The 88,952-nt window shown below is 61.2% G+C and carries 89 protein-coding genes, 2 pseudogenes and 1 riboswitch; of the genes and pseudogenes, 50 read left to right on the forward strand and 41 right to left on the reverse strand.

The annotated features are described in order from the left end of the window. A partial coding sequence (locus tag GGD53_RS26265; RefSeq protein WP_184459668.1) for a transposase occupies positions 1 to 325 on the forward strand: 325 nt, incomplete at its 5' end. Positions 326 to 440: 115 nt separating this feature from the next. Here GGD53_RS26265 and GGD53_RS26270 read toward each other — a convergent pair. Continuing rightward, on the reverse strand, positions 441 to 1,124 hold the full coding sequence (locus GGD53_RS26270) for a DNA alkylation repair protein (RefSeq protein WP_184459669.1): 684 nt from the start codon (positions 1,122 to 1,124) through the stop codon (positions 441 to 443). Then, on the reverse strand, positions 1,121 to 1,990 hold the full coding sequence (locus GGD53_RS26275) for an NAD(P)-dependent oxidoreductase (protein ID WP_184459670.1): 870 nt from the start codon (positions 1,988 to 1,990) through the stop codon (positions 1,121 to 1,123). Before GGD53_RS26275 ends, GGD53_RS26270 begins: the two co-directional genes overlap by 4 nt. A gap of 164 nt (positions 1,991 to 2,154) precedes the next feature. Between GGD53_RS26275 and GGD53_RS26280 the strand changes: the two genes are divergently transcribed. The 7 genes and pseudogenes from GGD53_RS26280 (at position 2,155) to GGD53_RS26310 (ending at position 4,976) form a co-directional block, all read left to right on the forward strand. After that, positions 2,155 to 2,526, forward strand: coding sequence for a hypothetical protein (locus GGD53_RS26280; RefSeq protein ID WP_184459671.1), 372 nt, complete (start codon positions 2,155 to 2,157; stop codon positions 2,524 to 2,526). A gap of 6 nt (positions 2,527 to 2,532) precedes the next feature. Next, positions 2,533 to 2,730, forward strand: a pseudogene (locus GGD53_RS26285) (alkanesulfonate monooxygenase); the annotation flags it as partial. A gap of 276 nt (positions 2,731 to 3,006) precedes the next feature. Further along, complete coding sequence (locus tag GGD53_RS26290) at positions 3,007 to 3,330, forward strand: ArsR/SmtB family transcription factor (RefSeq protein ID WP_184459672.1); 324 nt, start codon at positions 3,007 to 3,009, stop codon at positions 3,328 to 3,330. Then, positions 3,327 to 3,737: an SRPBCC family protein gene (locus GGD53_RS26295; protein ID WP_184459673.1), complete on the forward strand. Its 411-nt coding sequence runs from the start codon at positions 3,327 to 3,329 to the stop codon at positions 3,735 to 3,737. The genes GGD53_RS26290 and GGD53_RS26295 overlap by 4 nt, the downstream gene beginning before the upstream one ends. A gap of 48 nt (positions 3,738 to 3,785) precedes the next feature. Then, the gene (locus tag GGD53_RS26300; protein WP_184459674.1) at positions 3,786 to 4,007 is read left to right on the forward strand and encodes a hypothetical protein; all 222 of its coding nucleotides are present in this window, start codon (positions 3,786 to 3,788) and stop codon (positions 4,005 to 4,007) included. Between the two features lie 10 nt (positions 4,008 to 4,017). Beyond that, positions 4,018 to 4,485: a DUF1801 domain-containing protein gene (locus tag GGD53_RS26305; protein ID WP_184459675.1), complete on the forward strand. Its 468-nt coding sequence runs from the start codon at positions 4,018 to 4,020 to the stop codon at positions 4,483 to 4,485. Between the two features lie 35 nt (positions 4,486 to 4,520). Then, positions 4,521 to 4,976 carry a DUF1801 domain-containing protein gene (locus GGD53_RS26310; protein ID WP_184459676.1) on the forward strand — a complete coding sequence of 152 codons (456 nt, stop codon included), beginning with the start codon at positions 4,521 to 4,523 and terminating at the stop codon, positions 4,974 to 4,976. 17 nt (positions 4,977 to 4,993) lie between these two features. Here the strand turns inward: GGD53_RS26310 and GGD53_RS26315 are convergent, their stop codons facing one another. The 4 genes from GGD53_RS26315 to GGD53_RS26330 form a co-directional block, all read right to left on the reverse strand. After that, entirely contained in the window at positions 4,994 to 5,470 is a 477-nt protein-coding gene (locus GGD53_RS26315; RefSeq protein WP_184459677.1) for an SRPBCC family protein, read from the reverse strand. After that, positions 5,467 to 5,808 (reverse strand): ArsR/SmtB family transcription factor, encoded by a 342-nt coding sequence (locus GGD53_RS26320; protein WP_184459678.1) that lies wholly within the window; start codon positions 5,806 to 5,808, stop codon positions 5,467 to 5,469. The genes GGD53_RS26315 and GGD53_RS26320 overlap by 4 nt, the downstream gene beginning before the upstream one ends. Next, positions 5,805 to 6,491: a glutathione S-transferase family protein gene (locus tag GGD53_RS26325; RefSeq protein ID WP_184459679.1), complete on the reverse strand. Its 687-nt coding sequence runs from the start codon at positions 6,489 to 6,491 to the stop codon at positions 5,805 to 5,807. Before GGD53_RS26325 ends, GGD53_RS26320 begins: the two co-directional genes overlap by 4 nt. Before the next feature lie 102 nt (positions 6,492 to 6,593). Beyond that, positions 6,594 to 7,412 carry a methyltransferase domain-containing protein gene (locus GGD53_RS26330; RefSeq protein WP_184459680.1) on the reverse strand — a complete coding sequence of 273 codons (819 nt, stop codon included), beginning with the start codon at positions 7,410 to 7,412 and terminating at the stop codon, positions 6,594 to 6,596. A gap of 114 nt (positions 7,413 to 7,526) precedes the next feature. Between GGD53_RS26330 and GGD53_RS26335 the strand changes: the two genes are divergently transcribed. After that, positions 7,527 to 8,252, forward strand: a complete 726-nt coding sequence (locus GGD53_RS26335; RefSeq protein ID WP_184459681.1) for a DUF2270 domain-containing protein — start codon at positions 7,527 to 7,529, stop codon at positions 8,250 to 8,252. Here GGD53_RS26335 and GGD53_RS26340 read toward each other — a convergent pair whose 3' ends face one another. The 4 genes from GGD53_RS26340 to GGD53_RS26355 all read right to left on the reverse strand — a co-directional run bounded on the left by GGD53_RS26340 (position 8,253) and on the right by GGD53_RS26355 (position 11,248). Further along, positions 8,253 to 8,519: an usg protein gene (locus tag GGD53_RS26340; RefSeq protein ID WP_011425678.1), complete on the reverse strand. Its 267-nt coding sequence runs from the start codon at positions 8,517 to 8,519 to the stop codon at positions 8,253 to 8,255. 208 nt (positions 8,520 to 8,727) lie between these two features. Continuing rightward, a complete protein-coding gene (locus tag GGD53_RS26345; protein ID WP_184459682.1) occupies positions 8,728 to 9,558 on the reverse strand; it encodes an ABC transporter permease in 831 nt (276 codons plus the stop codon). After that, the gene (locus GGD53_RS26350) at positions 9,555 to 10,361 is read right to left on the reverse strand and encodes an ABC transporter permease (RefSeq protein ID WP_184459683.1); all 807 of its coding nucleotides are present in this window, start codon (positions 10,359 to 10,361) and stop codon (positions 9,555 to 9,557) included. Before GGD53_RS26350 ends, GGD53_RS26345 begins: the two co-directional genes overlap by 4 nt. Positions 10,362 to 10,474: 113 nt before the next feature. Beyond that, the gene (locus GGD53_RS26355) at positions 10,475 to 11,248 is read right to left on the reverse strand and encodes a transporter substrate-binding domain-containing protein (protein WP_184459684.1); all 774 of its coding nucleotides are present in this window, start codon (positions 11,246 to 11,248) and stop codon (positions 10,475 to 10,477) included. 331 nt (positions 11,249 to 11,579) lie between these two features. Between GGD53_RS26355 and GGD53_RS26360 the strand changes: the two genes are divergently transcribed. Next, on the forward strand, positions 11,580 to 13,790 hold the full coding sequence (locus GGD53_RS26360) for an OmpA family protein (RefSeq protein ID WP_184459685.1): 2,211 nt from the start codon (positions 11,580 to 11,582) through the stop codon (positions 13,788 to 13,790). Between the two features lie 89 nt (positions 13,791 to 13,879). Here the strand turns inward: GGD53_RS26360 and GGD53_RS26365 are convergent, their stop codons facing one another. Next, entirely contained in the window at positions 13,880 to 14,638 is a 759-nt protein-coding gene (locus GGD53_RS26365; RefSeq protein ID WP_184459686.1) for an alpha/beta hydrolase, read from the reverse strand. A 53-nt stretch (positions 14,639 to 14,691) separates the two neighbouring features. Further along, the gene (locus GGD53_RS26370) at positions 14,692 to 16,467 is read right to left on the reverse strand and encodes a cytochrome c biogenesis protein DipZ (protein WP_184459748.1); all 1,776 of its coding nucleotides are present in this window, start codon (positions 16,465 to 16,467) and stop codon (positions 14,692 to 14,694) included. Positions 16,468 to 16,824: 357 nt separating this feature from the next. On the opposite strand from GGD53_RS26370, the gene GGD53_RS26375 reads away from it, so the two are divergent. From GGD53_RS26375 to maiA, 5 genes are all read left to right on the forward strand, one after another. Further along, positions 16,825 to 17,877 (forward strand): alpha/beta fold hydrolase, encoded by a 1,053-nt coding sequence (locus tag GGD53_RS26375; RefSeq protein ID WP_184459687.1) that lies wholly within the window; start codon positions 16,825 to 16,827, stop codon positions 17,875 to 17,877. 114 nt (positions 17,878 to 17,991) lie between these two features. After that, a complete protein-coding gene (locus tag GGD53_RS26380; RefSeq protein WP_184459688.1) occupies positions 17,992 to 18,732 on the forward strand; it encodes a response regulator in 741 nt (246 codons plus the stop codon). After that, the gene (locus GGD53_RS26385; protein WP_184459689.1) at positions 18,729 to 20,051 is read left to right on the forward strand and encodes an ATP-binding protein; all 1,323 of its coding nucleotides are present in this window, start codon (positions 18,729 to 18,731) and stop codon (positions 20,049 to 20,051) included. The genes GGD53_RS26380 and GGD53_RS26385 overlap by 4 nt, the downstream gene beginning before the upstream one ends. A gap of 170 nt (positions 20,052 to 20,221) precedes the next feature. Further along, the gene (locus GGD53_RS26390) at positions 20,222 to 20,638 is read left to right on the forward strand and encodes an organic hydroperoxide resistance protein (protein ID WP_184459690.1); all 417 of its coding nucleotides are present in this window, start codon (positions 20,222 to 20,224) and stop codon (positions 20,636 to 20,638) included. A 232-nt stretch (positions 20,639 to 20,870) separates the two neighbouring features. Beyond that, positions 20,871 to 21,506: a maleylacetoacetate isomerase gene (gene maiA, locus GGD53_RS26395; protein WP_184459691.1), complete on the forward strand. Its 636-nt coding sequence runs from the start codon at positions 20,871 to 20,873 to the stop codon at positions 21,504 to 21,506. A 46-nt stretch (positions 21,507 to 21,552) separates the two neighbouring features. Here maiA and GGD53_RS26400 read toward each other — a convergent pair whose 3' ends face one another. Then, entirely contained in the window at positions 21,553 to 22,542 is a 990-nt protein-coding gene (locus GGD53_RS26400) for an aldo/keto reductase (RefSeq protein WP_184459692.1), read from the reverse strand. Between the two features lie 13 nt (positions 22,543 to 22,555). Beyond that, positions 22,556 to 22,951: a (R)-mandelonitrile lyase gene (locus tag GGD53_RS26405; RefSeq protein WP_184459693.1), complete on the reverse strand. Its 396-nt coding sequence runs from the start codon at positions 22,949 to 22,951 to the stop codon at positions 22,556 to 22,558. Between the two features lie 125 nt (positions 22,952 to 23,076). Here GGD53_RS26405 and GGD53_RS26410 point away from each other — a divergent pair, with 125 nt between their 5' ends. Continuing rightward, on the forward strand, positions 23,077 to 23,970 hold the full coding sequence (locus GGD53_RS26410) for a LysR family transcriptional regulator (protein ID WP_184459694.1): 894 nt from the start codon (positions 23,077 to 23,079) through the stop codon (positions 23,968 to 23,970). 29 nt (positions 23,971 to 23,999) lie between these two features. Here the strand turns inward: GGD53_RS26410 and mobB are convergent, their stop codons facing one another. Genes mobB through GGD53_RS26425 form a run of 3 tightly spaced genes read right to left on the reverse strand, consistent with a single transcriptional unit; the run spans position 24,000 to position 26,062 of the window. After that, positions 24,000 to 24,518 carry a molybdopterin-guanine dinucleotide biosynthesis protein B gene (gene mobB, locus GGD53_RS26415; protein ID WP_184459695.1) on the reverse strand — a complete coding sequence of 173 codons (519 nt, stop codon included), beginning with the start codon at positions 24,516 to 24,518 and terminating at the stop codon, positions 24,000 to 24,002. Beyond that, complete coding sequence (gene mobA / locus GGD53_RS26420) at positions 24,515 to 25,144, reverse strand: molybdenum cofactor guanylyltransferase MobA (RefSeq protein ID WP_184459749.1); 630 nt, start codon at positions 25,142 to 25,144, stop codon at positions 24,515 to 24,517. The genes mobB and mobA overlap by 4 nt, the downstream gene beginning before the upstream one ends. Before the next feature lie 9 nt (positions 25,145 to 25,153). Next, positions 25,154 to 26,062 carry a DMT family transporter gene (locus GGD53_RS26425; protein WP_184459696.1) on the reverse strand — a complete coding sequence of 303 codons (909 nt, stop codon included), beginning with the start codon at positions 26,060 to 26,062 and terminating at the stop codon, positions 25,154 to 25,156. A gap of 317 nt (positions 26,063 to 26,379) precedes the next feature. On the opposite strand from GGD53_RS26425, the gene GGD53_RS26430 reads away from it, so the two are divergent. Then, a complete protein-coding gene (locus GGD53_RS26430; protein ID WP_184459697.1) occupies positions 26,380 to 27,147 on the forward strand; it encodes an SDR family oxidoreductase in 768 nt (255 codons plus the stop codon). 308 nt (positions 27,148 to 27,455) lie between these two features. On the opposite strand, the gene GGD53_RS26435 is transcribed toward GGD53_RS26430, so the two are convergent. From GGD53_RS26435 to GGD53_RS26455, 5 genes are all read right to left on the reverse strand, one after another. Then, positions 27,456 to 28,238, reverse strand: coding sequence for an SDR family NAD(P)-dependent oxidoreductase (locus GGD53_RS26435; protein ID WP_184459698.1), 783 nt, complete (start codon positions 28,236 to 28,238; stop codon positions 27,456 to 27,458). Positions 28,239 to 28,423: 185 nt separating this feature from the next. Then, entirely contained in the window at positions 28,424 to 29,212 is a 789-nt protein-coding gene (locus GGD53_RS26440) for an SDR family oxidoreductase (RefSeq protein ID WP_184459699.1), read from the reverse strand. Between the two features lie 100 nt (positions 29,213 to 29,312). Beyond that, positions 29,313 to 30,791 carry an ATP-binding cassette domain-containing protein gene (locus GGD53_RS26445; RefSeq protein WP_184459700.1) on the reverse strand — a complete coding sequence of 493 codons (1,479 nt, stop codon included), beginning with the start codon at positions 30,789 to 30,791 and terminating at the stop codon, positions 29,313 to 29,315. Positions 30,792 to 30,819: 28 nt separating this feature from the next. Then, positions 30,820 to 31,749, reverse strand: a complete 930-nt coding sequence (locus GGD53_RS26450; RefSeq protein WP_088681118.1) for a sugar ABC transporter substrate-binding protein — start codon at positions 31,747 to 31,749, stop codon at positions 30,820 to 30,822. A gap of 117 nt (positions 31,750 to 31,866) precedes the next feature. Beyond that, entirely contained in the window at positions 31,867 to 32,847 is a 981-nt protein-coding gene (locus GGD53_RS26455; RefSeq protein ID WP_184459701.1) for an ABC transporter permease, read from the reverse strand. A 210-nt stretch (positions 32,848 to 33,057) separates the two neighbouring features. Here GGD53_RS26455 and GGD53_RS26460 point away from each other — a divergent pair, with 210 nt between their 5' ends. The 4 genes from GGD53_RS26460 to GGD53_RS26475 all read left to right on the forward strand — a co-directional run bounded on the left by GGD53_RS26460 (position 33,058) and on the right by GGD53_RS26475 (position 37,327). After that, positions 33,058 to 33,867: a transketolase gene (locus tag GGD53_RS26460; protein WP_184459702.1), complete on the forward strand. Its 810-nt coding sequence runs from the start codon at positions 33,058 to 33,060 to the stop codon at positions 33,865 to 33,867. Continuing rightward, positions 33,867 to 34,823, forward strand: coding sequence for a transketolase family protein (locus tag GGD53_RS26465; RefSeq protein WP_184459703.1), 957 nt, complete (start codon positions 33,867 to 33,869; stop codon positions 34,821 to 34,823). The genes GGD53_RS26460 and GGD53_RS26465 overlap by 1 nt, the downstream gene beginning before the upstream one ends. 65 nt (positions 34,824 to 34,888) lie before the next feature. Further along, positions 34,889 to 36,355: an FGGY family carbohydrate kinase gene (locus tag GGD53_RS26470; RefSeq protein WP_184459704.1), complete on the forward strand. Its 1,467-nt coding sequence runs from the start codon at positions 34,889 to 34,891 to the stop codon at positions 36,353 to 36,355. A gap of 21 nt (positions 36,356 to 36,376) precedes the next feature. Next, complete coding sequence (locus GGD53_RS26475; protein ID WP_184459705.1) at positions 36,377 to 37,327, forward strand: sugar-binding transcriptional regulator; 951 nt, start codon at positions 36,377 to 36,379, stop codon at positions 37,325 to 37,327. A gap of 24 nt (positions 37,328 to 37,351) precedes the next feature. Here GGD53_RS26475 and GGD53_RS26480 read toward each other — a convergent pair whose 3' ends face one another. Genes GGD53_RS26480 through GGD53_RS26490 form a run of 3 tightly spaced genes read right to left on the reverse strand, consistent with a single transcriptional unit; the run spans position 37,352 to position 40,311 of the window. Further along, positions 37,352 to 38,104 (reverse strand): ABC transporter ATP-binding protein, encoded by a 753-nt coding sequence (locus tag GGD53_RS26480; protein ID WP_184459706.1) that lies wholly within the window; start codon positions 38,102 to 38,104, stop codon positions 37,352 to 37,354. Continuing rightward, positions 38,098 to 39,168 carry a FecCD family ABC transporter permease gene (locus tag GGD53_RS26485; protein WP_184459707.1) on the reverse strand — a complete coding sequence of 357 codons (1,071 nt, stop codon included), beginning with the start codon at positions 39,166 to 39,168 and terminating at the stop codon, positions 38,098 to 38,100. The genes GGD53_RS26480 and GGD53_RS26485 overlap by 7 nt, the downstream gene beginning before the upstream one ends. A 6-nt stretch (positions 39,169 to 39,174) precedes the next feature. Then, positions 39,175 to 40,311 carry an ABC transporter substrate-binding protein gene (locus GGD53_RS26490; protein WP_184459708.1) on the reverse strand — a complete coding sequence of 379 codons (1,137 nt, stop codon included), beginning with the start codon at positions 40,309 to 40,311 and terminating at the stop codon, positions 39,175 to 39,177. Positions 40,312 to 40,426: 115 nt separating this feature from the next. On the opposite strand from GGD53_RS26490, the gene GGD53_RS26495 reads away from it, so the two are divergent. After that, positions 40,427 to 41,212, forward strand: coding sequence for a class I SAM-dependent methyltransferase (locus tag GGD53_RS26495; protein ID WP_184459709.1), 786 nt, complete (start codon positions 40,427 to 40,429; stop codon positions 41,210 to 41,212). 303 nt (positions 41,213 to 41,515) lie between these two features. Here the strand turns inward: GGD53_RS26495 and moaA are convergent, their stop codons facing one another. Then, entirely contained in the window at positions 41,516 to 42,562 is a 1,047-nt protein-coding gene (moaA, locus tag GGD53_RS26500; protein WP_184459710.1) for a GTP 3',8-cyclase MoaA, read from the reverse strand. 181 nt (positions 42,563 to 42,743) lie between these two features. On the opposite strand from moaA, the gene GGD53_RS26505 reads away from it, so the two are divergent. After that, the gene (locus GGD53_RS26505; protein WP_184459750.1) at positions 42,744 to 43,118 is read left to right on the forward strand and encodes a gamma-butyrobetaine hydroxylase-like domain-containing protein; all 375 of its coding nucleotides are present in this window, start codon (positions 42,744 to 42,746) and stop codon (positions 43,116 to 43,118) included. A 28-nt stretch (positions 43,119 to 43,146) separates the two neighbouring features. Next, complete coding sequence (locus tag GGD53_RS26510) at positions 43,147 to 44,337, forward strand: low temperature requirement protein A (RefSeq protein ID WP_184459711.1); 1,191 nt, start codon at positions 43,147 to 43,149, stop codon at positions 44,335 to 44,337. 103 nt (positions 44,338 to 44,440) lie between these two features. On the opposite strand, the gene GGD53_RS26515 is transcribed toward GGD53_RS26510, so the two are convergent. Then, complete coding sequence (locus GGD53_RS26515) at positions 44,441 to 44,908, reverse strand: MarR family winged helix-turn-helix transcriptional regulator (RefSeq protein ID WP_184459712.1); 468 nt, start codon at positions 44,906 to 44,908, stop codon at positions 44,441 to 44,443. A gap of 47 nt (positions 44,909 to 44,955) precedes the next feature. On the opposite strand from GGD53_RS26515, the pseudogene GGD53_RS26520 reads away from it, so the two are divergent. After that, positions 44,956 to 45,928: pseudogene (locus GGD53_RS26520) on the forward strand (alpha/beta hydrolase). A 36-nt stretch (positions 45,929 to 45,964) separates the two neighbouring features. After that, positions 45,965 to 46,576 carry a pyridoxamine 5'-phosphate oxidase family protein gene (locus GGD53_RS26525; RefSeq protein WP_184459713.1) on the forward strand — a complete coding sequence of 204 codons (612 nt, stop codon included), beginning with the start codon at positions 45,965 to 45,967 and terminating at the stop codon, positions 46,574 to 46,576. 298 nt (positions 46,577 to 46,874) lie between these two features. On the opposite strand, the gene GGD53_RS26530 is transcribed toward GGD53_RS26525, so the two are convergent. Continuing rightward, on the reverse strand, positions 46,875 to 47,942 hold the full coding sequence (locus GGD53_RS26530; protein ID WP_184459714.1) for a GGDEF domain-containing protein: 1,068 nt from the start codon (positions 47,940 to 47,942) through the stop codon (positions 46,875 to 46,877). 349 nt (positions 47,943 to 48,291) lie between these two features. Between GGD53_RS26530 and GGD53_RS26535 the strand changes: the two genes are divergently transcribed. Beyond that, entirely contained in the window at positions 48,292 to 48,456 is a 165-nt protein-coding gene (locus tag GGD53_RS26535) for a hypothetical protein (RefSeq protein WP_184459715.1), read from the forward strand. Positions 48,457 to 48,691: 235 nt separating this feature from the next. Here the strand turns inward: GGD53_RS26535 and GGD53_RS26540 are convergent, their stop codons facing one another. Continuing rightward, on the reverse strand, positions 48,692 to 50,299 hold the full coding sequence (locus GGD53_RS26540; protein WP_184459716.1) for a fumarate hydratase: 1,608 nt from the start codon (positions 50,297 to 50,299) through the stop codon (positions 48,692 to 48,694). Between the two features lie 246 nt (positions 50,300 to 50,545). On the opposite strand from GGD53_RS26540, the gene GGD53_RS26545 reads away from it, so the two are divergent. After that, the gene (locus GGD53_RS26545; protein ID WP_184459751.1) at positions 50,546 to 51,373 is read left to right on the forward strand and encodes a VCBS domain-containing protein; all 828 of its coding nucleotides are present in this window, start codon (positions 50,546 to 50,548) and stop codon (positions 51,371 to 51,373) included. Between the two features lie 265 nt (positions 51,374 to 51,638). On the opposite strand, the gene fumC is transcribed toward GGD53_RS26545, so the two are convergent. Further along, on the reverse strand, positions 51,639 to 53,030 hold the full coding sequence (gene fumC, locus GGD53_RS26550) for a class II fumarate hydratase (protein WP_184459717.1): 1,392 nt from the start codon (positions 53,028 to 53,030) through the stop codon (positions 51,639 to 51,641). Here fumC and GGD53_RS26555 point away from each other — a divergent pair. Together GGD53_RS26555 and GGD53_RS26560 are read left to right on the forward strand one after the other, a co-directional pair. Then, the gene (locus tag GGD53_RS26555; protein WP_184459752.1) at positions 53,029 to 53,358 is read left to right on the forward strand and encodes a hypothetical protein; all 330 of its coding nucleotides are present in this window, start codon (positions 53,029 to 53,031) and stop codon (positions 53,356 to 53,358) included. The two genes, fumC and GGD53_RS26555, sit on opposite strands and share 2 nt — an antisense overlap. Before the next feature lie 75 nt (positions 53,359 to 53,433). Continuing rightward, entirely contained in the window at positions 53,434 to 55,335 is a 1,902-nt protein-coding gene (locus tag GGD53_RS26560; protein WP_184459718.1) for a L,D-transpeptidase family protein, read from the forward strand. A 294-nt stretch (positions 55,336 to 55,629) separates the two neighbouring features. On the opposite strand, the gene GGD53_RS26565 is transcribed toward GGD53_RS26560, so the two are convergent. After that, a complete protein-coding gene (locus tag GGD53_RS26565) occupies positions 55,630 to 56,334 on the reverse strand; it encodes an HAD family hydrolase (RefSeq protein WP_184459719.1) in 705 nt (234 codons plus the stop codon). 243 nt (positions 56,335 to 56,577) lie between these two features. Between GGD53_RS26565 and rpiA the strand changes: the two genes are divergently transcribed. The 3 genes from rpiA to GGD53_RS26580 all read left to right on the forward strand — a co-directional run bounded on the left by rpiA (position 56,578) and on the right by GGD53_RS26580 (position 58,246). Beyond that, the gene (gene rpiA, locus GGD53_RS26570) at positions 56,578 to 57,276 is read left to right on the forward strand and encodes a ribose-5-phosphate isomerase RpiA (protein WP_184459720.1); all 699 of its coding nucleotides are present in this window, start codon (positions 56,578 to 56,580) and stop codon (positions 57,274 to 57,276) included. 15 nt (positions 57,277 to 57,291) lie between these two features. After that, positions 57,292 to 57,867 (forward strand): DUF2059 domain-containing protein, encoded by a 576-nt coding sequence (locus GGD53_RS26575; RefSeq protein WP_184459721.1) that lies wholly within the window; start codon positions 57,292 to 57,294, stop codon positions 57,865 to 57,867. 94 nt (positions 57,868 to 57,961) lie between these two features. Beyond that, positions 57,962 to 58,246, forward strand: a complete 285-nt coding sequence (locus GGD53_RS26580) for an acylphosphatase (protein WP_184459722.1) — start codon at positions 57,962 to 57,964, stop codon at positions 58,244 to 58,246. A 40-nt stretch (positions 58,247 to 58,286) separates the two neighbouring features. On the opposite strand, the gene GGD53_RS26585 is transcribed toward GGD53_RS26580, so the two are convergent. Further along, on the reverse strand, positions 58,287 to 58,505 hold the full coding sequence (locus tag GGD53_RS26585) for a hypothetical protein (protein WP_041678876.1): 219 nt from the start codon (positions 58,503 to 58,505) through the stop codon (positions 58,287 to 58,289). A 203-nt stretch (positions 58,506 to 58,708) separates the two neighbouring features. Here GGD53_RS26585 and gor point away from each other — a divergent pair, with 203 nt between their 5' ends. Further along, positions 58,709 to 60,094 carry a glutathione-disulfide reductase gene (gene gor / locus GGD53_RS26590; RefSeq protein WP_184459723.1) on the forward strand — a complete coding sequence of 462 codons (1,386 nt, stop codon included), beginning with the start codon at positions 58,709 to 58,711 and terminating at the stop codon, positions 60,092 to 60,094. Positions 60,095 to 60,100: 6 nt separating this feature from the next. Here the strand turns inward: gor and GGD53_RS26595 are convergent, their stop codons facing one another. Further along, positions 60,101 to 61,384 (reverse strand): pilus assembly protein TadG-related protein, encoded by a 1,284-nt coding sequence (locus GGD53_RS26595; protein ID WP_184459724.1) that lies wholly within the window; start codon positions 61,382 to 61,384, stop codon positions 60,101 to 60,103. A gap of 187 nt (positions 61,385 to 61,571) precedes the next feature. On the opposite strand from GGD53_RS26595, the gene GGD53_RS26600 reads away from it, so the two are divergent. After that, positions 61,572 to 62,945 carry a class II 3-deoxy-7-phosphoheptulonate synthase gene (locus GGD53_RS26600; RefSeq protein WP_184459725.1) on the forward strand — a complete coding sequence of 458 codons (1,374 nt, stop codon included), beginning with the start codon at positions 61,572 to 61,574 and terminating at the stop codon, positions 62,943 to 62,945. Between the two features lie 59 nt (positions 62,946 to 63,004). Here the strand turns inward: GGD53_RS26600 and GGD53_RS26605 are convergent, their stop codons facing one another. Further along, on the reverse strand, positions 63,005 to 64,843 hold the full coding sequence (locus GGD53_RS26605; protein ID WP_184459726.1) for an ABC transporter ATP-binding protein: 1,839 nt from the start codon (positions 64,841 to 64,843) through the stop codon (positions 63,005 to 63,007). Between the two features lie 286 nt (positions 64,844 to 65,129). Here GGD53_RS26605 and GGD53_RS26610 point away from each other — a divergent pair, with 286 nt between their 5' ends. Continuing rightward, positions 65,130 to 65,531: a GFA family protein gene (locus tag GGD53_RS26610; protein WP_184459727.1), complete on the forward strand. Its 402-nt coding sequence runs from the start codon at positions 65,130 to 65,132 to the stop codon at positions 65,529 to 65,531. Positions 65,532 to 65,548: 17 nt separating this feature from the next. Here GGD53_RS26610 and GGD53_RS26615 read toward each other — a convergent pair whose 3' ends face one another. Continuing rightward, the gene (locus GGD53_RS26615; protein ID WP_064810513.1) at positions 65,549 to 66,079 is read right to left on the reverse strand and encodes a DUF1003 domain-containing protein; all 531 of its coding nucleotides are present in this window, start codon (positions 66,077 to 66,079) and stop codon (positions 65,549 to 65,551) included. A 189-nt stretch (positions 66,080 to 66,268) separates the two neighbouring features. Between GGD53_RS26615 and GGD53_RS26620 the strand changes: the two genes are divergently transcribed. Together GGD53_RS26620 and GGD53_RS26625 are read left to right on the forward strand one after the other, a co-directional pair. Then, a complete protein-coding gene (locus GGD53_RS26620) occupies positions 66,269 to 67,948 on the forward strand; it encodes an NAD+ synthase (protein ID WP_184459728.1) in 1,680 nt (559 codons plus the stop codon). 44 nt (positions 67,949 to 67,992) lie between these two features. After that, on the forward strand, positions 67,993 to 68,823 hold the full coding sequence (locus GGD53_RS26625) for a TolB family protein (protein ID WP_184459729.1): 831 nt from the start codon (positions 67,993 to 67,995) through the stop codon (positions 68,821 to 68,823). A 678-nt stretch (positions 68,824 to 69,501) separates the two neighbouring features. Here GGD53_RS26625 and GGD53_RS26630 read toward each other — a convergent pair. Then, positions 69,502 to 70,569, reverse strand: a complete 1,068-nt coding sequence (locus tag GGD53_RS26630) for a 3-deoxy-7-phosphoheptulonate synthase (RefSeq protein WP_184459730.1) — start codon at positions 70,567 to 70,569, stop codon at positions 69,502 to 69,504. A 319-nt stretch (positions 70,570 to 70,888) separates the two neighbouring features. Continuing rightward, positions 70,889 to 71,075: riboswitch (cobalamin riboswitch) on the forward strand. A gap of 42 nt (positions 71,076 to 71,117) precedes the next feature. Between GGD53_RS26630 and bluB the strand changes: the two genes are divergently transcribed. Continuing rightward, a complete protein-coding gene (gene bluB, locus GGD53_RS26635; protein WP_184459731.1) occupies positions 71,118 to 71,807 on the forward strand; it encodes a 5,6-dimethylbenzimidazole synthase in 690 nt (229 codons plus the stop codon). A gap of 3 nt (positions 71,808 to 71,810) precedes the next feature. Here the strand turns inward: bluB and GGD53_RS26640 are convergent, their stop codons facing one another. Next, the gene (locus tag GGD53_RS26640) at positions 71,811 to 72,911 is read right to left on the reverse strand and encodes a DUF2865 domain-containing protein (RefSeq protein WP_184459732.1); all 1,101 of its coding nucleotides are present in this window, start codon (positions 72,909 to 72,911) and stop codon (positions 71,811 to 71,813) included. Between the two features lie 258 nt (positions 72,912 to 73,169). On the opposite strand from GGD53_RS26640, the gene GGD53_RS26645 reads away from it, so the two are divergent. After that, on the forward strand, positions 73,170 to 73,532 hold the full coding sequence (locus tag GGD53_RS26645; RefSeq protein WP_184459733.1) for a YciI family protein: 363 nt from the start codon (positions 73,170 to 73,172) through the stop codon (positions 73,530 to 73,532). After that, positions 73,529 to 74,758 (forward strand): RNA polymerase sigma factor, encoded by a 1,230-nt coding sequence (locus GGD53_RS26650; RefSeq protein ID WP_184459734.1) that lies wholly within the window; start codon positions 73,529 to 73,531, stop codon positions 74,756 to 74,758. The genes GGD53_RS26645 and GGD53_RS26650 overlap by 4 nt, the downstream gene beginning before the upstream one ends. Positions 74,759 to 74,847: 89 nt before the next feature. Here GGD53_RS26650 and GGD53_RS26655 read toward each other — a convergent pair whose 3' ends face one another. After that, entirely contained in the window at positions 74,848 to 75,297 is a 450-nt protein-coding gene (locus GGD53_RS26655; protein ID WP_184459735.1) for a hypothetical protein, read from the reverse strand. Next, positions 75,297 to 75,893, reverse strand: a complete 597-nt coding sequence (locus GGD53_RS26660; RefSeq protein WP_184459736.1) for a demethoxyubiquinone hydroxylase family protein — start codon at positions 75,891 to 75,893, stop codon at positions 75,297 to 75,299. Before GGD53_RS26660 ends, GGD53_RS26655 begins: the two co-directional genes overlap by 1 nt. 150 nt (positions 75,894 to 76,043) lie before the next feature. Between GGD53_RS26660 and GGD53_RS26665 the strand changes: the two genes are divergently transcribed. Continuing rightward, a complete protein-coding gene (locus tag GGD53_RS26665) occupies positions 76,044 to 76,577 on the forward strand; it encodes a ribonuclease H family protein (RefSeq protein ID WP_184459737.1) in 534 nt (177 codons plus the stop codon). 169 nt (positions 76,578 to 76,746) lie between these two features. Here GGD53_RS26665 and GGD53_RS26670 read toward each other — a convergent pair whose 3' ends face one another. Next, on the reverse strand, positions 76,747 to 77,388 hold the full coding sequence (locus GGD53_RS26670) for a GntR family transcriptional regulator (protein ID WP_184459738.1): 642 nt from the start codon (positions 77,386 to 77,388) through the stop codon (positions 76,747 to 76,749). A gap of 175 nt (positions 77,389 to 77,563) precedes the next feature. On the opposite strand from GGD53_RS26670, the gene GGD53_RS26675 reads away from it, so the two are divergent. The 7 genes from GGD53_RS26675 (at position 77,564) to GGD53_RS26705 (ending at position 84,767) form a co-directional block, all read left to right on the forward strand. Then, positions 77,564 to 78,988, forward strand: coding sequence for a M20 family metallopeptidase (locus GGD53_RS26675; RefSeq protein ID WP_184459739.1), 1,425 nt, complete (start codon positions 77,564 to 77,566; stop codon positions 78,986 to 78,988). Beyond that, positions 78,981 to 80,657 carry a M28 family peptidase gene (locus GGD53_RS26680; RefSeq protein ID WP_184459740.1) on the forward strand — a complete coding sequence of 559 codons (1,677 nt, stop codon included), beginning with the start codon at positions 78,981 to 78,983 and terminating at the stop codon, positions 80,655 to 80,657. The genes GGD53_RS26675 and GGD53_RS26680 overlap by 8 nt, the downstream gene beginning before the upstream one ends. A gap of 58 nt (positions 80,658 to 80,715) precedes the next feature. Continuing rightward, a complete protein-coding gene (locus GGD53_RS26685) occupies positions 80,716 to 81,570 on the forward strand; it encodes a transporter substrate-binding domain-containing protein (protein WP_184459741.1) in 855 nt (284 codons plus the stop codon). A gap of 81 nt (positions 81,571 to 81,651) precedes the next feature. After that, the gene (locus tag GGD53_RS26690; protein WP_184459742.1) at positions 81,652 to 82,371 is read left to right on the forward strand and encodes an ABC transporter permease; all 720 of its coding nucleotides are present in this window, start codon (positions 81,652 to 81,654) and stop codon (positions 82,369 to 82,371) included. Next, entirely contained in the window at positions 82,371 to 83,111 is a 741-nt protein-coding gene (locus GGD53_RS26695; protein WP_184459743.1) for an ABC transporter permease, read from the forward strand. Before GGD53_RS26690 ends, GGD53_RS26695 begins: the two co-directional genes overlap by 1 nt. Continuing rightward, a complete protein-coding gene (locus GGD53_RS26700; RefSeq protein ID WP_184459744.1) occupies positions 83,108 to 83,875 on the forward strand; it encodes an ABC transporter ATP-binding protein in 768 nt (255 codons plus the stop codon). The genes GGD53_RS26695 and GGD53_RS26700 overlap by 4 nt, the downstream gene beginning before the upstream one ends. Before the next feature lie 34 nt (positions 83,876 to 83,909). Beyond that, entirely contained in the window at positions 83,910 to 84,767 is an 858-nt protein-coding gene (locus GGD53_RS26705) for a transporter substrate-binding domain-containing protein (protein WP_184459745.1), read from the forward strand. 79 nt (positions 84,768 to 84,846) lie between these two features. On the opposite strand, the gene GGD53_RS26710 is transcribed toward GGD53_RS26705, so the two are convergent. Continuing rightward, a complete protein-coding gene (locus GGD53_RS26710) occupies positions 84,847 to 87,159 on the reverse strand; it encodes an NADP-dependent malic enzyme (RefSeq protein WP_184459746.1) in 2,313 nt (770 codons plus the stop codon). Positions 87,160 to 87,394: 235 nt separating this feature from the next. Between GGD53_RS26710 and GGD53_RS26715 the strand changes: the two genes are divergently transcribed. Further along, the gene (locus tag GGD53_RS26715; protein WP_184459747.1) at positions 87,395 to 88,834 is read left to right on the forward strand and encodes an FAD-binding oxidoreductase; all 1,440 of its coding nucleotides are present in this window, start codon (positions 87,395 to 87,397) and stop codon (positions 88,832 to 88,834) included. Positions 88,835 to 88,952: the final 118 nt, after the last annotated feature.

Genomic DNA, 88,952 nt, shown 5'->3' on the forward strand with positions numbered 1-88,952 from the left:
GCTCTTCACCCTCTATGTCAAGAAAGTTCTCGTGCCCACCCTCGCCAAGGGCGACATCGTGATCCTCGACAATCTCGGCAGTCACAAGGGACAAGGCGTGCGCCGTGCCGTCAGGGCCGCAGGTGCACATCTCTTCTTCCTGCCGCCCTACAGCCCCGATCTCAATCCTATCGAGCAGGTCTTTGCCAAGCTCAAGCATCTCATCAGGAAAGCAGCCCCACGGACCGTCGAAGCAACATGGCGCAAGGCCGGTGAATTGCTCGACGCATTCTCGCCGGCCGAATGCGCCAACTATCTCACAAACTCAGGCTATGCTTCCGTATGAAAACAGCATGCTCTAAGGGCATGCCGCCGGCGGTCAGAGTCTTGATCGACTTTCTGGTGGAAAAGTCCAGGCCCCATTGACGAGGCGAAAGCCCCAGACTTGACGTGGCATCGCTTCACTGCAGACGCGCCAACAGCTTTTCGCCGCTCAGCTCTCTCGCCGCGTCCCTGCCGATCCAGCGGGCGGTTTTATTCGGACTTTCGGCTAAAAGCTTCGCCAGCCCCAGCGCCGGCCCATGGCATGCGCGATTGCGTTTGCCGACGCTGCGCAATGCCCAATTGACTGCCTTGCGAACGAAGTTGCGGGGATCGCCGGAATGCGCCTCGATCAGCGGCAGCCAGGAGAGGATGGGCGTATCGGTCTCGCCCTTTCGATGGACGGCGGCGCCGGCGATCATGGCAAAAGCGGCGCGACGGACAAATTCGCGCTCGTCTGCAGCGAATTCCGGAATGAGCTCGTCCAGGCCCGCCTCGACGAAGAGATCGGCGGCGCTGTCGACGATTTCCCAGGAGTCGAAATCATGAGCCCAGTTTTTTGCTTCTTCCGGCGTCAGCCGCTTCGGCTCGGCGGTATAGAGAGCGAGCAGCCGAGCCTCGCGGATATCGCTTCGCCAGAGCTGCATTGCCCTGAGATGATTCCTCTTCGCCAATCTGGCGACTGCCCTGATATCAGGATTGGAAATTCCGAGGGCGCGGTCGGTGACGATGCCGAATCGCGCCATCCCGGCGGCATTCTCCTCCGAGCGCAGCGTTTCGAGATGCGCGATCAGTTCAGCCGGATCGGAGGAGGGACCGATCATTTCTCAAGCCGGGCGAGCAGCGAGGACGTGTCCCAGCGATTGCCGCCCATTGCCTGCACGTCGCCGTAGAACTGGTCGACGAGGGCGGTGACCGGCAGCTTGGCGCCGTTGCTGCGGGCTTCGGCGAGCACGATGCCAAGATCTTTCCGCATCCAGTCGACTGCGAAGCCGAAATCGTATTTGCCGGCATTCATGGTCTTGTGGCGGTTTTCCATCTGCCAGGAGCCGGCCGCGCCTTTCGAGATTACCTCGACGACCTTTTCAATATCGAGGCCGGCGCGCTTGCCAAAATGCAGCGCTTCGGAAAGCCCCTGAACAAGGCCAGCGATACAGATCTGGTTGACCATCTTGGTAAGCTGTCCGGAACCGGCCGGCCCCATGAGGCCAACCATGCGCGCATAGGCGTCGATCACCGGCCGGGCTCTTTCGAAGACGGCTTCATCGCCGCCGCACATGACGGTCAGCACTCCGTTTTCGGCGCCGGCTTGGCCGCCGGAGACCGGAGCGTCGATAAAATCCACACCTTTTTTCTTTGCCGCGGCATAAAGCTCGCGGGCGACCTCGGCGCTGGCGGTGGTATTATCGATCAGCACCGAACCCGGCTTCATGCCGTGCAGAGCGCCGTTCTCGCCTGAGGTCACCGAGCGGAGATCGTCGTCATTGCCGACGCAGACGAAGACGAAATCGGCGCCGGCGGCAGCCTCGGCAGGGGTGGGGGCGGATTTGCCGGAGAATTTCTCGGCCCAGGCAGCGGCTTTCTCGGCCGTGCGATTGTAGACGGTGACATCGTGGCCGCCCCTCGTCTTCAAATGACCGGCCATGGGGAAGCCCATGACGCCGAGACCGATGAACGCGACTTTTGCCATATGTCCTATCCTTATCCTGAGTGAGAGGCCTTGAGGATTAACCGAAACGGCGGAAGCAGAAAAGCCGTGAAGACGGACTTCCTTCCGGTTGGCGCATATGAGGCTGGTCGCCATTCGGCCGAGCCCTAGATGGGAAAGACGGATAGCGTTTCCCGGGGGATCACATGAACGAAATTCCAACGATCGAGCCACGTCGCAAAGGCCGCAGCGGCACGCAGGCGATGCTTATTCCGTCGCGGCAGATGATCGAAGAGCAGATTCGATTGGCGCCTGAAGGTATTCTCACCGAGGCCGGCGTCCTGCGCCGCCGTCTCGCCGCCCAATACGGAGCGGATGCCTGCTGTCCGGTAACGGTGCAGCGGCATTTGCGCGCGATCGCCGAACTATCCTTCGGCGCGCTGGAGAAGGGCGAACCGGTTTCGGTGGTGACGCCATATTGGCGCATGGTGGATCCGGCAAGTTTGCTTGCGAAACGTCTTGCCGGCGGTCCCGCCTTCATTCGCGAGCGATTGGCCGCCGAATACCGAGGGAGATAGCGAGGCAGGCGAGAGGAGGTGACCTTCGGCATCCGCCTGCATTTCATCATGCGGGAAACCGACGAAGAAGCCTGGGAGGCGGCCGAGCGGCTGATCCGCCATCTCGACGAAGATACGATCCGCGAGGCGCAGGAACGCTTCGTCCCCCAATCCGATTCGGTCGGACAGAAGCGCATGGCCGCTCTTCACGGCGGCCGCCGCGACTGCTGAGCTCAAACAAGATGCAGAGCATGTATCGCCGGAAGCCGTCTGCGGCTTCAGGCGTTTTTCTGCCTGTTGGTTGCCCCTGAGGATGGCGGGTCGCAATTATGCATAGCCGATTGGCTATGCTAGATATGTCTTGGCTTTTCGATTGTTGTATCCGCTGGCGAGTTGGCTATAGGTTTTTCTGGTCGTTTAGTCGCTTTCTGTTCGCCGCTTGACATACGTATATCTCGATGGCTATAGGTTAATTTATAGCCTTATAGATATGGGTCTTCAATGTCGAACGTTCAGGACGTGCTCTTCAGGACGCTTGCGGATCCCACCCGGCGCGCGCTTTTCGAGCGGCTGTGCCGGGAGGGGGAGAAGACGGTCGGGGCGTTGACGGCGCAGGCCGGGGTCTCGCAACCGGTCGTTTCGAAACATCTCGGGCTGCTGAAGCAAGCCGGCTTGGTGCGCGACCGTCATGAGGGGCGGCAGACGCATTATAGCGCGCAGCTCGGCGCGCTTGCGCCGCTCGTCGACTGGACGAGCGAGATGGCCGGCTTCTGGCAAAACCGCTTCACTGCGCTCGAAGATTTGTTGAAGAGGATGGATCAATGACTGACTTAACGACCGAGACGCGCTCCGTCATCATCGAAAGGGAGATGCCCTTTCCCGCGGAAAAGATCTGGCGGGCGCTGACCCAGCCGCACCTGATGCAGGAGTGGTTGATGAAAAGCGATTTCAAGCCGATCGTTGACCATCGCTTCAACTTCACTGCCGATTGGGGCGCGGTCGACTGCCGCGTTCTGGAAGTCGAGCCACACAAGACCCTCGCTTACAGCTGGGGCGCCTATGGCCTCGAAACCGTCGTGACCTGGACGCTTACGCCGAGGGGCACGGGTACGCATCTGCGCATGGAGCAGTCGGGTTTCCGGGCGGATCAGCGGCAGGCCTATGGCGGCGCCAGGAGCGGGTGGCCGCAATTCTTCGACAGACTGGAACAGGTGTTGGCGCGGGTTGACTGATCCATCGCCGAGCGGGCGGGCCCTCGGGCTGATTTTGAGGAGGCTTCATTGAGCTTGAACAACTGGGCTCGGCAGGTCCACCGTTGGCTGTCCATCGCCTTTACGCTGGCCGTCATCGTCAATATCATCGTCATGGTACAGGAGAAGTCGGCGGTCTGGATTGGGCTCTTGGCATTGCTGCCGCTCGGCCTGCTTCTCGTTACCAGTCTCACCTTGTTCGTGCTGCCCTATGCCGCGAAACGGCGCGGCGCGGGAGGCATCGGCGGATAGGAGGAAATCTATGGCGGGCAGAACGTCGAAAGGCGCGGAGAAGGTCACGAAAAAGACCGCCAAACCGGCGGTCGCGGCGCCGAAGCTTCTGTCGGGTGGCAACCCGCAAATCCCTAAGGGTTATGGCGATGCGCCCGTGCAAGCCTACATCGCCGCCATGCCGGACTGGAAAAGTGAGATCGGGCGTCGCCTCGATGCGCTGATCACCAAAACCGTGCCCAGCGTCTGCAAGGCGGTCAAGTGGAACTCGCCCTTTTACGGCATGGAAGGGCAAGGTTGGTTCCTCGGCGTCCATTGCTACGCCAGCTATGTCAAGGTGGCTTTCTTCAAGGGCGCGTCGCTGCATCCTCTGCCGCCAGGCGAGTCCAAGCAGAAAGAGGTGCGCTACCTCGACATCCGCGAGAACGACCCGTTTGACGAGGTGCAGATTGCCTCCTGGGTAGAGCAGGCGAGCCGGTTGCCCGGCGAACGGATGTGAGATTTTTGATGCGCGGTGACGGGAGAACGACAAACATGAGGAAGGTGACGGCAACCATGAAGAGGACCGATTCCGAAGAAGGAAGCGGGCAAGCCTCTCCCTCTCAACTGATCGATGCGAGGATCGAGGAGCTCAAGGATTGGCGCGGCGACATGCTCGCGCGGGTCCGCGCACTCATCAAGCAGGCCGAACCCGAAGTGGTCGAGGAATGGAAGTGGCGAGGGGTTCCGGTGTGGGAGCGCGCCGGCATCATCTGCACCGGCGAGACCTATAAGAGCGTGGTCAAGCTTACCTTCGCCAAAGGAGCCTCGCTTGAGGATCCGAACAGCCTTTTCAACTCCAGCCTCGACGGCAACACCCGGCGTGCCATCGACTTTCATGAAGGTGACGAGATCAACGAGGAGGCGTTGAAGGCGCTTATTCGAGCCGCGGCAGCGCTGAATAGGTCGGTGCGGGCGGCCGGCTCACGGAAGAAATCAAGCGGCCTGTGACATTTCATCCGGCCGCGTTAGTGAATCGGGCTCGTCTCGCGCTCGAGAAAGAGTTCGAGATTGTCGAGGCCGATCTCAGTGCCCTGAAGGCGGGCGCCGTTGTCGGTGTAGCCGTCGAGGAAAACCACTTGCTCGGTGAAGACCATTCTGGTGCCGCTGGGTTCGACGTCGAAGGCGACGGTGACGAGCGAGGCTGAGATGCGGGTTTGCCCGAGCTTCATCTCATAGGCATAGATGATGCGGGTATCCGGCACGATATCGATGTAGTGGGCGTCATAGGCGTGCAGAAGCCCATCGGTGTCGGCGGTATGGTTCCTCTCTGTGCCGCCCGGCCTGAAATCGAGCGCATATTCCAGCGGCACCCATTCGCCGTGGCAGGCAAACCATTGCCGCTTCGACTCCGGCGTCGACCAGGCGCGAAAGACCCGGGCGACGGGCGCCTTCAGGCGGCGCTCGATGACGAAGGTGGTATGTTCGGCAGAGCGTGTCGTCATTCGGGGAGGGTCTCCGGCTCATCGGCGAGAAATTGATCCAGTCTGTCGAAGGCGGCAGTCCAGCGGGTCTTTCGCTGTTCCACCCAGCGCTCGACAGCGGCAAGCGCATCCTGCTGCAGGCGGTAGGTTCGCACCCGCCCGGATTTTTCGGACAGCACGAGGCCGCTCTCCTCCAGCACCTGCAGATGTTTCATCACCGTCGGCAGGGCGACGGCGAGCGGTGCGGCCAGTTCGGTGACCGAGGCCGGGCCGCGGCCGAGGCGGTCGATCATCCCGCGGCGGCTGCGGTCGGAAAGGGCGTGAAACATGCGGTCGAGATCCGCCTGGCTTTCGATCATTCCGCCGCATCCCGAAAGCGGGCGGGCAGCCTGTCCTGATAGGGATAGAACTTGAAATAAGGGCGGGCCTCTTCCAGCGCCCTGGCGAAGGATGGGCGCGCCAGCAGTCTGTTGTAATAGGCGCCAAGTTTCGGCTGCTCCTGTGAAAACGGGACCAGCGTCTCGGCATAGAAGAGGGCCGGGGCTGCAGCGCAATCGGCCATAGTGAAGGCCTCGCCTGTTATCCAAGGGCTTTCGCCCAGCTGCTTTTCGATCATCGCATAGGCAGTGGTGAGCGTCGCTTTGCAGGCGGCCATCTCTATTTCGTCTGCCGTGCCCTCGGGACGCCGGCGATGGCTGACGAGCGTCTGCATCGGCACCTGGACATATTGGTCGAAGAAGCGGTCCCAGAGGCGGACCTGCAGCGCCCGATCGATCTCCAGCGGCAGCAGGCGCACGGGGCCGGGGTAGTAATGGTCGAGATATTCGATGATGATCGTGGTTTCGGGAATGGTGCTGTCGCGCGCCTCGTCCCTCAGCAGCGGCATCTTGCCGATCGGCCAGAAGCGGAAGAGATCGGCGCGCGAAGCCTCGTCGGACAGATCGACGAGGCGATTTTCGAAGAGAGTCGCGTTTTCATAAAGCGCGATCAGCACCTTGTGGCAGAAGGAGGCGAGCGGATGCCCATAGAGCACGATCGACATGCGGCGACCTTTCTTATCCGGTAGAAAACTTTACCGAAAGACTAAGTATCAGGCCAAGACGGAATGCGCAACAAATAGTTCGCCAATCGCGCAACCATTCCCTCAGCCGATGTATCGAGCGATCACCAGGTGGCCCGGTGTCGGCTGACCGTCTTCCATGCGGACGTTGATGTCCGATACCTCGACGAGTTCGAAACCGGTCGCCGTCAGACGTTCCCTGACATAAGCATCGGCATGGGCGAAGCGCTGATGCGGCCCGACCATATAGGCGCGGCCGGCAAACGTCTCCTCGGGCAGGGTTTCGGAGGAGAAGATGAACAGGCCGCCCGGCGTCAGGTTTTCGGCGGCGCCGAAGAAGAGCGGTTCGAGCGCGCCGAGATAGGGCAGCACGTCTGTGGCGGTGACGAGGTCGAAAGCCTCCTCGTCGTTGTCGTCGAGGAAATCCTCGACCTCGGCGACGAAGAGCGTCTCGTAAAGATCTTTTTCGTGGGCGATCTCGACCATCTTCTCCGATATGTCGATGCCGGTCATGTCCTCGCACAGGTCGCGCAGCGCCCCGCCGGTGAGACCGGTGCCGCAGCCGAGATCGAGCAACCGCTTGAACGGCCCGAGCTTCAATGCCTGCAGGCGCTGGCGCACCAGCATCGGCACGTGATAGCCGAGCTGCTCGACGAGCACGTCCTCGAACACCTCGGCATGCTGATCGAACAGGGTTTCGACATAGGCGTCGGGCGCCTTGACCGGGGTTTCGCCGCGGCCCATCGCGGCGATGCGCACGGCGGCTCCGCCGTGGTCCTCGGGATCGATCGCCAAGACGTCCTCATAGGCTGCCACGGCCGCATCGACATCACCTGATTTCTCCAGCGCCAGCGCGCGGTTATAGGCCTCGGCAAGGGCTTCTTCGTCGATCTTCTTTGCCATTGCGGTTCATGTCCTTCTGTTTTCAGGCATGGCTCTACGGCGGCTTTCGATGTTTTGCAATGGCGCGGCTACAGGCGCAGAATGGCGAAAAAGAAGATGACGGGAGGAGATGCCATGAAAGCGGAGCAAGACAGGATGCCACCGGCAAGGGAAGAAGAGGGTGAGCGCCCCTTGCTGCTGCCCACGACGCCGGGCGAGATCACCAATTCGCTCAGCCATTATTACCGCGGTGAGCTCGGACGGATGACGAGCTGGCGCGACCGCATCGACCGGACGTCCAACTGGGCAATCACCGTGGTGGCGGCGCTGCTCTCGGTGTCGCTGTCGACGCCGACCTCGCATCATGGCGTGCTGCTGTTCGGTATCATGCTGGTGACGCTGCTTCTGATAATCGAAGCGCGGCGCTACCGCTTCTTTGATATCTACCGCGCCCGAATCCGTCAGATAGAGCGCTGTTATTTCGCGCAGATCATGGCGCCGAACGCTTCGGCCGGCAGCGAATGGGCTGCGGTGATCGCCAACAGCCTGCGTCATCCGCGCTTTCTGCTCAGTTATGGGGAGGCAATGCATCGGCGGCTCAAACGCAATTACGGCTGGATGTATTTGATCCTGCTGCTCGCATGGTGCCTGAAGATCTCGACGCCGAAACTGCAGACGGAGGGCGCGCCGGCGTTGCAGGCGCAGTCATGGACCTATGTCATAGACAATGCCGTTCTCGGGCCACTCCCAGGCCTTGCGGTTATTTCGATCGTCGTCATCTTTTATCTCGGCATGCTCTATTTCGCCCTGCGTCCGGATCGCGACGAGGGCGAATTCGGCCATGGCGAGGCGCATGTCTGATCAGTGCAGGATGAACTCACCCTTCAGCGCCCGCCACTCGGTTGCCGAAATCAGCTTGCGGTGGACGTAGCGCACCGAATGTAACGGCCCATCGAGTTTCTCCTGCCAAAATTTCAGGAAACCGCGCATCTCAGGAAAATCGGGGGCGAGATCATAATCCTGCCAGACGTAAGTCTGCAGGATCGTCGGGTGATCCGGCAGGTGGTAGAGGATCTGCGCGGTCGTCAAACCGTAACCCTGCAGTTGCTTTTCCATGTCCTTGTGCATCGTATTCAGCTTCTTCTCGTTCCCACTCAGCGCTTTATTAGTGCTAGATGAAATGGAAGCATGCGAGTGGTTAACGCAAGCTTAACAGATACGTTGCGAATGAAGTATTCTTTTTTATTTTCAATGGTTTGGCAGCATGATGATACGAGTGCTGCCAAGCTTTAGCAATCCGTCATCCCAAAACCGCAATACACTCTGGCCGTCATGCTCAGCGCTTGAGATGCCGCGTCAGTCGACGCTCGATCCAGGCCCAGAGATGGCGTAGCGCCTCGACGATGGTGAGGTAGAAGATCGCTGCCCAGAGATAGGTCTGGTAGTCGAAGGTGCGGGAGAAGGCGTAGCGGGTTTCGCCCATCAGATCGAGCACGGTGATGATGGCGACGACCGCCGAGCCTTTGATCAAAAGGATGATCTCGTTGCCGTAGGGGCGAAGCGCCACGATGAAGGCCTGCGGCAGGATGATCTTGCGGAAGGCGATGGTCTTATGGATGCCGAGGGCTGCTGCCGCTTCTCGCTGGCCGTGCGGTACGCTTTCGATTGCGCCGCGCAGGATTTCCGCCTGATAGGCCGCCGTATTGATCGTCATGGCAAAGAGGCCGCAATACCAGGCTTCGCGGAAGAACCACCAGATGCCGACGGTTTCCAGCTGCGGGCGGAAGACGCCGAGGCCGTAATAGACCAGGAAGAGCTGCGCAAGCAGCGGCGTGCCGCGGAAGAAATATATATAGCCATAGGCGAACCAGTTAAGCGCCCGATTCTTCGACAGCCGCGCCATGGCGAGCGGCAGGGACAGGATGGCGCCGCAAACGACGGAGATGGCAACCAGACTGAGCGTCACCCAGAGTCCGTGCAGATAACGCGGTCCGTAGCGCGTGAATTTGTCCGGATCCCAGCCATTGATGACGGTGAAGATCAGCAGTGCCGCGAACAGAGCCCAGACCGCAACGAAGACGTAGCCGCACAGGCGTGCCGCCGTAACCGGCTTTGCCACCTCGCGGGGTGCAGGCTGCGGCGGGATCAATGTCTCAGCATAGCTCATCGGCGGACCTCCGAACGTTTGGCCCAGCGGTCGACATAGACAAGCAGGAAGGAGGAGAGGATGGCGAGCACCAGATAGAGACAGCAGGCAATGCCATAGAAGAAGAACGGCTCCTTGGTCACTCGCACGGCAACGCTCGTCTGGCGCAGGATGTCGGCAAGGCTGATGATCGAGACATAGGACGTGTCCTTCAGGAGCACCATCCAGAGGTTCGTCAGACCAGGGAGGGCGATGCGAACAAGCTGCGGCAGGATAACGAGCCGCAGCGTGCGGCCGCGATGCAGGCCGAGCGAATCTCCCGCCTCATATTGGCCTTTAGGAATGGCGCGAAAGGCCGAAAGCAGCACCTCGGAGCAATAGGCGGAGAAGACGACCGACAGAGCGATCACGCCGGCCAGGAAGGCGTTAATCTCGACCGGCGGCCCGACGTAGCCGGCAAGCTCCAGGAGAGACTGGATGAGCATCTGCATGCCGTAATAGATGATGAAGAGCGTCAGCAGCTCCGGCAGGCCGCGGAAGATCGTCGTGTAGATGCCGGCCGCCAGCCGCAGCGACCTTTCTTCCGACTGCTGGCCGAGTGCCACGAGGAAACCGATGACAAGGCCGATCGGCAGGGTAACGATCGCCACCGATACGGTGACCTGCAGACCAAGGGCGATTTCGTCGCCCCAGCCGGTATCGCCACAAGCAAGAATCGTCGACTGACCTAACCAGGTGAAGATGCCGACGGGTCCGCATAGCGGATCGAAAATGTGCACAAGTGAGCTCCAGAAGGAGCCGAGCGCGGAAAACAATCCGCCCATGCGAGAATTCCCCTCACGGCTTTTGCCGTTTTGATCTTGCCACCTTTGTCAAACAAAAATGGCGGAAGAGCAAGCCTTCCGCCATTCGCTTGATCGGCCAGATACCGAATTTCTTATTCGCCGTAAACGTCGAAATCGAAGTACTTGTCCTGGATCTTCTTGTACTCACCGTTGGCGCGGATCGCAGCGATCGCGGTGTTGAGCTTTTCCTTCAGCGGATCGCCCTTGCGGATGGCGATACCGGCGCCGTTGCCGTTGATTTCCTTGTCGACCGGCAGGGTCGTCAGGATCTTGCAGCAGGCGCCGGCGTCGGACTTGACCCATTCGGAGAGAACGACGACATCGTCGATGACGGCGTCGACACGGCCGCTGGAAACGTCGAGCTTGTATTCGTCGGCCGTCGGATAGAGCTTCAGCTCGGTGTCGGCGAGGTGCTTCTCGGCGTAGTTGGCATGCGTTGTGGAAGTCTGTGCGCCGATCACCTTGCCCTTGAGGCCGGCAACGTCAGTAATCTTCGAATCCTTCGGTACGGCGATGGCCGGAGGGGTGTTGTAGTACTTGTTGGAGAAGTCGACGAGCTTCAGGCGCTCCGGCGTGATCGACATGGACGAGACGATCATGTCGAACTTCTTGGCGTTGAGCGCCGGGATGATGCCGTCCCAATCGGTGCTGACGAAGGAGCATTCGGCCTTCATCTCGGCACAGAGCGCCTTGGCGATATCGATGTCGAAACCCTGGATGGTGCCGCTGGCATCGACGAATTCGAAGGGTGGATAGGTCGAATCGGTGCCGATCACGTATTTCTCGCCATCGGCCATGGCCGAGCCGGCAAAGAGCGACATTGCCGCGATCGAGGCTGCCGCGAAGAAACGGGTGGAGATACGCATGTGGATCCTCTCTGTTGGTAGCCATCGCGCTTTTTTGTCTTGGGCTGACGGCTGCTGTTCAACGGTGACGGGCACCGCCTTGCGGCGATAATCAGACTTTTTTTCATGGAAATGCAACAGAAATTCCCACGCAATTGTGCGGTGCAAATAACAGGCGAGATGAACGAAAGCAGACTGCAACATTCACGGGAGGTTAATCCGCTGATTCCTAGAAACGGAACAAATCGGCGGTTTGGCGCTTTGCCAATTCGCCGTTTCGCCTCATTGCGAAACTAGGGCGAACCGAGGCCTGTCGGCCTTCAGGAAGCTCAAACAGGATCGAGGAAACCCGATGGGCAAGAAATCAAGATTGTTTGCAAGCGCAGCTTTCCCGCTGCTTTCTCTCTCGTTGGCGCTGCAGCCGGCATCGGCAGTGGCGGCCGCACGCGGCGCTACGACCGAGGCTGCGGCCGTGCGGCAGATCGAACAGGGCAGCTTCGAAGTGGCGCAGGACGCGCCCTCCGAAGAGGAACTCTTGAAGAAGAAGCGCAAGCAGAAGGGGGAAACGCCGGCCGAACAGGCGCCTGCCGCTGAGCAGCCGAAGGAGGCGCCTGCCGAGAAGCCGAAGGCCGAGCGCAAGGAGGCGCCTGCGCCCGAACCCAAGGCAGAGCCGGAACCGCCGAAGGCCGAAGCGCCGAAGGAGGAGCCCGCGCCGAAGGCCGAGAGCAAGCCGGAGCGGAAAGCCAAGCAGGCAGCCCAGCCGCAGGCCGAGCCGCAACAGGAAGAACAGCAGCCGGTAACGCAGGAAAAGCCGAGAAAGCCGAAAAAGCAGCAGACTGAGCAAGCCGAACCAGAAGCTCAGCCGGCGCCTGAACAGCAGCCGGCCGCAAAGCAAGTACAGCCGGAGACCGAACAGGCCCAGCCCGAGGTCAAGCCGGAAGGTGGCAAGAAGGGTCAGGACAAGGCCCAGAGCCGAGATAAGGGCAAGGCTAAGACCGAGACCGCCGCTCCCGAGGCGGTGACGCCCACCGAGGAACAGGCCAAGCCCGCAGTTGAGCCGGAGGCAAAACCCGCTGCCGAAGCGCCTGCCAAGAAGCCGAAGAAGGGCGAGGCTGCAGCACCGGCGGTGAAGCCGGCCGAAGACAAGGCGGCCGCTCCTGAAGCTGCGCCCGCCGAAGCGCCGACGGAGGGCACAGCTGCAAAGCCTGCCTCCAAACAGCCCGCCGGTGAGCAACCCGTCGCCAAACAGCCCGCCGGCGAACAACCGGCCGCCAAACAGCCCGCTGGCGAACAGCCCGCTGCGCCCGCCACCGACACGGCCCAGCCGGCGCCGGGTACCAGCGGCGGCCAGCAGGTGGAGCAGGCTCTTCCTGCGCCGGAAAAGGTTTCCCCCGAGGAGTTGCAGCGCCGCAAGGCGATTGCCGCCGACCCGGCCAAGAGCAACGAAACCGTCGTGCTGCCGGTCGAGAATGGTGCGGCCGTGCTCGACAGCGACAAGGATGCCGATCGCAGCAAGGGCCGCGAAAGCCGCCGTGACCGCGACAAGCTGCGGGCCGAGAGCCAGGAGGTGAAGGTGCCGACCTCGGATGCCGATGCGCAGGCCGCTGCTGCGGCGGCTGCCCCAGCGATAAAGCTCGAGGCAGTGACTAGCGAGAAGGGCACGAGGCTCGACACGCGGCCGCAATTTGCCCGTCCCGAGGGAGCGCGCATCGAGGATCAAACGGACGATAACCGCGTGATCATCCAGTACAACAATCAGGTGATCGTGCGTAGCGACGACGACAGACGGTTCCTGCGCGACGGTGAGCAGCCGATCTATGAAGAGCTCCCGGACAATCGCTATCGCGAGATCATCACCCGGCCGGAAGGCTATCGGATCGTCACCATCCGCAACCGCTACGGCGACATCATCCAGCGGTCGCGCGTCGATGCCCGCGGGCGCGAATACGTGCTCTACTACTCACCTGATCTCTATGAGGATCCTGATCGCGGCTATTTCGATGACCCGGGCGCTGATCTGCCGCCGATGCGGCTGCGTGTCCCGCTTAATGACTATATCATCGACACCAGCAGCGATCCTGACCGGGACTATTACGAATTCCTCAGCGAGCCCCCAGTCGAGCAGGTGGAGCGTGTCTATTCGCTTGACGAGGTGAGATATTCCGCCCGTATTCGCGATAAGGTACGCCGTATCGACCTCGATACGATCACCTTCGCGACCGGAAGCGCCGAGATCCCGATGACCCAGGCGCGCACGTTGCGCAAGGTCGCCGACGCGATCAGCCAGGTGCTGAAGAAAGATCCGAGCGAGACCTTCCTGATCGAGGGCCATACGGACGCTGTCGGTTCCGACCAGAGCAACCTGGTCCTCTCCGACCAGCGGGCGGAATCGGTCGCGAATGTGCTCTCCGACGTCTATGGCATTCCGCCGGAAAACATGGCGACGCAGGGCTACGGCGAACGTTACTTGAAGGTCAACACGTCAGGCCCCGAGCAGGAAAACCGCCGCGTCACCATCCGTCGCGTCACTCCGCTGGTGCGTCCGGTCGCCTCCAACCAGTAGCTGATCCGCCCCTCCCTGGCGTCAGGGAGGGGCGCTGACCTCCCCTTCTCCCGCCGGGAGAAGGGGAGGTGGCCTTGTCTTACCCCTCTCTATCGGCCGGCTTTCGTAGCCGCCTTTTCGATGACGTCGGCAACTTTTTCCGGCTGGGATGCGAAGACGGCGTGGCTGCCCTTGATCTCGGTCACGTCGCTGCCGGCTCGTTTGGCCATGTCACGCTCCAACTCGGGATTGATGGAGCGATCCTCGGTGGCGACGATCGACCAGCTCGGCTTCGTCCGCCATGCCGGCTCTCCGATCTTGGCTGAAAAGGCCTGCTTGGCGGCGAAGACCTGCGATCTTGCCAGGAAATCGGCTTCGGCCTTCGGCAGGTCGGCCGCGAAAGCCGCGGCGAAGGCGCCAGGGTCGAGATAGAGATATTTGCCGTCCTTCGTTTCCTTGATGTCCATGCTGCCGGCCGGCTTCGAGCTGGCGAGGCTCAGCAAGCTTTCCCCTTTGTCAGGCTGGAAGGCGGCGACATAGACGAGGCCCGCAACGCCTGGATTGTTGCCGGCTTCGGTGATGACCATGCCTCCATAGCTGTGGCCGACGAGCAGCGTCGGTCCTTCCTGGAGGTCGAGAATCCGCTTCATCGCTGCCACATCGTCATCGAGCGAGGTGAGAGGCTCCTGGACGATGGTGACGTTGAAGCCGCGCTTTTCGAGGATCTCGGTCGCTTTTCGCCATCCCGAGCCATCGGCCAGGGCGCCGTGGACGATCACGATGTTCTTGACCTCGGCAGACTCGGCCGCAAATGCGATTCCGGCGGCGGCAAATGCAAGGCTTGCGATGAAAGTCAGTTGCTTGTTCATGGGGTCACTCCTTGTGGTGATGTTGAAGGGCGGGATATGAAATGGTTCTGGGTTCAGCCGAAGGTGAAGGCGTAGGCCTGGACGCCCGGATCGAGGAAGCGGATTTCGAAGGTGCGGGCGGCGACGGTGCCGGACTGGCGAACGAGCTGGTAAAGCCGCGTTGCGGTGACCGTGCCGTTGCCGTCGGCATCGATGTCGGAGCCATGATCGGCTCCGGGCGCCTTGCCATCGAGCCTCACCTGGAAACGGACCGGTTTGGCGCCGGCACCGGGTCCGAGCACGAGATGCAGATCGCGGGCGCTGAAACAATAGGCGATGCTGCCGCCCGGCTGGTCGAGCGTTGCCTGATCCTTACCGACGGTCCAGGTGCCGGACAGGCCCCATGCGTTGATGGCGGGCTCCGCGATCGAGTAGTTCTGCGGCGTATCGGCCTGCAGCCCTTCAGGCGAGACGAAATTTTCGGCCTGTGCGTAGCCGATGTAGGTCTCGCCGGAGCGGATATTGGCGAGGTCGGGACCTGCTTCCACGCCCTTGGCGTTAGGCGCGACCGGTGCCGTTTCCACCATCTGGCTGCCGGCTTCGCGCAGTAGATCCTGGATGGCTTTTTCGGTCGTGCCGTAATTGCCTTCGCCGAAATGGTGATAGCGGATCTGACCTTTGGCATCGATCAGATAGGCGGCAGGCCAGTAGCTGTTTTCAAAGGCGCGCCAGATTTTGTAGTCATTGTCGATCGCAACCGGGTAGCCGATCTGAAAGTCGCCGACGGCCTTCTTGACGTTGTCGATCTTCTTCTCAAAGGCAAATTCCGGGGCGTGTACGCCGATGACGACCAGGCCCTGATCCGCATATTTTTCCGCCCAGGCCCTGACATAGGGAATGGTGCGAATGCAGTTGATGCAGGAATAGGTCCAGAAGTCGACGAGCACCACCTTGCCCCGCAATTGCTCCTTGGTCAGAGGCTTCGAGTTCAGCCATTCGACCGCGCCGTCGAACGAAGGCGCATAAGCTTCGACGGGCAGATCACTGCGGAAAGGTTTGCTTCCATCGGCAGCGGGAATGATCGTGTCGCTGCTCGCCGCTCCGGAGGGCGTGCCGCCGACCGGCTTGGCATGCAGCCTGTCCAGCACGGCCTGCTCCAGCGAGGCGGTGCTGGCATAGGAAAGGCGCGCCAGCAGGCTGGTGTCGAGACCGAGCGCGATCACCGCCACACCCGCCAACACCGCAGCGCCGACCGCCTGGCGGATTCGATCACCAAGGCCGAGCGAGCGCTTCATCGCGGCGAAGATCTTACCGCCGACAAGCAAGGCGACGGCAAGCGAGGTCGCAGCACCGGCGGCATAGGCGATCAAGAGGGCTGTTGTCTGCAGGTTGGCGCCCTGCAATGCCGCGCCGGTCAGCACGAGTCCGAGAATTGGTTCGGCGCAGGGCGCCCAGAGCAGGCCGGTGGCGACGCCAAGAATGAGCGCGCTCCTGACCGTCGGCGCGGTGCGTCCGCCACCGCTGGCGTTCAGAAGATTGTTGCCGAGGTCGACGATCGGGCGGGCCAGCGTGCTCGCGAAGCGCGGCGAAAGCAGGCTCGCTCCGAAGAGCCCCAGCAGGACGATCGCGGCGAGGCGGCCATATTCATTGGCGCGGATGGCCCAGCTGCCGCCGACCGCTGCAAGTGTGGCGACCAGCGCGAAAGTGGCGGCCATGCCGGCCAGCATCGGCAGCGTGCTCTTGACGAAAGGCTGGCCGGCTCGGGCGAAGACGAAGGGGAGGATAGGGAGGATGCAAGGGCTGAGAATGGTCAACACGCCTCCGAGATAGGCAATGATCAGAAGTGTCATCATCGTTTCCTTTGAAACCGATTGATCGGGCTCTGGACGGCGATGGGCCTGAACCAGCAACGGCGGGGAGATAGCCGGGCGGAGGTATCTCCGATGTGTCTGGTTTGACGGGAAAATGTACCGAACTATTGCGCTGGGCGCGGGCGATACAAAAGAATACAAACTGCCTTATCCGCAGAGACGGCGGGGAAAACTGAGATAGCCCGCCAGATGCCCTGCCGAGGTGGCGCGTTTGTATCAGAATGTATCTCGGCAGGCGGAGGTTACACTCGCATTCAAAAACTGCAGCCTGTGACATATGGGCGATACAAGCCGAACGTCATCTGAGCGCCGTGATCCATTCGACAGGAGAGACCGATGTCAGAGCAAATCAATCATTACCGCCGCCGTTTCTTCGGCATGACGGCAATCGCGCTTGCAGCCGTCGAATTCGGCGTGGCCGGCGCGGCCGCAGCCCAACAGCCGCAGTCTTCCAGCGCAGCGCTGCCTGACGTAAAGGCCGGGACCAATACGTCGTTCGAAGCGCTGAAGCAGATCAAGACCGATGTGCTCGATATCGGTTATGCCGAGGCCGGGAAGGCCGATGGCCCCGTCGTGCTGCTGCTGCACGGGTGGCCTTATGACATCTACAGCTTCGTCGACGTAGCGCCGCTGCTTGCCTCCGCCGGCTACAGAGTGATCGTGCCTTATCTGCGTGGCTACGGCACGACCCGCTTCCTCGACGACAAGACACCGCGCAACGGCCAGCCTTCGGCGCTTGCCGCCGATATGATCGCCCTGCTCGATGCGCTCAAGATTGAAAAGGCTGTTGTTGCCGGTTACGACTGGGGCGGGCGGACGGCCAACATCATGGCTGCGCTGTGGCCCGAGCGCTGCAAGGCGATGGTCTCGGTCAGCGGTTACCTGATCGGCAGCCAGGAGGCCAACAAGAAGCCGCTGCCGCCGAAGGCGGAGCTTGCCTGGTGGTACCAGTTCTACTTCGCCACCGAACGCGGCCGCCTGGGCTATCAGAGCAACACTCACGATTTCGCAAAGCTCATCTGGCAGACTGCATCACCGAAGTGGAATTTCGACGATGCGACTTTCGACAGATCGGCTGCCGCCTTCGACAATCCCGACCATGTGGAGATCGTCGTCCACAATTATCGCTGGCGCCTGGGACTTGTCGACGGCGAGGCGAAGTATGATGCCTATGAGAAGAAGCTTGCCGGCCTGCCGATGATCTCGGTGCCGACGATCACCATGGAAGGCGACGCAAACGGTGCGCCGCATCCCGAGCCTTCCGCCTATGCCGGAAAATTTTCCGGCAGGTATGAGCATCGCACGATCGGCGGCGGCATCGGCCACAACCTGCCGCAGGAGGCGCCGCAGGCTTTCGCCCAGGCGGTCATCGACGTCGATCGCTTCTGATCGGCAGCAGAGGCTCGTTGCTCGAACGGGCGGAATATGCGTAGGTCGCGTCCGGCGCTTCGACATGGCGAACGAGGCGGTGGGCGCGGCCGCAATCGTTGAGGAATGGGCAATATGGATCATGTCGACCACATCCTGATCGTCGACGACGATCGTGAAATCCGCGAGCTGGTCTCAGGCTATCTGCAGAAGAATGGCCTCAGGACCAGCATTGCCGCCGACGGGCGCCAGATGCGCAGCTTTCTGGAAGCGAATTCCGTCGACTTGATCGTGCTCGACATCATGATGCCGGGCGACGATGGGTTGGTGCTCTGCCGAGAATTGCGGTCCGGCCGGCACAAGGCGATCCCGATCCTGATGCTGACGGCCCGCACCGACGAGATGGACCGGATCCTCGGGCTGGAGATGGGCGCCGACGACTATCTGGCGAAGCCCTTTGCCGCGCGCGAGCTTCTTGCCCGTATCAAGGCGGTGCTGCGGCGCACGCGCATGCTGCCGCCCAACCTGCAGATCAGCGAGGCGGGACAATTGCTGACCTTCGGCGACTGGAGGCTCGATACCGTCGCCCGTCACCTGCTCGACAAGGATGGGACCGCGATTGCGCTGAGCGGCGCCGAATATCGCCTGCTTCGTGTCTTCATCGACCATCCGCAGCGCGTGCTCAACCGCGACCAGCTTTTGAGCCTGACGCAGGGCCGTGACGCCGAACTCTTCGATCGCTCGATCGATCTTCTTGTCAGCCGCCTGCGGCAGCGTCTCGGGGACGATGCGCGCGAGCCGACCTATATCAAGACGGTGCGCAGCGAAGGTTATGTCTTCTCGGTTCCGGTCGAAATTTCGGAGCCGCGCCAATGAGAGCCGATATCCCCATCCTGTTGGGCCTGATGTGGCCGAGAACGCTCAGATCGCGGATCTTTGTCATTCTTTTGATCGGCCTGGCCTTCGCCTACGGTCTCTCCTTCAGCGTTCTCTACATGGAGCGCTACATGTCGGCCAAGGCGGTGATGCTCGGCACGCTGGAGAATGACGTTGCGACATCGATCGCCGTTCTCGACCGGCTTCCGGCAAGTGAGCGCGGCGACCTTCTGGACTGGCTGAGCCGCGGCAACTACCGCTTCGAACTCGGGCCCGGCCTGGCCGGTGTGTCCGACAGCTCCAGCAAGGCGAGGGAGATCGCAGGAAAGATAGAGGCGGCCGCCGGACATCGCTTTCCCATCCGCATCGAACGGATTCCGGGTGAGGTGAACCGGCTGCAGGCGCATCTGACGCTGAGCGACGGAACGCCTCTGACGATCGATGTCACGCCGAGAGGCATCATGCCGATCGCCGCATGGCTGCCCTATGTCTTCGCCGTCCAGATGCTGCTCCTCATCCTCTGCACCTGGTTTGCCGTCCGCCAGGCGATCCGGCCGCTCGGCGAACTCGCTGCTGCCGCCGATGCACTCGATCCTGATAAGGACGGTCAGGCTTTGAGTGAGGCCGGGCCGAGCGAGGTGGCGCATGCGGCAAGAGCATTCAATGCGATGCGAGAGAGGATCGCCCACTATCTCGAGGAACGGGTGCAGATATTGGCGGCGATCTCGCACGATCTTCAGACGCCGATCACCCGCATGCGGCTGCGCGCCGACATGGCGGAGGAGTCACCCGAGAAGGACAAGCTGGTGCATGATCTCTCCGAGATCCAGCGTCTCGTCCAGGACGGCATCGCCTATGCGCGCAGCGCCCACGGCAGCGGAGAGAAGAATGCTCGCATCGACCTCGCTTCTTTCATCGACAGCATAGCCTACGACTACCAGGACACCGGAAAGGCCGTCACGGTCGTCGGGCTGGTTGAAGGCGCAGCCTTCACCAGGCCGCACGCTCTTCGCCGTATCCTGTCGAATTTCATCGACAATGCCTTGAAGTTTGCCGGCGCCGCCGAGATCAGCGTCGAGCGCGGCGCTGACAACGCCGTCGTCATCAGCGTCATGGATCGCGGGCCCGGCATTCCGGATGATATGCTCCAAGCCGCGATGCAGCCCTTCTTCCGGCTCGAGCAATCCCGCAACCGGGAGACGGGGGGCACAGGTCTCGGGCTGGCAATTGCCCAGCAGCTGACGGCGAAGATCGGCGGATCTCTGAAGCTCTACAATCGCTCCGGCGGCGGACTGGTGGCTGAAGTCACTATTCGGTGACGTGAGAATGTTTTGTACGGGAAAATGTCCTGGACGCCGCATGCTACATTTTGTGACACTTCGGCCGTTTCCGGAAACATGCCGGATATATCGGTCCGTCAAACCACACTCCGTCAACCCGGCCGCAGCAGCGGCCAGTCGCATGAGGCGACGCAACAAGGAGTGTTTCCATGACCAAGATCGACAAGGTCCTCTATACCGGCAAGACCCGCACCACCGGCGGGCGCGATGGCGCCTCGCAGAGCGATGACGGAGAGCTGGACATCAAGCTCTCGCCTCCCGGCAGCTCCCGCGCCGGCACCAATCCCGAACAGCTTTTCGCAGCCGGCTGGTCGGCCTGCTTCATCGGCGCGATCGGCATTGCCGCCGGCAAGTTGAAGGTCAAGGTGCCGGCAGAGACCGCCGTGAATGCCGAGGTCGATCTCGGCACGACCGATGGCGATTATTTCCTGCAGGCCCGTCTCAAGGTCAGCCTGCCTGGTATTGAAGCGGATGTCGCAAAGGCGCTCGTCGATGAGGCGCACCGGACCTGCCCCTATTCGAAGGCGACACGCGGCAATATCCAGGTCGAATTGAGCATTGCCTGACTGGCAGGAGCCGAAAGCAAAAAGAGGCGAGGCCGGTCGGGGCCTCGCCGACGGAGGATTAAATGAGATTGATGATCATCTGCGTCCTGGGAGCGGCAGTGTTTGCCGCGCCCTGCATCTACGACATTCGCTCGCAGGAACCTTCGCCGCTTGCAGGCCTCGTGAAAGCGGCATCGGCAACTTCTGCGGCGCAAGGGCGGCTACTCATCCGAGACCATCAGGAAGAAAGACAATGAAGCTCTATCAGAACGAGATCTCATCGGCGACGTCGCGGGTCAGGATCGCGCTCGCCCTGAAGGGGCTGACGGCCGAGGCGCTGCCGGTCACCATTCTTGGCGAGGAGGCCGAGAGCCGGCAGGCCGGATATCGCAGCGTCAACCCGCAAGGGCTGGTACCGGCCTTGCTGACCGATAGCGGCGTGCTCATCACCCAGTCGCTGGCGATCGTCGAATATCTCGACGAAATCAAGCCTGAGCCGCCGCTGTTGCCTCAAACGGCGGAAGGCAGGGCGCTGGCCCGCTCGATCGCGCTTGCCATCGCAGCCGAGATCCATGCGCTGCTGCCGCCGCGGATCGGCCTGCATCTCAAAAGCACTTTCAACGCCGATGCCGATGCGGTCGCCGCGTGGAGCCGTCATTGGGTCGGTGAGGGAATGGCGGCCGTGGAGAGGATGATTGCCGGCCGCCGGCAAGGCGCCTTCGCAGTCGGCGACCGGCCAAGCATTGCCGATATCTTCCTTTTTCCGCAAGCGGTCAGCGCCCGGCGCATGGGCTTCGATCTCGTCCGGTGGCCGAATATCGCGGCGATTGTCGCCAAGCTGGAGGCGATCCCGGCTTTCCACGAGAACGCCCCGGCGCCCCGACGGTGATGCGGTCAATGAAGAAGCGGCCGTCAAGAGGTGGCCGCTTCTCTTCTCAGCGGTTGACCCTTGCCTGCAGATGCGCGGGATACCGGTCGCCTTCCACCTTAATGGTGGCGAGTGCGCTTTCGATATTAGCGAGATCCTCGGCCGTCAACTCGACCTCGGCGGCCCGGATGTTCTCCTCCAGGCGATGCAGCTTGGTGGTGCCGGGGATCGGCACGATCCAAGGCTTTTGCGCCAGCAGCCAAGCCAGGGCGACCTGGGCCGAGGTGGCCTTCTTGTGCGCGGCGATCTCTGCCAGGAGATCGACGAACGCCTGGTTGGCCTTTCGCGCTTCCTGAGAAAAGCGCGGCACGATGTTGCGGAAGTCCTTGCTGTCGAAGGTGGTGGTTTCGCTGATCGCGCCGGTGAGGAAGCCCTTGCCGAGCGGGCTGAACGGCACGAAACCGATACCGAGCTCTTCGAGCGTCGGCAGGATTTCCTGCTCCGGCTCACGCCACCACAGCGAATATTCGCTCTGCAGCGCCGTCACCGGCTGGACGGCATGGGCACGGCGGATCGTCTGCACGCCCGCTTCCGAGAGACCGAAATGCTTCACCTTACCCTCTGAAATCAATGCCTTGACCGTGCCTGCAACATCTTCGATCGGAACATCCGGATCGACGCGATGCTGGTAGAACAGATCGATGACATCGGTCTTCAAGCGCCTCAGCGCTTGGTCGGCAACCGCGCGGATCTGCTCCGGCCGGCTGTTCATGCCGCTCTGGCCGCCATTGGCATCGAAGTTGAAGCCGAATTTGGTGGCGACCACCACCTGGTCGCGGAAGGGAGCGAGCGCCTCTCCCAAAAGCTCTTCGTTCTTATAGGGTCCATAGGCCTCGGCAGTGTCGAAGAAGGTCACGCCGCGCTCGAACGCCTGTCGGATCAGCGCGATCGCGTCGCGCGTGTCGGTCGCAGGGCCGTAGCCGTAGCTCAGTCCCATGCAGCCGAGACCGATGGCCGAGACCCCAAGTCCGCTCTTTCCCAGTTCACGAGTCTGCATGGTCGTTTCCTTTCTAAGCCTGATATTGGGCGTCGGTGACAGGTTCCATCCAGTCGACGACCTTGCCGTCAATGTGTTCCTGGACGGCGATATGGGTCACTGCCGTCGTCGGCGCTGCGCCATGCCAGTGGCGCTCCCCCGGCGCGAAGTGGATGACGTCGCCGGGGCGGATTTCTTCGACGGGGCCGCCTTCGCGTTGGACGCGGCCGCAGCCCGATGTGACGACCAGCGTCTGGCCGAGCGGATGCGTGTGCCAGACAGTGCGGGCGCCGGGCTCGAAAGTGACGCTGGCGCCGGCGGCGCGGGCGGGGTCGATCGCCGCAAACAAAGGATCGATGCGCACGTTGCCCGTAAACCACTCGACAGGTCCCTTGGCCGAAGGCTGCGAGCCATTTCGCTTGATGTCCATCTTGTCTTCCTTCCCTTATCGGAATGACGCCGTCCGGCGAACTTGCTGTGACAGGATAGTTAGCGCGTGCGCTTGGTTTCGATTAGATGGTATAAACGACAAGAACCCATGAGGAATTTTCATAAATGTCGCGCCCTGCCGTCAACGATCTTATCGCTTTCCTCGCCGTTGCCCGGGCGCAAAGCTTCACCAAGGCCGCGGGCAAGCTGGGTGTTTCACAGTCAGCGCTCAGCCACACCATCCGCGGGCTTGAGGAGCGGTTGGGTCTGAGATTGCTGACACGGACGACGCGCAGCGTCTCGCCGACGGAGGCCGGCGAGCGCCTGCTCCTTTCCATCGGGCCGCGGTTGGATGAGATCGAAAGCGAGCTGGCCGCATTGAGCGCTTTTCGGGACAAGCCGGCGGGCACGATCCGCATCAATGCGGGCGAACACGCAGCCGATTTCGTCCTATGGCCCGTCCTGGAAAAGCTCCTGCCGAATTATCCCGACGTCAATGTCGAGATCATTGTCGATTATGGCCTGACGGACATCGTTGCGGAACGTTACGACGCCGGCGTGCGGCTGGGGGAGCAGGTGGCGAAGGACATGATTGCCGTCCGCATCGGCCCCGACATGCGCATGGCTGTGGTCGGTACGCCCGCCTATTTCAGCCAAAGGCCGAAGCCGCTGACGCCGCAGGATCTGACCGATCATAATTGCATCAATCTGCGCCTGCCTACCTATGGCGGCGTTTATGCGTGGGAGTTCGAGAAGGACGGACGTGAGCTCAAGGTTCGGGTCGACGGGCAACTGGTCTTCAATAACATCGCGCTTCGGCTGAGCGCGGTTTTGGCGGGGATGGGACTTGCCTTTCTGCCGGAGGAACTGGTCGAGGCGCCTCTGGCCGAGGGGCGGCTGGTGCGTGTCCTCCAAGACTGGTGTCCGCCGTTTCCGGGCTACCATCTCTACTATCCGAGCCGCCGGCATACCTCGCCGGCATTTGCTCTTGTCATCGATGCGCTTCGCTACAGAGGATAGATCTCGTCGCCGGCCGGATCCGAGACCCTCTATCGGATCTCTTCAAGCCCGACGGTCGCTGCGATGAAATCGGCAATGGCGCCTGTGTCGTCGAGATCGAAGACGGGCAGGGACGTGTCCGTGACGGTGTGATCGGCGGCGATCGCGCAGATATGGCGATCGCTCGGCGCCAGCGGTTCGCGGTTGGCGGCTTCCAGGCGGCGAGCCTCGATCTTTGGGATCGGCTCGCGCTTGTAGCCTTCGATCAGTACGAGATCGCAGGGGGCAAGCCGCGCGAGGATTTCCTCGAACTCGGGTTCGGGGGCGCCGCGGAGCTCATGCATGATGGCGTAACGCGTGCCGGAGACGATGGTGACCTCGTGGGCGCCGGCCTGGCGGTGGCGGTAGCTGTCGGCTCCGACCTTGTCGATGTCGAAATCGTGATGCGCATGCTTGATCGTCGAGATCCGGTAGCCGCGGCGGGTGAACTCCGTCACCAGCCGGACGGCAAGCCCTGTTTTGCCCGAGTTCTTCCAGCCGGCGATGCCGAAGATTTTCGGTGCGGTCATATGCGCAGGGCCTCCAGCCAGCGTTGCGCCTCGATGAGATCATCCGGCGTGTTGATGTTGAAGAAGGGGTCGAGCAGGCTGGCGCGGGTCGGATGCAGCGGAAACGCCACTTCCGTAACGTCATGCCGCAACAGGAAGTCGCGCACGCGGCGTTTCTCGTCGGTAGCGATCCACGCTTCCAGATCGGCCGCCAGTGTCACCGGCCAGAGACCGAAGACAGGATGACTGCGGCCCGCGGAGGTGGCAACAGCGATCTGCGACGGGCGCTCCAGGGCAGCGGCCAGGCGGGCGACGAGATCGATGGGAAAGAACGGGCAATCTACAGAGACGGTGACGACATGGGTAATCGCCGGAAGGCCGGCGCCGTAGACCATGGCCGCGTGGATGCCGGCCATCGGCCCGGCCTTGCCAGGAATGCGGTCGGGAACCGCGGGCACGTCCTCGGCGACTGCGTCGGCGTTAACGGCAACTGAGATGACCTGCGGCGAGAGACGGAACAGTACATGGCGGAGCAGGCTGTCGGTTCCGAGCATCACCTCCGCCTTGTCGCGACCCATTCGTTGCGAGCGGCCGCCGGCCAGCACGACGCCTGCTATATCGGATCTGTCGAGCGGGAATTCAGTCATCATCCTGCCTCAAACCGGTGAGCGCGGCACCGATTCCTGCGCGGTCGGGGGCACGCGGCGCTTGGCTTCACGATAGAACGTATAGAGGCCGGAAGCGATGACGATTGCGGCGCCCAAAAGCGTCCAGCTGTCGGGCACTTCGGCGAAGAAGAAAAAGCCGAGCAGCGAGGAGAAGATCAGGCTGGTATAGCGGAACGGCGCAACGAAGGAGATTTCGCCGGTGCGCATGGCGAGAATGACCGACTGGTAGCCGACGAGCACCAGCACCGAGGCGAGCAGGAGATGTCCAAGGGAAGTCGCGCTGACCGGCTGCCAGCCGCCGAGTACGGGGATGAGAAGCGCGCCGAAGAAGGAGATGGAGGTCGCGGTGATGACGGTGATCATCAACGACGGAATCTCCGGATCGATCGAGCGGGTGGCGAGATCGCGGCCGGCCGTCGTCAGCACCGCGGCAACGCAGAGGAGGGCGGCGGCGGTGAATCCTTCCGGTCCGGGGCGGATGATGATCATAACCCCGACAAGACCGACTGTTATCGCCGACCAGCGCCGCCAGCCGACGGGTTCGTTGAAGAAGAGCGCGGCACCAAAGGTGACGACCAGCGGCAGCGATTGCAGGATCGCCGAGGCATTGGCGATCGGCATCATGCCGAGTGCGGTGATATAGGTGACGGCGGAAAACATCTCGCAGATGATGCGCAGGATAATGATCGGCTGCAGCACGACGCGCCAGGAGCGCAGAGCGCCCATTTTCCTGGCGATGAGATAGACGAGCAGGCTGGTGAAGAGGCCGCGCAGGAACATGATCTCGCCGGCATTCATATAGGCGACCACCGATTTGGAGAGAGCATCGCTCGCGGAAAAGCCGGCCATCGCCATGCTCATATAGATGGCGCCCTCAGTATTGCGTGACCGCGGCATGAAGAGATTCCCGTTACCTGTGCGCCCCTTCTTAGTCGGGAAGATACGTGAAGGGAATCGAATGAATGTCACACCCGGGATAAATCGATGATGCGACGCACAATGGTGCTGACGTGACGGCAGGCGCCTCTGCGGAAACTGCGGCAACTTACCGTTTTATCTGACGAATTCGGTATTTCGGATATGCACACCGAGGGCACTGATCCAACCAAGACCATCTGCCATCGGCGGATTTTGTTTCTGCGCGCGGGAAACGGGTGGCTGCACCGTCAGATGTTTGAGATCTGGGACGTCTCAACAACTGGGGAGAAACGGATATGACACTTCTTAACGCTAAAACCGCGATCATCACCGGCGCAAGCTCGGGCATCGGCCGCGCGGCGGCGAAGGTTTTTGCACGGCAAGGCGCGAAGCTGGTGATCAACGGCCGGCGGCAGGATGCACTCGATGCCGTCGTCGCCGAAATCGAAGCGGAGGGCGGAGAGGCGGTCGCTGTTGCCGGCGATGTCAGGGACGAGGCGCTGCAGGAAAGACTGGCCGAAACGGCGGTCTCGCGTTTCAGCAAACTCGATATCGCCTTCAACAATGCCGGCGGTCTTGGCGAGATGGGGCCGGTTGGCGGACTGTCGCTGGAGGGCTGGCGCGAGACGATCGAGACCAATCTGACCGCCGCCTTCCTCGGCGCCAAACACCAGTCGGCGGCAATGGGAGAGGGTGGCGGTTCGCTGATCTTCACCTCCACCTTCGTCGGCTACACCGCCGGCATGCCCGGCATGGGCGCCTATGCGGCGAGCAAGGCCGGTTTGATCGGTCTCGTGCAGGTGCTCGCCGCCGAACTCGCGTCACGCAACATCCGCGTCAACGCCCTTCTGCCCGGCGGCACCGATACGCCCGCCAGCATCACCAACGCTCCTGACGCGACGCCGGAAGTGCTTGCCTTCGTCAACGGGCTGCATGCGCTGAAGCGCATGGCTCGGCCGGAAGAGATCGCCAATGCGGCGTTGTTTCTGGCGTCGGATCTATCGAGTTTCGTGACGGGGACGGCGATGCTGGCGGATGGCGGGGTGTCGATCAGCCGGACGTAGGGTTTATGACGGGGGGCGGTTCATTTTGTCGTGGCAATGAAAGAGGTGCCGTGTAGCCCCCTCATCTGCCTGCCGGCATCTTCTCCCCGCTGGGGAGAAGGGACTCGTGGCAGCGCCTCGCTCGATTTGAGACGTTTGCGGTAGGTGTGGCCACCGTGCGGCTTGCTCACCCTTCGCCCCAGCGGGGAGAAGATGCCCGTAGGGCAGATGAGGGGGGTGAGGAGCGGCAGCGACGAACGCCTTGAGCGGCAAGCGAAAGGCAGATGGCCGCTTCAGGTTTCAGCTTCAGTGCCGCCCCAAGTTCCCGCCTACGACATAATCAACCCGCCATCGACATTGATCGTCTGACCGGTGATATAAGCAGCGTCGTCGCTGGCGAGGAAAGTCACCAGGCCGGCGACGTCCTCGCCGGAGCCGGCGCGTTTCATCGGGATGCCTTCGACCCATTCCTTCATCAGTTCGCCGGGGCCGTAGTTTCCGAGCAGTTTGCCCCAGGCCTGGTCGTTATAGGCCCACATGTCGGTCTCGATGATGCCGGGGCAGAAGGCGTTGACGGTGATGTCTTCGGTCGCGACTTCCTTGGCCAGGCTCTGGGTGATGCCGACGACGCCCATTTTCGAGGCGGCATAATGCGGCGTGTAGATGAAGCCGTCGCGGGCTTGGCCGGAGGCGGTGTTGATGATGCGGCCGCCGCGCCTGTGCTTGCGCATTCTTGCAATGGCCTCCTGGGCGCAGAGGAAAACGCCCTTGGTGTTGACGGCCATGACCTTATCCCACTCGTTTTCCGTCAGGTCCTCGACGCGGGCGATGGTGATGACACCGGCATTCTGGATCGAGACGTCGACCGCGCCGAATTCCTTTTCGGCCGCATCGTAGAGCGCTTTGACGCTCGCCTTGTCGGTGACGTCGCCGATGAAGGAGATCGCCTTGCCGCCTTCGGCCCTGATCTGCTCGGCAACGCCGTGGACCAGATCCTCATTGGCCGAGACGACGAGATTGGCGCCTTCGCGGGCAAAGCGCCTGGCGATCGCAGCGCCGATACCGCGGCTGCCCCCGGTTATGACGACGGTCTTTTGCTCAAAGCGTTTCATGGTCTTTCCTTGGATCCTTCGATAAACAGCAAATCTCGGCGCAACCGCCCGTTCGACCGGCGTGAAGGGCGGCAGACGGCGATATTGCACGCCGTCGCCTGTTGGTCCCTTCAGCCTCGATCTCAGCCAGGGAGGAAGCGAGACCGTTTCATTTTCCAGCGGCCGGCAATGAGCCTTCTAAGGCATCACCAGCAGCAGAAACCGCCATCGACGAGAAGATCGACGCCGGTCACGAAACTTGCCGCATTCGACAGCAAGAACACCGCCGGACCGACGATCTCGTCGACCGTCGCCATCCGCTGCATCGGCGTCTGCTCTTCGAAGAGCTTCGTCTGGTGGACCATCTCCGGACGGGTGTTCATGGGCGTTGCCGTATAGCCGGGGGAGATGGTGTTGACGCGAATGCCGCGGTCGACCCATTCCATGGCCATGGACTTCGACATATGGATGACGCCCGCCTTGGAGGCGTTGTAATGCGCCTGGCTCAGCCCCCGGTTGACGATCACACCGGACATGGAGGCGATGTTGACGATCGAGCCGCGTCCATTCTTCAACATGGCGCGGGCCTCGGCCTGGCAGGACAGGAATATGCCTTTGAGGTTGATATCCATCAACGTCTGATACTGATCTTCCTCCATCTCCTCCGCCGGTTTGGCGTTGGCGATGCCGGCAGCGTTGACGGCAAGCGTCAGCGCGCCGAGATTGGCTTCGGTCCGTGAGACGGCATCTGCAAGGGAGGATTTGTTCGTGACGTCAGCCGCGATCTCAATCGAGCGGCGGCTGGCGGCGCGGATATGTTCGGCTGTCCTCGCCAGTCCGTCGTCGGTCCGGCGGTCGAGCAGGGCCACGTCGGCGCCGCATTGCGCAAGGCCGATGGCAATGCGCTGCCCGATGCCGCTCCCGGCGCCGGTAACGATGGCCACCTGGCCGCTGAGATCGAAAAGCTTCGGGGCGTTCAGAGTGATGTCGGACACCGCTCTTCCTTTCTCTGTTGTTTTGTTTTCACGCAATTCCCGGCAAAAGTGCTTCGCGCTTTGCCTGGCAAAACCGCTGCACACTTTTGCTGGAATTGCTTTAGATGGTAGCTAGCTCCATGACCGAAACGTCATTTGCCTCGTCACGATTGAGGATCCCCGCCTGCTTGCCCTGCGCAAGCACGAGAATGCGATTGGAGACGCCGAGAACTTCCTCGAGGTCCGAGCTGACGACGATGACCGCCACGCCCTGTTTGGCAAGATTGACGATGATGTCGTAGATGCCGGCGCGGGCGCCGACGTCGATGCCTCTCGTCGGTTCGTCGAGCACGACGACCTTGGGATCGCGCGTGAGCCACTTGGCGATCACGACCTTCTGCTGGTTGCCGCCTGATAGGTCCGAGGCGTACTGCTCGGCGCGGCCCTTGACGCCGAATTTGGCAACGGCCTTCTCCGCGAACGAGCGTTTGATACGCGGCGTAATCCAACCACCGCCCAGTTTGTCGAGATTGGCGTAGATAATGTTCTCGCTGATCCGGTGCCCGACGATCAGGCCCTGTTCCTTGCGGTCTTCCGGGACCATCACCAAGCCCTTGGCGATTGCGTCCGCCGGATCGCGCAGCCTCAGTTCCTCGCCTTCCAGCGTGATCGAACCTGCACTGATCGGATCTGCTCCCGAAATCGCACGCACCAGTTCGGTGCGGCCGGCGCCGACCAATCCGGCGATGCCGAGAATTTCCCCGGCGCGCACCTCGAAGCTAACGTCACGGAATGAGTTGTCTGGCGAGCTTAGCCCGGACACTTGAAGTACCGGACGGTCTGTCGGGATCGGCAGGGCAGGGAACAAGCGGTCGAGCGGACGTCCGACCATGCTTTCGACAATCGTTCGCACCGGGGTGGCGCTGTCTGAGAATTCCTGCACCCGTTCCCCGTCGCGAAGAACGACGATTCGGTCGGTGATCTGCTTGATCTCTTCCATACGGTGGGAAATGTAGACGATGCCGACGCCTTCCGACCGGAGCTTGCGAACCTGTTCGAAGAGAGCTTCGGTTTCTGCGCCGCCAAGGGCGGCTGTCGGCTCATCGAGGATCAGGAGCTTTGCATTGAGAGCCAGCGCCTTGGCGATCTCGATAAGTTGCTGATTTGCCGTGGAAAGGCCTGCGACCTTCCGCGTTGCGGGTATGTGAAGGTTCAAGCGGGCGAGCTGATCCTGGGCCCGGCGAACCATCTGGGCGCGGTCGACGACGCCGTTCTTCATCGGCCAGCGGCCGATGAAGACGTTTTCCGCGATCGACAGCTGCGGCAGAAGCTGCAGTTCCTGATGGATCAGGACAACGCCCTTGTCGATCGCTTCCCGTGGGGTGGCCGGGGCATAAGGCTGCCCCAGCCATGTCATCGATCCTTCGGAGGGCGTGCGGGATCCGGCGATAATGCCCGACAGCGTCGACTTGCCCGCTCCGTTTTCACCGAGAAGTGCAACCACTTCGCCCGGATAGACGTCCAAGCTGACATCCTTCAGAACCTGGAGCGGCCCATACCACTTGGATATGCCTCTCAGGGAAAGAACGGGTTCAGTCACGGCACACCTCCTCGAGATCTTCAGTTCATTACGGATGGTTGGCGATGAAGCCTGCCACGTTTTCCTTGGTGGTCAGCGTGGCATCCATCAGCTGGACCGGAGGCACCTTTTCGCCGGCGACAAGCTTGGCGGCATTTTCAACCGCGTCGCGGCCCATCTTCTGCGTCTGCTGTGTCGCCGTTACATTGAAGACGCCCTTGCTGAGGGCTTCGAGTGCTGCGGTGTCGCCGTCGAAGCCGCCGACCACGATCTTCTGCGACGGGTTGGCGACCTTGATCGCCTGCGCGGCGCCGAGTGCGAGACCGTCGGCCTGGGCGAATACGATCGAAACGTCCGGGTTTGCCTGCAGCATGTTCTGCATGATCTGGAAGCCTTCGTCCTGGCTCCAGATGTTGGAGAACTGCTCGGCGACGACCTTCACGTCAGGATACGCTTTCAGGGATTCACCGCAACCCTTCGAGCGATCGACTTCCGGCGTCGTGCCCTTCTGGCCATGGATGATGACCATCTTACCCTTGCCGCCGGCTTCCTTCAGGATGTAGTCGCAGACAGCCTTGGCGGAGGCGACGGAATCCGTTGCAAGGAATGTATCGCCCGGTGCTCCCTCGGCGTTGCGGTCAACGTTTACGACCGGGATGCCGGCGCTTTTCGCGAGCTTGACCGGAACGCTTGCAGCGGCCGCACCTGCAGGAATGTAGATCAGCGCGTCGATTTTCTGGGTCAGCAGATCCTGGATCTGGTTGACCTGCGTCGGCCCGTCGCCCTTTGCGTCGACCGTGATGACTTCGATGCCGCGCTTCTTGGCTTCGGCCTCGACCGATTGCTTGATCTGGTTGAAGAAGTTTGCCTGAAGGTTGGCAACGGCGAGGCCCAGCTTCTTCAGTTCCGCCGCGTGTACGGGACCGAGCATGAGACCGAGCAGTGCAGCAGACGCGAGCATGGTGCGCGCTATTTTCATTGTATTTCCTCCGTTGTTTGATGGAACCCTCGGGTATGTCCTCCCCCTCGGGGTATTGATCCGCCCCAAACTCCCGGGGCGGAATTCCAGGCCCGCCAACGCGGCGGACGCCGTTCGTCAGGCGCGACGCCGACGAATGGTCTCCGCCCCCACCGCAAGGACGATAACGATGCCGATGATCACCTGCTGCAGGAACGGCGAGACGTTGAGAAGATTGAGGCCGTTGCGCAGCACACCGATGATCAGAACGCCGATCAGCGTTCCGCCGATGCCGCCGGCGCCACCGGAAAGCGAAGTTCCGCCGATGACGACTGCGGCGATGGTGTCCAGTTCGTAACCCAGACCACTGGACGGCTGGACGGAATCCAGCCGGGCGGCGAGCACGACGCCGGCAAGTCCTGCAAGGACGGCACTCATGACGTAGACGCCGATCGTCACCAGCGGGACGTTGATGCCGGCCAGGCGCGCGACTTCGGCGTTTCCGCCGACCGCATAGAGCATGCGGCCTTCGGACCGGAAGTGCAGGAAAAGCCAGGCCGCAAGAACCACCGCCAGCATCAGAAAGACCGTGGCTGTCATGACGCCGAAATGGCGATCGATCGCCAGCATCATGAACCAGTCGGGAAAGCCGACGATCTGCTGGCCGTCGGTGATCATGTTTGCAACGCCGCGGGCGGCCGACATCATTGCCAGAGTGGCGATAAAGGCCGGAACTTTGAACTGCGTCACCAGAAGCCCGACGATCAGGCCCGATATCGCCGAAGCGATCAGCGCAAAGGCGATGCCGACGGGCAGCGGCAGACCGGCGACGTTGGCGGTCCAGCCCATGACCATCATCGCCAGCGCGAGCGCCGAGCCGACGGAGAGATCGATGCCGCCGATCAGGATGACGAAGGTCATGCCGACGGCCATGATGCCGAGAACGGTGATCTGGTCGAGGATGTTGAGGCCGTTTCGAACCGAAAGAAACGTGTCTGTGCTGACGCTCAGAAAGACGCACAGCACGAGCAGTCCGACGAGTGGGCCGGTCGCTCCCTTGAGCTTGCTCAACCACGCACCGGACGAAAGCCTGTGTTCATTGATATCGAGCGCCACCATTGCTCCTCCCTCTGCGTAGGCCTGTATCCGATATTTGTCCAGGTTAGAATAATTATTCACGCCTGCTGGAAAATTCATTAACAAGTTGCTTTCCGGCTGTCAACAAGATTTCATCTGCACATGTTCTTGCTACTTAGCATAATGGGCTTGACTAATCGGGTTCTTGTGCAAAAATATTGAGTATTGAATATTTATGCACACGAGGAATCGATGGATACGACAGAACTTGAGCGCATCGCCCGCGAGATCCGATTGCGCGATCTTCAGGCGGTCTTTGAAGCGGGTGCCGGCCATATCGGCGGGGAAATGTCGGTCATCGACATTTTGACGGCGCTCTATTTTCGTGTGCTGAATGTCTGGCCGGATCAGCCGAAACATCCCGACCGTGACCGGTTCGTTCTTTCAAAGGGACATACGGCATGCGCTCTCTATGTGACGCTCGCAAAACGCGGCTTCATCCCAGAGGAGGAGATTTCCACCTTCCTGCAGCCCCATTCGAGGCTGAACGGGCACCCGAACTGCAACAAGGTTCCGGGCGTCGAAACGAATACCGGACCGCTCGGCCATGGTCTTCCGGTCGCAATCGGAATGGCGAAAGCCGCCAAGCTCTCGGGCGCTCAATATCACACCTATGTCGTCACCGGCGACGGTGAGATGCAGGAGGGCTCCAATTGGGAAGCGATCATGGCGGCAGCCCAGTTCAAGCTCGACAACTTGACGCTGGTCATCGACCACAACAGGTTCCAGCAGGGCGCTGCGCTGGCCGAAACCAACGATCTCGCGCCGCTTCGTCCGAAGCTTGAAGCCTTCGATTGGGAGGTCACCGAGATCAACGGCAACACGATGAGCGAAATCGTTCCTGCTCTCGAACACCGGGGGCCAAGACCGCATTGCATCGTCGCCCATACCAACAAGGGCCATGGAATCTCGTTCATGCAGGACCGGGTCGACTGGCACCACAAGGTGCCGAGCAAAGAACAATACGAAATCGCATTGGCAGAATTGTCGGAGGCCCTGTAATGAACGCGCCAATCAACCCACCCAAGCTCTATGATTGCCGCGACGCATTCGCCGCCACCCTGGAGCGGTTGGCAACTGAAAACGAGAAGATCGTTGCCGTCTGCAACGACTCCGTCGGCTCCTCCAAGCTCGGCGGCTTCAAGTCGAAATTCCCCGAACGCCTCGTCAATGTCGGCATCGCAGAGCAGAACATGGTTGGCGTTGGGGCAGGCCTCGCCAATGGCGGACGTCTTCCGTTCGTGTGCGCTGCCGCTCCATTTCTGACGGGGCGGTCGCTGGAGCAGATCAAGGCCGACATTTCCTACTCGAACGCCAACGTCAAACTGGTCGGCATCTCCTCCGGCATGGCCTATGGCGAACTCGGCCCGACCCATCACTCGATCGAAGACTTCGCCTGGACGCGGGTTCTGCCCAATCTTCCGGTCATTGCGCCTTGTGACCGCATCGAAACCGCTGCTGCCGTTGCCTGGGCCTCGACCTATGACGGGCCTTGCTTCCTGCGTCTGTCACGGGTCGGCGTGCCCGACCTGCTTCCGGAAGGCCACAAGTTCGAACTTGGCAAGGCAAATCTGCTTCGCCAGGGTTCCGACGTCACCCTGATTGCCAACGGCACTTTGACCCATCGAATCTTGAAGGCTGCCGAAATCCTTGCAGAACGCGGCATCAATGCCAGGGTGCTCAATCTTGCAACGGTTCGTCCGATCGACGAAGAGGCTATCATCACTGCCGCCAGGGAAACCGGCGCGATCGTGACCGCCGAAGAGCATTCGATCTTTGGCGGGCTCGGCTCGGCGGTCGCCGAGGTGGTGGTCGACAATGCTCCGGTGCCGATGAAGCGTCTCGGCGTTCCCGGCGTCTATGCCCCCACAGGTTCGGCAGAGTTCCTGCTCGACGAATTCGGGATGGCGCCGGCCGCAATCGCCGACGCCGCGCAGGCGCTGATCAAGCGCAAGTAACTGGGATCATCAGCGGCTGATACGCTTTTGCCGTTTCGGCCGTCACCTGATCCGGGGAGGATGGAATGCGGGCAATTCTGGCAATCGACCAGGGCACGACCAATTCAAAGGCAGTTCTGGTTTCCGAGACGGGAGAAATCGTCGGCAGAGGGTCGGCGCCTGTCGGCATCTCCTATCCCAAACCGGGCTGGGTCGAACAAGACCCGCGCCGGCTTTACGCCTCGGTCTGCGAAGCGGTCGAGGCCTGCCTGAGGGCCGGCCCCAATGTGGCGATCGAGGCCGTGGCCATTTCCAACCAGCGCGAGTCGGTCACGGCCTGGGACGCCGACACCGGAGAAGCGCTTGGACCGGTGGTCAGCTGGCAGTGCCGCCGAACGGCGCAGGATTGCGAACGTCTCGTTGCCGAAGGCCGGCTTGACCGGGTGCAGGCGCTCACCGGCCTGCCATTGGATCCGATGTTTCCCGGTTCGAAATTCCGCTGGCTGCTCGACCGTATTGCGGCCGGGCGATCGGTGCGGCTGGGAACGATCGACAGCTGGCTCGTCCACTGCCTGACGGGCGGGCGCCGGCATGTCTGCGACGCGTCGAATGCCGCCAGAAGCCAGTTGTTCGATCTCAGGGAGCAGAGATGGAGCGAGGAGCTCGGCGAGATTTTCGGCGTCGATATCGCGCTGCTGCCCGAGGTGCTCGACAGCTCCGCCGATTTCGGCAGAACGCAAGGATTGCCGGGGGTGCCTGACGGTACGCCCATCATGGCCGCGATCGGGGACAGCCATGCCGCCCTGTTCGGTCATGGGGCCTTCAAGCCGGGCGACGGCAAGGTGACTTTCGGAACCGGCTCTTCGGTCATGACGACGCTTTCGCACTTCATTCCTCCACGCAACGGCGTCACGACAACCGTTGCATGGCGTATCAGGGGGAAGCCGACTTTCGCTTTCGAAGGCAATATTCTCGTTTGCGCCGCCAGTCTTCCATGGATGGCCGATATTCTCGGCCTTGCGGATGTGGCGGCGCTTGTCGAACTTGCGGCGAGCGCCGAGCCGGGCGGCCCTGGCTTCGTGCCGGCATTCGTGGGGCTGGGGGCGCCTTACTGGAATGCCGATGCCCGCGCCCTGTTCTCCCAGATCAACTTCAATACGACACGTGCGCAGATGGCCCGGTCGGTGACCGATTCCATCGCCTTGCAGGTGCATGACGTGATCGCCGCCATGCGGACACAGAGCGGCGGCGCGCTCGGCGCGATCTATGTGGATGGCGGGCCGAGCCAGAACCGCTTCCTGATGCAGTGTGTCGCCAACCTCATCGAACATCCCGTGATCCAATGCGAAGCGCCCGAGGCGTCGGCTCTGGGCGCTGCCTATCTAGCGGGACTGTCAATCGGCTTGTGGAGCGATCTCGATATTGTCGCGGCGCTGCCGCGAAACACGCAAAGCATCGAGCCGCAACCCGTCGATCGCGTGGGACTTCTCGAGACCTGGAATGATGCGCTCGCCCGCTCGACGTCCCGCGAAACAAAGGCTAAAGGTGAATAAAAATTCACTCTGGGATTAGCGATGACTCGCCTCAACGAACTCCGCCTCATTTCAAGGGTCGCCCAGATGTACCACATAGAAGGGCGGCGACAGGCGGAGATCGCAGAGCACCTTCGCCTGTCGCAGGCGACGGTGTCGCGCATGCTGAAGCGCGCCGAGGCTGAGGACATCGTGCGAACCAGCGTGATCCCTCCCGTCGGCACCTATAGCGAGCTCGAGGGCGCGCTTCGCGAGAAATACGATCTGCCGGAGGCGATCGTCGTCGAGTGCACGGAAGACCGGGACGGCGCCATCATGGCCCGTATTGGAGAGGCTGCGGCTCATCTCCTGGAGGTGACGCTTTCGCCAGGAGAGATCATCGGCGTTTCGAGCTGGAGCCAGACCATTTTCAAGATGGTCGAGAATATCCATCCTTCGAAGAGCGCTCAGGTGAAATACGTCGTCCAGACCCTTGGAGGCATGGGCGATCCTTCGGTGCAGACGCATGCGACGCAGCTGACCACGCGGCTTGCACGGCTGACCGGCGCCGAGCCGAAACTGCTCCCCGTGCAGGGCGTGACGACGTCAAGGGAGGCAAAACTTCTGATGCAGGCCGACCCGTTCGTCCGCGAGACGATGGATCTCTTCGGCAGCATAACGCTGGCGATCGTCGGCATCGGTGCCGTCGAACCCTCCGAACTTCTCGCCCGCTCCGGCAACATTTTTTCCTCCCGCGAACTCTCCGATCTCGCGGAAGCGGGCGCCGTCGGCGACATCTCGCTTCGCTTCTTCGATAAGAACGGCAAGCCGGTCAAGACGCCGCTTGATGATCGGGTCATCGGGCTTCCGCTCGAGGATCTCGAACGGGTGGACCGGGTGATTGCTCTTGCCGGCGGGTCCAAAAAGACCGACGCCATCGCCGGTGCGCTCCGCGTTGGGGTCATCGACATGCTTGTCACCGACAAGTTTACCGCGCAGCGGTTGATCGACTGACGGGGTAGGGTGGTTTGGTCGGCCTCAATGCGCCGTCCCATCCACGATCACATGATCATGGTCCAGCGAGCATTTCTCGATCCGGGCTTCGACCCTGTAGATCTCCCGCAGCATCTCCGCCGTGACCACATCCCTCGGCGCGCCGCAGGCGCGCATGCGGCCGTTGGCGATGACCAGCACCTTGTCGGCGAAGCGCAATGCCTGGTTGAGGTCGTGGATGGCGATCAGGACCAGCATGCCTTTGGCGCGCGCTCGGCGTCGCATGAAATCAAGGACTTCAACCTGGCGGTGGAGATCGAGGGCGCTTGTGGGTTCATCCATCAGCATGATTTCAGGTTCGCGCACCAGCGCCTGGGCGATCGAGACGAGCTGGCGCTGGCCGCCGGAGAGGGCGCCGAGATCGCGGAAGGCGATGGCTGATATGTCGAGCGCTGCCATGATCTCGTCGATGAAGCTGAGGTCGCCGTCGCCGACCGACCAGGACTGGCCCTGCTTGCGGGCGAGCAGGATGGATTCGTAGACGGTCAGCACCGCATTGGCCGAGGTGTCCTGCGGCATGTAGCTGATGGCGTTTTTCGCCTTCGAACCCTCGACGACGACATGGCCGGGGCCCTTGAGCAGGCCGGTGATGCGCTTGAAGAGCGTCGACTTGCCGGCGGCGTTCGGGCCGATTACCGCGACGATCTCGCCTGACTTCATCACCGGCGTCGTTACGTCTTCGACGAAGAGCTTACGGCCGTGATAGGCGCCGACCGACTGCAACTGAAGCGCTACCATGACCGGCTCCTGTTCGAGAGGATGAGCGAGAAGAAGAAGGGCACGCCGACCAGCGCGGTGATGATGCCGATCGGGAAGACGACGCCGGGGATGATCGACTTCGAGACGATCGAGGTCAGCGACAGCAGCAATGCGCCCGAGAGGATCGAGCCCGGCAGGAAGAAGCGCTGGTCCTCGCCGAGAATCATGCGCGCGATGTGCGGCCCGACGAGGCCGACGAAGCCGATGGTGCCGACGAAGCTCACCGGCACTGCGGCCAGCAGCGAGACGACGAGCATGGTTTCCAGCCGGATGCGACGGACATTGACGCCGAAGCTTGCCGCCTTGTCCTCGCCGAGGCGGATGGCGGTCAGCGCCCAGGCATTGCGGGCAAAGAGCGGCAGTGCAGCCAGCAGCACGGCGAGCGTCACCCAGATCTTCGGCCATGTCGCCTTGGTGAGGCTGCCCATCGTCCAGAAGACGACAGCCGAGAGCGCCTGTTCGGAGGCGAGATATTGCAGGAAGGCGAGGGCCGCATTGAAGGTGAAAACCAGGGCGATGCCGAGCAGCACCACCGTCTGCACCGAGACGCCGCGGGCCTGCGAGACGAAATGGATGAAAAGTGTGGCGATCAGCGCCATGATGAAGGCGTTGACCGGCACCAGCAGGCCTGCCGCCACGGGCAGAAGCGGAACGCTGGTGACGATCGCCAGGGCCGCGCCGAAGCTTGCCGCCGCCGAGATGCCTAAGGTGAAGGGGCTGGCGAGCGGATTGGCAAGGATCGTCTGCATCTGCGCGCCGGCGACGGAGAGCGAGGCGCCGACGACGATCGCCATGACGGCGACCGGCATGCGGATATCCCAGACGACGGCGCGGATCTGATCCGAAACAGAAGACGGGTCGAGAAGGGCGGAGACGACCTCGCCGAGACTATAGCGGGCCGGCCCCCAGGCGAGATCGATGGCGAAGGACAGGCAGAGCGCCGCCGTCATGGCGAAAAGGATCAGCAGCTTGCGCCGGGCGAGGGCGCGGTAGCGCTCCCTCCCGGCTTCTGCGTCGATCGAATGTGCGGCGATCTCGGCCATTGCGATTTATTGCCCGGCCTTGGCGTCGACCCAGTAACCCGGCTGATAGGCGACCGGCAGGAATTTTTCGTGGAATTCCTTGAAGGTGGCATCGGGGTCGAGATCGGCAAACAGGTTCGGGTGGAACCATTTGGCGAGTTGCTGGACGGCGACGAACTGGTAGGGGCTGGTGTAGAACTGGTGCCAGATCGCATGGACATTGCCGCCGGCCACCGCCTTGGAGCCGGTGAAGGCCGGGTTTTCCATCAGCGTGATTAGCGCCTTGCGGCTGTTGCCGAGGGTGGCTGTGGCATTCGGGCCGACATTGACGAAATCCTTGGCATCCTTGGTCTGGCTCCAGTTCGAGCCGGTGACGACGATGACTTCCGGATTGGAAGCGACGACCTGTTCGGCATTGATGGAGCCGGTGTAACCCGGCAGGAAATCGGAGCCGAGATTGTGGCCGCCGGCCAAATCGACCATTAGGCCGAAATTATCCGGGCCGAATGTGCCGCAGCATTCCACAAGGCCGGCGGCGCGGTACATGAAGACATTTGGCTTCGGGGGATTGGCCGCCTTCAGCCTGTCGGTGACGCGCGCCATCTGTTCCTTCCAAAAGCCGGCGACGGCCTCGGCGCGGTCCTCATGGCCGAAGAGCTTGCCGAGAATCCTCAGGCTCGGCTCGGTGTTGGCGAGAATATGCTCGCGGAGATCGATGTAGACGATCTTCACGCCGATGCCGGAGAGCATCTCCTCGAGCTTTACCTCGTCGGCGGCCGTCTTGTTGCCGATCGGCAGCAGCAGCACGTCCGGGTGCAGCTTGACGACCGTTTCGGTCTGCAGCGTGCCGTCGGTCAGGTTGCCGAGGAAGGGCAGGTCCTTGCCCTTGGGAAACTTCTCGACATAGGCCTTAAAGCCATCCTTGTCGGTGGTCCAGAGATCGTTGCGCCAGCCGACGATCTTGGCGAATGGGTCTTCCTTCTCGATCGGCGCGACGGCGTAGAGCATGCGGCCTTCCCCAAGGATCACCTGCTCGACCGGCTTGTCGAAGCTCACTTCGCGGCCCGCCACATCCTTAATGGTGAAGGATTGGGCGAGGGCCGAAAGCGGCATCAGGCTCGCAATCGCGGCAGCGGAAACTGCGAACATTTTCACGAAATTCATCTGGAAATTCCCCCGAGGTCTGAATAATGTCCGCAGGCATAAGAAATATGACTTTCTGAATCAAGTTATATGTTTTAGAGCATTTCCAAACTGATGCCATGCCGGGGTGCCTGCGATGAATTCCATGAACACGAACTACTCCATCCGCGACGAAATTCGCGATTTCTGGTCGGAACGGGCCGATACCTTCGACGAGAGCGTCGGCCATGAAATCTTTTCCGAAGCGGAACGGAAGGGCTGGCGGCGGCTGATCCGAAAGCATCTCGGCGAGGGGCAGGGGCGTGCGGCGCTCGATCTCGCCTGCGGCACGGCCGTCATCTCGCATCTGATGAATGATGCCGGCTTCAAGGTGACGGGGCTCGACTGGTCGGATGCGATGCTGGCGCAGGCGCGCGCCAAGGCGAAAAAGCGCGGCACCGATATCCGCTTCGTTTCCGGCGACGCCGAAAACACCATGGAGCCGAGGGACAGCTACGACGCCATCACCAACCGGCATCTCGTCTGGACGCTGGTGGACCCGGCTTCGGCCTTCAAGGAATGGTTTGCGGTGCTGAAACCGGGCGGCAAGGTGCTGATCGTCGACGGCAATATGGGCCGGGAAACCTGGGTCAAGAGCCTGCAGAAGTTTTGGACGAAGATGACGGGCAAGCCGGCGGCAAGCCATATGTCACCTGACATGATGGCGCGCCATCAGAAGATCCGTTCCCGCGTGCATTTTTCCCACGAGATGCCGGCCGAAGCGATCGTCGATCTTCTCAGTAAAGCCGGCTTTACGGATATCGTGGTCGATCGCAAGCTCGCGGATATTCACTGGGCGCAGGCGCGCAAGATGCCGTTCCTGCGCGGGCTGGAGCGGATGGTGCAGGAGCGGTTTGCGATTTGTGCGCGTAAGCCCGGGTGATTTGGGAGCACGGCGTTGCGGCAGTTTCCTTCTTCTCCCCGGGGAGAAGATGCCCGGCAGGGCAAGAGAGCGAGTGCGCTGAGCGTTAGCGGAGGGCAATAGAGGGCGTGCCGTGTGGCCCCCTCATCTGCCTGCCGGCATCTTCTCCCCGCTGGGGAGAAGCGGAATCGCCGCAGCGCCTCGCGTCCCTCTAGAACTTAGTTGTGGAATGGCGGTCGTGCCGCCTGATCCCTTCTCCCCTCGGGGAGAAGATGCCGGCAGGCAGATGAGGGGGCCACGCGGCACGCCCACCTCACCAACTTATCACCCACCAGTGACACTCATATGCCGCGCCACCGCCGGTCTGTTATGCGTGCGGTCGATGATGAAGTCGTGGCCTTTCGGCTTGCGGGTGATAGCTTCGTCGATGCCGGCGTGGAGGAGGGCGTCGTCTTCCGTGGCGCGGAGTGCGGCGCGGAGATCGGCGGCGTCGTTCTGGCCGAGGCACATATAGAGCGTGCCGGTGCAGGTGAGACGAACGCGGTTGCAGCTCTCACAGAAATTATGGGTCATCGGCGTGATGAAGCCGAGGCGGCCGCCGGTCTCGGAAACCCTGACGTAACGCGCGGGGCCGCCGGTCTGGTAATCTATGTCGGTTAGCGTGAACTGACGTTCGAGATCGGCGCGCAGCTCGGAAAGCGGCAGGTATTGATCGGTGCGGTCCTCTTCGATCTCACCCATCGGCATGGTTTCGATGACGGTGAGGTCCATGCCGCGGCCATGGGCGAAGCGCAGGAGATCGGGCACCTCGGCATCGTTGAAATTCTTCAGCGCCACGGCATTGAGCTTGATTTTGATACCGGCCTTCTGGGCGGCGTCAATGCCTTCCATGACCTTATCAAAATCGCCCCAGCGGGTGATTTTGCGGAACTTGCCGGGATCGAGCGTATCGAGCGAGACATTAATGCGGCGCACGCCGCAATCATAAAGCTCGGCGGCATGGCGGGAAAGCTGCGAGCCATTGGTGGTCAACGTCAGCTCATCGAGGCCGGAGCCGATCTTTTCACCGAGCTTGCGCACCAGATACATGATGTTCTTGCGCACCAAGGGCTCGCCGCCGGTCAGCCTGATCTTGCTGACGCCCTTGGCGATGAAGGCGGAACAGAGACGGTCGAGCTCTTCGAGCGTCAAGAGATCCTTCTTCGGCAGGAAGGTCATATTCTCCGCCATGCAATAGGTGCAGCGGAAGTCGCAGCGGTCGGTGACGGAGACGCGGAGATAGGTGACTGCCCGGCCGAAAGGGTCGATCATCGGATGTGCAGCTGCCGTGAGCGGCGATGCGTTGCCTATCGTTCCCATTCTCTTATTCACCAATTCCTCCGCGGCGGGATTTGAAGCGCGCCAAGCGGGATGAGCCCGGTCTCAAGCGACATGTTTCTATTTGTGCATATGTGATTGCCGCGTCAAGGGAAACGGATTTCGCACACGCTAATTTGCGCTTGCCTCGAAAAAGCCGAACGCCTACTTCTCCAGGAGAAAGAGGATGATTGAGATGAGCGATATCTGGCCGAGCGAACTTCGCGTTTCAAAGGACCGGCAGCGGCTGGTGGTGACCTTCAACGACGGCCAGAGCTTCGACCTGTCGGCCGAACTGCTGCGCGTTCTGTCACCGTCTGCCGAGGTGCAGGGCCACGGGCCGGGGCAGAAGGTGACGGTGCCGGGCAAACGCAATGTCGCGATCATCTCGATGACGCCAACCGGCAATTATGCGGTGCGGATCGGTTTCGACGACCTGCACGACACCGGCATCTACACCTGGACCTATCTGCGCGAGCTCGGCGAACGGGGGGCAGAGCTGTTTTCGGCCTATGAGGACGAGCTCCGGGAAAAGGGCATGAACCGCGACACGGCGGAAAGACCGCGCTGAATTTCAATATACAGCCATCGGGGGACACATGGCGAAAGCGAATAGAAAGAACTGGCTGCGCGCCAAAGGCAGCGCCGCCGGCAGCAAGGTGACCTTCCTCGAACTGTTCTTCGACCTGGTCTTCGTCTTTTCGATCTCGCAGCTTTCGCATGCGCTCGCCGCCCATTATACGCCGCTGGGTGCTGCCGAAGCGGCGCTGATGACCTTCGCCGTCTGGTGGGTGTGGATTTTTACCGCCTGGGTGACGAATTGGCTCGACCCAGAGAAGATGCCGGTGCGCGGCATGCTGGTGGTGCTGATGATGCTCGGGCTGGTGCTTTCCGCCTCCATCCCCGAGGCCTTCGGCGACAAGGGACTGCTCTTTGCCGGCGCCTATGTGGCGATGCAGGTCGGACGCTCATTGTTTACGACCTATGCGATGACGCGCGTCGACCGGGCCAATACGCTGAATTTCGCCCGTATCACAAGCTGGCTAGCGGCGGCCGGTGTCTTCTGGATCGCCGGTGGCTTGCTCGAACACGAAGCCAGGCTGATTGCCTGGATGATTGCGCTGGCGATTGAATATGCCGGGCCAGCCGCAGGCTTTGCAGTGCCCGGGCTCGGCCGTTCGGTTCCAAGCGATTGGGACGTGTCCGGCGCGCATATGGCCGAGCGTTGCGCCCTCTTCGTTATCATCTGCCTCGGTGAAGCGATTCTCGTTTCCGGCCGTACGTTTTCCGAACTGCCGATCTCAGGCCTGACGAGCATCGTCTTCGTCACCGGCTTCGTCGGCACGGTCGCTATGTGGTGGCTCTATTTCCGCTTCGGCCACGGGCGCGCCGCCCATCGCATCGAACATGAGGAAACGCCGGGAGCCTTGGCGCGACAGGCCTTCACCTATGGGCATATTCCGATCCTGGCCGGGATCATTGTGCATGCGGTGGCGGTTGAATTCATGTTCTCGCATCCGCACGAGACGGGCGATTTCGGCATTGCCGCGGCGGTGCTCGGCGGCTCCGGCCTGTTCCTCGTCGGCAATCTCTGGTTCAAGGGCGCGACCAGCGGCCAGATGCCGCTGTCGCATCTTGCCGGCCTCGTGCTGGTGATCCTGCTGGCCTTCGCAGCCCCGTTCATCGAGGTCTACCTGCTCGGCATTCTGGCGACGCTGGTGCTGATCATCGTCGCCGCCTGGGAATACCGCTCGCTGAGCGGCACATCGGCGGCGCCGTCGCTGCATTGAACCTCAAGCGCCTCGCATCGAACTTGGTTCATGCGAGGCGCTTGAGGGTCTTTTTATGCATGTCGTCCTTCCAAAACCGCTGCACACTTTTGGGCGACATGCATCAGTCATCGTCGCGCAGATCTTTCAGCAGTATGGCGATGATGCGCTCCATCGAGGTGGCGGTCGCCATGCATTGTTCGATCGGCTCGTCCGAGAGCGTGCGTTCGATGAGGTCGGTCTGGATCGCCATTGCCGCCTCGGTTACTCTGCGGCCTTCGCCGGTGAGATAAAGGCGCAACACGCGCTTGTCGCGCTCGTCGCCGCGCCGCTCGATCAAACCCCGTTGCTCCATCTGCGGCAGCAGCATACTCATATTGGAGCGGCCGACGAGGAGCTTGCGCGCCAGTTCCTGCTGCGAGATGGCCTCGAAGCGGTAGAGATTGACGAGGATATCGAGGTGCGGTGGCTTGATGTCGAGATCGGCAAGCGAGCGGGTCAGGGACTGCTGCATCAGCTGACAGGCGCGCGCCACCGCAATCCAGCTGCGAAAACGCGGATGATCCCAGGGTAGGGATTGATTTTTGTTCATCGTTGTACTTTATTGTTCAGTGTTGAACAGTCTTTTGGATTCCCACTATGGCAAATTTCGCGCTTGAGGTCACCCGCCTCGGATTCCGGCTTCTGCAGGCGATTTTGCCGCGGCTGGCGGGCAGGGCTGCATTCCTGCTGTTCTGCCGCACACCATCGCCACGGCCGAAGGGCGAGAAGGCGAAGGCGGCGCATGCGGCGGGCGCGGCACGGCTTGCCGGCGCCGAGTGCTTCGTCCTCAGGCTTGCCGGCGGCGCCAAAGCACATGCCTACCGGTTGAACGGCGGGGCACTCGGTCAGCGCAAGCGCTATCTCGTCACGCATGGCTGGGGCTCGAGCGCCGTCTACATGGCCGATCTCGTTTCGATGCTGGCGGCGACGGGTGCCGAGGTGATAGCGCTCGATTTTCCCGGTCACGGGCGCGCGGGCGGACGCTTCCTGCATATGGGACTTGCGGTCGAGGCGATTGCGGCGGCAGGCGAGCGGTTCGGTGCATTCGATGCGGCGATCGGTCATTCCTTCGGTGGCGCGGCGCTGATGGTCTCGGCGGCGGGCCTGATCCCGGATGCGGTGCCCGTTACCGGCGAGCGACTGGTGCTGATCGGCGCGCCGAGCGAGATGGCCTGGCTCTTTACCGATTTCGGCCGGATGGTCGGCCTTCGTCCCGTTGTCCAGGCCGCGCTGGAGAATGAGGTACATCGTGTCACTGGACGGAGACTCGGGGATTTCGACGCGAGCCATACGGCGGGCTCGATCGGCCGGCCGGTTCTGGTGATCCATGCCGAGGACGACAAGGAGGTGTCAGCGGACCATGCTCTGCGTTACGGCGCGGCGGGAAGTAGAGTGCGGCTGTTCTGGGCAAACGGATTCGGTCACCGGCGCATCATCGGCGCGGCTCCCGTGCTTGGCGCGATCGCAGCCTTTCTCGAAGGCGGCGCAGGCGAGGAAGCCGGCGAAAGCATCAAAAAAGATGCGGAGATCATTCCATTTTGAGCTTCCAGCGAGGCGCGCGGCATTGTAGCGTCCGGCCCGATATCAAGCCGCGGCGGGACGCCCCATGAAAATCATCAGCAGCATTGAAGAGCTCAATACGATCTATGGCGCCGGCCTGTCACAGGCCTCTGTCGACAAGGTGACCAAGCGGCTGACGCCGCTCTATCGCGAGATGATCGAGATCTCGCCCTTTGCCGCGCTTGCGACCGTCGGGCCGGAAGGGCTCGATTGTTCGCCGCGCGGCGATCTCGGCGGCGTGGTGCGCGTCGTCGACGACGAGACGCTGCATCTGCCGGACTGGCGCGGCAACAACCGCGTCGATTCGCTCTCCAATATCGTGCGTGATCCCAGGCTCGCGCTGATGTTCCTGATCCCCGGCTCGAATACGACGATGCGCATCAACGGCCGCGGCGTCGTCTCCAACGACGAGGCGCTGCTTTCGAGTTTCGAGATGGACGGCAAACATCCGCGCAGCGTCATCGTCATTTCGATCGACGAGGTCTATTTCCAGTGCGCGCGCGCCGTGATGCGGGCCGAACTCTGGAATGCCGAGCACTTTGCCAATCCCGCGGCGCTGCCGACGCCGGGCCAGATGCTGAAGGCCGCGGTCGGAGATTTCGATCAGGAAACCTATGATCGGGAATGGCCGGGGCGAGCGGCGAAGACGATGTGGTAGGGGATGCCGAGAGGCTGTGATGGCGAGAGGTGGCCACGCACCTCTCCTCCCTCATTCCTGTGCTCGTCACAGGAATCCAGTGCGCCCAAGTCTTTGGGCGCGGGAGACTCTCTCCCCCGTAACAGTATTCACGGCGCGGACGCGCCGTGGCGGGATTCCTGTGACGAGCACAGGAATGAGGGAGGAAGCGGCTACCTCGCGCTCCTGATGTCGAGAAAGTAATAGCCGTGGAGTGAACTGGACAACAGCTGATGCCGTCATCTGGTGGCGACAGCGTGCTTATCATTAGGGCTCCGCGTCAGGCCTTGTAGATCAGCCAGCTCTTGCTGAAGTCCTTCTGCATGCCGTCCTGATAGAGGACGATGCAGTTGCGGCCGGCGTTCTTGGCGCCGTAAAGGGCGATGTCGGTCTTGCTGTAGAGCTCGCCGGCGTCCTCCGCATTCGAGGCCATGCAGATGCCGATCGAAACGGTGATCGGGCCGTAATTCACCCGGGTGCGGGAATTCTTGAACGGCGTGGTTTCGAGCGTGCGGCGGATGCGTTCGGCGATCGCCGTCACTTCCTCGGCTGTGTTGCCCTCGATGATCAGGGCGAATTCCTCGCCGCCGGCACGGGCGACGAAGACGTCTCGCCGGACATTGCTGCGGATGACGGAGGCGACGGTGGCGAGGATCTTGTCGCCGACGGGATGGCCGTAGGTGTCGTTTATCTTCTTGAAGTTGTCGATGTCGGCGAGCAGCAGGGCCGTTACCGGCCGCATGCCGGGATTGTTGAAGACCGTTGCAAGGCGGTCGTCGAAGGCGCGGCGGTTGGAAAGGCGCGTCAGCGAATCGGTGTTGGCGATGCGCTTGTATTCGTCGAGTTCCTTGCGGACCTGGTCCATCTCCTGCGAACGCTGGACGACGTCCTCGACGGTGCGTTCGCCATGCGCCATGGTATCACCAGTCGCCTGGCTCAAAAGTTCGATAGCGCTTTCGATCAATTCGACGCTGGCATTGCTTTTGGAGGTGATGCGCTTATGGGTCTCGCCGAGCAGCCTTGTATAGCTTTCGAGCGAACTTTGCTCCTGCCTCAGAATCCGCAGCAGGCCGTCGAGTTCGCCAGATATGCGCGTATGGGCATCGTCGAAAACGCGTGCGGGGCTGCCGGTGAAATACTGCGCGCCCAGCGCATCGAGTTCGGCCTGGGTCGCCTGGCTGCCGAGAGCTGCGAGTTCGCGGGTGAGGGCGGGATTGGAGCCGATATAGGCTTCGTAGAAGAGTTCGTAATTGCGCGGTATCGGCGCAACGCCCATCGAGCGCATGGCATAGGTGATCTGACCCGCAACGTCGGGAACCTGCACCTTGGGCGCGACAGCCGTATTCATCCGGCGAACTCCTCATGTATTCAAAGGCAATATTTTAGTTGTTAGCTTAAATTTCTTGGGAAAAGATTAAAGCGACATATACCAAAGATTACATACGACAACTTCGTATCCGGACAATACTTCATGCAGGCCTATGATTTTCCATGGAAAAACGTATCTTTAGCGGAACAGTGCATACCCGTTGTGCGGGAGCGGTGTTTAAAAAACTTACAGTTCTTTTTCTCGCTGGAGATCGTATTCATCTTGTCGACATCCGGTTTTGGTCGTCTCCTATTTCAGCGTGAATGTTTCGGGATGATAATTTCCAGTGGTAAACCCGATTGCTGCCAGAACACCGGGGCGTGAGATCATGGAAAGGTCCTGTGCCATTTCTTTCGCCATCCTCGCTTTCACCATCATCGCAGGCGGCGCCTTGCTGCTGGAGCACACCGGCCTCTTTGCCGCCGCATTCCGCACGGAGATCCTGGCGAGGGTGGATGATGGAGACGTGGTAAGCGCTGCAGATATTCAGTAGTGGTGCAGGTATCGGAAGGGGTGCCGTGCGGCCCCCTCATCTGCCTGCCGGCATCTTCTCCCCGCTGGGAGAAGGGACTCGTGGCAGCGCCTCAATCCCATTGAGACCTTTACGGTAGGAAACGATGGTCGGCGGCTTGCACCCACTTCTCCCCTGCGGGTAGCCCGAAGGGTCGGATGAGGGGCTGCACGGCACGCCGTTGATTGCCCTTCACCTCAATGACCACGTCAACCAGTCACCCCAGATTCAACTCCTGGAAGAAATCATTGCCCTTGTCGTCGATGACGATGAAGGCGGGGAAGTCTTCGACCTCGATCTTCCAGACTGCTTCCATGCCGAGCTCGGGATATTCGAGTACTTCGACCTTGCGGATGCAGTCCTTGGCGAGACGGGCGGCGGGGCCGCCAATCGAGCCGAGATAGAAGCCGCCATATTTCTTGCAGGCCTCACGCACGGCGCGCGAGCGGTTGCCCTTGGCAAGCATCACCATCGAGCCGCCGAAGGACTGGAACTGGTCGACGTAACTATCCATCCGGCCGGCCGTCGTCGGGCCGAAGGAGCCGGAGGCGTAACCGGCCGGCGTCTTGGCTGGGCCGGCATAATAGACCGGATGATTTTTCAGGTAATCGGGCATACCTTCGCCCTTTTCCAGCCGTTCGCGGATCTTGGCATGAGCGAGGTCGCGGGCGACGACGATGGTGCCGGTCAGCGAAAGGCGCGTTTTGACGGGATGTCTGGATAGTTCGGCGAGCACCTCGACCATCGGCTTGTTGAGATCGATATGCACGGTCGATTCCGACAGTTTCGCCTCGTCGATCTCGGGCATGTATTTCGAAGGATCGGTTTCGAGCTGCTCGACGAAAATACCGTCGCGGGTGATCTTGCCCTTGGCCTGGCGGTCGGCGGAACAGGAGACGCCGAGGCCGATCGGCAGGGAGGCGCCGTGGCGGGGCAGGCGGATGACGCGCACGTCATGACAGAAATACTTGCCGCCGAACTGGGCGCCAACGCCCATCTGCTGTGTCAGCTTGTGAATTTCCTTTTCCATTTCGACGTCGCGGAAGGCGTGGCCACTCTCGGAACCTTCGGTGGGCAGCGCGTCGAGATAACGGGTCGAGGCAAGTTTGACCGTTTTCAGGTTCATCTCCGCCGAGGTGCCGCCGATGACGATCGCAAGATGGTAGGGAGGACAGGCTGCCGTCCCCAACGTCAGGATCTTCTCCTTAAGGAAGTCGATCATCCGGTCATGCGTCAGGAGCGAGGGCGTGCCCTGGTAGAGAAAGGTCTTGTTGGCCGAACCGCCGCCCTTGGCGACGAAGAGGAAGTCGTAAGAGTCGGTGCCTTCCTCATAGATATCGATCTGAGCCGGCAGGTTGTTCCTGGTGTTCTTCTCTTCGAACATCTTGATCGGCGCGAGCTGCGAATAACGCAGGTTCTTCTTTTCATAAGCGTCGAGCACGCCTCTCGAAAGCGCCGCCGCATCACCGCCCTCTGTCCAGACCCTGCGGCCCTTTTTGCCCATGATGATCGCCGTACCGGTGTCCTGGCACATGGGGAGCACGCCGCCGGCGGCGATATTGGCATTCTTCAGCAGATCGTAGGCGACGAAACGATCGTTGTCGGTCGCTTCAGGATCGTCGAGGATGGAGGCAAGCTGCTTCAGATGCCCGGGGCGCAGCAGGTGGTTGATGTCGGCAAAGGCGGTTTCGGCAAGCAGCCGGATGCCCTCGGGATCGACCGTCAGGATTTGCTGGCCCTTGAAACTGTCGACCGAGACGTAGTCGCTGCTGATCTTGCGGTAGGGGGTGGCATCCTCGCCAAGGGGGAAGAGATCGTCAGCCATCCAAGTGACCTTTCTGCTGGGCGTGCGTCGCGAAATTGGAACCGGTCTAAATCTGCTGCGAAGCAAATGCAATTGGGAACGGCGGAGTCTGGAGCTGGGGCCATGTCGTGCCACATTTTGCAACTCGCCTGGCACACGCAATAAGCGAACAGAAATCGATATTTGCCGCGAAACGGCCGACTTCAGGTTGCTTTCAGTTCAAGCCTAGTTCATATTCCCGGCAGCGTTAACCTGCCGGGGCTTCCAATGACAAATGCAAAGCCAACTGCTGTCGACGACCTTCTCGTTTTTTTCGAACATGACTGGATCAGGGGCGATCTGCTGCGCCTCGCCAGCGATCCAGAAGGAGCGGACATGTATGTTCGCTTCGTCAATGGCGTCCGTATCGACGCCAAGCATGGGCCTGACCAAGAAACGATCATTCAGGGCAAGTACGGAACCTTCAAAGTGAAACCTGACGGTCACTTCACATATGAGCTGGATTATACGCTCGACGTGGTGAAGAATTTGGGGAAGTACGATCAGCTCATCGAAAAGCTGAGTTACAAGATGTCCGACGGCTTGGGAGGGACGGATCTCGGCGTGCTGACGCTGGCGATCGACGGCGTCAACGAAGGCGAAAAATACCACGAAGTCCTGGATTTCGACGATATGGGTGTCTTATCGAGGGCGGATAATTTCTCTCTCCCCAATTACCGGGGCTTTGCGCTCTCAGTGAACGGCAGCCATGAGGTGACGCTTCTGAACGGCATCGTCTATGATACCATCCCGGGCGTCGACGCCATTACCGAGGACGGTTTCAGCGATACCGTTCTATCACCGGGTTCTGCCCCCGTAAGCTTGAAACTGCTCGATGGCGGGGAGTTCACCTTTCAGGGCGTTTCGATCGCCGAACTGTCGGCATCGCCCTTTCACCTGACGCTCACAGCCCTGAACGACGGCCAGATCGTTTATCAGCAGGAGCTCGAGGTCACCGGTCCCAGTCTCGAGGTCAATATCGAAGACATCGAAGAAATCCGTTTCGACTTCATGGGCAATTCTGTCGTGATGGACAATTTTTCGTTGTTGGTTTGAACGTTTGCCCCATTCACGTTCCCTCATTCCTGTGCTCGTCACAGGAATCCAGCGCGCCCAAGTCTTTGGGCGCGAAAGACTCCCTTGAAGTATGATTCATTCACGGCGCGGACGCGCCGTGGCTGGATTCCTGTGACAGGCACAGGAATGAGGGAGAAAGTGGTTATGTTGTCCGTATCCTTGCTCTGACATGCAGAAGAAAATCCCCGCGAATCTCTCTTCTCTCCAATGGAGAGGTGCGGCAGGTGAAAGGGGGCAGCCCCGTCTATTTCGGCCCGATCATCGTCTCGGGACGCACGATCGCGTCATACTCTTCCGATGTCACCAGTCCGCTGGCAAGCGCCTCTTCCTTCAGCGTCGTACCGTTCTTGTGGGCGGTCTTGGCGATTTTGGCGGCGGCGTCGTAGCCGATCTTGGGGGCGAGGGCGGTGACCAGCATCAGTGAGCGTTCGAGGCCGGCTTTGATGTTGTCCTCGCGCGCCTCGATGCCGACGACGCAATTGTCGGTGAAGGAAACGGCGGCGTCGGCCAGCAACTGCACCGACTGCAGGAAGTTGTATGCCATCATCGGATTGTAGACGTTGAGCTCGAAATGGCCCTGGCTGTCGGCGAAAGTCAGCGCGGCGTGGTTGCCGAAGATGTGGATGCAAACCTGCGTCAGCGCTTCGCATTGGGTCGGGTTGACCTTTCCGGGCATGATCGAGGAGCCGGGCTCGTTTTCCGGCAGCGCCAGCTCGCCAAGGCCTGCGCGGGGGCCGGAGCCGAGCAGGCGGATATCGTTGGCGATCTTGAAGAGGGCGGCAGCCGCCGCATTAATGGCGCCGTGTGAAAAGACCATGCTGTCATGCGAGGCGAGCGCTTCGAACTTGTTCGGCGCGGTGACGAAGGGCATGCCCGTGATATCAGCGATCTCCTCGGCGACCCTCTCAGCAAAGCCGACCGGTGCGTTGAGGCCGGTGCCGACGGCCGTGCCGCCCTGAGCGAGTTCGCAGAGGCCGGGCAGGGTCATCTCGATGCGTTTGATACCGGAGCCGAGCTGGGCGGCATAGCCGGAAAATTCCTGGCCAAGCGTCAACGGCGTGGCGTCCTGGGTATGGGTACGGCCGATCTTGATGATGTGGCTGAACTCGGTGACCTTCATGTCCAGGGCGGCATGCAGGTGCTTCAGCGACGGCAGCAGATGATGGGCGATCCGTTCGGCGCAGGCGATGTGCATCGCCGTCGGATAGGTGTCGTTCGACGACTGGCTCATATTGACGTGATCGTTCGGGTGCACCGGCTTCTTGGAACCCATGACGCCGCCGAGCATTTCTATGGCACGATTGGAGATCACCTCGTTGGCATTCATGTTGGACTGCGTGCCGGAACCGGTCTGCCAGACGACCAGCGGAAAGTGCTCGTCGAGCTTGCCGTCGATCACTTCCTGGGCGGCGTCGACGATGGCCTTGCCCAGCGTCGGATCGAGCTGGCCGAGCGACATGTTGGCGCGGGCGGCCGCCTGTTTGACGATGCCGAGCGCGCGGACGATCGACAGCGGCTGCTTTTCCCAGCCGATCTTGAAATTGCCGAGCGAACGCTGCGCCTGGGCGCCCCAATATCGGTCGGCGGCGACGTCGATTGGGCCAAAAGTATCGGTTTCGGTGCGGGTTGCGGTCATGAGCCTTGCCTTCCTATCACATGCTGTTTTCTGGCATCTTCGAAAGATGTGGTCTTATAGGTTGGAAACCAGGGCAAGAAAACCGGATGCGGTGCGAAATATTGATGATCACAGTCATGTTTGTGCCTGCCAGGCGGCGTGCTTTTTCGGCCACGTTGGAAATTTTATGCATCGGCACGTTTTTGCCGTACTGGCCCGGCTGCGAAAATTCGGTAAAAAATTAACTAATAATTTCATAATTTTGTGTGAACTGCTGTGCGGCGCCGCGCAGGATTCCTCATCACATGAAATTAGTCCGCCGGCGCTGGCGGCGAAGGCCGGTTTCTGATCAATGAGGCCCTACGCTGCTTGAGTTTCGCGGGATTTGAGCTGAGAACAGCATGACATCGGGACTGGAATATATATGACGTTCGTTTTGAAAAGCGCGGTATCCGCATTGGCAGTTTCTTGCGGCCTGGCAATGATGGCCGCTCCCGCGCATGCCTATACGCTGATGGATATGCTGCGCGGCGACAGGCAGCGGACTCAGAGCACCATTTTCATGGATCAGATGCCGCCCGGGCGTGTGGCGCCGCGTGGCGGCGAAGGCGGATCGCTTGGCGGGCTTGACCCGGAGGCGCCGCTGCCGAAGGTGAGCGGTCCGCGTTATTACACCTACAAGACCGAAGCCCTGCAGTTCGTCGATACCAGCAAGTTCGCCGATCCCATCGTCACGGGTGCGGTTGCTGAGGTTTCGCCGGGGAGCGATTCCGAACCGGTGGTGCAGCGCCGCTTCCTGGCGCAGGCCAAGGTTCGCGCCAATGCCGACGTCGCCAAGGCGCTCGAAACCTATTACAGCGATGGCCGCAATCCACTCGTCTGGGTCGACGGCAATCAGATCAACGAGCGCGCCCAGTCGGCAATGGCGGCGCTGGCCGATGCGGCTTCCGTGGGCCTCGACCCTGCCGATTACGCCGTGCAGACGCCGGCGGTCGATCCGGCCAATCCCGATCCTGCCGCGCGCGACCGGGCGCTGACGCAGTTCGAGCTGGAACTTTCGGCCAAGGTGCTTGCCTTCGTGCAGGACACGGTCCGCGGCCGCATCGATCCGAACAAGATTTCCGGCTATCACGATTTCCAGCGCAAGGTCGTCAATCTGACGCCGGTGCTGAAGCTTGCGCGCATGAGCCCCAATGCCGGAGCCTATATCGCCAGCCGTTCGCCTGATAGCCCGCAGTTCGAGGCGCTGAAGGCGGAGCTTGCCAAGCTTCGCGCTGCCGATAGCAATGAGGAGCAGATCGTCATTTCGCTCCAGGGGCTGCTCAAACCCGGCGACAGCTCGTCTGAGATCGCCAATATCGTCAAGGCGCTGCAGAAGCACGGATCCGAGAAGCTGAAGACCGATCATGCGGCGACGTTCGCAGCTTACGCCGGCGGCAGCGACTATTCGCCCGAGATCGTCTCGCTGGTCGAGGACTTCCAGAAAGAGCACGGCCTGAAGCCCGATGGTGTCATCGGCCAGGCGACGGTGCGCGCCATGACTGGCGGCGACACCAATGCCTCGAAGATCGACAAGCTCGTCGTCGCCATGGAACAGGTGCGCTGGCTGCCGGAAGATCTGGGTTCACGCTACGTCATGATCAATCAGCCGGCCTACATGGCCTACTACCACAATGACGGCAAGGAACAGCTGTCGATGCGCGTGGTGGTCGGCGGCAAGAACAACCAGACCTATTTCTTCAACGACGAGATCGAGACGGTGGAGTTCAACCCGTTCTGGGGCGTGCCGCAGTCGATCATCATCAACGAAATGCTGCCGAAGCTGCGCTCGGACCCGAACTACCTCGATCAGCTCGGTTATGAGGTTGAGGTGAATGGCCATGCCGTCGCCTCGTCCAGCGTCGACTGGTACGGCTCGACAGCAAATGTTTCGGTGCGCCAGCCGCCAAGCAGCGATAATGCCCTCGGCGAACTGAAGATTCTGTTCCCGAACAGCCACGCGATCTACATGCACGATACGCCCTCGAAGAGCTTCTTCAAGCGCGACATGCGGGCACTGAGCCACGGCTGTGTGCGCCTTGCCAATCCACGCGCGATGGCAGCCGCCGTGCTCGGCACGACGGCCGACGATGTCGCCAGGCAGATCGCGAGCGGCCAGAACCATGCAGTGAAGGTGCCGCAGAAAATTCCGGTTTACGTCTCCTATTTCACCGCCTGGCCGAACAAGGACGGCGTGGTGGAGTATTTCGACGACGTCTACGGCCGTGACGCCTATGTCGACAAGGCTTTCGATGCGACGACCAAGGCGCGTGGGGCGCAGATCTGACGCCTAATCTGTGGTGGTTTTGACGGGCGGTCTTTGGGCCGCCCGTTTTGTTTTTGGGGCGTCTGCGTGCAATATGAGGTTAGGATCTGCCGTGTGGCCGCCTCATCCGGCCCTGCGGGCCACCTTCTCCCCTCTGGGTAGAAGGGGAAACCAGCGGCGCACTCCTTATAAATCTGAGACGTTTTAGTTGGCGCAGAGCATCAGAGGCTTGTCCCTTCTACCCAGCGGGGAGAAGGTGGCGGCAGCCGGATGAGGGGGCCGCAACTGCAGGAGCATCGGCGAAGTGGCCACTCCTCAGACAGCAACCTTGGCCGCAGAACCCTTCAGCAAACCTTCCACCAATTCCGGGGTCAGCTCATCGTAGTGGGTGATGATGACATCCGGATCGAGGCTTGAAACCGGCACATCAGAATAGCCGAAAGGCACGGCGATCGACGGCACGGCGGCGTTCCTGGCCACGGCGATATCGTTGATGCTGTCGCCGATCATCACGGTTCGGGAAATATCGCCGCCGGCGCGCTCGATGGTGCCGGTGAGGTGACGGGCGTCGGGTTTGCGGTATTGGAAGGTGTCGCCGCCGGTGACGGCTTCGAAATAGTGGGCGAGGTCGAGCTTCTCGAGCAGACCGAGCGCGAGGCTCTCCATCTTGTTGGTGCAGACGGCGAGGCGGTAGCCAGCGGATTTCAGGCGGTCCATCGCGGCGACCAGACCGGGATAGGGTTCCGTATGGCCGGGCATGTTCCCGGCATAATGGGCGACGAAGCGTTCCACCAGCAGCGGCAGGCCGTCTTCCGCGAGCGCATGGCCGCGCAGCCGGCAGGCGCGCTCGATCATCACCCGCGCCCCTTGGCCGACGAGATGGGTGAGGTCGTCATAACTGACCGGTTCGAGGCCGAGGGCTGCGATCGTATGGTTCAGGCTTTCGACGAGATCGGCATGGGTGTCGAGAAGGGTGCCGTCGAGATCGAAGACGACGAGCGGGGCGGGGGCAGGGGTCAAGGATTTGCCTCTTCGTGCGATGAGCGTCTTGCAAGCGGCGTCGATGGAACGCGTCATTCCCGGGAATGATGATATCGTTCCTGACGTAGGCGATCGCGGGACGGAAAGCAACTGCCTGAGGATTACCGGGAAGCCGCAGGCGTTTGTTTCGGCTTTTCATTTTCCGTGATGATTTTGACTTTCGTTTGCCAGGCGAGCCGTGTAAACAGCACATCCAACGCAATAATTCGGAGCTGGCGGCGCATGGATGCGCGCGAAATGAAGATCAAGGCCGCCGAGGCCGCGCTCGCCCATGTCGAAAGCGGGATGCGTCTCGGTATCGGAACTGGGAGTACAGCGGAAGAATTCGTTCGCCTGCTGGCGGAGAAGGTCGCGGGCGGCTTCCAGGTCGAAGGTGTTCCGACATCCGAACGAACGGCGCGGCTCTGTGTCGAGCTCGGTGTTCCGCTGAAATCGCTTGACGAGCTGCCGGCGCTCGATCTGACGGTCGATGGCGCCGACGAGGTCGATCCGGCGCTCAGGCTGATCAAGGGTGGCGGCGGCGCGCTGCTGCGCGAAAAGATCGTCGCTGCCGCGTCGCAGAGGATGATCGTCATCGCCGACGAGAGCAAGCTGGTCGAAACACTCGGCGCTTTCGCGCTGCCGATTGAGGTCAATCCGTTCGGTCTCGTCTCAACGCGGATCGCCATCGAAAAAGTTGCCGCCCGGCTCGGCCTTTCCGGCGAACTCAACCTGCGCCAGTCCGGTGACGGAGAGTTTACCACGGACGGCGGCCATCACATCATCGATGCATCTTTTGGCCGCATTCCTGATGCAGAGGCGCTTTCGAGCGAGCTGAATTCCATACCCGGCGTCGTTGAACACGGACTCTTTATCAATATGGCGGCACTTGCGATCATCGCCGGTTCTGCGGGTGCGCGCACGCTGCAGGCAAACAGATAACAGGAGCATACACTTATGATGAACATTGCAGGTCTTGGCCGTCTTGCCGCTGCGACCATCGTTCTTTCCGGGCTTGCCTTCGGCTCCGCCGTCAAGGCGCAGGAAGTTTCCGAAGAGCAGCTGAAGGCTGCGCGCGCGGCGATTGACGCGATCGGCGCCACCGCCCAGTTCGACAATATCCTGCCCGGCCTCGCCGAGCGCCTGAAGGCCGGCCTGATCCAGGATTCGCCGAACTATCAGGACATCATCTCATTGACCGTCGACGCGCAGGCGCTGAAGCTGGCGCCGCGCCGCGGTGATCTGGAAAAGGAGGCGGCGCTCACTTATGCCAAGGCCTTCACGGTCGACGAGCTGAAGGCGATTGCGGATTTCTATAATTCCGACGTCGGAAAGAAGCTGCTGCGCGATGGTCCAGTCGCCTCCCGCGAAACGGCTAAGGCTGCCGACATCTGGGCGCAGGGCATTTCGCGAGACTTGGAAAAGCAGAGCAATGCCGAGCTGTCCAAGGTCATTAAGGCGCCACCGCCGGCAACCGAGAGCCCAGTGGCTCCGGCACCCGCTCCGGCGCCGGCCCCGGCTGCCCAGAAGTAAGGGCTGCCTCCGCAGATTTGCAAAAGCCCGGCATCGTCCGGGCTTTTTTGTTATGATGGACCCGGCAATAGCGGCTAGGTTTTGGTGAGGCGATATGTCCGATCATGACGAGGCGGTGCGAGTGCGAATATCGGGCAGGGTCCAAGGTGTCGGTTTTCGCATGTGGACACGCGATGAGGCGCTGCGGCTCGGCGTAACGGGTTGGGTGCGCAACGAGGCGGACGGATCCGTGTCCGCCTTGATCGCTGGAGCGGATAGCGCGATTTCGACAATGATCGAGAGTTTGAGGCGCGGACCTGCAGGGGCATCGGTCTCAAGCGTCGAGACGGAAGCGGCTCAGCTCGAGAATATGCCGAGGGATTTCCACATTACCGGCTGAGAGCGGCAAATCCTCGAGAGAGAAAACACGGCATGGGCGGTCAGCCCCAGTCCTTCGAACTCTTGGCCAACTGCCATACGCCAGTCTCATCCGGCTCTACGCGCTTGTTGCCGCGGTAGAAGATCGGCAGCCCTGTTTTCTTGTCCATGGCAAAGCGGCTTGGTGTGAATTTCTCGCCCTCGTGGCCCTGGATGGCGAGGTTGAGCGCTTCCTTGAACTTGCCGGCCCTGCACAGGTTGGCGAAGAGAGTTTGATCCATCTTTTGCTCCGGCATCCTTTCAGTCTCGTGCATTGCCTGCCAGCCTCTGCCGACAGGGTCAACCGTAAACGGTGACCGAGGCAACTTCCGATCAAGATTCGGCAATGGAGTACGGGAAGACGCAGGAGCAGGGCTTTTGTTTTCATGATGATCGCCCCTATATCAGGAACGTCCTTCCTGCGATTCCCCTTCCGGAGCTTCTCATGTCTTCCTATGATTACGACCTTTTCGTCATCGGCGGTGGTTCCGGAGGCGTGCGCGCTGCGCGCGTCGCCGCCTCGCTCGGCAAGAAGGTGGCGATCGCCGAGGAATATCGCTACGGCGGAACATGCGTCATCCGCGGCTGCGTGCCGAAGAAACTCTTCGTCTATGCTTCGCAGTTCCACGAGCACTTCGAGGATGCAGCGGGTTTCGGCTGGACGGTCGGCCGAAGCAGCTTCGACTGGAAGAAGCTGGTGGCTGCCAAGGATGCGGAGATCGCGCGGCTGGAAGGCCTCTACAAGAAGGGGCTCGCCGGCTCCAATGCCGAGATCCTGGAAACGCGCGCCGAGCTCGTCGATGCCCATACGGTGCGGCTCGTGAAAACAGGGCAGACGGTGACGGCCAAGACGATCGTGATCGCGACCGGCGGACGCCCGAACCCGCATGTCGCGCTTCCCGGTCACGAGCTTTGCATTTCCTCCAACGATGCCTTTCATCTCGAAGAACTGCCGAAATCGATCGTGATCGCAGGCGGCGGTTACATCGCCGTCGAATTCGCCAATATCTTCCATGGCCTCGGCGTGGCGACGACGCTGATCTATCGCGGCGCCGAAATCCTGTCTCGCTTCGACGAGGATCTGAGGCGGGGCCTGCACGAGGCAATGGTCGCCAAGGGCATCCGCATCCTCTGCCATGACACGCTGCAGCAGGTTTCGAACGCCGAGGATGGGCTCGTGCTGGAGACGCTGAACAGCGGCACGCTGCAGGCCGATGTCGTCATGCTGGCGCTCGGGCGCGATCCGAATACGGAAGGCCTCGGCCTCGAGGCAGCCGGCGTCGCCATGGACGAGCGCGGCGCCATCGTCGTCGACGATTATTCCCGTACCAATGTCGAAAATATCTATGCTCTCGGTGATGTCACCAATCGGGTACAGCTGACGCCGGTGGCGATTCACGAGGCGATGTGCTTCATCGAGACCGAGTACAAGAACAATCCGACCCGGCCGGACCATGAACTGATCCCCACCGCCGTCTTCTCACAGCCCGAGATCGGCACCGTCGGCCTGTCGGAAGAAGAGGCGGGCAAGCGGTACAGTGAGCTCGAAGTATACCGCGCCCAATTCCGACCGCTGAAAGCGACGCTTTCCGGCCGCCCCGAGCGGATGATCATGAAGCTGATCGTCGATGCGGCGAGCCGCAAGGTGGTGGGGGCTCATATCCTCGGGCACGATGCCGGTGAGATGGCGCAGCTGCTCGGCGTCACGCTCAAGGCCGGCTGCACCAAGGACGATTTCGACCGGACGATGGCGCTGCACCCGACCGCGGCCGAAGAGCTCGTCACCATGTATGCGCCGAGCTATCGCATCCGTGATGGGCAGCGCCTCTGAGCCCTGTTAACTGGTGATGCGCGGCGCGCGGATGACTTTGAGGAAAAGCGCCTTCATCGCGTCGGCGATGCCGTCGGTCGGCGTGACTTCGAAATAAAGGCCGGGCGACGCGCAGGCCTGCATTTTCGTCGGTATCTCGCTCTGGAAGGGCTTGATCCAGGTGTTGTACCAGTTGTTGCTGGGCAGCGGCAGGTAAGTGGTATAGAGCACGGCGATCTTGACGCCGCGGTCCTTCAGCGGCTTGCAGAAACTCGCGTCGATCGGCTCCTGGCAGCGACCGCCGGTCGTCTTCTTGGTGCATGTCGAGGGCTTGTAGCTGTCGCCGACGCCGTCGGCGACGAAAAACAGGATTTTTTCAGGGCTGATATTCGAGGTTCCGTCGCCCGCGGGGTCGATGATCGTGTTGATCTGCGTCATCGCGCTGTCGAAGCTCGTGAGCTGGTCACTGTTGTAATTCTGGTAAGGAATTGTCATCAGGTCGACCGCGTCGGTATAATTCTTGACCTTTGTCAGGTCGGAGGTGAGGCCGGAAATCGTCGTCAGCTTCGCGTCCTCGGCCTTGGTGCCGAACGTGTAGACACCCATTCGAAACTGATCGCTGCTGACGCGCTCGGCCTTGGCCGTATCGGTCAGCGCCTGGGTGGCCTGGCGAACCACGTCGATGCGCATGGTGACGCCGAGGCTCTTGGCTATGGTGTAGTTGTTGGTGCTCTGGTCCATCTGGTGACAGGCGAAAGCGCAGCCGGTCTTGGCTTGCAGCTTTGAAACGTCGGTTGCGGTCGCGCCGACGCCCATGGAAGGCGTGTTGTCGAGCAGGATGTAGAAATCCATGAAGGCGGCAGTCTGGTATTCGGCTGTCGCCGTGCCGGAGATGGTGATCGAATCCCGGCCAAAAATGCGCATGAAGGTCGTCGGCACGGTCGCGGTGAAGGAAACCTGCGAGTTCAGCTTATTGGCGGTTTTGGTGACGTCGATGCCGAGATCGATTTGAATGTCGGTCAGCTCACCCGACGTTTGAGAGATGAAGATGTTGCGGGCGTCGGTCTTGCCAAGCGAGACCGTGCCGTTGCCGTTCATTGTCATTGCGGCGGCGACCGCGCCGGATTTTTCGGCGATCGAACCGACGGCCGCAGCATCGGCGGCGGCGTAGAGCTGCGTTCTCAGGCTCAGTGCGTGGGCCACATCCACCGCCATGCCGGCCGCACCCACGAGCGGCACCATCAGCAATGCCGTCATGATGCCGAAATTGCCCGAGCGGTCCAATATGAAGCCGGGCGGAAGGATCGCCATGACATGTCCTCGAGTTGAAACTCCTTCAGCTTCTACACGCAAAGTCTGAAATATGGGGAAATCGACATGGTATATGCTGGTTTAAAGCTTCCGGTGATTGGCCTTTGCAAGCTTGATCTAAAGGTCTATAAGCCGCCGGATATTAAGACAGGGCATCCGAGGAATGGATGTGAGTGAGGTTGGTAAAATGGCAGAGAACTGGACTCCGAGCAGCTGGCGGCAGAAACCGATCCTGCAGGTTCCCGAATATCCCGATGCAGCCGCTTTGGCGGCAACAGAGGCCACTCTCGCCAGCTATCCGCCGCTCGTCTTCGCCGGCGAAGCGCGCCGCCTGAAGAAGCATCTCGCCAATGTCGCTGAGGGCAACGGTTTTCTGTTGCAGGGCGGCGACTGCGCCGAGAGCTTCGCCGAACACGGCGCCGACAACATCCGCGATTTCTTCCGCGCCTTCCTGCAGATGGCCGTCGTGCTGACCTTCGGCGCGCAGCTGCCGGTCGTCAAGGTCGGCCGCATCGCCGGCCAGTTCGCCAAGCCGCGCTCGTCCAATGTCGAGAAGCAGGGCGACGTGACACTGCCCGCCTATCGCGGCGACATCATCAACGGCATCGAATTCACCGAGGAGTCGCGCATTCCGAACCCGGAACGCCAAGCCATGGCCTATCGCCAGTCGGCCGCGACGCTGAACCTTCTGCGCGCCTTTGCGATGGGCGGCTACGCCAATCTCGAAAACGTGCATCAGTGGATGCTCGGCTTCGTCAAGGACAGCCCGCAGGGCGAGCGTTACCGCAAGCTGGCCGACCGCATCAGCGAAACCATGGATTTCATGAAAGCGATCGGCATCACTTCGGAAAACCACCCGAGCCTGCGCGAGACCGATTTCTTCACCAGCCATGAGGCGCTGCTGCTCGGCTACGAGGAAGCGCTGACCCGCGTCGATTCCACCTCCGGCGACTGGTATGCCACGTCAGGTCACATGATCTGGATCGGCGACCGCACGCGCCAGGCCGACCATGCGCATATTGAATATTGCCGCGGCATCAAGAACCCGATCGGCCTGAAATGCGGCCCGTCGCTGCAGGCCGATGATCTGCTGCAGCTGATCGACATTCTGAATCCCGCTAACGAAGCGGGCCGTCTGACGCTGATCTGCCGCTTCGGCCATGAAAAGGTCGCCGAGAACCTGCCGCGTCTCATTCGCGCCGTCGAGCGCGAAGGCCGCAAGGTCGTCTGGTCGTGCGATCCGATGCACGGCAACACGATCACGCTCAACAACTACAAGACCCGTCCTTTCGAGCGGATCCTGTCGGAAGTCGAAAGCTTCTTCCAGATCCATCGCGCCGAAGGCACGCACCCCGGCGGCATCCATGTCGAGATGACCGGCAAGGACGTGACGGAATGCACCGGCGGCGCTCGCGCAGTCACTGCCGAGGACCTGCAGGACCGTTATCACACCCATTGCGATCCGCGTCTCAACTCCGACCAGGCACTCGAACTCGCCTTCCTGCTTGCCGAGCGCATGAAGGGCGGCCGCGACGAGAAGCGCATGGTCGCCAACGGCTGAGGACAGGCCTGAGAGGCATAACGAAAAACCCGGCTCGATGCCGGGTTTTTTTGTTGGCTTCAGATGCTGGCCTGAACGCTGTGCAGGTTGGCGTAGACGCCGCCTTGCGCCATCAGATCATCATGCGTGCCCTGTTCGACAATGCCATCGCCCGTCAGGACCAGGATGCGGTCGGCATGGCGGACGGTCGACAGGCGGTGGGCGATGACCAGGGTGGTCCTGCCATTCGCCAGACTGAGCAGCGCCTGCTGCACCTCCCGTTCGCTCTCGTTGTCGAGGGCGCTGGTCGCTTCGTCGAAGATCAGGATTTCCGGATCTTTCAGGAAAGCGCGGGCGATGGTGATGCGTTGGCGCTGGCCGCCGGAGAGTTTGACGCCGCGCTGGCCGATATCGGTGTCATAGCCATTGGGCAGGGCCATGATGAAATCATGCGCATTGGCGGCGCGGGCCGCCGCTTCGAGATCGGCATCGGTCGCATCCGGCCTGCCGTAGCGCAGGTTTTCCGCAACAGTGCCGGCAAAGAGATAGACATCCTGCTGCACCACCCCGACATGGCGCCGCAGTGAGGCCAGCGTGACATCGCGGATATCGCTTCCGTCGATGCGGATTGCGCCCGCCTCGACGTCGTAGAAGCGTGGTATCAGCGCGCAAAGCGTACTCTTGCCCACTCCCGAAGGGCCGACCAGGGCCACGAATTCCCCTGGGGCAATGGTGAGAGAAAGCCGCTCCAGCACCCTGGGACCATCGGCTTCGTAGCCGAAGGCGACGTCGGAAAAACTGATCTCGCCTCTCGGCGCCGGCATCGGACGCGCGTTCGGCCGATCGGTGATATCGGGATCGATCTCGAGGATTTCCATGGCCCTGATGAAGCCGGTATATCCCTCCTGCCAGAGGCGCACGAAGTTCGCGAGCCGCTGCACCGGATCGACCAGCACGCCGACGCAGAGCAGGAAGGTCAGCATATCCGGGACGGTCAGGTCCGCCGTTAGGATGCGCAGGCCTCCTGCGATGATCACCAATATGGTGACGAGCTGGGCGAAGGTTTCGGTGCCGACCGAAAACCAGGCCTCGCTGCGGTAGCCGTCGGCGCGGCTTTGCAGGAAACGCTGGTTCTGCGCCGCGAAACGCTGCCTTTCCAGCGCCTCGTTGGCGAAGGACTGGACGACACGGATACCCGCCAGCGCATCCTCGACACGCTCGTTGACGGCGGCGATCTGCCGCTTGCTGGCTTCGAGCGCATGGTTCATGCGCCGGTTGAAATAGAGTGCATAGGCCACCGCCACCGGAGTGAGCAGCAGAATGAGGGTCGCCAGCAGCGGGTCGATGAAGAACAGGACCAGCATGGCGCCCCCATATTTCAGAACGGCAATGGAGAGATCCTCGGGGCCGTGGTGAAAGAGCTCGCCCAGCCAGAGGGAATCGTTGGTGATGCGGCTCATCAATTGCCCGGTGCGTTGGCGATCGTAGAAGCTGAAGGACAGCTTCTGGCAATGCTCGAAGAGTTCCTGCCGCACCGTCGCTTCGATGCGGGCGCCCATGACATGACCGCGATAATCGACAAAGAAGATCGCCGCTATCTGGACCGCCAGAACGGCCAGCATCACACCGCCCATGGCAAGGATCTGCGCAAAGGCTTCGGGGGCATCCGGCAGAGCCAGAAGCCGGCTTGTGACGATGTTGGCGCAGAGGGGCAACGCCACGGCGGTGCCGGCCACGAGGATGGCGCAAAGCAGATCCGCCAGCAGCAAAGGTAGATGCGGGCGGTAATAGCAGATGAACTTGCGCATGCGCGACCAGTGCCGCTGGCGTTCAGCGGCGTTCGAATAGTCGCGGAAGAAGTTCAGGAAGAGGTTATGGAGTCGCGAGCTTTTCCTCGCGCGAGAGAATGGCGTGTGCATGAAGCAAAATGTCCTTGTGGGCGATGTTTCCTTTCTGTCTGGACAGGGTCGCTCTCATGTCAGTCTCCCGGCGGTTGAATAAAATGAGCCACTAGTATCACCGAGAACAGGGTGCGGTTCAACGCGGTGATGAGAGGAGATCGGCGGGTGTGGTCAACGGGCAACATCCGAGGGCCGCCAGCGACCCGTGAATGCTTCAAGATTTCTGATCGTTCGTTCAGGGGAATGGATTTGACGACAAGGTTTTGTGGCCGCAAGTTTCTCCAGGAGCGAGGGGAGAGCGATCATGAGTGAACACCATACAGGCGGCTGTCTTTGCGGCGCCGTGCGATTTTCAATTCGGGCAAAGCCCGGACCTGTCGTCGGTTGCCACTGTTCCCAATGCCGCCGGCAGACGGGACTCTATTATGCTGCGGTCAACGTACCGCGCGTGGCGCTTTCGGTGGAAGATCCCGGCGCGGTTCGTTGGTATCGGTCGAGCGGTGAGGCGCAACGCGGCTTCTGCGCCAATTGCGGCTCCGCTCTGTTTTGGCAGGGGGATGAAGCGGTGGAGGTTTCGGTCCTGGCAGGCGCCTTCGACGAACCGAGCGGCCTTGCCTTCAGCCATCACATTTATTGCACCGACAAGGGTGATTTCTACGAGATAACAGATGGCCTGCCGCAATATGACAGGTATCCATCCCGTTGATTTGAGGATGCCCTGCGTCAGGTCTTGGCAGCGAGCGCGGCGCTGAGACGAGCGACGTCTTCGCGCAGCGCCGTCAGTTCGGTCAGGACGCGCATGTCGATCTTCTGGTGCAGAGAGAGCACTTCGAGTTCGGCTTTGAGATTGACTTCGTAATCTTTGGCCGCCTCGAAGCGATCGCGCTCGGCTTGGCGGTTCTGCGACATCATGATGATCGGTGCCTGGATGGCGGCGAGCATCGACAGAATCAGGTTCAGGAAGACGAAGGGATAGGGATCGAAAGCGCCACTCGCCAAAACGATGGTGTTGATTATCGTCCAGACGACGAGGAAGGCCAGGAAGCCGAGGATGAACGACCATGAGCCGCCGACACGGGCGATGCTGTCGGCGATACGTTCTCCGAACGAGGCCTCGGCCGAAAAAGCGGCGTTGACGTCGGTCGAGATGATCTTGCGCTCGTGCGCTTTCGCCAGGACGCGCTTTTCCGTGTCGCCGAGTTCGTCGGCCGGTTTGTCGAAATGATGGTGCACGAAGTTCGAGAAGTTATTCATGGCCTGTTTCCGATGACCGTTATCAATGCTGCCGCTTTCGTGCGTCAGTATTCCGCTCCGCCGGTAAATTGCAATGCATCGGTGCCGTAAGCCTTCAGCGCGCCTGTTCACAAAAAATTCGTGAGCTCGGTGCAACGCTTTGGCCGCGAACGTGTTGCGGTAGCGGGAGCCGCAGGCTAAACAGATGACATGACACAGGAAAACGCTCTCTCCGATATCTTCCGCATCGCTATCGGCCAGCTCAATCCCACGGTCGGCGATGTGGCCGGCAATCTTGCCAAAGCACGTGAAGCACGCGCCGATGCAGGTCGGGAGGGCGCGCAGCTGCTCGTGTTGACCGAGCTTTTCATCTCCGGCTATCCGCCGGAAGACCTGGTGCTGAAGCCGGCCTTCATCCGTGCCTGCTGGAAGGCGGTGGAAAGTCTTGCGGCCGACACCGCCGATGGCGGACCGGGCGTCATCATCGGATTCCCCAGGCAGGACGAGAGGGGGCGCTATAATTCCGTCGCCGTGCTCGACGGCGGCAAGGTCGTCGCGGTGCGCGACAAGGTTGATCTGCCGAATTACGGCGAGTTCGACGAGAAGCGGGTCTTCGTGCAGGGGGCCATGCCGGGGCCGGTGAATTTCCGCGGCGTGCGGCTCGGCATTCCGATCTGCGAAGATATTTGGGGTGATCTCGGCGTTTGCGAGACGCTGGCCGAAAGCGGGGCGGAGATCCTGCTGTCGCCGAACGGGTCTCCCTATTATCGCGGCAAGGTCGATATCCGTCACCAGGTGGTGCTGAAGCAGGTGATCGAGACCGGCCTGCCGCTGATCTATGCCGCCCAGCTCGGGGGGCAGGACGAGCTCGTGTTCGACGGGGCGAGCTTCGCCTTCAACGCCGACAAATCGCTCGCCTTCCAGATGAGCCAGTTCGAGACGGCGCTTGCAGTGACGACATGGAAACGTGGGCAAGCGGGCTGGCACTGCGCCGAAGGACCGATGGTGCGTATCCCCGAGGGCGAGGAGGCCGATTATCGCGCCTGCCTGCTCGGCTTCCGCGACTACGTCAACAAAAATGGTTTCAAAACCGTCGTTCTCGGCCTTTCCGGCGGCATCGACTCGGCGATCTGCACAGCGATCGCGGTCGATGCCCTCGGAGAGGAGCGGGTGCGAACGGTCATGCTGCCCTATCGTTACACCTCGGAAGATTCGCTGAAGGATGCAGCCGACTGCGCCAAGGCGCTCGGCTGCCGCTATGACATCGTGCCGATCGAACAGCCGGTAACCGGCTTCAGCAGCGCGCTGTCCAACCTCTTCGAGGGTACGGAGAGCGGTATTACCGAGGAGAACTTGCAGAGCCGCGCGCGGGGCGTCATCCTGATGGCGATCTCCAACAAGTTCGGCGCGATGGTGGTGACGACGGGCAACAAATCGGAAATGTCGGTCGGCTACGCCACGTTGTATGGCGACATGAACGGCGGCTTCAATCCGATCAAGGACCTCTACAAGATGCAAGTCTATGCGCTGGCGCGCTGGCGCAATGAGAATGTACCGCCGACTGCGCTGGGCCCGTCGGGTGAGGTGATCCCGCAGAATATCATCGACAAGGCGCCATCGGCCGAGCTGCGCCCCGATCAAAAGGATCAGGATTCACTGCCGCCTTATCCCGTTCTCGACGATATTCTCGAGTGCCTGGTGGAGAAGGAAATGGCGGTCGAGGAGATCGTCGCGCGCGGCCACGACGTGGCGACCGTTCACCGGGTCGAGCATCTGCTCTATCTCGCCGAATATAAGCGCCGGCAATCGGCGCCGGGCGTGAAGATCACCAAGAAGAACTTCGGCCGCGACCGGCGCTATCCGATCACCAATCGATTCCGGGATCGCTGACGCAATCGGGATTGCTAGCGCCATCGGGACATCAGGGAGGCAGCATGCGCAGCTCGGTCGAGATCTACAATGTCAGGACGGGCAGGGCTCGCGAAGTCTGGCAGACCGACAGGCTGGTGGAGGCGCCGAACTTCTCGCCTGACGGTGCCTACCTGCTGTTGAACGGCGACGGGCTGCTCTACCGGCTGCCGCTCGATGGTGGCGACGTCACCCAGGTCGATACCGGCTTTGCCGTCAACTGCAACAATGATCACGGCATTTCGCCGGACGGCACCAAAATCGTCATCTCGGACAAGACCGAATTCGGAAAGTCGACGATCTATGTGTTGCCGATCGAGGGCGGCACGCCGCGGCTGGTCACGCAGAACCAGCCCTCCTATTGGCATGGCTGGTCGCCGGATGGCCGCCAGCTCGCTTATTGCGGCATCCGCGACGAACTCTTCGACATCTATACGATCTCCGTTAACGGCGGCGCCGAGACGCGGCTGACGCATGGCGAGGGCCGCAATGACGGGCCGGATTATTCGGCCGACGGGCAGTGGATCTATTTCAATTCCAGCCGCACCGGTTTGATGCAGATCTGGCGCATCCATCCGGATGGCACACGCCTCGAGCAGGTGACGTCGGACAATCAGGGGAACTGGTTTCCCCATCCTTCGCCCAAAAACGACAAGGTGCTGATCCTGTCCTACGACCCTTCGGTGTTCGACCATCCGCGAGACCTCGACGTGCGGCTGCGGCTGATGGATATGGACGGCGGCAATCTGAAGACGCTGTTCGAGCTGTTCGGCGGGCAGGGCACGATCAACGTGCCCTGCTGGTCTCCTGATGGCGAGGAATTCGCCTATGTACGGTATTTTCCGGCGAAATCTTGAGAGGGCGCACCGCCAGTTCATGATGGCGGGATGGGCAGTCACTGATTAGCGGGGGCTGTTTCCGCCGGACACAATGTTTCAGAAGCGCGGTGCACAGTAACTCTTGAGTGCCCTCCGATGCTTTGTAGTTGCACCGAAACAGACTCACCCCCGGAAGGGGGAAATTTTGAATCGATACTTGAAACTGTGGTCGGTCCCGACTGAAATGCCACTACGGTTGTCTCCGGTCGACCATACTTGGATGTGAACGAATAGAACACGATCGAGGCGAACTCATCAACGCCTCCATCTCGTGTTTTCGTCACCGCGACGATTTGGTTGTTATCGCAAACGACAAGACTAACTTCTGCGCCATCAACATACCATTGACCGGGCAGCTCAGGTGAAAGCACCCTTACGTTCCAACCCCGCTCGCTTGAGATGCGCCTGGCCTCATCTAGCGAGCTACCTAATTTAAAAACGCTTGGGCTATCAGCTGTGTCAGCCTTGGCGAGCTCGGCACTGAATCCCATGGTTGACGCTATACAACAGGCTAAAAGCAAGCGAGCAGGAGCGGCAATCAAGCTTCTTGTCCTTAAAATATTCAGTCATACGGCGTACGATTGCATCGATGCCGCCGACTCCACAAGCCATTTTTGAATGGGCGGCGGGTCTGCCCGCCGCGTTGAATGCGGCCGCCTAAGCGGCAACGGCGGCCTTGCGGCGGTCGCGGACAGCCTTGGCGAGATCCTCAAGTACTTCCACCGATATATCCCAGCCGATGCAGCCATCGGTGATGGACTGGCCGTAGACCAGCGGCTTGCCGGGGACGAGATCCTGGCGACCGGCGACGAGGTTGCTTTCGATCATCATGCCCTTGATGTGATGATTGCCCGTGGCGATCTGTCCGGCGACGTCCTTGACCACCCCCGGCTGGTTCATCGGATCCTTGCTGCTGTTGGCATGGCTGGCGTCGATGATGATGCGCGGGGCGACCCCGAGTTTCAGGCATTCCGCTGTGACGGCTTCGACATCGGCCGCCTGGTAATTCGGCCGCTTGCCGCCGCGCAGGATGATGTGGCAGTCCTCATTGCCCTTCGTCGAGGCGATTGCCGCCTGTCCGTCCTTGGTGACGGCCGGGAAGTGATGCGGTTGTGAAGCTGCCAGGATCGCGTCGAGCGCGACGCGAGCGCCGCCGTCGGTGCCGTTCTTGAAGCCGATCGGGCAGGAGAGGCCGGAGGCGAGCTGGCGATGGATCTGGCTCTCGGTCGTGCGCGCGCCAATCGCACCCCAGCTGACGAGGTCGGCAATGTATTGCGGCGTGATCGTCTCAAGGAATTCGACGCCGGCGGGAAGCCCGATCGCATTGACGTCGAGCAGCAGGCGTCTGGCAATTCTCAGCCCTTCCTCGATACGGTAGCTGCCGTCGAGATGCGGGTCGTTCATCAAGCCCTTCCAGCCGACTGTGGTGCGGGGCTTTTCGAAATAGACGCGCATGACGATTTCCAGATCGCTGGAGAAGCGCTGTCGCTGCTCGGCCAACCGCGCGGCATATTCGCGTGCGGCAACCGGATCGTGGATGGAGCAGGGGCCGATGACGACGATCAGGCGATCGTCTTCACCCTCGAGAATCTGATGGATGGCATTGCGGTTGCTGGTCACCGTCTCGCTGACTGAAGCAGTTCGGGGAATTTCCGCTATGATATCGGCGGGTTTGGTCAGCGGGGTGATCTCGAGAATACGCAGATCATCGATGGTATCGGGCACTGTATGGCTCCTGTTTGGTCATACCGTGCGGAACAAAAAAGCCGCCAGGTAGACTAGCGGCTGTTCGGGTGGTCGTCGCGTCGAATTCAGTTACGCACGGGCCCGCATCCGCTGGGAGCAGCGGTACGAATAAAATCGCGAGGCGTAGATTGAAGTCGTCGACATCCCGCGTATGTAGCGTCGCGGTCGCCCATTGTCACGCAAAATTTGCGAGCTGAAATCGCCATTCGGGGCGGCTGCCAATCCGCCCGTGAAACACCCCTCTGCGACGGAGGTTACAGGTTCGCTCCGCCTGCACTTGCCGCCGCGCCGGTTTCCTGAGATAGATGCGCCGTCAGGTGCTCGCCGTCGAGGCGGGAGAATCGGGAATCCGGTGCAAGGCCGGAACGTGCCCAACGCTGTAAGGCCGACGTCTGCCGCTTCATCATGCCACTGGCTTTTGCCGGGAAGGCTGCGGCAGATGGATGAAGCCAAGTCAGAAGACCGGCCTGGCGAGATAGACCCAACCCGCGCGGACGGCGGGCGGTTGCGTTGTTGGGGATTTGACGATGCGACCCTTTGATGCGGATGCCCTTTCGGCGGCATTCGGTTTTTCGTTGGCCGAACGTGAGGCCGTCTATCACGCGATCATGACGCGGCGTGACGTACGCAGCCAGTTCCTGGCCGATCCCTTGCCCGACGATGTCGTGGCGCGGCTCCTGACAGCGGCCCATCATGCGCCGTCGGTCGGCTTCATGCAGCCATGGAATTTCATTCTGGTGAAAAGTGCAGCCGTCCGTGCGCGCGTGCGCGACGCCTTTGCCGAGGCCAACGAAGAGGCGGCGTCGATGTTCGAAGGCGAGCGGCGGCAGGCCTATCGATGCCTCAAGCTCGAAGGCATCGTGGAGGCGCCGCTCGGCATATGCGTGACCTGCGATCCCACCCGCGGCGGCAGCGTGGTGCTGGGACGGACGCACAATCCGCGGATGGATTCCTATTCGACCGTTTGCGCCATCCAGAATCTCTGGCTTGCGGCCCGCGCCGAAGGCGTCGGCATTGGCTGGGTCAGCATCTTTCGTGAAGGCGACCTGAAATCGATTCTCGGCATACCCGAGCATATCGAGGTGGTCGCCTGGCTCTGCGCCGGCTTTGTCGACCGGCTTTATGACGAACCGGAACTCTCGGTCAAAGGCTGGCGGCAGCGGCTGCCGCTCGAGGAACTGGTTTTCCACGATGGATGGGGACGCAACGACCCATAGCAATTACTGCTGTTGTGGTTGCGGGCCGGGAGTCGCCGGATTGGCAAGGTCGATCGAGCCCTGGTCGCCGGCGAGGAATTGCGGGCCGACCTGACGGACCTTGTTCTGCGTGGGGTCGTAGGGACGTTCGGGAACGGATGGCTGCAGCGGGGCTGACGCTGCCGCAGTATCTTTCGCCGGCGGATTGGTGCGGACCGCCGTGATCGAGCTCTGCTGCTGCGGTTCGCTCAGGGCCTGCTTGCCGCGCATCTCCTCGTAATAGGCGGTGAGATTGCAGGCACAGGAATTTTTCTCGCCAGGCGCGCGGTTCTTGTAGACAAAGGCGTTCTTCATGGCGCTATAGGGTGCGCCCGTTGCGACCGAGATCATGTTAGAGGAGTCGGTGCTGGTCACGTCGCGATAGAAGAGCTCGGTTTCAATGCCGGGGCACATCTTGGCGCAGGTCTGGGCATCGCGGCCGAAATCCACCGAAGTGGTGTTCGAGCTGATCGGGAAGAAGCCGCCGTCGCAGCTGCGCACGCAGATGGTGCTGATCGGTGAAAACATTTCAGCCCTCGGCAGGCCGTAACGCAGATCGGTCCCTTCACCGCCGCCGAGCGGGATGAAGGTATCGGTGCTCATCGCCTGTTCCTCGACACTTGGGGCGGTGTCGTTTGCGCTACGCTCGGTCGGGGCATAGAAATTGTCGCTGTTGCAGCCGTTGCGTTCGAGTGTCGCCGTCAATTCTCGGCGCGCGTCGTCGGTGCCGTCGCCCTGGTTGCGCAGCTCGTCGCGGCGCTCCTGGAGATAACGAATATTGTCGATCATCCGGGCTTCGGCGTCAGAGAGTTCGGCGCAAAAATCGGCATTGTCACCGCCAATCACGACCATGCTGCCAGAGGTGCATCCGTTATTGCGCAGATCGTTGCGGACCTTGCGCAGCTCGAGGTTCTGCTCGGCCATGGCGCTGGCATATTGGCGCGCTTCCGGCCCGTTATTGTTGCCGATCGATCGTGGTAGGTCGGCAAGGCGACCGCGTAAGTCGTTGCAAATGGCGCTGCTCTGTGCGGCGGCCGGTGATGCCAGCGCAAGCATAAGAGCAAGAGACAGGTTTCGGCGTTTCACGGCGTCGTCCGGGAATAAGAAAGTGTCGATCGGTCAAAGGTGGCGTCCATCCGCCGTACCTTGTCTCTTAACGTGTTTCTCTTAATAAGCTTGGATCAATTCCTAGCGCATTTTCGAGATTTTATCCAGAAGATGCGGGCAACGGCGTTGCCCCGGAGACGGACACTGCAGCCGTTAACAGCAGTTCCCTTCTTCATCCGAATTGTTATTCTCGCCGCTCGCTCCTGCTGGAGATTGGTTTCACTGGGGATAAAGCAAATGCGCTACATGCTGATGCTGCATGCGGACGAAGCTGCCGGGAAGTCCATAGCGCCCGAGGACATGGCGCGCTTTATGGGCCAGATGTATGCCTATCAACAAGCGCTGGAGAAAGCGGCAGCATTCGTCTCCAGCAATGCCCTGGTCGGTTCCTCTGAGGCGAGTGTCGTTCGCGTTCAAGGGAATGAAGTCAGTGTTCTGGACGGCCCTTATGCGGATGTTCGCGAACAGTTCGGTGGGTACTTTATCATCGACGTTGCCGATATGGACGAAGCCAACAAATGGGCGGCGCGCTGCCCTGCTGCGTCCTGGGGAACGGTTGAGGTTCGTCGCATCAGGGATGCGTCGGAATATGCAGGATGACGGCTTCGGGTTCCACCGTTGCCCGAGGTGTAGCAGAGCGAGTGGCGCGCGAGAGCTATGGCCGTCTCGTCGCCTATCTTGGCGGGCGCTTGGGTGATATCGCGTCCGCCGAGGATGCGCTCGCGACTGCTTTCCTCACGGCTCTCGAAAAATGGCCTGCCGATGGCGTGCCCGACAACCCCGATGCCTGGCTGTTGACGATCGCGCGCAGGCGCCAGCTCGACGATTGGCGCAAGGACAAAGTGAAGGCGAAGAGCGCCGATCGTCTTGCCCTCATCGCCGAGGAACTCTCGGCTGCGGATGAGGAAATTGCGGACAGGCGACTGGCGCTCATGTTTGCCTGCGCACATCCTGGCATCGATGCGTCCGCGCGAACGCCGCTGATCCTCCAGACCGTGCTGGGCCTGACCGCTGCAGACATCGCCGCGCGGTTTCTCGTCTCTCCGAGGGCCATGGGCCAGAGGCTCGTAAGAGCCAAGGCGAGGATCAGGGATGAGAAAATTCCGTTCCTCGTGCCGGAAAAGGAGGAGCTGTCGCACCGGCTGCCGCCGATACTCGCCTCCATCTACGCCGTCTATACCAGCGTGTGGATGGACATCGACAGGGCGGAAGCGCTTGGACAAGAGGCAATCTGGCTTGCAAGCGTGGTTGTATCCCTGCTTCCGCACGAGCCGGAGCCAAAAGGTCTTCTTGCACTGATGCTTTATACGGAGGCGCGGCGATCATCCCGCAAGGCCCCCGACGGTGCATTCGTACCGCTGGACAGCCAGGATGTCGGACTGTGGGACCATGAGCAGTTGCGCCTCGCCGAAGGACTCCTCCGAGAAGCAAATGCAAACGGTCCCACCGGCCGCTACCAGATAGAGGCGGCCATCCAATCTGCCCATGTCGCGCGCCTTTTGAGCGGCATCTCAAACTGGCAAGCCGTCGTCTCCCTCTACGACGTGCTGGGCAGGATTGCTCCGTCGCCCGTCGTGACGCTCAATCGGTCCGTGGCCCTCGTGCGGATAGGGCAGGCAGACGCGGCTCTTGCTGACATATATGCGCTTGCCGGCGATCCGCGAATGGCCGACTACCTGCCGTACTGGACGGCCCGAGCGCAGATTTGCGCCGATCTGGGCAGGCGTGTCGAGGCGGCGGAAGCTTTCACGGTCGCTATCGGATTGTGTTGGTCGGAGGCAGAACGGCGCCACCTCGAAGAACAGCGCTCAAAAGTTTTGTGTTGACCGCGAGCTTTTTTGCGCGGCTTGTCGAAATCGAGAACTCCTGCACGACATCCATTTGTCCAACCAAGGAGTACGACATGACCACCACTTCAATAACTGTCCAGAGCATCTTCGCCTCCGCCACCGTTTCCAACTTTGACGAGGCACTCATCTGGTATGAGAAGCTCATGGGACGCCCCGCAGATAGCAAACCGATACCGGGCATGGCTCAGTGGCGTAACATGGGCGGGGCCGGCCTGCAGGTCTAGAAGGATGACAAACGCGCCGGCAACGGGATCATAACGATCGTCGTCCCCGAGCTCGAGGTTGAGCTCGAAAGGCTTTCGCGTCAGGGCTTGCAACTCGCCAACAAAATCGAAGGCGACTTTGGGCGCGTGGCTCAGATATTCGACGGTGAGGGCAACCGGATCAACCTGGCTGAGCCTCCCAAACGGTTTGCGAACAACTGACTTCGCCGTCTCCAGACTATTGAGCCTTTGGCCCAGAGCAATGGCTGCTTTGGGCCAATACCGGTGATGACTGAATGGCTGCCAGACCATCAAACCCGCTTGGAGCGCGCCATTTCGGCGCGCATCCAGCTTGAGTCTCCCCATGTCGATAGCCAGATCATCAGGTCGGTGAGCGCGGCGACGACGGGCAGAAGCAGGGCGTGGCCGATGCCGCGTCTTGTCTGGTTCCTCTCAGCCTCCCTGAGATGCGCCAATTCCTCTTCCTGGATCGAGGCGATGAGGCCGTGAAGCTCCCGATCACGGGTTTTCAGGAAGGCCAATTGATCTTCGAGATGGCGGTGAACTGTGCTTTCAACCGCCTCGGTGCAGATCCAGACCATGTTGCGCCCGCCGAGGGCCGTCAGGAAACCGAGCAGATAACCGCCGAGGCTCCAGAATGCCATGACGCGACATGGCTTGGCATTCCTGGATGGCATCGCGTGGCGAAACAGGCGGCAATGCTCGATCTCGTCGTCCCGCATTTCGCGAAGTGCGGACACCATCTCAGGAAACAGCCGACGGGCCATCCAGATCTGTGCCCCGTAGATGCGAATTGCGCCGAATTCGCCGGCGTGATTGACCTTGAGAATACGGCGAACGGTTACGGGATAATCCCGCTTGCCGGCGCTGCTCAACGGATTGTCCATGGCGCTGCCCCTCACAGTTTCCCATCGGCAGTAGGCGCTGTCGGCGCCACCGTCGTCAATAGTTGACACAAGGGAACGTACAATTCCAATGTCGGCTTCGGGTGGCCGTCGCAATCGCGACGGTCCGAGCGGGGCACAGCGAAGGCGAAAATGGCAGGCATTTCCAATGAGCTAGGCTCCCCCACAACGACGGCCGGAATACCGAAAGCCCAACGCGGTCTCTACGTCTTCGTGGACGGTTGTTATGATCCCGGTTTCGGGCACGGAGGCTGGGCCTTTGTCGTCTATCGCGAGGCTGCGGAAATCGCGTCCAGCTTCGGCGGTATGCGTGATTCCGCCAATAATTCGATGGAATTGACCGCCGTCTTGAAGGCAGTCATGTGGATCAATAGCGAAGCAACGGGCGAAGCCGCCACCATCTGGTCGGATTCCATCTATGCCGTCAAAGGCTGCAACGAAAGGCGGCACATTTGGAAGAACAACGGCTGGAAGAAAAGCGGTCCGAATGGGAACGCCCGAAGCCGAACGATCGCCAATGCGGAACTCTGGAAAGCGGTCGATCTTCAACTGTCACAGAACGCCCTGGTGACCATTGCCTGGTGCAAGGGCCATTCCGGCATCGTCGGCAACGAACGCGCGGATGAGCTTGCGGATGGAGGACGGCTGTCGGTACGGGGTTCGTGATATGCGGATATCAGCTGCGATGGTTGGGATGGCACGGCGCCAAAACTCCAGGCGGTTCCATCGCATAAAAGCCACAAGGCCATCGCCGGAGGTGGCGAAAAATGCACCCTCCAGCGATTTCCGGTTATGCCCAAGTTCCAGCAACAGCTGCCGGCGTCATTGAGGCCCATCAAGCTTGAAGAATGTGCCTGCGCGTCAGCTCCATCAGACCATCGGTGTCGCGTCTCTCTATCGCATCAACCATCTGCTGATGTTCGCGACCGGATTGCTCGATGCGGGCGCGCGTTCGCCACTGCGACACCGGCGCAGAGGATGTCCGCTGCCGAATCTCCGTGATCAGTTCCACAAGTTCCTGGTTGCCTGCGAGAGCAAGCAGATGGCGGTGGAAGGCGAGATTGGCTTCGTAAAGTTCAAGCATGGTGCCGTTCAGCACCAGATCGTCGAAGCGTGAAGCCAGAACCCGTAAGTTCGCAATATCCGCCTCGCTCGCATTCGCAACGATGCGGTCGCTGACGGCGACTTCGAGGATGACGCGAATGTCGCTGACCTCCTGGGCGCGGCGCCCGTCTTGCTCATGGACGTGATAACCTCGATTGGGGACATGCTCCACCAGTCGCTTCTGCACCAATCTGTCGAGAGCCCTGCGGACCTCGGGTCGCGTACAGTTATACCGCCTCTCGAGATCAATCTGCTTCAACCAGGTTCCGGGCGGGAGACGGCCGGCAAGGATATCCTGGAGAATGAGTTCGGTCACGTCGGAGGTTTGCGGCTCTTGTGCTTGCGCCGTCGCTCCGCTTTCCAGCGAATTCATGCAGTTCTCCCCAGCCCGATTTTGGCGATGACTATCATAGCTCTCCCCCGGCCAACAACGAGGCCGACTGACAGCGTTGAAAAATATTCCAGCTCATGGCTTGCGTGCTTGTCTCAATTGGAGCATAAAATTGGCGCCAATTTGATTACCATTATATAAGGCGGGTTGTAAATCCATGCAGAATTCCGATGCGGTTTGGGAAATCGTCGAGAGAAAGCGCGCGGCGTTCTTCGAGTTGAGCGACCGCATCTGGGACATTCCCGAGACCAATTACCTCGAACATCAATCTGCCGAAGAGCACGCCGGCATGCTGGAAAGGGAAGGCTTTCGTGTCGAGCGCGGCATTGCCGGGCTGCCGACGGCAGTCATGGGAGAAGCAGGCGAAGGCGGCCCGGTCATCGCAATCCTTGGCGAGTTCGATGCGCTGCCGGGATTGAGCCAGGAGGCCGGTATTGCCGAGCAGCGACCGTTGGTCGACGGCGGCAATGGTCACGGCTGCGGCCATAATATGCTGGGCGCCGGATCCATGCTCGCTGCCGCTGCGGTCAAGGATTTCCTTGCCGAAAGCGGCTTGATGGGAAGGGTGCGCTATTATGGCTGCCCCGCGGAGGAAGGCGGCTCTTCGAAGGGTTTCATGGTGCGCGCCGGCGTTTTCGACGACGTCGATATCGCGATCTCCTGGCATCCGGCAGCCTTTGCCGGCGTCAACAATCCCATCTCGCTCGCCTGCAATGAGATCAACTTCCATTTTTCGGGGCGGGCGTCGCATGCCTCCGCGACGCCGCATCTCGGCCGCAGCGCTCTCGATGCAGTGGAACTGATGAATGTAGGCGTCAATTATATGCGCGAGCACATGCCTTCCACCGCGCGCATCCACTATGCCATCACCGATGCGGGTGGTGGCGCGCCAAACGTCGTACAGGCACGCGCGACGGTACGCTATCTCGTCCGTGCAAGGACCTTGCCGGAACTCCTGTCTCTGGTTGCCCGCGTCAAGAAAATTGCCGAAGGTGCTGCCCTGATGACCGAGACGACCGTCCGGAGTGACATCGTCAGCGGCGATGCCAATCTCGTCGGCAATACACCACTCGAAGAGTGCATGTTCGCCCATCTGCAGCGGCTTGGCCCACCCGTGTTCGATGATGCCGACCGAGAAACGGCCCGCAGGTTCCAGCAGACCTTTAATGCAGAGGATATCGCTGCGTCCTATGGTCGTTTCGCGCTGACACCGAAGGAGGACCAGCCGCTCTGCGAGGAGATTTTTCCGTTGAATGCCGGTGACGGCACACTGGTCGGCTCCACCGATGTCGGGACCGTCAGCTGGGTGGTGCCGACCGTGCAGATGCGAGGGGCTACCTATGCTGTCGGTACGCCGGGACATTCCTGGCAGCTGGTTGCGCAAGGGAAACTGCCGGCTGCCCACAAGGGAACCGAACACGCCGCCAAGGTGATGGCGAGCACGGCCGCCGATCTCATCAGTAACTCCGAATTGATCGAAGCTGCCAAGGCCGATCACAGGGCGCGTCTGGAGCGTACGCCTTTCGTCAATCCGATCCCCGATGACGTTGATCCGCCATTGCCGGAGAAGGCTGATGCCTAACCCGGACTTGCAGCCCGATCGTGAACGCCTGATGGCGCATATCCGCGAGTTTGCCCGTCGGGTGAAATTGTCCGGAACGCCGGAGGAGCTCGAGAGCTTTCATTATCTTCAGGCGCAGATGGAGAGCTACGGATACGGGACGCAGCTGCTGTCGCATGATGCTTACATCAGCCTGCCCGGCCCGGCGAAGGTCGAGGTCGAAGGCGAAAGTCTCCGTTGCATTACCCATTCGATGTCAGTTCCGACGGCCGCAACGGGCATCAGCGGCGACCTTGAATATGTCGGCGAGGGCAAGGAAGCCGATTTCGTCGGCAAGGACTTGGCCGGCAAGATCGTCCTGGTCGAGGGGATTGCGACGGAGGAAGTCGCCGTGTTGGCGAGCGCGGCCGGCGCCCTCGGCGAAATCCATGTGAGCCCGAATGAGCATCTCTACGAAATGTGCGTGTCGCCGGTCTGGGGCAGCCCGTCGCAACACACGCGGGCTCATCTGCCGAAAACCGTGATCTGCACCATCGCGCGGGAAGATGGAGTGCGCCTGCGCGACAGGCTCGCTCTCGACGCAAAGGTCCGTGCGACGCTCACGGCAGAGGTCGACACCGGATGGCGCAGAACGCCGCTGCTTGTCGCCGAGCTTCAGCCGGCAGGCGAGGACAAACCGTTCGTACTGTTTTCGGGCCATCATGACACCTGGCATTTCGGCGTCATGGACAATGGCGGCGCGAACGCAACCATGCTGGAGGCGGCACGTTTGCTTGCCCTTCATGCGGGTGATTGGCGACGCGGCCTGCGCATCTGCTTCTGGTCAGGCCATTCGAACGGTCGCTATTCCGGCTCAGCCTGGTATGCGGATGAATTTTTCGACGAGCTCGATCGCCGCTGCGCCGTGCATGTCAATGTCGATTCCACGGGCGGCGAGGGCGCAACCGTCCTCACCAATTCCGGAGTCATCGATGAGTTGCAGCCGTTGGCGCTTGAGGTGATCGAGAGCGTCAGCGGACAAAGGCACGCGCGCAGGCGGCATGGCAGAGCCGCAGATCATTCATTCTGGGGTGTCGGCATCCCCTCAATTTTCGGCAGCCTCAGCCATCAGCCGCCGGGGCCTGTCAAGACGCTTACCGCGCTCGGTTGGTGGTGGCACACGCCGCACGACACGGTAGAGCATATCGATCCCGCCAATCTCAGTCGGGATACGCGGATCGTGCTGGAGATACTTTGGCGCCTGCTGACCTCGCCCATCCTGCCGCTTGACTATACGGTCTACGCACAGGCTCTCAGCCAACAGGTCGCGCAACTGCAGGCTCAGCTTTCCGGGCGCATCGAGCTGTCGGCTCTCGCAAGTGCAGTTGACGAGTTGAGCAGCAGCGCGAAAGCCGTATTGGAGGTGAAGGACCTGTCTCCGGCAAAGACGGCGCGCGTAAACGCGTCGCTGATGCGCGCCGGCCGCCATCTCGTGCCGCTGAATTATACGAGCGGCGAGCGCTTTCACCATGATCCTGCCCTTCCTCAGCCGGCCTGGCCGTCGCTGGAGGGGCTGCGAGCGTTGGGGGCGCAGCCGGTGGGATCGCCCGACATGCCTTTCTACGCTGTCCATGCCCGCCAGACGAGAAATCGACTAGTCCATGGGCTGAGGGAAGCCAACGCGGCTTTGCGTGCGGCCCTGGAGGACTGACGCAGCCATACTGCAGAACAAACAGGCGGCCATTTGGTCGCCGAAAGGGGAACAGAAAATGAAGAATAGACATCTGCTTGCCGCTCTGTTCGGCGCCATTGCCTCACTGACTTCGTTCACTGCCAGCGCCAAGGACTGGACCCATGTCAAGGTCGGCATCGAAGGCGCTTTTCCGCCCTGGAACCTCATGGATTCCAGCGGTAAGCTGGCCGGCTTCGACGTCGATCTCATCAGTGACCTCTGCAAGCGCGCCAAAGTCGACTGTGAACTCATAGCAGGCGAATGGAACGCAATGATCCCCAGCCTTAATGCGGGCAAGTTCGATCTGGTGATGACCCTTGGCATCAACGAGAAGCGCAAGCAGGTGGTCGATTTCACCGTACCTTACGCGAGCGGGGTCGCTAGCTTCCTGCTTCTGAAGGATGGGCCGGTGTCTCCTCTGCCGATGAACGGCGAACGGCTGAATTTGAACGACAAGTCCAAGGCCGATCCGGTGATGGCCGAAATCGGCAAGGTCCTCAAGGGCAAGACGGTCGGTGTCGTTCAGTCGACCAGCCAGGAGCAGTTGATCACCGGCTATTTCGGATCCGATATAACGGTGCGCGCCTATAAGAATTCCGGCGAGCGCGACCTCGACCTGAAGGCCGGGCGCATCGATGCCGCCTTCGATAGCGGTGTTTACGAAACCTCCGTGCTCGGCAAGCCCGGCAATGAGGATCTGATGATGTCCGGCCCGCTGGTGAAGGGCGCGATGTTGGCAACCGAAGTTGCACTCGGCATGCGCAAGGGCGAGACCGATCTAAAGGTCAAATTTGACGGCGCAATCAGGCAGGCCGCCAAGGACGGTACGATCAGGCAGCTCTCGGAAAAATGGAGCAAGATCGACCTGACTCCCACCTTCGACGCTCATTGAGCGCCCTTTCGGCGCATCACGCTCAGCCGAGGCTATGACAATGTCAGTTGCTGCAAAAACATGCTCTCCAGGAGCGGCATCATGAACCAGCCTGGTTTCTTCGAGCTTGCCGGTTTCGGCCCGGATGGCTGGGGCCATGCTCTCCTAGCCGGAGCGTGGATGACCATCCTTGTTGCAATCGCCGGCTATGCCGTCGGCGCCTGTATCGGGACCCTTGGTGCATGGGCCAAGATTGCCGGCAACGGCTTTGCCAGGGCGACCGCCGATGCTTATACGACGGTGCTGCGGGGTATCCCCGATCTGTTAGTGATCTATCTCTTCTATTTCGGCGGCAGCGCCGTGGTCACGGCGGTGGGCAGGCTTTTCGGCGCCGAAGGTTTCCTCGGCTTTCCGGGCTTTCTTGCCGGCTCCCTTGCCGTGGGCGTAACCTCCGGCGCACAGTTCACGGAAGTGCTGCGCGGTGGTTTCAAGGCGGTCCATCCGGGTGAGATCGAGGCGGCCATCGCCTGCGGTATGCCGCGCTGGCTTCGTCTGCGGCGGATCATTGCCCCGTTAACCCTGCGTCATGCGCTTCCCGGTCTTGGCAATGTCTGGCAGGTCGTCCTGAAGGAGTCGGCACTGGTATCGATCACCGGTGTCGCCGAACTCTTGCGCCAGGCCCAGGTCGGCGCTGGATCGACCGGGCTGCCATTCGATTTCTACCTGATCGCCGGCGCGATCTACCTGATGATCTCGACAGTTTCGAGCCTCGTCATCCGGCAGGCGGAGCGGCGCCTGTCGCGCGGCGTGAGGGGGGCGTGATGGACTGGTCCTTTCTCCAGGAAACATTTGTGAGCCTGGTCGCCGCAATTCCGCTGACGATCGAGCTTGCCGTGACATCGATCTGCCTCGGGGCCATTCTGGCGCTGTTGCTAGCGCTTGCCCGCCTCTCCGGTGTTGCAGTGCTGGACTGGTTCGCACGGCTCTATGTCTTTGTCTTCCGCGGCACGCCGCTGTTGGTGCAGATATTTCTCATCTATTACGGTCTCGGTCAGTTTCCCGCCATACGGCATAGCATCTTCTGGCCGTTTCTCCGCGATCCTTACTGGTGCGCGGTGCTGGCGCTGACCTTGAATACCGCCGCCTACGCCAGCGAGATCATTCGCGGCGGGCTGCTCTCGGTACCGCACGGTCAAATCGAGGCTGCCCGCGCCTGCGGCATGCATCGTTTCCTGATATTTCGCCGGATCGTCCTGCCGCTGGCAATCCGTCAGGCATTGCCCGGATACGGCAACGAGATGATATCGATGGTCAAGGCGACGTCACTTGCCTCGATTATTACGCTGATGGAAGTAACCGGAGTTGCCGCGAAGATCATCTCCGAGACCTATCGGGCAATCGAGGTCTTCGTCGTCTCGGGAACCATCTATCTCGCTCTCAATTTCTTGCTGACACGTCTCATTCAATTTGCCGAATACAGGCTCAGCGCACATTTGCGCGCGCCTCTTCCCGTCACCCGAGAGAGTGCCGTTGCGGCGACCCCTGCAGGAGAACATCGATGACGGCTACACCAATCGCCCTCAGCGTGCGCGACATGCACAAGAGCTTCGGGCCTGTACAAGTGATCAAGGGCATCTCCCTTGACGCTTTGGAAGGCGATGTCGTCTCCATTGTCGGTTCGTCCGGCTCCGGGAAATCGACATTCCTGCGTTGCATCAATCTGCTGGAAACGCCGGATTCCGGTGAAGTGACCGTTGCCGGCGAAACGATCTCGATGCAGCGCAGTGCCGGCGGCGCACACCGGGCGGCGAATCGAAAGCAAGTCGACCGTATCCGCTCCCAGCTCGGAATGGTGTTCCAGAATTTCAATCTCTGGTCTCACAAGACGGTCCTCGAGAACCTTATCGAGGCGCCGATCCATGTCCAGCGCCGCTCGCGCGCCGAATGCATCGAGGAAGCCGAAGCATTGCTCGCCAAAGTCGGCATTGCCGACAAACGCAATTTCTATCCCGCTCATCTTTCCGGCGGCCAGCAGCAGCGCGCCGCCATTGCCCGCGCGCTCGCCATGCATCCCAAGGTGATGCTCTTCGATGAGCCGACGTCGGCACTCGATCCGGAGCTTGTGGGAGAGGTTCTGCGCGTCATGCGCGCCTTGGCAGAGGAAGGACGCACCATGCTGGTCGTCACACATGAGATGGGATTTGCGCGCGACGTCTCCAGCCGCGTCGTCTTTTTACACAAGGGCGTGGTCGAGGAAGAGGGCAGACCTCAGGAGGTCTTTTCGAATTCGAAGTCGGAGCGCTTCCGCAAGTTCATCAATCAATAGTTCATCAGGCTCAATCAAGAAGGGGAACTCAAGTATGAAATACCTGACCGCAATCATGGCCGCGATCACTATGGTCGCCACCTTAGCCATTTCGACGGCGGCACGCGCCGAGGAGAAGAACTGGACCCATGTGACGATTGCGACCGAGGGAGCGTTTCGGCCGTGGAACTTCACCAAGGCAGACGGTAGCCTTGACGGTTACGAAATCGAGCTGATCAAGTATTTCTGCGCTCATATGAAGGTCGAATGCACGACCGTGATCCAGCCTTTTGACGGCATGATCCCGGCCCTCAATGCTGGAAAGTTCGACGCAATCATTTCGGGGATGTCTGCAACCGCCAAGCGCGAGGAGGTCATTGCCTTCAGCGATTCATACGGCACGACGGGTCAGACCTTTGCGACATTGAAAGACTCCCCGCTTGCCAATCTGCCTTTGAAGGGCGAGGTATTTTCGCTCGCCACCGATGAGGCTGGCGCTGTGGCCGCGCTGAAGCAGATCGAGCCGTTGCTCAAGGGTAAGACAATCGGCGTGCAGACTGCATCGATCGCCGCAACCTTCCTCGACAAATATTTGAAGGGCGTCGTTGATATCCGTGAGTACAAGACGACGGAACAGCATGATCTCGATCTTAAAGCCGGTCGCGTCGACCTCGTCATGGCGTCCATGGCATATCTTTCGACAGCGGCGGCAAAGCCGGGCAACGAGGATTTGATCGTCACTGGCCCTCGTTTCCAGGGCGGCATGCTCGGGCGAGGCAGCTCGGTTGGTCTGCGTAAGGAGGATACCAAACTCAAAGCTATGTTCAACGACGCGATCGCAGCAGCCAAGGCGGACGGCACGATCGTCAAGCTATCGCAGAAGTGGTTCGGCTTCGACGTTACGCCCAGGTAAAACGCCGCAGGATGCCAGCACTTGCGAAATATCTCGGCGAGTGCTGGTTATCCGTGAATCTCCTGGTCGCAAAGCCGGCTTATGCCGGCTGCGATGCCTCGACGACGGCAAGCGCCGCCATATTGACGACGCCGCGCGAGGTGACCGAGGGAGCGAGAATGTGGGCGGGCAGGGCGGCGCCGAGTAGGATCGGGCCGACATGCAGTCCATCCGTCATCGACTTCACCACGCCGAAGGTGATGTTGGCGGCGTCGAGGTTCGGGAAGACGAGCAGATTCGCCTCGTCATGCAGCGTCGTATCCGGCATGACCCGCTTGCGCAGCGCTTCGGTGATGGCGCTTTCGCCGTGCATTTCGCCGTCGACTTCGAGATCGGGCGCGGTTTCGCGAATGAGTTGCAGGGCGTTGCGCATCTTGGTCGCACTTTCGGATTCGCGCGAGCCGAAGTTGGAGTGCGAGACGAGGGCGGCGCGCGGCGTGATGCCGAAGCGGCGAATTTCCTCGGCCGCCATGACAGTCGCCTCGGCAACTTCCTCCGCGCTCGGGTTGAAGGTCACGTAGGTGTCGGTGAAGAAGGTGGCGCCGCGCTGCGAGATCATCAGGCTGAGCGCCGAGAAATCGCGGACATCCTTGCGCTTGCCGATGATCTGGCGCACGTCGCGCAGGTGTTTCTCGTAACGGCCTTCGAGGCCGCAGATCAGCGCATCGGCCTCGCCGCGCTTCAGCGCCAGCGCGCCGATGACGGTCGTGTTGGTGCGCACGATAGTGCGGGCAGCTTCCGGGATGACACCGCGCCGGCCGACGAGTGAGAAATAGAGATCGACATATTCGCGGAAGCGCGGATCGTCTTCCGGGTTGATGACCTCGAAATCCTGCAATGGCCGGATGCGCAGACCGTAGCGCTTGAGGCGTGTCTCGATGACCTGCGGGCGGCCGATCAGGATCGGTTTGGCCAAACCTTCCTCAAGCAGCACCTGGGCGGCGCGTAGCACGCGCTCATCCTCGCCTTCGGAGAAGATGACGCGCTTTCGCTCGGCGGCCTTTGCCGCAGTGAAGATCGGCTTCATGACGAAGCCGGAGCGGAAGACGAAACGGTTCAGCTGATCGAGATAGGCGTCGAAATCCTGAATTGGTCGGCGCGCGACGCCGCTCTGTTCAGCGGCCTTGGCGACTGCTGGGGCGATGCGCAGGATGAGGCGCGGATCGAAGGGGGAAGGGATCAGATAGTCGGGGCCGAAGACCGGGGTCTCGCCGGAATAGGCCCGGGCAGCGACATCGGAGGGTTCTTCGCGGGCAAGCGCTGCGATGGCGCGCACGGCGGCCATCTTCATTTCCTCGTTGATCGTCTCGGCGCCGCAATCGAGCGCGCCGCGGAAGATATAGGGGAAGCAGAGGACGTTGTTGACCTGGTTGGCAAAATCCGAGCGGCCGGTGCAGATCATCGCGTCGGGGCGGGCGGCGCGGGCGAGATCCGGCATGATCTCCGGCGTCGGATTGGCAAGCGCCATGATCAGCGGCTTGTCTGCCATCTGCGCCAGCAGCTCCGGTTTCAGGACGCCGGCGGCCGAGAGACCGAGGAAGACATCGGCGCCGCCGATATTTTCGGCGAGCGTGCGCGTGTCGCTCTTCTGGGCATAGACGGACTTCCATTCGTCCATCAGTTCGGTGCGGCCCTCGTAGACGAGGCCTTCAATATCATGAACCCAGATGTTTTCGCGTCTAGCGCCGAGCGTCACCAGCAGATTGAGGCAGGCAAGGGCGGCCGCACCGGCGCCAGAGGCGACGATCTTGACGTTCTCGATCGCCTTGCCGGCAAGTTCCAGACCGTTGAGGATCGCGGCAGCGACGATGATCGCGGTACCGTGCTGGTCGTCGTGGAAGACCGGGATTTTCATCTTCTCGCGCAGGCGCCGCTCGACCTCGAAACATTCCGGCGCCTTGATGTCTTCCAGGTTGATGCCGCCAAAGGTCGGCTCCAGCGAGGAAACGGTCGCGACCATCTGCTCGACGCTCGCGGCGTCGATCTCGATGTCAAAGACGTCGATACCGGCGAATTTCTTGAAGAGCACGGCCTTGCCCTCCATGACCGGCTTCGAAGCCAGCGGTCCGATATTGCCGAGACCGAGAACGGCGGTGCCGTTGGAAATGACGGCGACGAGATTGGCGCGCGAGGTATATTCGGCGGCCATCTCCGGATTGTCGCGGATGGCAAGGCAGGGGGCTGCGACGCCAGGCGAATAGGCAAGCGCGAGGTCGCGCTGGTTGCCAAGCGGCTTGGTCGCCTGGATCTCCAGCTTGCCGGGGCGGGGATAGCGGTGGAAGAAGAGCGCCTGCTCGTCGAGATCGCCGCCCGGCAGGTTCTTGTCCGTCTTGGATTTATCCTGGTGATCCATTGCCGCCTCCGTGCACGTCTTTTTCTGGAGTTCCCTCCATACATCAATCGGATACGGCCGACAGTATGGAAATGAGGGCTGGGAGAAGTTTTCGCGAGACGGGCGTGTCCCACAGCGGGCCGGCCGAGTATCGGCATCGCCGGTACTAATCCTTTTGGAAAACTTGTTTGACGCCCCCTGCGAGCGCAAGATGCCGGCCGCGACGGTGCGGGGCGCCGGTCGCATGGAGGAAATCATGGACAATTTGAACCTGACGACCCTGCAACGGGATCAGACGATGGTCAATGACGCGGCCATGGATGCGTTTGCCGCCGGTTTTCGCGGCAGTCTCCTGACCAGCAAAGACATGAATTACGGCGAGGCGCGGGCGATCTGGAATGCGATGATCGATCGCCGGCCGGGTCTGATCGCGCGCTGCGCAGGGGCGGCTGATGTCGTGCGCGCGGTGCGCCTTGCACGCGATAACAATCTGCTCGTTTCGGTGCGCGGCGGCGGGCACGGCATTGCCGGCAATGCCGTCTGCGAGGGGGGTGTCGTCATTGATCTGTCTCCGATGAAGTCCGTGCGGGTCGATCCCGAGACGCGTCGCGCCAGGATCGAGCCGGGCGCTACGCTCGGCGATGTCGACAAGGAAACGCTGGCCTTCGGGCTGGTGCTGCCGACCGGCATCAACTCCACGACCGGCATAGCCGGCCTGACGCTCGGCGGCGGCTTCGGCTGGCTCACGCGCAAATTCGGGCTGACCCTCGACAATCTGATTTCGGTCGATGTGGTGACGGCCGATGGCGAACTGGTGAAGGCGAGCGAGACCGAACGGCCGGACCTGTTCTGGGCCCTGCGCGGCGGCGGCGGCAATTTTGGCGTCGTCACCTCCTTCGAATTCCAGCTCAACCCGCTCCATCCCGAAGTTTTCGCCGGACTGGTCGTGCATCCCTTCGCCGATGCGGAAAACGTTCTCAGGGAGTATCGCGAGGCGCTGGAAACAGCACCCGACGAGCTGACCTGCTGGGTGGTGATGCGCCAGGCGCCGCCGCTGCCGTTCCTGCCGGCCGAATGGCACGGCAAGGAAATCGTAGTGCTCGCCATGTGCTATTGCGGGGACATGGTGGCGGGCGAAAAGGCCGCAGCCGGATTGCGCGGGATCGGAAAACCGATCGCCGACATTGTCGGCCCAATGCCGTTCGTCGGCTGGCAACAGGCATTCGACCCGCTTCTAACGCCCGGTGCTCGTAACTATTGGAAGAGCCAGGATTTCACCTCCCTTTCCGATGCGGCAATCGAGGTTCTCATAAATGCGGTGCGGACGTTGCCAGGGCCGGAATGCGAAATATTCATCGGCCATGTCGGCGGCGCCGCCGGCCGCGTGCCGACCGAAGCCACGGCATTTCCACAGCGCAGTTCGCATTTCGTCATGAATGTGCATGCGCGCTGGCGGGAGACCGAGATGGACGGAAGCTGTATCGGCTGGGCGCGCGAGCTCTTCGAGGCGACCAAGGCGCATGCTGTGGGCACTGCCTACATCAACTTCATGCCGGAGGACGAGACCGATCGGGTGGAAATGGCTTACGGGGCCAATTATGCGCGCCTTTCCGAAATCAAGCTGCGCTACGATCCCAACAATCTGTTCCGGATGAACCAGAACGTGAAGCCGATGGCGGCCGTGCGAGCTGCGTGAAGAGCGTAGAAGACCCCGCCCCAAACCCCTCCCCACAAGGGGCAGGGCTGTCCGGGGAAATTGTCAGGCATAAAAGAAAGCCATTTGGTTTGGCGATGTTTTGGGTTTTGGCCGGCTT

Source organism: Rhizobium aethiopicum, from assembly GCF_014197535.1.
Classification (GTDB): Bacteria; Pseudomonadota; Alphaproteobacteria; order Rhizobiales; family Rhizobiaceae; genus Rhizobium; species Rhizobium aethiopicum_A.

Coding starts and splice junctions, on each gene's coding strand:
- GGD53_RS26270 (WP_184459669.1), bottom strand. CDS start 1,124: ATGATCGGTCCCTCCTCCGATCCGGCTGAACTGATCGCGCATCTCGAA.
- GGD53_RS26275 (WP_184459670.1), bottom strand. CDS start 1,990: ATGGCAAAAGTCGCGTTCATCGGTCTCGGCGTCATGGGCTTCCCCATG.
- GGD53_RS26280 (WP_184459671.1), top strand. CDS start 2,155: ATGAACGAAATTCCAACGATCGAGCCACGTCGCAAAGGCCGCAGCGGC.
- GGD53_RS26290 (WP_184459672.1), top strand. CDS start 3,007: ATGTCGAACGTTCAGGACGTGCTCTTCAGGACGCTTGCGGATCCCACC.
- GGD53_RS26295 (WP_184459673.1), top strand. CDS start 3,327: ATGACTGACTTAACGACCGAGACGCGCTCCGTCATCATCGAAAGGGAG.
- GGD53_RS26305 (WP_184459675.1), top strand. CDS start 4,018: ATGGCGGGCAGAACGTCGAAAGGCGCGGAGAAGGTCACGAAAAAGACC.
- GGD53_RS26310 (WP_184459676.1), top strand. CDS start 4,521: ATGAGGAAGGTGACGGCAACCATGAAGAGGACCGATTCCGAAGAAGGA.
- GGD53_RS26315 (WP_184459677.1), bottom strand. CDS start 5,470: ATGACGACACGCTCTGCCGAACATACCACCTTCGTCATCGAGCGCCGC.
- GGD53_RS26320 (WP_184459678.1), bottom strand. CDS start 5,808: ATGATCGAAAGCCAGGCGGATCTCGACCGCATGTTTCACGCCCTTTCC.
- GGD53_RS26325 (WP_184459679.1), bottom strand. CDS start 6,491: ATGTCGATCGTGCTCTATGGGCATCCGCTCGCCTCCTTCTGCCACAAG.
- GGD53_RS26330 (WP_184459680.1), bottom strand. CDS start 7,412: ATGGCAAAGAAGATCGACGAAGAAGCCCTTGCCGAGGCCTATAACCGC.
- GGD53_RS26335 (WP_184459681.1), top strand. CDS start 7,527: ATGAAAGCGGAGCAAGACAGGATGCCACCGGCAAGGGAAGAAGAGGGT.
- GGD53_RS26340 (WP_011425678.1), bottom strand. CDS start 8,519: ATGCACAAGGACATGGAAAAGCAACTGCAGGGTTACGGTTTGACGACC.
- GGD53_RS26345 (WP_184459682.1), bottom strand. CDS start 9,558: ATGAGCTATGCTGAGACATTGATCCCGCCGCAGCCTGCACCCCGCGAG.
- GGD53_RS26350 (WP_184459683.1), bottom strand. CDS start 10,361: ATGGGCGGATTGTTTTCCGCGCTCGGCTCCTTCTGGAGCTCACTTGTG.
- GGD53_RS26355 (WP_184459684.1), bottom strand. CDS start 11,248: ATGCGTATCTCCACCCGTTTCTTCGCGGCAGCCTCGATCGCGGCAATG.
- GGD53_RS26360 (WP_184459685.1), top strand. CDS start 11,580: ATGGGCAAGAAATCAAGATTGTTTGCAAGCGCAGCTTTCCCGCTGCTT.
- GGD53_RS26365 (WP_184459686.1), bottom strand. CDS start 14,638: ATGAACAAGCAACTGACTTTCATCGCAAGCCTTGCATTTGCCGCCGCC.
- GGD53_RS26370 (WP_184459748.1), bottom strand. CDS start 16,467: ATGACACTTCTGATCATTGCCTATCTCGGAGGCGTGTTGACCATTCTC.
- GGD53_RS26375 (WP_184459687.1), top strand. CDS start 16,825: ATGTCAGAGCAAATCAATCATTACCGCCGCCGTTTCTTCGGCATGACG.
- GGD53_RS26380 (WP_184459688.1), top strand. CDS start 17,992: ATGGATCATGTCGACCACATCCTGATCGTCGACGACGATCGTGAAATC.
- GGD53_RS26385 (WP_184459689.1), top strand. CDS start 18,729: ATGAGAGCCGATATCCCCATCCTGTTGGGCCTGATGTGGCCGAGAACG.
- GGD53_RS26390 (WP_184459690.1), top strand. CDS start 20,222: ATGACCAAGATCGACAAGGTCCTCTATACCGGCAAGACCCGCACCACC.
- maiA (WP_184459691.1), top strand. CDS start 20,871: ATGAAGCTCTATCAGAACGAGATCTCATCGGCGACGTCGCGGGTCAGG.
- GGD53_RS26400 (WP_184459692.1), bottom strand. CDS start 22,542: ATGCAGACTCGTGAACTGGGAAAGAGCGGACTTGGGGTCTCGGCCATC.
- GGD53_RS26405 (WP_184459693.1), bottom strand. CDS start 22,951: ATGGACATCAAGCGAAATGGCTCGCAGCCTTCGGCCAAGGGACCTGTC.
- GGD53_RS26410 (WP_184459694.1), top strand. CDS start 23,077: ATGTCGCGCCCTGCCGTCAACGATCTTATCGCTTTCCTCGCCGTTGCC.
- mobB (WP_184459695.1), bottom strand. CDS start 24,518: ATGACCGCACCGAAAATCTTCGGCATCGCCGGCTGGAAGAACTCGGGC.
- mobA (WP_184459749.1), bottom strand. CDS start 25,144: ATGACTGAATTCCCGCTCGACAGATCCGATATAGCAGGCGTCGTGCTG.
- GGD53_RS26425 (WP_184459696.1), bottom strand. CDS start 26,062: ATGCCGCGGTCACGCAATACTGAGGGCGCCATCTATATGAGCATGGCG.
- GGD53_RS26430 (WP_184459697.1), top strand. CDS start 26,380: ATGACACTTCTTAACGCTAAAACCGCGATCATCACCGGCGCAAGCTCG.
- GGD53_RS26435 (WP_184459698.1), bottom strand. CDS start 28,238: ATGAAACGCTTTGAGCAAAAGACCGTCGTCATAACCGGGGGCAGCCGC.
- GGD53_RS26450 (WP_088681118.1), bottom strand. CDS start 31,749: ATGAAAATAGCGCGCACCATGCTCGCGTCTGCTGCACTGCTCGGTCTC.
- GGD53_RS26455 (WP_184459701.1), bottom strand. CDS start 32,847: ATGGTGGCGCTCGATATCAATGAACACAGGCTTTCGTCCGGTGCGTGG.
- GGD53_RS26460 (WP_184459702.1), top strand. CDS start 33,058: ATGGATACGACAGAACTTGAGCGCATCGCCCGCGAGATCCGATTGCGC.
- GGD53_RS26465 (WP_184459703.1), top strand. CDS start 33,867: ATGAACGCGCCAATCAACCCACCCAAGCTCTATGATTGCCGCGACGCA.
- GGD53_RS26470 (WP_184459704.1), top strand. CDS start 34,889: ATGCGGGCAATTCTGGCAATCGACCAGGGCACGACCAATTCAAAGGCA.
- GGD53_RS26475 (WP_184459705.1), top strand. CDS start 36,377: ATGACTCGCCTCAACGAACTCCGCCTCATTTCAAGGGTCGCCCAGATG.
- GGD53_RS26480 (WP_184459706.1), bottom strand. CDS start 38,104: ATGGTAGCGCTTCAGTTGCAGTCGGTCGGCGCCTATCACGGCCGTAAG.
- GGD53_RS26485 (WP_184459707.1), bottom strand. CDS start 39,168: ATGGCCGAGATCGCCGCACATTCGATCGACGCAGAAGCCGGGAGGGAG.
- GGD53_RS26490 (WP_184459708.1), bottom strand. CDS start 40,311: ATGAATTTCGTGAAAATGTTCGCAGTTTCCGCTGCCGCGATTGCGAGC.
- GGD53_RS26495 (WP_184459709.1), top strand. CDS start 40,427: ATGAATTCCATGAACACGAACTACTCCATCCGCGACGAAATTCGCGAT.
- GGD53_RS26505 (WP_184459750.1), top strand. CDS start 42,744: ATGAGCGATATCTGGCCGAGCGAACTTCGCGTTTCAAAGGACCGGCAG.
- GGD53_RS26510 (WP_184459711.1), top strand. CDS start 43,147: ATGGCGAAAGCGAATAGAAAGAACTGGCTGCGCGCCAAAGGCAGCGCC.
- GGD53_RS26515 (WP_184459712.1), bottom strand. CDS start 44,908: ATGAACAAAAATCAATCCCTACCCTGGGATCATCCGCGTTTTCGCAGC.
- GGD53_RS26525 (WP_184459713.1), top strand. CDS start 45,965: ATGAAAATCATCAGCAGCATTGAAGAGCTCAATACGATCTATGGCGCC.
- GGD53_RS26530 (WP_184459714.1), bottom strand. CDS start 47,942: ATGAATACGGCTGTCGCGCCCAAGGTGCAGGTTCCCGACGTTGCGGGT.
- GGD53_RS26535 (WP_184459715.1), top strand. CDS start 48,292: ATGGAAAGGTCCTGTGCCATTTCTTTCGCCATCCTCGCTTTCACCATC.
- GGD53_RS26540 (WP_184459716.1), bottom strand. CDS start 50,299: ATGGCTGACGATCTCTTCCCCCTTGGCGAGGATGCCACCCCCTACCGC.
- GGD53_RS26545 (WP_184459751.1), top strand. CDS start 50,546: ATGACAAATGCAAAGCCAACTGCTGTCGACGACCTTCTCGTTTTTTTC.
- GGD53_RS26555 (WP_184459752.1), top strand. CDS start 53,029: ATGAGCCTTGCCTTCCTATCACATGCTGTTTTCTGGCATCTTCGAAAG.
- fumC (WP_184459717.1), bottom strand. CDS start 53,030: ATGACCGCAACCCGCACCGAAACCGATACTTTTGGCCCAATCGACGTC.
- GGD53_RS26560 (WP_184459718.1), top strand. CDS start 53,434: ATGACGTTCGTTTTGAAAAGCGCGGTATCCGCATTGGCAGTTTCTTGC.
- rpiA (WP_184459720.1), top strand. CDS start 56,578: ATGGATGCGCGCGAAATGAAGATCAAGGCCGCCGAGGCCGCGCTCGCC.
- GGD53_RS26575 (WP_184459721.1), top strand. CDS start 57,292: ATGATGAACATTGCAGGTCTTGGCCGTCTTGCCGCTGCGACCATCGTT.
- GGD53_RS26580 (WP_184459722.1), top strand. CDS start 57,962: ATGTCCGATCATGACGAGGCGGTGCGAGTGCGAATATCGGGCAGGGTC.
- GGD53_RS26585 (WP_041678876.1), bottom strand. CDS start 58,505: ATGGATCAAACTCTCTTCGCCAACCTGTGCAGGGCCGGCAAGTTCAAG.
- gor (WP_184459723.1), top strand. CDS start 58,709: ATGTCTTCCTATGATTACGACCTTTTCGTCATCGGCGGTGGTTCCGGA.
- GGD53_RS26595 (WP_184459724.1), bottom strand. CDS start 61,384: ATGGCGATCCTTCCGCCCGGCTTCATATTGGACCGCTCGGGCAATTTC.
- GGD53_RS26600 (WP_184459725.1), top strand. CDS start 61,572: ATGGCAGAGAACTGGACTCCGAGCAGCTGGCGGCAGAAACCGATCCTG.
- GGD53_RS26605 (WP_184459726.1), bottom strand. CDS start 64,843: ATGCACACGCCATTCTCTCGCGCGAGGAAAAGCTCGCGACTCCATAAC.
- GGD53_RS26610 (WP_184459727.1), top strand. CDS start 65,130: ATGAGTGAACACCATACAGGCGGCTGTCTTTGCGGCGCCGTGCGATTT.
- GGD53_RS26615 (WP_064810513.1), bottom strand. CDS start 66,079: ATGAATAACTTCTCGAACTTCGTGCACCATCATTTCGACAAACCGGCC.
- GGD53_RS26620 (WP_184459728.1), top strand. CDS start 66,269: ATGACACAGGAAAACGCTCTCTCCGATATCTTCCGCATCGCTATCGGC.
- GGD53_RS26625 (WP_184459729.1), top strand. CDS start 67,993: ATGCGCAGCTCGGTCGAGATCTACAATGTCAGGACGGGCAGGGCTCGC.
- bluB (WP_184459731.1), top strand. CDS start 71,118: ATGCGACCCTTTGATGCGGATGCCCTTTCGGCGGCATTCGGTTTTTCG.
- GGD53_RS26645 (WP_184459733.1), top strand. CDS start 73,170: ATGCGCTACATGCTGATGCTGCATGCGGACGAAGCTGCCGGGAAGTCC.
- GGD53_RS26650 (WP_184459734.1), top strand. CDS start 73,529: ATGACGGCTTCGGGTTCCACCGTTGCCCGAGGTGTAGCAGAGCGAGTG.
- GGD53_RS26655 (WP_184459735.1), bottom strand. CDS start 75,297: ATGGTCTGGCAGCCATTCAGTCATCACCGGTATTGGCCCAAAGCAGCC.
- GGD53_RS26660 (WP_184459736.1), bottom strand. CDS start 75,893: ATGGACAATCCGTTGAGCAGCGCCGGCAAGCGGGATTATCCCGTAACC.
- GGD53_RS26665 (WP_184459737.1), top strand. CDS start 76,044: ATGGCAGGCATTTCCAATGAGCTAGGCTCCCCCACAACGACGGCCGGA.
- GGD53_RS26670 (WP_184459738.1), bottom strand. CDS start 77,388: ATGAATTCGCTGGAAAGCGGAGCGACGGCGCAAGCACAAGAGCCGCAA.
- GGD53_RS26675 (WP_184459739.1), top strand. CDS start 77,564: ATGCAGAATTCCGATGCGGTTTGGGAAATCGTCGAGAGAAAGCGCGCG.
- GGD53_RS26680 (WP_184459740.1), top strand. CDS start 78,981: ATGCCTAACCCGGACTTGCAGCCCGATCGTGAACGCCTGATGGCGCAT.
- GGD53_RS26685 (WP_184459741.1), top strand. CDS start 80,716: ATGAAGAATAGACATCTGCTTGCCGCTCTGTTCGGCGCCATTGCCTCA.
- GGD53_RS26690 (WP_184459742.1), top strand. CDS start 81,652: ATGAACCAGCCTGGTTTCTTCGAGCTTGCCGGTTTCGGCCCGGATGGC.
- GGD53_RS26695 (WP_184459743.1), top strand. CDS start 82,371: ATGGACTGGTCCTTTCTCCAGGAAACATTTGTGAGCCTGGTCGCCGCA.
- GGD53_RS26700 (WP_184459744.1), top strand. CDS start 83,108: ATGACGGCTACACCAATCGCCCTCAGCGTGCGCGACATGCACAAGAGC.
- GGD53_RS26705 (WP_184459745.1), top strand. CDS start 83,910: ATGAAATACCTGACCGCAATCATGGCCGCGATCACTATGGTCGCCACC.
- GGD53_RS26710 (WP_184459746.1), bottom strand. CDS start 87,159: ATGGATCACCAGGATAAATCCAAGACGGACAAGAACCTGCCGGGCGGC.
- GGD53_RS26715 (WP_184459747.1), top strand. CDS start 87,395: ATGGACAATTTGAACCTGACGACCCTGCAACGGGATCAGACGATGGTC.